The following is a 115343-nucleotide window of genomic DNA, read 5'->3' as shown; positions in this document are numbered from 1 at the left end:
GTCCCCACCACCGGCGAAGAAGTCGTCGTCGACACCTACCTGACCAGGCCCGACGCCCAGCACATCGGCGTACACCTCCGCCAGCACCCGCTCGGCCTCGGTGCGCGGCGCCTGGTACTTGGCGCCGGTGAACTGCGGCTCGGGCAGGGCTGCCCGGTCCAGTTTGCCGTTGGCGGTCAGCGGCAGCCTCTCCAGGACCATCAGCTGGGCGGGCACCATGTAGTCGGGCAGCCGCTTGGCCACGAACCGCCGCAGGTCCGCCACCGAGACACCGGCGTCCAAGGCGAAGTCGCCGTCCCCGGCACCGCCGTCCACCGGCACCACGTAGCCGACGAGCCGCTTGGTGCCGGAGGGGTCCTCGCACACGGTGACGACGGCCCGGGCGACGGCGGGGTGCTGGGCCAGGACGGTCTCGATCTCGGTGGGTTCGACGCGGATGCCGTTCACCTTGACCTGGTCGTCGGCGCGTCCGGCGTACCTGAGCCGGCCCTCGGCGTCCCACCGGGCCAGGTCGCCGGTGCGGTACATCCGCGTGCCGGGCGGGCCGAAGGGGCAGGCCACGAAGCGTTCCGCGGTGGCGGCACTGTGGTGGTGGTAGCCGCGGGCGACCGGGCCCGCCACATACAGTTCGCCGATCACGCCCGGTGCGACCGGGGCGAGTTCGGGTCCCAGGACGTGGACGCGCATGTTGGCCAGTGGAGTGCCGACGGGGATCGCGCCGGTCCCGGCCCACTCCTGCGGGACCGTGAAGACGGAGGCGTAGAAGCTCTCGGTCTGGCCGTAGGCGTTGACTACGCGGCTGCCGGGCAGGGCTTGCCGCACTCTGTGGACCAAGTCGCCGGCCAGCGCCTCACCGGCGAACACGACGGTTTCGACGTCGAGGCGCAGTCCGGGGCCGCCGTCGGTGGCGACCTGGTCGAGCAGTGCGGCGAACACGGTCGGCACGGCGCTGATGGTGGTGCCCGACCAGGCGTCGCGTTCGGCGAGTTCGAGGACGTCGCGGACGATCTCGACGCTCGCGCCGCAGGTCAGCGCGGTGAAGATCTCGAACACGGAGACGTCGAAGTTCACCGAGGTCGCGGCCAGCATCCGTGAGCCGACCCCGACCCCGATGCGCCGGGCCAGGTCCCGCACGCCGTTGACCACGGCGGCGTGGGTGACGGCGACGCCCTTGGGCGTGCCGGTCGAGCCGGACGTGAACATCACGTACGCCAGGTGGTCGGGTCCGATGCCGGCCGTGGAGGCGTCGACGACGGGGCCGTCCAGATCCAGGTCGAGGTCCAGGTCGTCGAGGTGCAGCAGCGGGGGACGGCAGCCAGCCACGGTGTGCGCGGTGTCGTGGTCGGTGAGCACCAGGGCCGGGCGGGCGGTGTCCAGCAGGAGGCCGACACGTGCGGAGGGGAAGGCGGGGTCGACCGGGAGGCAGGCGCCGCCGGCCTTGAGGACGGCCGACAGGGCGACCACGAGGTCAGCCGAGCGGGGCAGTGCCACGGCCACCAACACGTCGGGTCCCACGCCGTGTTCGCGCAGCACCGCGGCCAGCCGGCCCGCGCGGGCCTCCAGCAGCCCGTACGACAGTGATGTGCGTCCGGACACGACGGCGGTGGTGTGCGGGGTCCGCGCCGCCTGCGCGGCGACCAGCTCCGGCAGCGTCGCCGCCGGGACCGGTGCGCTCGTCTCGTTCAGCCGGGCGAGCCGGTCCCGCTCGGCCTCGGTGAGCACGTCCACCCCGCCGAGGCGTGTCCCGGGAGCGGCGACCACCTGCCGCAGCACCCGCACATAGCGGTCCACGAGACTCTCCGCCGTCGCGTGGTCGAACAGCTCCGTCGCGTACTCCAGGCGCCCGTACGCCTTCCCGGAGGGGTCCGGGACGATGTTGAGGAACAGGTCGAACTTCGCGGTCTCGGTGCCCGGCCAGACAAGGGTGCCCCGCAGCCCCGGCATCTCGATCTCCGGCCACACGAACTGCCAGGCCAGCATCACCTGGAACAGCGGCTGGTAGGCGGTGGTGCGCTCCGGGTCGAGGAGTTCCACCAGGTGCTCGAAGGGGACGTCCTGGTTGTCGTAGGCGCCCAGCGCCCGGTCGCGGACCTGGTCCAGCAGATCGCCGAACGCCGGGTTGCGGGAGAGGTCGACGCGCAGCACCCAGGTGTTGGCGAAGAACCCGATCAGGTCTTCCAGCTGCTCGTCGGGGCGCCCTTCGATGGGACTGCCGATGGTGAGGTCGTCGCCGGCGCCGAGGTGGTGCAGCAGCACCGCGAGCGCGGCCTGGGCGACCATCGGCGCCGTGGCGCCGTGCTCCGCCGCCAGCTTCCGCACCCCGGACAGCAGCTCGGGTTCCAACTCGAACATGACCTCGGCGCCGCGGTGGCCGGCCGAACTGGGCCGCGGGCGGTCCAGCGGCAGCTGCACCGGCTGCGGAACTCCGGACAGCTCGCGGCGCCAGTGCTCCAGCTGCTCCGCGGCCACGCTGTCCGGGTCGTCCTCGTCGCCCAGCATCTGCCGCTGCCACACCGTGTAGTCCCGGTACTGCACCGGCAGCGGAGCCCAGTCCGGCGCGTCGCCCTGCCCGCGAGCCACGTACGCCGACAGCAGATCCCGCACGAAGGGCGCCATCGACGCCCCGTCCGCCGCGACATGGTGGAACACGAACACCACCACGTGTTCCCGCGGAGCGACACGGAGCACGGTGGTCCGCAGGGGCAGGTCCCTGTCCAGCTCGAATCCCGCGGCCGCGGCCTCGCGCATCGCGTCGTCCACCGCGTCCGCGACCACGTCGACCACCCGGAACGGCGGCACCGCCTCCTCGACGGGCAGGATCCGCTGCTCGGGGATGCCGTCCTCGTTCTCGACGAGCAGGGTGCGCAGGCTCTCGTGCCGGGCGACGACATCCGCCACCGCCGCGGCCAGGACCGCAGTGTCCAACTCCCCTTCCAGGCGCAGCGCGAAGGGGATGTTGTAGGTCGCGGACGGCCCCTCCAGACGGTGCAGGAACCACAGCCGGCGCTGAGCGAAGGACAACGGGATCATCGGCTACTCCTCAACGTTCATCTGTCGCAGCTGGAGTCGGTTCGACCTGGCCGATTCATCGATCTGCCGGACTCGTTGCGCATGCGGCCGACCAGCGGGGTGACCAACCGAGAATGCCCAGGGCGGGAGGGAAAGCGAAGTCCGTACGGCCCTTTACCTGTCGGTCGACTCGGCGAACTGTGCGCAGCAGCAGGTGAATTGACTTACCGATCGGTCCACTGCGACGGGAGGAACCCAGAGGCGCCGCAGGGCGGTCCCGCGGCGCCGTGACGTGTCCCGTCGACGGGACAGTGATGGAACGATCCAGGCGCCCCAGAGCGGAGCCTTGCCGGCCTGCGACGGCGCCCAGCCGCCGCAGGCCGGCAGCCGACTCGACTCGGCCTGCGGTCCAGCAGATCTAGCAGGTCTTGCGCACGTAGCCGCTGCTGCCCGCCGGTTTGACGTCCACGTCTCGCTGGACGATGCTCAGCGTGCCGCCCCATCCGTTGCAGGCCTTCGACCTGCCGGAGTTGGTGTACTCGATCACTATCACGTTGTTTCCGAAGGCGCTGGTGTAGTCGCCGCACTCGTCGTACTGGCCGCACTCCTCGGCCACGGCGAAGTCCAGACCGTTGGCGGTGTGGTTGCCTGCCAGCTCGGGAGTGTTCTTCTGGCCGATGGCCAGGTTGTCCGCGTGGGCGCGGGCCGAGAGCAGCTTGACGAACGCCTGTGCGTTGCCGGCCGTCAGGCGATTCCCGGAACGGGTGTAGCTGTCGTAGTTGTCGGGCTCGATCGCCTGGAAGCCCTTGGTCCTGCAACTGTCGATGAGGCTTCCGATCTTGCCGGCGATCCGCTGCCGCTTGGCGTCGGTGCTGATGTCGAGGAAGGCCTCGCCCCAGTCCTCGTCGTAGACGACCTTGCCGGACGCGTCGCGCAGCAGCAGGTCGGAGTCCCACTCGTTCTCGGCACCCGGCTGTGCCTGGAAGGCGTTGACGTAGCAGATGTTGTACAGGCCTGCCGCCGGGGAGGCAGCGTTGTCCCGGGTGACGACCTTCACCCCGGCCGGCGGGGTGTAGGCACCGCCGATCTGATAGTCGAAGCCGACGTGTGTGGGAGGCAGGGGCACGGATGCGGCCTGCGCGGTGGTCGCCGGGACGACCAGGGCGCCGACCAGCGCTGCCGCGCCGATGACGGTGCCCATGAACTTGCGGGAAGGGGGGCTGAAACGGCTCATGTGGATGAGCTCCCAGGGGGGAGAGGGCACGTCCCCGCCTCGGACGCGTAAGGCCGTCCTGGCGACTTGGGCCGGGCTCGTGGCGCGAGGCCTGCATACCGGCTGGGCGTGTCTCTGAACCGGAGCACGGCTCCGGTGTTGTCCGGGAGTAAAGCGACCGCCTGTAAAGATGTCAACGCCGGGACTCCACGCCGACCAGTTCCCGCGCTTCGCGGCGCGGCTGCACGCCGATCACGTGGCGGGAGTGGCCCGTGGCCGTTGGCTCGGTACCCGCCCCAGCGGGTACCGAGCCGACACCGTTCAGCTGACGTGAACGGTCCAGGTCGTGGAGTACGAGGCCGTCAGGGTGGTACCCGCGGGACGGTAGGCGCGCACGGTGTAGGTGCCCGCGCGGGAGAACATCAGCTTGCCGGCAGCCGTGCCGTCGGAGTTGAGCGTGGCGGCGGTGACAGTGGTCCAGGTGCCGTCGCTCTTCCTGACCTGGAAGTGGATCTTGGTTCCGGCGACGTACGGCGTGCTGGTCGCGTGGTAGGTGACGCTCTTGCCGTGGTGGACACCGGTCGTCGGGCTCTTCACGGTGAGCGTCGCCTTGACGTTGCCCGTCACCGTGGCGCTCGTCGAGGTCGTCCAGGTCAGGTTCTTCGCGGCGGTGACCGCGCGCCAGGTTCCGTTGCGCTTGGCCGTGGTGGTGAAGCGGGCGGTTCCCGTGCTGTCCGTGGCCGCCTTCGCGACGGTGCTCCAGGTCGTACTGCCCTGCGGCCGGAACTGGAGGGAGACCGTGGCTCCGGCCGCGGGCTTGGCACCGGTCTGGGTCACGGTCGCGGTCAGGGCCTGCTTGGCACCGTACGTGGTGAGGGCGGGGCCACTGAGCTTGGTGGTCGTCGCCCCGAGGACGCGCAGCGGCTGTGTGGTGACGGAGGTGTCCCCGAACTGCGAGACCGTGGTCAGGGTGAACTCGTGCATGCCGGGCGTGTCCGCTTTCCAGGTCCCGGACGGCCGCGTGGGGTAGGTACCGGTGCTGATCGTCTTCCCGTCGACGGTCATCTTCCAGGTCTGTGCGCGGCTGACGCCGTCGTCGGCCTTGGTCGTGGCCTCGACCGTCCATGTCTTGCCGGCGACCGGGAACTCGCTGAAGCCGGCGACCCAGCTCGGATCGACTCCGGAGACGATATTGACCGAGGTCTGCGCCGTGCCGTGGGCACCCCGGTTGTCGGTGACGTCGAAGGTGAGCGTGTGCTTGCCGTACGGCAGGACGTTGTCACCGAGACTCGCGTAGAGGCGGTCCGGGTAACCCGCGTAGGTGAAGTCGGTGACCTGGGACGTGGCCAGGAACTTGTCGTCCAGCAGGACCCGGGTGGAGACCGGGTAGGCGTAGTTGAGGTTGCGCGGGAAGGCCTGGGCAAGGCTGCCGGGGTACTTGTAGTTCAGGTGGACCACGGACGGCATGCTGTGGGTCACCGTGTCGATCACCGGTGTGACGGTGAAACCGTGGTCGACGAGGACGTCCGCCCGGACGGGTACACCGGCGCGGCCCTCCTTGTCGAAGGCGACCACGTACTGGGACATCCACAGCGTCGAGTAGACCTTGCTGGTGTCGACGGTTCCTGTCCAGGTCCCGTCGCCGCCCTCGGTCAGCTCGGAGGGCGCGGGCCAGGCCGGGTGGTCGGAGAAGAACTCCACGCGGGAGACACCGCCACCGGTGTCCTCGGCGACGGCCCGCAGCTTCAGTTCACGGTCCGCGGTGAGGCCCACCGGCTTGTTGTCGGTCCACGCGTCGTCGCCCGGCAGATCGGGAAGCGTGACCGTGGGCCGGTCGTTGTCCACGGTGACGTCGGCAGTGGCCGCGGTGGTCGAAGGACGGGCCGTCAGGACCTCGACGCGGATGTCGTTGGCGCCGTCCTCGACAAGGGGTGCGGCGATCGTCTCGGCGCCCGGAAAGGGCCTGGTCGCGGCGGTGTCGAGAGCGGCGTGGAGGGTGCACGACGGCAGGCAGTCGCCGGGAGCGAGGTCGATCCGCCTGCTGACCTCGCCCGTTCCCGCGCCGTACCCGGAAACGCTCACCACGGCGGCGTAGGGCTCGGCGCCCGTGTCGGCGGCGCGCACGGTGAACGTCACGTCGGCGGTCCCCGTCACCGTCCGGTCGGGGTTCTCGGCATGCGCGGCGTCGTAGTCGGACGTGACGCTGTCGATGGTGACAGCGATTGCCGCGTCCGCGGCGTCCGCGGAACCCGGAAGGACCACACCGAGAGCCGCCAGACCGACAGAACCGGCAAGCGCGGTGAGGGAGCGTACGGGTCGTGCCATGTCGTGCGGTCCTTTGTGTTGAACCCGGTAGCTGCGCAGGTCAGCGCGGTTATCGCTACGCGATCGGATGATCGGGAGGTGGAGCGTATATCACCCCCGTAAGCCGTACGCCATCGGCCTGGGCGCGGCCTGCCGGGTGCTCAACCGGAAGCATCTGCTCTCAACGGTGCGGGCTGCGACGCCGGCGATGCCTCCGGTGCGGGGAACGAGTCAGGTCTCCCCTGTCGCGCCCACGACGACGGCCGGACCGCCGGTCGGCATCACTGATCTCGGCCACGGCCGAGGACAACGTCATCAACACGTCACAGGTGTCGGCATGGCCGCGGAACACGATCACCGCGGCGATGACGAAGCGGCTGATGTGGGCGACGAAGACGAGTCACCCCTGGGGCAGTTGAGGGTGCGTCATCACGAGTCTCCTTGCCGGGCGGCTGGTCCTTCGAGGCAACTCTCCCGGAGCGGCTCCGGGCAGGGCTCACAAGGGGAACCACAACTCGCACAGGGGGTTGATGTGCTCGTGGGTGCTCCGCGGCCGGTCGCGCGTGTGGTGCGGCAACCGATGATCATCCGCGTGTGGAAGTCAGCGATCTTGCGGCGGGTGCGAGGTACCGCGTAGACGCTGCCCACTGGCAAGCGATGTGCCGGACCATCTGCACGACGAGGATTCGTGCCGCTGGCCTGCCTGCACCGACCCGATACAGGTCGGCGAAGGCCACTCCTCCAGCCGGACGTGGGGAATCGACGAAATGCGGTGCTTGGAGGTGACGGAATATGCGGGGCGCATGGCCAGTCGGCTGGACGGCATCGGCTCGCACGGGACTCGCAGTGATGCGCCGGAGCCTCACTAGCCGAGCTTTTGCAGCACCTCGGCGATGGTGGTCCGGTACGTCCGCAGCGCCTGCAGTCCGGCGGCGTAGCGGTCGCGGTGGTGTGTGATGTCCACGGCCTGCTTCTGCGCCCGTACGGTGTGCCAGAGCTCGGCCGTATGGTGGCGGCGCTTGCAGGTGACGTCCGCGACGGCGGTGGACCGCTCCCGCTGCGTATGCCGGGTGTTGCCGTTCCCGTCCCGCTTCCAGGTTATGTCCGTGTACGCCGCGACGGGGTCGGGATAGCGCGTGAATCCTTGTTCTGCCACGCAGCGGGACCACACCTCCCAAGCCGAGCGGAGGCGCGGGTCACGCTTGACCGCCTTGTCGACCTCGATCGACCGTGTGGTCGCGTAGAGCCAGTCCCGCTTGAGGTCGATGCCTCGCATCAGCCGCCGGTTCGCCTTGGCGTTGCAGGCGGGAAGCTCCGCATACTCGGCGTTGGTCATCCGGCGGTCCTTCGGCTGGAGGACCAGGGGCCTTGCCGGGTCCCAGCCGTAGCCCCAGCGGCGGGCGGTGGCGAGATCCAGGGCGCCGTAGTCGGTGCCGACTGCGACGGCGACGATGGGATCGCTGGGGTAGCGCGGGTCGAGCGGGAAGTCCGGGTGACCACGTTCCGCCATGCACTGCCGGACCAGTAACGCCAAGGCCCGATGCGATCGCTGGTAGTCCTGCGGCGTGTAGTCGTAGCGGTCGGCAGGCAGGGGGCCGAGGTCCGACGCCGTACGGATGACCTCCGGCCGTCCCGGACCGGAGACGCAGAACGCCGCCAGCACCGCCACGGCACCCAGCCGCCAACCCCGCTTCGTCATGCGAAGAGATGCTAGCGATCGGTGTGCGACGATCGGTCGTGGCCCCCGCCAACTCAGCCACGGACGCCAGGACTTCAAGCGACAGAGAGATCGATCAGACGACACCTGTCGAGCAGTTCTCCAGACCGACGTACCGCGATCCTGGGAGCCGGGTCGCGGCGCCCGGCCCATGCCGCGACTTCGAGCATCCAGGATTCGTCGACGTGCAGGATCACGCGACGGTGCCGGGCTGCGGGTCGGCGTACGGGGCGTCGGGCTGCCGCTCCGAGTCGTCGAGGAAGCTGCCATGCGCGTCGATGAGCCGCTGGGCGACCGCCATGCCTGCGGCGCGGGCACCGGTGGTGTCGTCGGTGACGAGCCGCTCCGATCAGCGGTTGAAGTCCAACTGGTGCCGTAGGCATCAGAATTGTGCGAGGAGCGCACTCGGTTCACGCCAATGTGGCTGATGGCCCCTCCACTTCATTCGCGACGCCGAGCGGCGACCGTGATTCCGAAGAACACGGCGCCGCTCCACGAGCACGGCAGACAGAGGGACGACATCGAATCGGGTCACAGTGGTTGAGCACGACAAAACCCAGCTGATCAGCGTCCGGAGCGACCCTGCCGCGATCAGCCGGCGCGCGCGCCTCTACACTCCGCAGACCTGTTCATCCCGTCGTCATGGATCACGCCGGTGGACGTGCCTCCGTACCGCGACCACGGCCTCCGCCACAGCCGTCGGCGACTACGTCGACACCAAATAGGCAACGAACCGGCAGCGGCCGGTCGCCCACCCTGCGGCCCGGAGCACGGATCTCCCATCAGGCCCGACATACCGAGGATTCACCTTTGATTCGCTACCGGTCGGCGACCGTGTTCCTGACACTCTCGGGGCTGCTGTTCTCGGCATGCACCGACGGCTCGGCTGCGCGACCGAAAACCGGTCGGCAAATGGTCCGCGACCGGCTGGCCGCAGCCGACGACGCCCCCTACTCGGCCGCTCTCGACTCCGTCACCCGGACCGGCACCAGACGTCTGCAACACATGGCCGGACGGATCAACCTCAATACGCCTCTGACGGGGCGCACGACGGATGAGACCGAGCAGTACACCGAAGACGTCGTGATCACCCGGCAGAAGGTGTACCGCCGCGCTTCCGGCTCCCACGGGGTGTGGCAGGAGTTCCCCGCGGCCACGGCCAAGGGCGCCATTCCCGTGGACCGGCTTCCACAGTACGTGCGCCTCATCCTCGAGCGTGGCGGCTCGGTGCACCGCGGGAGCGAGCCCGTCAGGGTCTCCGCTCGCCTCACTCCGAAGGACGTCGAGTCGATCGACGGAGTCAGTGGACGTAATCTGCGATCCGCCACCGCGATCGACACCGACGTATGGGTCGACAAGGAAGGCCGGATCGTGCGCATACGCCAATCCATCCACTTCGCGTCCGACTCCGACTCCGACATTCAGAACACACTCACGCTGACCGATTTCAAGAGCGCCGTTCCGGTGACCGCACCCGTCGCGAAGTAGAGAACGCACGGAGCCGTGTACGTAACGAGCCCTCCCGGGAGCCTGTCTGTCCCTGGCATGCCGGCGGATCGCCTCGGACAGGGCGCCCAGCAGCACGTCGGACCCGGGGAAGACCCGACCAGCCGACCAGGCGGCCGGATCGAAGAGCTCCGGGCCGCTTCGTGGTCGACCCGGTCCCGCTCGCGGGACATGGAGCCTGTCATGACTGCCCCGCATGAACCGCCCCCTCAGAACAGAACCAGGGCCATCGGTTCCTCCAAGTCGAGGTCCGTCGAACAGCCTTGACTGCATTGGTCCGGTCCAATAACGTCGCCCCGCACAGAACTCCACACGGCTCAACACCCGCCAGCCGTCACCTGCGCTGATGGTGTGTCCGCCGGCCGAGGGACGGGAGTCCGGCCGCCCGCAGTGGGCCTGCCTGTCCACGGCAGCCCAGGTGCCGGTCCTCGCCTGTTCGCCGTCATCCAGATCCCCAAGTGCGCGTGCACTGCTCACCGTTGATGGAGATCGCCGGGGCGGCGTAGCGGACAAACACGATCACGCCTTTCCTTCGAAGGTCGGACATATGCAATTATCCCCTGCAAGACCACGGCGCCGCGGATGGAAGAGGGCGCTGACCCTGATTCCCGTCGTCGTGGTGACGGTGGCGGCCACCGTCACCGGGACGCTGAACGCCGAAGCGGCAGTGCCCCCGACGCCGTCGGGCTTCACGCTCACCTGGAGCGACGACTTCAACGGCGCGTCCGGCACCGGCATCGACCAGAACCTGTGGAAGTACGACACCGGGCCGGGCAGCAACTTCGGCACCGGTGAGATCGAGACCATGACCAACAGCACCTCGAACGTCTATTACGACGGCCAGGGGCATCTGGTTCTCCAAGCGCTGCATTCCGGTTCCGACCCTCGGGGCGGATGGACCTCCGGGCGCGTGGAGACCCAGTCGGCGGCCTTCGGCGCCCCGGCCGGCGGAGTCGTACGTATCGAGTCCGTCCTCCAGCAGCCCAACGTCACCACCGCCAACGGGGCGGGCTACTGGCCGGCGTTCTGGATGCTCGGCGCGCCGCTGCGCGACGGTGTGACCTGGCCGAAGTCCGGCGAGATCGACATCATGGAGGACATCAACGGCCGCAGCTCCGTTTTCAGCACCCTCCACTGCGGCGTGAACCCGGGCGGGCCCTGCAACGAGTCGACCGGCATCGGCTCGGGTGAACGCGCCTGCGCCGGCTGCCAGACCGGCTTCCACGACTACGCGGCGGAGATCGACCGCTCGGTGTCGCCGGAGCAGATCAGGTTCTACCTCGACGGGAACAACTTCTTCACCGTCAGCGCCAACCAGGTGGACGCGACGACCTGGGCCGACGCGGTCGACCACCCCTTCTTCATCATCTACGACCTGGCGATCGGCGGAGGCTTCCCGGACGCCTTCGGTGGGGGCCCGAACGCGTCGACGGTCTCCGGCGGCAAGCTGGTCGTCGACTCCGTGGCCGTCTACAACAAGGGGTCTGGCTCCGGAGGTGGCGGCGGCGGTTCGTCGACCGGCCAGACGATCACCGGACCAGGCGGCAAGTGTGTCGATGTGGCGGGTGACGACACCGGTGGTGACGGCACCGCGGTCCAGCTGTGGGACTGCCAGTCGGCGGCCAAGGACCAGCACTGGACCTGGAGCGGCCAGACCCTCCAGACCCTCGGCAAATGCCTGGACATCGCCGGCGGCAACAGCGCCGCGGGTACGAAGTTGCAGCTCGCCACGTGCAACAGCGGCGGCTACCAGGCATGGGTGCGGCAGACCGACGGTTCGCTGAGGAACCCGGCCAGCGGCCGGTGCATCGACTCGCCGTCGGGTGCCACCGCGAACGGCACACGCCTCCAGATCTGGGACTGCAACAGCTCCGGCGCCCAGAACTTCGCCATCGGTACCCCGATCTACGGACCGGGCGGCAAGTGCGTGGACGTGGCGGGCGACGACACCGGCGGCGACGGGACCGCGGTCCAGCTGTGGGACTGCCAGCAGGCGACCTCGCTCGACCAGAAGTGGACGTGGAACGGTCAGACCCTGCGCACGCTGGGCAAGTGCCTGGACATCGCCGGCGGTGTCAACACCGCAGGCACAAAGCTCCAGTTGGCCGCCTGCAACGGCGGTGCCTACCAGAACTGGGTCGCCAACGCCGATGGCTCGATGTCCAACCCGGCCAGCGGCCGGTGCATCGACTCACCGTCGGGTGCCACCGCGAACGGCACACGCCTCCAGATCTGGGACTGCAACAGCTCCGGCGCCCAGAAGTTCGCCCTGGCATGAGAGGGAGGAGGCTCACTGCCCCGGCAGTGAGCCTCCTCTTTCCCCGTCCCGGACAGAACCTCGCACTGGTGCCGGATACGAGTCGCAAGCCCATCAGGGGTTGACCCACCACACTTTCCGACGGGTCACTCTGTGGTGTGTGGGGTGGGTTCTCTCGCCGTGCGGCGGATGCGAGACGGTGCTGTCCGTCCCGAAGGCGGGGAGGACGTCCGTCCCGCTTCGTCCGCGTGCCGCCGCACGGCGAGGCTCACCATGTCCTCTGCCGCACCGTACGGCGTGTGCTGCGGTCCGGCCGAGACAGGCCCGGACAATCTCCCTAGCCGGCCCGGCAGTTCAGGACCGGCGTACCGGCGCCACCCGGCGCCGCACCGAACCCGAAGCCGGTGGAGGCGCCGGCCGCGATGACGCCGTTGTGGTCGGCGTTGTTCGCGGTCACCGTCCTGCCCACCTGGCTGTAGGAGGCGTTCCACATCGATGAAATGGTCTGGCTGCCCGGCCACTCCCAGGTGACCTGCCACGACTTGGTCGCCGAGGAGCCCGTGTTGGTGACCGTGATGTCGGCGTTGAATCCACTGCCCCAGTCGCTGCTCACCTTGTAGGCGGCGCTGCATCCGCTGGAGCCGCCCCCGATGCCGGCGGTCGTCGCGGTGACCGACGCGGACGCCGCGGAGGTGTTGCCGGCCGCGTCGCGAGCCCGCACGGTGTAGTCGTAGCGGGTCCCCGCGGTGAGGCCCGTGTCGGTGAAGGACGTACCGGTGGCCTCACCGGCCTTGGCGGTACCGCGATAGACGTCGTAACCGGTCACCCCGGTGTCGTCGGCGGAGGCCTTCCACGACAGGGACACACTCGACGCGGTGGTACCGATCACGGCCAGTCCGGTCGGTGCCGAGGGCGCGGTCGTATCTCCGCCTCCCCCGCCTCCGGTGAAGCCCGGGGCCTTGATGGCTGCCAGGTAGCCGTCCTTCACGGTGTCCACGGTCTGCCAGTCGTCCTTGAGGATGCCTCCCGTGTCGCCGGAGTTCGGATTCCACGACCAGAAGGTCCAGTTGAAGCTGTCGGCCCCGTACGTGTTCGTGGGGCGCAGGTAGTCGACGAGCGCCGCGAGCCACTTCTGGTCGACCGTCGACTGCAGGGTGGTGCCGAACTCGCCGAGCCAGACGGGGGCGATGTTCTGCTTGAAGATGTAGCCCCAGTACTTGTCCCAGATGCCCGGCATGTTCGCCGGGAACGACGGGTCGCTGAACCACGGTTGCTGCGCGACGCTGGTGGCGTAGTCGTGGGCCGAGTAGACCAGGCGGTTGGCGACACTCAGCCGCACCGGCGCGGTGGCGACCCCGGCGAGATTGCCGCCCCACCAGGTGCCCTGACCGTTCACCGTCTGGACGCCCTCGACGAAGATCAGCAGGCTGGGGTTGACGGACAGGACCGCGTCGCCGGCCCGTTCCGCCGCGAGCCGCCAGTCGGTGCCCGTGTCCCCGCAGCCCCAACAGGCCGGATCGTGCGGCTCGTTGTGCAGGTCGATGCCGATCACGGCGGTGTTGCCCTGGTAGCGCCCTGCCAGGGCCTTGAGGTCGGCGATCCAGGTCGCCTCGGGGACGGCGGAGGTGTACCAGAGCGCCGACTGGGCCGAGGAGTCGGGCCGATGACGGTCGAGTACGACCTTGAGGCCGATCGAGCCCGCGTAGCCGACGATCTTGTCCATCACCTGGAGCGAGCTGAGACCTTGCAGGTCGGAGTTCAGACCGTTGGCGTACGTGATGCCGTTGGGCTGGGTGCCCTTGAAGATGTCGTCGCTGTAGGGCAGGCGGATGGTGTTGTAGCCCAGGGACTTCATCTGGTCGACCATCGACTTGTAGTCGCGCGACCAGAGGCCGTGCGCAACGTAGTTGGACGTCTCGAACCCGAACCAGTTGATGCCTGCCATGCGCACCGGCTGGTTCTGCGCGTCGAGGATCCGGCGGCCCTCGGTGTGCCAGTATCCGGCGCCGGACGCGGCTGCCGCGGACGACGGGGACGAGGCGGCGGCCGCCTGCGCGGGCGCGGCCACCGTGAACGGAACGAGAGCCGCGAGGACCGCGGTGAGGAGCGCGACCAGGGCGCGCCTGACGCGGAATGAGGGTGGGTGACGCATGGTGTGGGGGTCCTCTCCGGGTGGGAGCGCTCCCATTCTTGGGCGCACGTCTCCGGGCGGGCAGGCGGATGGGCATCCGGCATGGCGGCTCCCGCGGACCGGCAGGAGTGTCCCGCTCCCGACGGCCGGCTCGTCGAAGCCGGACTGCGCACATGGAAGCCACTAAGCGTGTTCGCGTCAATACCTCACGCGCCGATCGTGCCCCTCGGCGGAGTTGTCGACCGCGGGCACGCCCCGTTCGGACCACGCCCGCGCACCACTGCGGCCATGCAGGGCGTGCCCCGCTTTCCCAATTCTCCGCGGGACGCTTCCCAGGTCTCCCATGCCTTCGCGCCCGCTGCAACCCGGCTCGCACCCGCGCGGCCCGCGGGCAAGTCGGGCCACGGAGCCGATAAATGACGGATCGTCAGCAGGGGATCTTTCGCACGAGTGTTGACATCCACAGGTCGAACGCCGCACCTTGGGAGCGCTCCCACCTTCACCCCCATGTCCCCGCCGTCACATCAGTGACCGGGCACCGTCCACGCGCGCCGGCCAGATGCCGGGGCCACGTCCGGACGACGCAGCGGCACGCTCATGTTCGGCGGCCCTCCAGCTCCAGCTTGCGCGACGCACGCGGTCGCACCTTCGTCATGCCTGAACGCAACGCCCGTCCGGCGGAGTTCCGTCCGGTGTGCCCGAGCCGCGGCACACCCGGTGGCCGCCGGCGATCCCGCACGCCGACCGTACCCGCCTGCTCTCCCCAGGAGATGGCCGATGCCTTCCCGTAGACCCGACTCCACCGTGCGCCGAAGCGGACCGAAGCGGACCGCCGCTCTGGCCGTCGGTGCCCTTCTCGGAGCCCTGTCCGTCGCCGCCCTTCCGACCACCGCGACCGCGGCGGCCAAACTCGACAATCCCTACGTCGGCGCGAAGGCCTACGTGAATCCCGACTGGTCGGCCAAGGCCGCGGCCGAGCCGGGCGGTTCGGCCATCTCCGACCAGCCCACCTTCGTCTGGCTGGACCGGATGGCCGCGATCCAGGGCACCGCCGACGCCCGTGGTCTGAAGGCGCACCTCGACGCGGCCAAGGCGCAGGGCGCCAACCTCGTCCAGTTGGTCATCTACGACCTGCCGGGCCGGGACTGCGCGGCCCTCGCCTCCAACGGCGAACTCGGCCCCGACGACCTGGCCACCTACCAGAGCAGTTACATCGACCCGATCGCGGCGATCCTCGCCGACCCGGCCTACGCGAGCCTGCGGATAGTCAACCTCATCGAGCCCGACTCGCTGCCCAACCTCGTGACCAACGCGGGCGGCACCGCCGGCTCCACGACCCAGTGCGCCACCATGAAGGCGAACGGCAACTACGAGAAGGGCGTCGGTTACGCCCTCCACAAGCTCGGCGCTCTGCCCAACGCCTACAACTACATCGACGCCGGCCACCACGGCTGGCTCGGCTGGGACAGCAACCTCACGCCGTCGGCCCAGGAGTTCAAGAAGGCCGCCACCACCAACGGCGCCACCGTGAACGACGTGACGGGCTTCATCGTCAACACCGCCAACTACTCCGCCACCAAAGAGCCGTACGTGAAGGTGACGGACACGGTCAACGGGCAGACGGTACGCCAGTCGAAGTGGATCGACTGGAACCAGTACGACGACGAGAGCTCGTACGCGCAGGGCCTGCGCACCGCGCTCGTCGCGCAGGGCTTCGACGCCGGCATCGGCATGCTCATCGACACCTCGCGCAACGGCTGGGGCGGTTCGGCCCGGCCGACCGGTCCCGGCCCGACGACCAGCGTCGACGCCTACGTGGACGGCGGTCGCATCGACCGGCGCATCCACGCCGGAAACTGGTGCAACCAGAGCGGGGCGGGTCTCGGCGAGCGCCCGGCGACCGCACCCGACACCGGAATCGACGCCTACGTGTGGGCCAAGCCGCCGGGTGAGTCCGACGGGGCCAGCCAGGCCGTCGACAACGACGAGGGCAAGGGCTTCGACCGGATGTGCGACCCCACGTACACGGGGAACGGGCGTAACGGGAACAACCTCACCGGAGCACTGGCCAACTCCCCGCTCGCCGGGCACTGGTTCTCCGCCCAGTTCCGCCAGCTGCTCGCCAACGCCAACCCGCCCTTGAGCGGATCGGGTGGCGGCGGTGACACGCAGGCCCCGACCGTTCCCGGCGGTCTCACGGTCAGCTCCACGACGAGCAACAGCGCCACCCTGAGCTGGAGCGCGTCCACGGACAACACCGCGGTCACCGGATACGACGTCTACCGCGACGGCACCAAGGTCGGCAGCGCCACCACCACGTCCTACACCGACAGCGGGCTCGCCGCCTCCAGCACCTACACGTACACCGTCAAGGCCAAGGACGCGGCCGGCAACGTCTCGGCCTCGTCCACCGCGGTGTCCGCCACCACCAAGGCATCGGGCGGAGGAGGAGGCACCTCGGGCCTCAAGGCGCAGTACAAGAACAACGACTCCTCCACCGGTGACAACGGGATCAGGCCCGGCCTCAAGCTCCTCAACAGCGGTTCCGCCGCGGTCGACCTGTCCAAGGTGACCATCCGCTACTGGTTCACCGGGGAGTCCACCTCCGCCGGCTACCAGACCTTCTGCGACTGGGCGCAGCTCGGCTGCTCCACGGTGAAGACTTCGGTGAGCGCCGTTTCCCCGAGCCGCACGGGCGCGGACCACTACCTGGAGGTGGGCTTCACCTCCGGTTCGCTGGCGGCCGGAGCGGACAGCGGTGATCTGCAGCTGCGCATGGCCAAGTCGGACTGGTCGAACTTCGACGAGTCGAACGACTACAGCCGGGGCGCCGGCACCTCCTACGCGGACGCGGCGAAGGTGACCGTGTACGTGTCGGGCACCCTCGTCTGGGGCACCGAGCCGTAGAGCGGGCGGAACGGACAGGGGCCGGGGCGGTGACGCTCCGGCCCTGCGCCGTCCGTGCAGGACGCCGCCGCTCCTCCGTCCGGGCGCAATGCGGCGGTGCTGTCGCGGACGGCCGGCTGCGTGTCGAGTTCGACGCGCGGCAGGTCGGTCCTCCCGTCGATCAGACGCAGCAGTGTCCGGGCGGCCGTGGCCTGAAGGCGCTGACGCCCGGTGGCGAGGGGGTGGGGTCGCTCCACCGGGCGATCGGAACGTCGTCGAAGCCGACGACGCTGATGTCGTGCGGAACGCGCAGTCCCCGTTCGCACAGTGCCGTGTACCCGCCGAACGCCCGGAGGTCGGAGGAAGTGGCGCACATGGCCTCCCCTGACCGCGCGGCAGCATCGAGACGTAGAGGCACGGCCGCTCCTGCGCGCCTGGGAGGCGTACCGAAGCTCGCCTGAAGGACCAGGCCGCCGAACGGAGGAAGAAGGGCAGCCGGGGCGGCCGCCCCACGCGCCACGACGCCGGTCTGTACAAGGAGCCGAACACCGTCGAGCGCCTGATCACGAGCTGAAAGCCTGGCGGGCATCGCGACTCGATACGACAAGACACCCGAGAGCTACCTCGCCGGCCTCCACCTCCGCGCCTCCATCATCTGGATCAACACCCTCTAAAGACAGCCGGCTGATCACAACATCACACAGGCCCTGGCGCACGTCCCCGAGCTCGTCGATCAGCGCGGCTGGGACGAACGAAGTGTCCCGGACGGGGAAGACCGGGCCAGTTCCGTAGATCAGCACCCATATCCCATCGGCGGTCTCGAGCAAGGGCTGATACGGACTCCTGCCATTTTTTCCTGCAAGGGAGGGATCCGGCCACGACACTGGACCGGTGAACGAGCAAGCAGACACACGCGAGAACGAACGGCAGGCGACTCTCGGCGAGTTAGCCGAGGGACTGCGCGTCCTCAAGTTGGACGACCTGTCCGCTGAGGCCCCTCACACCCTCAACTTCCACGGCAAGACCGTGTACGTGACCGGGGAGCGGGCTACGGTCAACGTGACCGAAAAGCCCGCAGAAGTCAGCTGGCCGCTCACGCTCGGACCGATTCCCGGCCCGGACTCGGCGGACCAGCTGCGCCCGGAGGTGGGGCAGCGCCTGACCGACGCGCTCGCGGAGCATCGGTCCGTCCTGCTCAGCGGGCCCGGAGGGGTCGGCAAGTCGCAGGCGGCCGCAGCCCACGCGCACCGGGCGGTGGACAGCGGCGCCAGCCGGTTCGTACTGTGGGCGGACGCCACCGACGGCCCATCTCTGACCGCCTCGTACGCCAAGGCCGCGCAGCGGCTGCTCCTGCCCAAGCTCCCGGCCCGCGATCTCGACCGGCAGGCCGAGTCGTTCCTGGACTGGTTCCGCACCCCCGGACCCTCCGCCCTGGTTGTCCTGGACAACCTCGCCGATCCGTCCTCCCTCGCCGACCGCCTGCCGCACAGCACCGCCGACGGCCGCCGGGTCATCGCGACCAGCCGACTGCGTGGGGCCTCTGCCGGTGGACTGTTCGGCACCGTGGTACCGGTCGGGACCTTCGAACCGGCCGATTCGCTCGCCTTCCTGCGCAAGCGCATCCTCGTCTCCGAGGTGGCCTACTTGGCGGACGAGAAGCGCACGGCACAGCTGTCCGAGCTTGCCGAGGAGCTCGGACACCTCCCGCTCGCCCTCGGGTACGCCGCAGCCGCCATGATCACCAACGAACTGACCGCCGACGAGTACCTGTGCGGGCTGCGCGAACGGGCTGACAGCCTGGACGAAGTGTTGCCCCCGGATCCGGGCGCCCGCAGCTTAGGAGTCGCCGCGGCGCTCCTGCTTTCCCTGGCTGCGGCCCAGGAATGCCGCCCTCATGGTGCCGCCATGCCTGCCCTGTGCCTCGCGGCCTGCTACGACCCCGTAGGTCACCCCGAACGCCTGTGGCAGGCACCGGTGGTCCGGGACCTGCTGATCGGCCAGGGGGCCGAGGACTGGCCGGGCCTAGGCAGACGGGGCGTCGGTGATGCCGCGCTGCGGGTCCTGCACGAGTACGGACTCCTCACCCACAGCCGGCGGGCCGAGCCGCGCGCCGTGCAGATGCACGCCCTCACCGCCCGCGCGGCCCGCGACACCCTCCGCCCCGACCAACTCACCACCTGGGCCGCCTGCGCGGCCACCGCCCTGCTCGACCTGTGGCCCGAACATGACTACACCGACGCCGAGTTGGAGGACACCCTGCGGGCGAACGCGCGCCGCCTGCACGCCAACCTCGGGGAACGGCTCTACTCCGTCCCGGACGGTCCCCGGCTGCTCACCCGATACGCCCACAGTTCCGCCTCCGCCGGGCTGCTGCGCGACGCAGTGGGCATCTGGGAGGCGCACGCCGAGACCACCGAGCGTCTGCTCGGCGCGGACGCGCCCGAGACCGTCGCGGCCCTCACCGGCCGGGCCGAGACCCTGGTCGTCACCGGCGACCATGCCGAAGGACTGGCCCTCGCCCAGGACGCCGCCGAACGGGCGGCGCGCACCGCCGGCGAGGACTCGGAACCGCACCTGAGCGCGTGCCTGGTCGTGGTCGAGGCCCACAACGCGGCTGGCCGCTACTCGACGGCCGCGTCGCTGGCCGATGCACTGGTCGGTGACGCGGTGTCCGGGCTCGGCCCGGGCCACGCGGTCACCCTCGCCGCTCGACTCGCCGCGGCGGACGCCGAACGGCTCTGCGGCCGACCGGAGGCGGCAGCCGCGTACGAGCAGGCGGTCCTGGACCAGTCCGGTGCCTTGGAAGGCCTCGGCACGAACGGCGATCTGCAGGTGGCGGGAGCGGTGCTGATCACCCGGTTGATGCGGACCGGGGACGCCCAGGCCGCCCACGCGGGGGCCACGCGGCTCCTGGCGCGCCGTGAGGCGCTGCACGGCCCCGGCCATCCCACGACCGCCGATACCCGGTTCGTGGTGGCGGTGACCGCCCTGCTGACCGGGCGTGGCGACGAGGCGCTGGAGCGGGCCACCGGTGCGGCCGACGCCTTGTCGGCAGCCCTGGGCGAGGAACACCCGGCGACGCTGGATGCCCGGATGCTCGCCGCCTCGGCGCTGGTCGTGCTCGGCCGCCCGGCCGAGGCGGCCGCCGTCGGGGCGGCTGTGCTCGCCACCGCGGTCACCTCCCTGGGGGAGGACCATCCGATCGCGCTGCGCTGCGCCGCCGCGCTCGCCGGGGCGCTGACCGCCGCTGGGCGCCTCGACGAGGCCCGGCCGCTGCTGGAACGCATCGAGGCACTGCGTACGAAGGTCCTGGGCGCGGCCCACCCGGACACCCGCGCCTCGCGGGTCAGCCTTGCCGCAGCCAGGAAGTCCGACGGCCGGCTGGCCGAGGCGGAGGCGATGCTGCGGGAGGTGTACGACACGGAGGTGGCACAGCGCGGTGAGGAGCACCCGGAGACCCTGACCGTCCGACAGAACCTGGCGATGGTCCAGTCGGTGCTGGGCCACGCCACCGAGGCCGCGGCCGGCCTGGCCGAGGTCGTCCGTCGGCGGTCCGACCTGCTGGGCGAGGAACACCCCGACACCCTGATCGCCCGCCAGTCCCTCGCGGCCGTCTGGGCGAGCAGCGGCCGTCTGCGGGACAGCCTCAACGAGAACCGTGCCGTCCTGCGGATCCAGGCCCGTACCCACGGCCTCTCCCACCCCAGCACGCTGAACAGCCGGATCAACGCGGCCCTCGCCCTCCAGGGCTGCGGGCACACCGCCCAAGCCGTGGAGGAGGTTCGTACGGTCGCCGCCGACGCGACCGAGGTACTCGGAGAAGACCACCCGATCACCCTGACCGCACTGGCGAACCTCACTGACGGGCTGTCCAGGCTCGGCCTGCATGACGAGGCCCTCGACCTGGCCCGCTCCCTCGCGGACCGGGTGGCATCGAGGCCGCCCGCCGATCCTGTGGTGCTGTCGATGGGCACTGGGCTCGCCCGACGTCTGAGGGACGCCGGCCGTGTCGCCGAGGCGATCACCGTCCAGGAACAGTTGCTCGCCGACGCCGAAGCCGCCTTCGGCACCGACCATCCGATCGTCCTGCGAGCCCGCAGCGGCCTGAGCAGCATGCTGGTGGCGACGGGAGACTTCTCGAGGGCGGTCGAGCTCGCCCGGACGACCCTGGCGGCAATCGTGGAGCGTTACGGGGAGGACCACAAGGAGAGCCTGACGGCCGCGGTCAACTTCGGTGCCGCCCTCCACGAGGCTGGGCAGGGCGAGCAGTCGGCCGCAGTGACCCGGGCCGTCGCGGAGACGGAGGAACGACTGCACGGCGCGTCGGCGCCCGCCACGCTCACCGCACGGGGAAACCTGGCGGTCGCCCTGGCCCGGTGCGGCCGCACCGCCGAGGCGATCGAGATCGGCCAGGACGTGCTCGCCCGCCGCACGGAACTGAGCGGTCCCGGCTCCCCGGACACGCTCGACGCCAAAGCGAACCTCTCGACCTCGTTGCGCAACGCCGGGCAGTTCGACCAGGCTCTCGCGCTGGGCCGGGAGGTGGCCGAAGCGCGACGGAAGCTGCTGGGACCGGAACACCCGGACACCCTCAGCGCCGAGCTCAACCTCGCGGCGTACCTGTGGGACGCGGACCGGGTGGACGAGGCGGTCGCCGTGGAGCGGCGCGTCCTCGAAGTGCGCGAAACGGCCCTCGGCCCCGGGCATCCCGACACCCGACTGACCCGCAACAACCTCGCTCACAGCCTTGCCGCCCTCGGTGACAGCCGGGCCGCCGCCGAGCTGCACGGCCGCAACGCCGAGCTCGCCGCCCATCTGCTCGGCCCCGACCATCCGTCCGTCCTGGAAAGCCGTTGCGCCCGGGCCCGCGAGCTAGGCTCGACTGGCCGACACACCGAGGCGCTGACGGAACTCGAGGACGTGGTGGCCGGGGCCGAGACGGCTGCCGTGGACGCCGAGGACCGCTCCGGCTTCCGGCTGTACCTCGCCCTCGCCTACGACGAGGCAGGCCGGGGTGTCGAGGCGCTGGAGCTGATGCGGCAGGTCGCGTCGGAACGCGTCGAGCGTATCGGGGCGGAACACCGGGACACCCTCGCCGCCCGCACCAACGTCGCAACATTGCTCGGGAAACTCGGCCGGGCCGAAGAGGCACTGACCCTCCAGCAGGAACTGCTCGACACCCGCGAGCGGCTGTGGGGAGCGGACCATCCCGACAGCCGGTCCGCCCGCGCGGACCTGGCCGCAGCCATCTTCCGGGCAGGCCGGTTCGCGGCGGCTGTGGCACTCCTGGAACCGGTCGAGGCCGCGCGGCTCAGCGCGCTCGGACCCGACGACCCCCGCGTGCTCCTACTGACAGGCAACCTCGCCGGCATGCGCTCTCGCGCGGGCCTCCCCAAGTCGGCCGTCCCCGCTGAGGAGGACGTGTTGGCCCGCCGCGAACATCTCTACGGGGCACAGCACCCCGACACGCTGTGGGCCCGGAGCAACCTCGCCTCCAGCCTCCGACGGGCCGGACGCACCACCGAAGCAGTCCGGCATGCCCGACAGGCCCACCAGGACGCGCTCGCCGTCCTCGACGCCGGCCACCCGATCACGCAGCGGATCGCCGGTGTCCTCGCCGAAGCCCTGCTGGCCGACGCTCGTCCCGACGAGGCGGCCGAACTCGCCCGCTCCGTATGGTTCGCCGCCGTAGCGGCAGACGCCCCCGGGCACCCGACCGCCGTGCAGGCATGCACAGTCCTGGCCCGGATCGCGCTTGCCGCCGGAAACCCCGCCCAGACGGTCGCGTTGGCGGCCATCGCGCTCACCGCGGCGGTGGACACCATCGGCGCGAACCACCCTGACGCACTGATCCTCCGTCACCTCTCTGCTGTGGCGGCGAACGGCGCGCGGCCGGACGCAGAGGTGGACCAGGCGCTCGCCGCGCTGGCCGCCGCAGTCGGCACACGGCATCCGGACCACGTCGAGGCGGCCCGGCTCAGCGGCGAACGCTGAACCGGGCTCCGGTCAGGGAGATCTCACATCTGGATGTGCACCTCCGCGTCCGAGCCACTGTTCACCACGGCCTTGCCGAAGAAGGTGTTGGCAGTGTGCGTCGTGTCGTTCGAGAACGTGCTGCGGGTCACCGACATCTGCGTGACCAACGATGTTTCGCCCCGTGCCTCACGCACCGCGTTCGCGAGCTGTTCCAGGAGTTCCTGGACACTCGGATCGGCACGCAGCGCCTCCGTGATCGCCAGTTCCAGACCCTCACGAACCTCTGGGGCCAGCACCGGCAGCACCTGCCCTGCCTCGACCTCGGCCAGCTCGGCGGCCGGCTCCCCGCGCAACTTCGCCATCACGGCGTTGTGAGCCCGGTCGCCGAGTTCGTCGATGGTCCCGTCGACGATCCCGTCCGCCTTGCCACCCACCCGCTGCGCCTTGCGGACCGCCCACGCGAACACCATGGCCGCCGCGACTTCGACTCCGGTCATTCAACTGCCTCCGAACAAGGGGTCAAAGAGTCATCGGATATCCGGATTGTCAGGAACTTAGCCGCTCGACGCCGCCTGCGGGCCGATTCCGATGGTTTCAATGGGGATGCCTGGTGCCAGGTATGCAGATCTCCAAGGAGGTGCGGAACGCGCTGGGTGACGGGCGCCCCGTGGTGGCGCCGAGGTCGGCGATCAGCGCGCGGGCCGCCCCAGGCGCGCAATCCGACGTCGGCGGAGCTGGCGGTGCTGGTGCCGGGTGGGCTTCTCAGCACCGTCTTCCACCACACCCTGACCCTCGTCCTGGACGGGTCCGGCGTGGAGGTCGGGCAGTACCACCTGCCGGACGGCCCGCTCACCCTGGTCGACAAGCGGGTGCGCGCCGAGGCACAAACACGATCCACGCAGGCCCCCGGGCATCGAGGTGCCGATGCTAGCCGCCGCCGGGCCCCTTCACGGGACGCCGCTCCGGTCGACGTCCCGGCCAGAAAGCACTTCAAGCCACATTGCCGGGCGCCCGATTCCGGGCTGCGCCACGGCAGTTCGAGAATCCTTTCTTCATGCTTCGCCCCAGGTCATCGGCCCGCAGCAGTGCGGACGGACCTGGAGACACCGCCGGGTCGGATTGTCCGGATCACGGCGCCCTCCCCCGCTGATTGTCGGTGGCGTGGGCGAGGGTGCCATTCGCAGAGCACACCCGCACCTCGCCGAAGGAGACCAGTGCCGTCGACGCCGTCACGCAATCCCCCGCTCGGGCTACGACCGCTCCGCTGTCCCCTTGACGAGTGAATCGAACGGGCAGGTGCCTCGCGCCTGGGCCGACAGTACTTGCCCTCCCCGCCCGGCATCGAACTTGCACTCGACCAGTCGCCCGGTGCTGCCCGTATCCGCCCCTTGATCAGGGACGTTGTGCTGGTGCTCCGCTCATTCCCCGCTACCGAGGAGAATCCGTGAATCCCGTCCGCGTGCTTACCGCCCTTCACCCCGTGTTCGAGAATCCCCCCGCTCAGGTCGCCCGGGCCACCGCGTTCCGGCGTCCCGTCGACGTGCGTCGCGCCCTGTTCGCCCGCGCATCACGACCGTCATCGGGGTGGGCGGCATGAGCGAGCCCAGTGATGCATCAGCCGACAGCGTCCCGGGGCCGCGCACCACCCCCGTGACACCCCCAGCCGCGACGCCGTCTCCCGAACCGCGGAACGAGCCGGACGCCCGCCCCGAAACCGGGCCGGGCGCCGCCCCGGAACCGCAGATGCGCTACGTCGACCTGACCGGCAGCCGCGAAGCGGCCGGCCGGTCCATCCGAATGCGCGACATGGCCCGGCGCCTGCCTCAGCTGGTGCGCCGTTCACTGGCTCTCGCCTGGCGGGTCGACCGGAGAGCGACCACCGGTCTGCTGTTGTGCCAAGCTGCCGCGGGCGTGATGCAGGCCCTCGGCCTGGTCGCCATCAGCGGCACCCTCACCGCACTTTTCACCGGCGGAGACGTCTACCACCGGCTCCTCGAAGCCTGGCCGTCCGTAGCCCTTCTGGCCGGAGCCTCCGGAGCACGTGCCCTGCTGGGGATCACCGTCAGCTGGCTGTCCTCCCGGCTCGGCCCGCTGATGTCGCGCGAGGCCGAGCAGATGCTGCTCACCGGCTGCTCCGAGGTCGAGTTGTGCGCCTACGACGAGCCCGACTTCAACCGCGACCGCGAGGCCGCGGACCGCGGAGCGCAGGTCACCGGTGACCTGATCGACGAGGGCCAGGACCTCATCGCCTCGGGCGCCAGTTTCCTCGCCGGGGCGGTGGTACTGGCCAGCGTGCACTGGGTCCTTCTCCCGCTTCTGGTGGCGGCCAGCCTTCCCCAGGCCCTGGCCCAGGTCAGTGCCGCCCGTGTGCGCTACCTGGCGAACCTGCGCAGCAACGGTGACCAGCGCATGCTGAATGTGCTGCGCTGGCACATCTACACGAAGGACGCCGCCGATCAGATCCGCGCCGGCACCATGGCCGGCTTCCTGTCCGGCCGGTACCGGCAGACGGTCGCCCGGATCAACCGTGAGGACCGGGCCGCGGCTGACAAGGGCGCCCGGATGTCCCTGTTCGGCGCGCTGTGCGGAGGGCTGGGATCGGCGGTGGTGTGGGCGGCGGTCGTGTGGCTGCTCGCGACCGGCCGTATCACCGTCGGGCGGGCCGGAACGGCTGTCTTCGCTCTGCAGACGGTAGGCATGTCGGTCCGCGGTCTGGTGTCCGTCGGCGCGCGCGCCATGCGCACAGGCCTGTACATGGACGACTGGAGCGGCTTCCTGGACAAGGCCGGCGGCTTCCGCATGCGCCGGGGCCCGCACCGTCCCGAGTCGCCGGAGACCATCGAGGTCAAGTCGGTCACCCACCGGTACGCCGGCAAGGACCGCGACGCGCTGTCCGACGTCTCCCTCACCTTGCGCCGCGGCGAGGTCACCGCTCTCGTCGGCTTCAACGGTTCGGGGAAGTCGACGCTGTCGAAGCTGGTCAGCGGCCTGTACCTGCCCACCGACGGTCAGGTGCTGTGGGACGGCGCCCCCATCTGCGACGCCGACCCTCAGGCTCTGTGGCAGCAGGTCGCCCTGGTGCCACAGGACTACGCGCACTGGCCACTGACCGTGCGCGAGAACGTGACCCAGGGACAGCCCACGGCGCGCGGCGACGCGGCGGTACGTGAGGCGTGCGAGGCGTCCGGTGCCGACGAGGTCGTCGACAGGCTCGGTGCCGGACTGGACACCCTCCTGGCCCGCGAGTGGCTCAACGGGGAGGAACTCAGCGGCGGCCAGTGGCAGCGCATCGCCCTCGCGAGGGCCTTCTTCCGCCAGGCCGGACTGCTGGTCCTGGACGAGCCGACCGCGAACCTCGACCCCCGCGCCGAGTACTCCATCTTCCAGCGGCTGCGGGGTCTCGCCCAGGACCGCGTGGTGCTCCTGGTGACCCACCGCATCACCAACGTCGCCGTCGCCGACCGGATCGTGGTCCTCGACGAAGGCAGGATCGTCCAGCAGGGAACCTACGCGCAGCTCGCTCAACAGCCGGGCCCATTCCGGCAGTTGCTGTCCTACCAGATCACGTCCGAACCGGACGGCGAGAAGCACGGGACACCCGCATGAGCCGCCGCGGTGCCACCTCGGCGAGCCCCGCCGTGACGGCCGCGCCCACGGCCACGGACTTCTCCGCCCCTCCCACGCTGCCCCGACAACCGTTCTTCGTACGCCTGGCCGCAGCCGGGTACCCGGCCTGCTCCGTGTATCCCCTGTCCGAGGCCGTCGACGACCCGGCCGCTGTCACCCCGGAACTTCAGGCGTACGGCCGGAACCGGCAGGCCGCCGTGGCCGAGCTGTGCGAGCGCCTGGCGGAAGCCGAGGAGGTGCTTCATGACCTCCTGCACTGACCCCTCCTCACCCGGCACCCGGCCCTCGCTGTGGCGACACCGCGACTTCCGCCGCTACTTGACCGGTCAGGCAGCCGGCGTGGCCGGCAGCTCGATCAGCGCCATGGTGATCCCCGTGCTGGCGGTACTCGAACTGGACGCGACCACCGCCGAGGTCGCCTGGCTGACGTTCATGGGGCAACTGCCGCCCGCACTGCTGGCCTTGCACGCCGGGGCCCTCGCCGATCGCCACTCCAAGCGGAAGCAGATGATCATCGGTGATCTGGTCAGCGCCGCCGCGCTGGCCGGTGTGCCGGTAGCGGCCGCACTGGACAGGCTGTCGCTGGCCCAGCTGATGGTGGTCGCGGCCGTGCAGGGCGCGGCGGGCGTGCTGCACGATGCCGCCGCGATCAGTATCCTGCCCAGCCTGGTCGACCGGTCCCTGATCCAGCGGAGCAACAGCCGGATCGGCGGGCTCTTCGCCGTCGCCGCCACCGCGGGCAGCAACCTCGGCGCCGCCCTGACCGCGCTCCTCGGCCCGGCCCGGGCACTCGTCGCGGACGTCATCTCCTACCTCGTCAGCGCCTGGTGCACCGCCCGCATCCAGGTCCCCGACAGCCCCCGGGCACCCGCGAAGGGGCGTCGGCTGCACACCGAGATCGGTGAGGGTCTGCGGTACGTGCACCGCGACCACCGGCTGCGCACGCTGACCCTGGTCAACGCCACGACGTCGGCCGCCCTGGCGCTCCTCAACACCCTGTGGGCGCTGTACCTGCTCCGGTCCCTCACGATGGGGACGACCGTCTTCGGCGTGGTCCTGGGACTCGGGGCCCTGGGCGCGGCGGTCGGCGCGCTGGCCGCCCCGTCACTCGCGGCGCGGCACGGGCCCGGACCGATGATGCTCGCCGCGCTCGCGATCACCCCGCTCACCCAGATCCCTCTGCTGCTCGCTTCCCCGGGCCTCGCCTGGCAGTTCGCCATCGGTACTGCCCTGTTCCTGCAGCTGGCCTGTGCCGCGGCCGCGGGAACGACCCAGCGCTCCATTCGCCAGGTCATCACCGCCGACGGCATGCAAGCCCGCATGCAGGCCGTGAGCACCTGGCTCACCTCCGGTGCGCGGCCACTTGCCGCACTCCTCGCCGGCGGACTCGGCACCTGGATCGGCGTGCGCCCCACCCTGATCGTCGGCACCTGTCTGCTCGTCGTCCCCCTCGTGGTCCTCTACCGCTCCCCGCTGCGCAGTCTGCTGGAAATGCCCGGCCCGCCCGCCACGCCTCCCCCTGCCGAAGACGCCCTCGCGCAACCGGCGCCGTCACCGTTGGGCCCGCCTGTTCTCCATCCCGCGGCCGCCGGTGACGGGCGGCACGACCGCTCTTCGGGAGGGGGCCCGTGAGCACGGACCTGAACACGACCGGTGACCCGAAGTGCCGGGATGGGCTGGAGCAAACAACGAGCACTCCGGACACACGCTCTGCCGCGAGCGACCAGGCGCCGGGGTGCTCCGCGGGCCCGGCCGGCGGCGGCGCGCCGACGGGTGCGGAAGCGGATCCGGCAGCTGCGCGGGCGGCAATGGTCGCCCGGCTCGAGGAGGAAGGGGCTCCGCGGCCGGGCCCGGTCCGCGACGCCCTGCTCACGCTGCCCCGTGAGGTGCTGATGCCGCAGGCGTACGTACGGCGCACCGCCCCGGGCGAGAAGCCGTCGCGGTGGGACCTGCTGGACCGGTCGGCGCCGCAGGACCGCCCCGAGCTGCTGGAGGTGCCGTACGGCGTGCGCGACTTCGGCGCCGAGCACCTGGTGATCGGAGCGCCCGGATGCGGATCGTGGCTGCGGGCGGAGCCGGTGGGGGCCTCCCGCTGGAACGTCATCACCCACGGTCCGCGCGACATCTGGAAGGAGATCCAGGATCCGGCCGGTCGGTGGCGGTCGGCCGGCCGGCAGCCCCAGCCGCTACCGCCTGGTCTTCGGGCCGGACGGCGGCCAGCGGACCGTACCGGCGTGCCGCCGTCTGTCCTGGCACCTGCCCACCCCCGCCCGCTCGACGAGGGAGCATCCACGTGACCTGTCCCGACGATCCCTTCCCGAAGCTGCCTGCGGGCGAGGATGCCCTGTTCGCGGCGGCAGCCGCCGAGTACGACCGCTACCGGCCGGGTGTCCCGGCCGAGGTCGCCGAGCTGCCGGCCGGCACGGTCCGGGATCTTCCCGATCCGACGCTGCTGGATCTGGGGGCGCTCGGCGACTGCCCCGAGCCCGGCCGCCCTTTCCGCGAGGACCTCGCCGACTCGGCGTGGAGCGACGTGACCGAGCACCGGGTCCCCTCCACGCGGTCCTGGACACCGGAGGTGGTGCTCGGCTGTCCGCGCAGCACGTCCTTCGCCGGGGCCGGCCTGTTCGGGGCGTGGCACGCAGCGTTCGAGGATGAGGCCCGGGCGCTGCTCGACGAGCTCGCGGCAGGCGGATCGCTGGTGGAGGAGGCCGTGTTCACGGTCCTGCCCGCCCGGCGTCCGGGTGGTGCGCAGTGAGCGGGCAGCGGCACACCGAGCCGGTGGACGTCCATCTCATCCTGTGTCGGGAGACCGCCGAGGGGCCGGAGGTTCTGCTGTCGCGGCGGGCCGGGCAGGTGTACGCCGCCGGCCTGTGGCACCTGCCGTCGGGGCATCTGGACGGTCCGCACGAGGACATCGTCACCGCCCTGGTGCGCGAGGCGCGGGAGGAGACCGGTGTCGTCATCGACCCCGCCGACGTACGGGCCGCGGTGACCGTGCACCATCGCAGCCCCGGCGGTTCCTCCCGCTCTGGATACTTCTTCGAGGTCCGACGGTGGCAGGGCGAGCCCCGGATCGCGGAGCCGGACGTCTGCGATGCGATGGACTGGGCGCCTCTTGACGCTCTGCCCGCCGGGACGGTGGCGTACTGCCGTGCCGGCCTGGACGCCTACACCGCCGGCGCGCACCTTGCCGTGCACTTCCAACTGCCCGGCGACCGCATCGCCTTCGACCCCGACGCCGACCGGCTGCGTCTCGTCCCGGACGTGACCGGCCGGGCGTTCGCCCGCCGTCCCGACGCCCCGGTCGTGGAGTTCGCGGAGCGGGCGGTCGGCCGGATCACCGAGTGGACGGATACGTCGTGGGCGCGCGAGGACAGCCGCGTGTGGCGGGCCCAAGGCGCGCAGGGCGGCACCTGGTACGTGAAGGTCCACCACAGCGACAGGTTCCACGGCAGGGAAGTAAGGGGGCTACGGACGTGGGCACAGGCACTGGGGGAGGCGGCGCCCCGCCTGGTGGCCGCCGACGAGAAACTGAGGGCGGTGGTGCTCACCGCGGTGCCGGGCCGTCCGCTGCACGGCGCCGTTCTTACCCCGGAGCGGGAGAGGGCTGTCTTCCGCCGGATCGGCGCGCTGGCCCGCCGCATCCACCAGTCCTCTCCCCCACGGCCTGCTCCTGCCGGCAACGGCCCGGCCGTCACCAAGGCCGACCGGCATCTGGCCGGGGCGCGGTCTCATCTGCGTCCGGGCGATGAGGAGTTCGTCCGCGAGCTCGTCCGGCAGGCCGAGGGCCTGCGGCCGTTGGAGTGGGTGGAGACCCACGGGGATTTCCAGCTCCGCAACATCCTCTACGTCGCCGACGATGCCCTCCCCGACGTGGGGTACGGAGCGGACGATCCCGCCGTCTTCGTGGCGGTGATCGACCTCGAGCGCAGTGAGCCCGGGCCGGCCGTACGGGATCTGGTCCGCCTGTCCGATGCCTGGGTCGGCCGCCCCGACCTGTTCGAAGCGTTCCTGGCCGGGTACGGCAGGTCCCTGACCGATGCCGAGGAGGCACGGCTGGGCATCGACATGGCCCTCGATGCCGTGAGCGGGATCGCGTTCGGCGTCGCCCACGGTGATCCCGAGTTGGTCGAACGGGGCCGGCGGACGCTGGCCCGGCTGCGCGCCGAGCACCACGCACCACTCTCTTCGACAGGAGATGCCCCGTGAACACCGACACGGCACCCACCGCCGCGACCGAACCGCAGGAGGCCGCCGGGCGACCGCCGGTCCGCGCGGCAACGCCCGCTGACGCCGAGGCCGTCATCCGGATGCGCTCCGAGCACGTCCTGTCCGAGCCCCTGAGCGAGGAATGGATCCGGCGGTGCACGGACGAGCTGGCACCGCGGCTGACCGAACGGGGGGACGCGCGGGCCTTCGTCATCGACGCCCCGGACGGCACGATGGCCGCCTGTGCCCTCGGCCTGATCCATCCCGTGCTCCCGGCACCGGCCTACCCCCGGGGCCTGGCCGCCCGCGTGCACGTGGTCGCCACGCACCCGGACTTCCGGCGCCGCGGCTACGCCCGGGCCACGGTCTCGACACTGCTCGACCACCTCTCCGACGTCGAGCACGTCACACTGTTCGAGCTCCACGCCGGCGGGGAAGCGCAACAGCTCTACCGTGAGCTGGGCTTTACGGGCAGCCCGGCGCTCATGCGGATGACGCGTCTCGCAGAACCGGCCCCCGCGAGCACCACGGAGAGCAGCCCCATCTGGCTGCCTCCCGAGCAGTACGCCGAGACGGTCCTCAAGGCCACCGCGTTCGCCTGCCTGTACTTCACCGACGAGGACGACCGGCCCCTCCAGCTGCACTCCGTCTACTCCCCCGCGCATCCCTGGCAGCTGGTCGGCGGAACGATGGACAAGGGCGAGCGGCCCTGGGAGACGGCCGTGCGCGAAGGCCGGGAGGAGACCGGCCTGACCGTGTCCGGCCCGCCCCGGCTGCTGGCCACCGTGTACGGGCTGCCCGGCGCCGAGTGGCCCTACAGCACGATCGGGATGGTCTTCGACGGCGGCCGACTCACCGCGGCACAGATCCGCGGCATCACCCTGGATCCGCAGGAGCACGACGAGGTCCGCGTCCTGCCCCTGGCCGGGTGGAAGGCGCTGATGCCGCGCCGCGACTTCGCGCGCCTGAGCGCGGTGGAAGAGGCCCGCCGCACCGGCGAGGCCGCGTACTTCGGCACCTGGGACTGGGGAAACGAATGAGCAGCGGCATCGTGTTGATGTCCGACCGGAGGGTGGCCGCGATCCCCCTTCAGGACTGCGGCGAGGACCTCGTCGACGTCCGTATGAACGACCTGAAGGTCGACGACCGCAAGCGCGACGAGGCCGGGGCCTGGGCCCACGCCCGGCAAGGGGTCCTCACCCGACTGCTGCACGCCCAGTCACTGCTGCCCACCGGCTTGATGCTCCTCTTCGTCGAGGGCTTCCGGCCCCCGACCCTGCAGCGGCGGTACTTCGAGGAGTACTCCGACGAGCTGGCCCGCGCCCATCCGAACTGGCAGGCCGCACCGTGCGCCGTCACCTCACCGCCGACTCCGCACCACCTGTGCGAGCCGAACTCGCCATCTTCTCGGCAGCAGCCAGGGCGGTGAGGCCCTGGATCTCCTCCCCGGCCTCGATGACTGCACGCTTGACTTCAAGGGTCAGGCCGACCGACGTCTTGATGACGCCTCGCACCAGCGGTTTCGCCACTCTTTTGGCCAGAGGGGCCGCAATCACGCCGACGAGGAAGGGAGGAACAACAGGGAGCATGTGTGAACCCTCTTCTTGTGTGCACAGCACGACTGCCGACGCCGCACGAGCCGATACCGTCCGGCCGACAAGGCTGGGCAGGAATGTCACCCCCACCAAAAACACGATAGTCGGACCTCGGCCGATGCGCCCGTAGACGCCGACGCTGTTCATCCGGTCGGGCGGAAGCTCGCCGGAGCGGACCGTGGCTGTGCAACGGGATCAGAACGGCTTCGGCGCCCCCGGCCCGCACTGGTCCAGCAGCGAGTCCACCACCTGCACAACGAAATCCGGTACGCGATCCGGGAAGTCGTGGCCGGTTCCCTCTGGGGTGTAAACCCTCCGCCCCCTGCTGGAGGCCGCGAGGAACCGTTCTCTCACGGTGAGGAAGAAGTGCCGGACCCGGGCGCTCTCCTCCGGATCGTCGACCGCGTCGAAGATCTCGCCACCGCCCGTCAGATCGCGTGGCGCCACGAGGAGGAGGGGCAGCGAGCCGAGCTCGCCGTCGTGTACGGCCGTCTGCCAGCCGTCTCTGGTGATTCCGTCCGGCGACAGTTCTCGCAGGATCGATGCCGCGGCGCAGCTCGCCTTGGTCCTGAGCTCGATCATGGCGAGAACCTGCGCCGGGTCGTCGGAGGTGTGTGTCTCCTCCTTGCCCGCGAGAGGGTGGAGGCCGAAGAGGTGACGCAGCGTGAGGACGGTCTGGTCCCTCGGGGCACGTCGCAGGGCCGGAAGCGCCGGTCCGAAGGCGACGGCATCGGGCGGGGTGGGATCGAGCAGCACCAGACCGGCCACCAGGTCAGGGCGGCGCCTGGCGGCGTTGGCCATGAGCAGTCCCCCGAACGAGTGCCCCACGAAGACGTAGGGCCCCTTTTCACCGGCCCGTTCCAGCGCCGTGAGCAGTTCGACGGCTTCTGCCGCCGTCGTGCGCGGGAACGGGCCCGGGTCGCTCCAGCCGGACCCCGGACGGTCCACCAGGACCGAACGCATCTGTTCCCGCGCCAGCGCGTGCAGCCGGTACATGGCGTATCCGCCGGCATGGCCGCCCGGCATCCAGACCACGGTGGGTCTCGGCCCGGCGTCTCCCTCGGCCAGGACATGCATGCGGTAGCCGCCCACGTCGACCATTCGCCCGGGTGGCGGATACCTCCCGCGTATCCGGCCCACATGCACCAGATGGCGGAACGACCCGAGACCGAGTGCGAGGGCCACGGCCCACAGCACACCGCCGAGGATCCGCCGGCCGGTACCCCTGGATACACACCGCGCACCCGCGGCCGCCGGCAGCAGAGCGATGCCCAGCCCGGCCCAGTCGCGGCTGAGCAGCCGGAGTATCGCGTCGGCGGCACGTCTTCCCGGTCGCATGGTCCCTTCTCCGTCCCAGCCTTCGCGGCCGCTGTCGGGGACACCGCACGTCTCAGCGACCGGTACGACCATCGTCCCCTGGGAACCCCGAGGGCGCCATGCGCGGTGCCGGGACCCCGCCTTCCGTCACAGCCGGGCAGCCGCCGACACCGTACGGACCCTGCCAGGAACCGACCGCGCACGGTCCGGGAGCTGTGGGTGTGCGCCGTGGACTTCCAGGTTCTCGATACGGGCGTTCGCCGTCGGGCCCGACCGGCGCCTCACGCGCGCGCAAGGCGTGCTGCCACGTCGGCGACCACTTCGGCCTCCCGGGCTGCGAGGTAGAAGTGATCCCCGGGGAACGGGCACAGCTCGAAGGAACCCGGGGCGGCGAGGCCGGACCAGGCGAGGACCCCGTCGAGCGCGCAACTCGGATCGTCCTGGCCGACGTACGCGGTGATCGGCGCCTTGACCGGAGCCGGATTCGGGGGGTCGTAGCCCTCGATCAGCCGGTAGTCCGAACGGAGGGCGGGCAGCAGCAGGTCACGCAGCTCCGGGATGTCGTAGGCCTCCGAGTGCAGGTCTCCGAGGTGCCGGACGTGGGTGATCAGGGTTTCGTCGTCGGCGTCGTGCAGCGCGACGCGTTCGGCCCACCCGGGGGCTTCGTGTGCGGAGACCAGCAGGTGCTCGGGGACCATGCCGCGGGTCTCCAGCCGCAGGGCCACCTCGTAGGCGACGCAGGCGCCCATGCTGTGCCCGAAGAGCGCCAGCGGCCGGTCGAGCCAGGGCCGCAGTGCGTCCTCGATCGTGTCGGCCAGGGTGGCCATGTCCTCGATGCAGGCTTCCGCGAGCCGGTCCTGACGGCCGGGGTACCGCACGGCGAGCACCTCGACGTCCGTCGGCAGCAGCGCGGGCCAGCCGTGGAACAGCTGTGCCGTGCCGCCGGCGTGCGGGAAACACACCAGTCGGAGCCTGGGGTCCGCCGCACGCCGGTGAACACGGAACCACTTCTTCGCGTCGGTCGCCGTCATCGCCGACGGCTCCCGCGCAGGTGCAGGGAGCCGAGCCCGGCGAGAAAGGCGGGAAGCTGCTCCACCGCCTTCGTGGATCCGTATGCGGGCCGCACGGTGTGGCGCCGGCGATCGGTCACGACGAGTCTGCAGGCACCGCCTTCCTGGATGAGTTCCGCGAAATACAGGGGGGTTCCGGTCGCATACATCCGACCTGCCTCCATCAGGGTGTCGTGATGGCCGATACGGCGCAGTCCACCATCTCGCCGGTGGCGTGGCGGTCGCATTCGAGAGGCCGGGCCGACGAACGGCCGCTGTGTCCGCTGTGTCCGCTGAAGACTCCATGGAACAAAGTCGACTTTGTCACGGAGGGACTTGAGCGGAAAGGAACGGGATTGCTCCGGCCGGGGCTTGGCAGTCTCGACCGGTTACGCAGACGAAAACGTGCCCGTGACATCGGGACGAACCAGAGCCACACGGAGAGTCGGCGGGCAGACTCAGTGCGCCTTGGTGGCGACCGAACCGGCGCTACGGGCCTTGGCGGCGGCCGAACCGCCGCTACGGGCCTTGCCGGCGGGCTTGGCCTGACGGCCGGTCCGTCCCTCGTGGGCCTTTGCCGCTACGGGTGCCGGCTTGGCGGCCGCTCCGACCCGACCCGCGGTGCCGTCCTCCGGGCCGCCGACACCGTGTCCGGCTCCCGGTGTCGTCTGGGCTGCGAGCACCTCGGCAGTCGCCTCGGCAGCGAGATCATGGATTCCCTCGCCGGCTTCATGGACGGCCCTCTTGACCTCGATTCCCAGGCCCACCGACGCTTTGACGACCCCTCGCACCAAGGGCTTGCCCAGCCTCTTCACCAGGGATACGGCGATCAGACCGATCAGGAAAGGAGGTACTACAGGCGGCATGGCACAACATCCTTCTCTTCTGCCGAGGAGATGATGATTGGATGGACGCACTCCGCTTCAGCGGACCCGCACCCTCCATCACAGAGAGTATCCAAGGACGGGTAAGCGGCTACCAATTCCCTGTGGCCTTCACTCATTCGAGTAGAGCGGCTTTCCCTGGAAGCCTGTTCGGCCGTATGCCCCGTGCAGTTCTCTCTCCACCCGTCGGCGCAGGACGGGAAACGGCAGTGTGCCGCCGGCCAGCACGGTCTCGTGAAAGGCGCGCACGTCGAACGCGGCGCCGGCGCCGCGTTCGCACGCTGCCCGCAATGCCGCGAACTCCGCATGACCCGCCCGGTACGTCAGCGCCTGCCCCGGCAGATCGGTCGCGTAGCGCAACGACTCGGTCGTGATCTGCCGTTCGGACTCGGCTGCCGCGTGGGCCCGCATGAAGGTGCGCGCCTCCTCCAGTGTCATCGTCCCGAGGTTGAGGCCGGTGTCGACGACGAGGCGCTGCGCGGTGAACCGTTCATGGGCCAGTCGTCCGTACGCGTCCCACGGGTCGTCGTACAGCCCCATCTCCCAGGCGAGCCCTGCCGCGTACTCCGCCCAGCCCTCCTCGAACCCGCTGAAGGCAGCCAGCTCGCGCCGCAGGTCGGGCAGCGCGGTGTTCTCGGCCTGGCGGGCGAGGTGGAAGTGATGTCCGGGCGACAGCTCATGGTAGATGAGCGCGGCCGCGCCGAGCAGTGACCGGTGTGCCAGGTCCGAGGCGTTGTAGCGGTAGCGTCCCACCGGTTGCGCGGCGGTCGGCGGTTCGTAGTACCCGAACGTCATCGACCCCTCCAGCGCCGGGTCGAGACGGGCCACGTCGTAGGGGGCGCGGGGCAGGACCGCGAACCAGCGCGGCAGCAGCGGCGTGAGGCGGTCGAGGTGTCCGCGGTAGCGGGCTTCGACCTCCTCCGGGGTGGCGGCGTACAGGCGCGGCTCGGTCGCGAGCCGTTCGTTGAACTCCGCCTCAGTCCCGGCGAAACCGAGCGTGTCGCGCATCTCCCGCATCCGCTCGCCGAGTTCTCGGCAGTGCTCACGGCCGAGTTCGTGGAGGCGTTCGGGTGGTGTGTCGCCGGAGGTGTACGTCCTGACGAAGGACCGGTATGCCGCCTCGCCTTCCGGGTAGCCGGCCCAGCCGACGGCCTGCGGTGCCCGCCGGAGGTAGTCCGGGTCGCCCACGAGGGCGATGATGCGGTCGAACGCCGGCTCCAGTTCGGTGGCCACGAGCCGCTCGACCGTGTCGCGCAGGTGCCCCCGGCTCGCCGCGTCGAGCCGGGTGAGCCGCTCGGCGTCCACCCGGACGCACTGTGCCGCCGACTCCCGCAGGCGGGTGAGTGTGGTGTGGACGCCGGTCAGGGCCGGAGCGGGGATGTGAAAGCCCCGCTCCGCCTGCCCGGCGGCCTTGTCGCCGATCGTCGCGACGCAACGGGCCAGGTCCCGTACGAGGGTCACGTACCGGTCCGCGTCGGCTCGGTGCTCGAAGCGGAACGGGCGGAAGACGGTGTCACCGTACTGCTGGAGGCGGAAGAGCTGGTACGGCGTGGCGGTGGGGGTGAGCCAGTGGAAACGTCCCGCCTCCGCTTCCTGTTCGGCCAGTGCCCGGAGGAAGCCCGCAGTGTCGGCGGCGGGACCGGACAGCTCCGCCGGTCGCAGCGCACGCAACCGGTTCAGCACCCCTGCCGCGAACCCGGCGCGCTCGTCGGCCTCCCCCGCGGACACCCCCGGCAGCGACTCGACCGGCAGCCCGCGGCGCGTGCGCAGCGACGGCTCGCGTGCGAGCAGGAAGTCCCAGTACGAGGTCGCGAGTCGGTCGATCTCTCGCGCCGTGGAGTCGTCCGGGGAGCCTCCTGGATTGATGACCATGTCGCCAGTGTGCGCCTTGAGGTGACACAGCGTCAGCAACGAGGCCGTGAACCGCGCGTCGGGCGGCCTCACCCGGACGGGGGAAATGGTCCCGCATGTTCGCGTCCGGCCCGGGAAAGCCCGGCCGACGCCGTCGATCGCGATGGCACGATGAGCGCCGTGCACCGCCGGACCGTGTCGTCTCCCAGGGCTCGGCCGGTCGTGGCGGCGGCCGGCGCCGTCGTGTCAGCCGTGCCGGCCGGTTGCGGCGGCGACGTGTCGTCGACGCGCACTCCTGTGGTCGTGGGCGGCACCGTCACGATCGCCACCGCTTCCGGGACCCCGAGCTTCAACCCGTACTCGCAGTTCGGCCTTTCACTGGCTCCTTGTGCCTACGGCTCATTGGTCGATGTGGCGCGGGACGGGCGTGTGGTGTCGGTCCCTGGCCAAGGGTGCCGGCTCTCGAACCGTCATGGGCCGGCGTTCGGCCATCAGCGCCCGTTCACGAAGCTGGTGCCGTCCGGCAGTTGATGTGCGGGACGACACCGGCCTCATTGATCCGGAAGCGGTCTACCGGCGGCCGCGTGCCGACGCCGAGCCGAGCTTGGAACTCAGCACCGACAGGAGTACCGGGAGCCTGGCCACCGCGGATGCGGGAACCGGGGTGACCTGGACCGTGTCCCGCACCACGTCCTGCACCACGAGTTTGTAGGTGCCGTCTTCCTCGACGAGTTCGGCGGCGTAGAGCAGTGTTTCCACCAGGGGTCCTTCGGTCGTGTCGTGCGGCGGGGTCAGGCGCCGTTGAGCCAGGCGTTCCAGGCCTTGGTGGCCAGCTCTTCGTCCGTGTCCTCGGCGAACAGATGGTGGCCCAGCCAGATCGGCCAGTTCCAGGAGCTGCCGTTGAAGAACCGGTACAGCGCGTCCGGGCCTCGCAGGCCGACGAAGTCAGGGCTCAGCCAGTCCACGACCACCTCCGTCGAACCGCCGTCCGTACCCGGGAGGTCGAGGGACAACCGGTCGCCGACGGCCGCGTCGTCGTCGAGGCCGAGGCGCCGGCACAGGGCGGCGAAGTCGGCGGGGTCTTCGGTGGACTCGCCACGGGCGGCCCTGACGTAGACGGCGGGGCGGCCGGCGAAGTGCCTCAGGTACTCGGGGAGGGAGTGCTGGTAGAAGTCGACGTGCTTCTCGGCCGCGTCCGCCTTCGTGTCCCAGTTCCAGGTGTCGTCGACGACGCCCGTGTGCACCCAGTGGATTCCCATCCGCAGGTGGCTCGCGCCGCCGTCGGCCGGCTCGATGCGGTAGGTGAGCGTGTTGGAGAACCCGCCGTCCTGGGTGGCCCGAACCGCGAAGTGGTGCGGCGGCTCCCACGCCACGACGGTGCTGTCGCCGCGCGTGGCCTTTCCGCCGACGCGCGGCTCGACCTCCATCGGGTAGAGCCAGCCGAGGTTGCCGGCGCCGGTGGCGACCGCGTCCCAGACCTGTTCGGGCGTGGCGGGCAGGTCCTGTTCCCGGCGGACCTCGAGCTCTCGGGCCATGGTCACTTCTCCTTCGTCGTTCATGGGTCAGTAGGTGAGCGGAAGCGCGGTGAGCCGCCGTTGCAGCGGGTTGGGCCGCCAGTCGAGTACCGCGGCGTCGGCGAGCCGCAGGTGCGGGAGCCGGCGGACCAGCGTGCCGACGGCCACCTCCGTCTGGAGCTTGGCCAGCGGACCGCCGAGGCAGAAGTGCGGGCCGTTGCCGAAGCTGAGGTGCCGGTTGCCCGGGCGGGTCAGATCGAGCCGGTCGGGATGCTCGAAGCGCTCGGGATCCCGGTTGGTCGCGGCGAGGAACAGGTAGGCCAGCTCGCCCTCGCGCAGCGTCCGCCCGCCGATCTCGACGTCCTCGGCGGCGACCCGGACGATCGCCTGGGTCGGCGTGTCGTAGCGGGCGAGTTCGTCGACGGCCGTGCGGATCAGCATCGGGTCCTCGCGCAACCGGGCCAGCTGGTCGGGGTGGCGCAGCAGGGCGAGCATGCCGTTGCCGACCAGGTGGGTGGTGGTCTCGTCGCCGGCGGTGATCAGGACGAAGCAGGTGGACAGCAGCTCGGAGTCGGTGAGCCGGTCGTCCTGCGCCTGGGTGGCGACCAGGGCGCTGATGAGGTCGTCGCCGGGGTCGGCCCGGCGGCGGCGGACGAGCCGGGCGAGGTACTCCTCGTACTGCTCGATCGCCTCCTCGGACTTGTCGATGTCCTCGCTCAGCCGGCCGAAGCGGTGGAACCAGGTCTTGACCTGCGGGAGGTCCTCGGGCGGGATGCCGAAGAGCTCGCAGACGACGGACAGCGGCAGCGGGGAGGCGACCGCCTCGATCAGGTCCATGGCCGGCCCGGCCGCGACCGCCTCGTCGATGAGCCGGTCGACGATCCGCTGGATGCCGTCGCGCAGGGCTTCGACGCGCCGGGCGGTGAAGGCACGGTTGGCCAGCCTGCGCAGCCGGGCGTGGTCCGGCGGGTCGGTGTTGCTCATCACCCGGCCGAGCCGGTCGGTGAGCCGGCTGAAGGCCTTGAGGTCGCCGCCGAGCGCACTGTAGGCGCGGGTCATCCGGTCCCGGTCGTTGGACAGCCGCAGGTCGCTCAGGGCCGCCTCGACGTCGGCGTACCGGGTGAGGTACCAGATGCCCTGGGCGCTGCGGTGGACCGGGTCCTCGCGGCGCATGCGGGCGTAGTACGGGTACGGGTCCCGGCGGGCCTCGGGCGTGAGCAGGGCCGCGGCGAGGTCGTCGGACCGGGCGAGGCCCGCGTTGTCGCGGGCCTCGTCGGTGGTTTCGGTCAGGTTCACTGCGAGCCGCGCTACCGCTCGGCGTTCATGGCGTCGGCGAGGCTCTTGGGCCGCATGTCGGTCCAGTTCCGCTCGACGTACTCCAGGCAGGCGGCGTGGGTGTCGGGTCCGTGGGCGACGCTCCAGCCGTCGGGGACGTCCGCGAACTGCGGCCACAGCGAGTGCTGGTTCTCGTCGTTGGTGAGCACGAGGAAGGTGCCGTCCTCGTCGTCGAACGGGTTGGTCATGGGAATCAGTCCTCCTGGTGGTGGGTCGGGGTGTCACCGGTGACCTCGGCGAGGCGGGCGGCCAGGATCGGTCCGATCTGGGCCAGTGAGCCGGCTTCGGTCATCCGGTTGTGCCGGGTGGTGATCTCGTGCGATTCGATCCGGCCCGCGATGTACGGGCGCCAGGTCGCGGGCCCGGCGTCGTCCCCGTCGCGGTCGATCGTCGAGTTGAACAGCAGCAGGTCGCCGTCGAACCCGGCGGGGACGAAGTCGACCGCCAGCCTCGCGTTGTTGATCATGATGTGGACGATGACCTCGATCTGCTGCTCCGTCAGGCCCTGCAGCGCGCTGCCCCGCCGGTTCAGGACCTCGGCGACCTCGGCGTAGGTCAGCTCCCGGTCGCCCAGCTCGTCCGGGTCGACGTCGAGCACACCGACGAGCACGTCCCGCTCGGTGGGCACGGGCATCTCCTCGAACTGCACGTCCTTCACCGGATAGGCGTCGAGGATGGCCAGCAGCGCGGTCCGCCCGCCGCGCGCCTGCAGCTCGCAGGCGACCGCGTGGGCGATCAGCCCGCCGGCCGACCAGCCGAGCAGCAGGTACGGGCCCTCGGGCTGGATCTTGCGGATCTGGTCGGCGTAGTCGGCCGCCATCTCCTCGAAGGACGTCGGCAGGGGTTCGGGCCGGCCCAGGCCGCGCGCCTGGATCGCGTAGACCGGGTGCTGGGGACCGATGTGGTTCAGGAGCCCGCTGTACGACCAGCTGATGCCGCCGCCGGGGTGGACGCAGAACAGCGGCGTACCGGTCCCGGTCGAACGCAGCGGCAGCACCACGTCCAGCGCGTCGGCGGGGTCGTCCATGACCAGGCGCTCGGTGAGACCGGCCACGGTCGGCGCCTCGAACAGCATGCGCAGGCCGAGCTCCAGGCCGAGGGTCTCGCGGACGCGGGAGGCCAGGCGGGCGGCCAGCAGCGAGTGCCCGCCCAGATCGAAGAAGTTGTCGTCGATGTGCACCTGTTCCCGGCCGAGGACCTCGGCGAAGAGGCCGCACAGCAGCTGCTCCCGCGGCGTCCGGGGGCCGCGTCCGGTGCCCTGCGCCCCGTACTCGGGGGCGGGCAGGGCGGCCCGGTCCAGCTTGCCGTTGGCGGTCAACGGCAGCGTGTCCAGGGTGACGAACGCCGACGGCACCATGTAGTCGGGCAGGTCACGGCGCAGTCGCCCGGAGAGCTCGCCCGTCTCGGGCGTGCTCTCGGGGGCGGGCACCAGGTAGGCGACGAGCCGCTTGTCGCCGGGCCGGTCCTCGCGGGCGACGACGGCCGCCTGGGCGACGCCCGGGCAGCTCGCGAGGATCGCCTCGATCTCGCCGGGCTCGATCCGCAGGCCGCGGAGCTTGACCTGGTGGTCGGTCCGTCCGGCGAACTCCAGTGTGCCCTCGGCCGGCCACCACGCCAGGTCGCCGGTGCGGTACATCCGGCTCCCGGGCGGCCCGTACGGGTCGGCGGTGAAGCGCTCCGCGGTCAGGCCGGGTCGGCCGAGGTAGCCGCGGGCCACGCCCGTCCCCGCGAGGTACAGCTCGCCGACCAGGCCCGTGGGCACCGGCCGCAGGCGGTCGTCGAGGACGTAGGCGCGCATGTTCGCCATCGGCCCGCCGATCGGCACGGTCGCGGCGTTCTCGGGGAGGCTGTGCACCGGGTGGCGGGTGGCCAGGGTCGTGGCCTCGGTGGGCCCGTAGCCGTTGACCACCTCGATGCCGGGGCAGGCCTCCAGCACCCGGGCGACGGCGGCCGGGGAGACCACGTCGCCGCCGGTCCACACCTCGCGCACCCCCGCGAGCAGGGCCGGCCGCTCCTCGGCGACCAGGCGGAACAGGCCGGCCGTCAGCCACAGTCCGGTCACGCCGTGCGTGCTGATCGTGTGCTGCAGCAGGTCGAGGTCGAGCCGCTCGGGCGGTGCGACCACGACCCTGCCGCCGTTGAGCAGCGGCACCCACAGCTCGTAGGTCGAGAGGTCGAAGGCGGTCGGGGAGTGCATCAGCACCCGCTCGTGTCCGCCGCCGTGGTACTCGGGGGTGAGCGCGAGGCCCACCACGTCGCGGTGGGTGACGGCCACGCCCTTGGGCCGGCCGGTCGAGCCGGAGGTGTACATCACGTACGCCAACTGCCGCTGGTCGCAGCGTACTTCGATGTCGGACGAGTCGGGCTCGCCCTCGATCGACGCGGTCAGCACGTCCTCGGTGAGCACCAGGGCGGCCCCGGCCTCCCGCAGGATCAGGTCGATCCGGGACTGCGGGAAGCGCGAGTCGAGGGGCGCGTAGGCGCCGCCCGCCTTGATGATCGCCAGGAGCGCCACGACGAGGTCCGCCGAGCGGTCCAGCAGCACCGCGACCGGTGTCTCCGGTCGTACGCCCTGGCGGATCAGTGCCCGCGCGAGGCGGTTGGACCGCTGGTCGAGTTCCCGGTAGGTCAGCTCGGTGGCGCCCGCCACGACGGCCACCGCGTCCGGGGTGGCGCGCACCTGGCGGGCGAACAGCTCCGGCAGCGCGGCCTCGGGCAGCTCGACCGCGGCGCCGGTGGACCGGGACAGCAGCCGGCGGCGTTCCTCGCCCGACATGATGTCGATCCGGCTGATCGGCCGGCCGGGGTCGGCGACCGCCGCGCGCAGCAGCCGCGCCCAGCGCTCGAACAGCAGCTCCACGGTGGCCGGGTCGAACAGGTCGGTGGCGTACTCCACCGCGCCGACCAGGCCGTCGGGGTCGCCGTCCGGGCGGAACTGCTCGGCCAGGCTGAACGTCAGGTCGACCCGCGAGGTCCCGGTCGACGCCTCCAGGTGGCCGGTCTCCAGGCCCGGCAGGGCGAACTCGCCCACCGGCGCGTTCTGCAGGGCCAGCATGATCTGGAACAGCGGGTGGTGCGACAGCGAACGGGCCGGGTTGACCACCTCGACCAGGTACTCGAACGGCACGTCCTGGTGGTCGTAGGCGGCGAGCGCCTTCTGCCGCACCCGGCCGAGCAGTTCGGCGAAGCCGGGGTCGCCGCTCGTGTCGGTGCGCAGCACCAGGGTGTTGACGAAGAAGCCGACGAGGTCGTCCAGCGCCTGGTCGGTACGGCCGGCGATCGGACTGCCCACGGGGATGTCCGTACCGGCACCGAGCCGGGTGAGCAGCGCGGCGAGGCCGGCCTGGAGCACCATGAACATGCTGGCGCCGCGCTCGGCTGCCAGGTCCCGCAGTGCCTGGTGCAGTTCGGGGTCCAGCCGGACCACGACCCGGCTGCCCCGTTGGGAGGCCACCGGCGGCCTGGGCCGGTCGGCGGGCAGCTGCACCTGCTGCGGAATGCCCGCCAGTTCGTCCTTCCAGTAGGCCAGTTGCCGGGCGAACAGGCTGTCCGGGTCGGCGGTGTCGCCGAGCAGGTCGCGTTGCCAGCAGGTGTAGTCGGCGTACTGCACCGGCAGCGGGGACCACCGCGGCTCCTCGCCACGGCAGCGCGCCGTGTAGGCGGCCGCGAGGTCGCCGGAGAGCGGCCCCATCGACCAGCCGTCGGCGGCGATGTGGTGGACCACGACCAGCAGCACGTGCCGGTCGGGGGCGAGCGCGTACAGCTCCGCCCGGACCGGCGGCTCCGCCGCCAGGTCGAAGCCTCGCCGGGCCGTCCGCGCCAGCCGCCCGGCCAGCCGGCTCTCGTCGAGCTCGACCACCGGCAGCTCCGGGTGCGCCTGTGAGGCGCTCAGCACGACCTGGTACGGCACACCGTCCGTCTCGCGGAAGACCGTCCGCAGGCTCTCGTGCCGGGCGATCACGTCCGCGAGCGCGGCGTGCAGGGCCGGGCGGTCGAGTTCGCCGGTCAGGCTCAGCGCGAGCGGCATGTTGTAGGTGGCGCTCGGGCCGTCCATCCGGTGCAGGAACCACAGGCGGCGTTGGGCGAAGGACAGCGGGACCTTCCCCCAGCCTTCGGCCGGGGGTGCCCCCATGGGTCGCGGCCGGGCGGTCAGCGCGGGCCGCGCCGTGCCGGAGCCGTCGAGGCGGGCCGCCAGTCCGGCCACGGTCGGCGTCTCGAACAGCGTCCGGACCTCGAGCTCCGCGCCGAGGGTCGCCCGGACGCGGGAGGCCAGGCGGGTCGCCAGCAGTGAGTGTCCGCCCAGGTCGAAGAAGCTGTCCTCGACACCGACCTGGGCCAGGCCGAGCACCTCGGCGAACAGCTCGGCGAGGAGCTGTTCCTGCGGGGTCCGCGGCGCCCGCCCGGCTCCGGTCGGGCCCGGGTCGGGCGCGGGCAGCGCGCGGCGGTCGAGCTTGCCGCTGGCCGTCAGCGGCAACGTCTCCAGCGCCACGAACGCCGACGGGATCAGGTAGTCGGGCAGTCGCCCGCGCAGCCATTCGCGGAGTTCGCCGATGAGGGCGCCGGTGCCCCGGCTGCCGGTCGGGCGGTTGGTCAGCGACGACAGCGGCGTGCCGGCGGTCCGGGCCGACCGGTACGGCTCGACCGGGGAGCCGTGATGCGCCCGCGGGCCGGCGAAGACGACGTCCAAGGCGTCGGCCACGGTGGCCGACCAGGTGACGCCCACCCGGCGGTCGAACTCCAGCCCGATGGCCCGGAAGTCCTCCGGGTCGGGGAGTTCGCTCTCCTCCGGTCCGTGCAGCCGCTCCAGCAGTTCGGCGAGCGAGCCGTCGCCGTTCTGCAGTGCCCGGGAAAGGGCGGCCTCGCGCAGCACCCGACGGTTCGGCACTCCGGTGATCCGCAGCACGTCGGCGGGCGGCTGGGCGAGGAGTTCGCGCAGCTCGTCCAGTCCCGCGAGCCGGTGTCCCCACTCCAGCTCGACCGTCCGGCCCGGGGCCGCCGGAACGACCGGGGCCTTGTGCAGCGTCACGTCGTAGCGGTAGCGGGTCAGTTCGTTGTGATGGCGGCCGCGCTTGACCTCCACGGCCACCGCGCCGATGTCCGTGCCGTGCTCCCGCAGGACGGTGAAGAAGTCCGGGTCGACCAGGAGTTCCTTCTCCACCCTGACGGCCTGCTCCACCGCGCGGCGCACCGCCGCGAGGTCGCCGTCGGCACCGGTGCGGTGCAGCTGGACCGCGGTGGCCAGCGGGCGCAGCAGCCGCAGGTTGCGGACGTCGCCGACGAAGAGCGTGCCGCCGGGGGCGAGCAGCCGCATCAGCTTCCCGATCACGTCCGCGAGGTAGTCGGCGGACGGGAAGTACTGCACCACCGAGTTGATCACGACGGTGTCGAACCACCCGGCCGGCAGGCCCTCGGTGTCGTGCGCCGGGCGGGTCTGCAGCACCACACGCTCGGCCAGGTCGTCCTGCCGGGCGACCTGCGCGGTCAGCGCGTCGACCGCGGTGGCGGAGAAGTCCGTCGCCCAGTAGGTCTCGCAGTGCGGTGCGATCTGCGAGAGCAGCAGTCCGGTGCCGACGCCTACCTCCAGCACCCGGCGGGGGCGCAGGGCCAGGATGCGGGCCACGGTGGCGTCCCGCCACTCCCGCATCTGCTCGACCGGGATCGGGCTCGCGTCGTAGCTGCTGTTCCAGCCGACGAAGTTCTGGCCGAAGCCGGCTTCCTCGGGGGTGATGGGCAGGGCGTCGTAGATGTCCTGCCACTCGCCCACGTGGTCCGCTTCCAGGCCACTGTCGCGGGCGTCGTCCCGGTGCGGGACGACGTAGCCGACGAGCCGGTCGTCCTGGGCGAGCACGGCGGCCCGGGCGACGGCGGGGTGCTCGGCCAGCGCCGCCTCGACCTCGCCGGGCTCGATGCGGAAGCCGCGCACCTTCACCTGGTCGTCGGCACGGCCGACGTACTCCAGCTCGCCGTCGTTGCGCCAGCGCACCAGGTCTCCGGTGCGGTACATGCGCTCACCGGACCCGAACGGGCAGGCGACGAACCGCCCGGCCGTCAGCCCGGGCCGGTTCAGGTACCCGCGCGCCAGTCCCGCGCCCGCGACGTACAACTCCCCCGCCACGCCCGTCGGCACCGGCCGCAGCCGCTCGTCCAGCACGTACACCCGGGTGTTGGCGATCGGACGGCCGATCGGCGGGACGCCCGTCCCCGGGGACAGCGGGGCACTCATGGTCGCGCACACCGTGGTCTCGGTCGGACCGTACGCGTTGATCATCCGGCGCCCGGGCGCCCAGCGGTCCACCAGTTCCGGCGGGCACGCCTCACCCGCCACCACCAGCGTCGGCACCTGCACCGAGCCCTCCGGCACGGCGGCGAGGACGGACGGGGGCACGGTCACGTGGGTGACCGCGAGGTCCCGGTCGGTCAGCGCGGCGACCGGGTCCGCCGTCGGGGGCAGCACCAGGGCCGCGCCGCGCAGCAGGGCGGTGTAGATCTCCGACACCGAGGCGTCGAAGCTGGGCGAGGCGAACTGGAGCACCCGGCTGTCGGGTTCGATCGCGAACCGCTCGATCTGTGCGGCGACCAGGCTCGCGACACCGCCGTGGCCGACCACCACGCCCTTGGGGCGGCCGGTCGAGCCCGAGGTGTAGATCACGTAGGCCGGGTGCCGGACGTCGAGCGCGACCACGGGGTCGGTGTCCTGCCAGGCGGACACCTCGGTCACCAGCGCCGGGTCGTCGACCATCAGGGCCGGCCGGGCATCGTCCAGCATGTACGCGATCCGCGCCGGCGGGTACGCAGGATCCACGGGCAGGTACGCGGCCCCGGCCTTCAGCACGCCCAGGACGGCCACCACGGACTCCACCGAGCGCTGCAGGGCCACGGCCACGGTCTGCTCCGGGCCGACGCCCCGGGCGATCAGCGCGTGCGCGAACCGGTTCGCCCGGGCGTTCAGCTGCCGGTACGTCAACTCGGCGTCGCCGCACACCAGCGCGAGGGCGTCCGGTGTCGCCGCGACCTGTGCCGCGAACGCCTGTGGCACCGGGACGGCCGCCACCTCGCGGACGGTCGCGTTGCCCCGCTCCAGCAAACGGTGCCGCTCGTCGGCGTCGAGGAGCTCGATCCGTCCGATCGACCGGTCCGGGTCGGCGGTGACCGCCTCCAGCAGGCGCGTCCAGCGCCCGGCGAGCGCCGCGACCGTCGAGCGGTCGAACAGGTCGGTGGCGTACTCCACCGCGCCGACGATCCCCGCCGGGCTGCCGTCCGGACCGAGCTGTTCGACGAGGCTCACACCGAGGTCGAACTTGGCGGTTCCGGTGGCCACCGCGTAGGCGGCGACGTCCAGACCGGGCAGGGAGAACCGGCCCATCGGAGCGTTCTGCACGGCCAGGATGGTCTGGAACAGCGGGTGATGGGACAGCGAGCGGGACGGGTTCAGCGCCTCCACCAGGTGCTCGAAGGGCACGTCCTGGTGCGCGTACGCCGACAGCGCCGTCTCCCGCACCCGCCCCAGCAGCTCGGCGAAACTCGGATCACCGCTCGTGTCGGTCCGCAGCACCAGCGTGTTCACGAAGAACCCGACCAAATCGTCCAGCGCCTCGTCGGTACGCCCCGCGATCGGAGACCCGATCGGGATGTCCGTGCCCGCACCCAGCCTCGTGTACAGCGCCGCCAACGCCGCCTGCAGCACCATGAACAGGCTCGCGCCCGACTTTCGGGCCAACTCCACCAGGGATGCGTGCAGTTCGGGGCTCAGCTCCAGGCCGACGTGGTCCCCGCGCCAGCCGGCGACGGCCGGCCTCGGCCGGTCGGCGGGCAGCTGGAGCAGCTCCGGCAGGTCGGACAGCTGACGCTTCCAGTAGTCGAGCTGCTCGGCGAACCGGCTCCGAGGGTCGGCGGCGTCGCCGAGCAGGTCGCGCTGCCACAGTGTGTAGTCCGCGTACTGCACCGGCAGGACCGGCCACTGCGGCGCGCGCCCCTCGCACCGGGCGGCGTACGCCTCGGCCAGGTCGCGGGCCAGCGGGCCGGTGGACCAGCCGTCCCCGGCGATGTGGTGCATCACCAGCAGCAGCACGTGCTCGTCCGGCGCGAGTACGAACAGCTCCGCCCGCAGTGGCGCTTCGGCCTCCAGGTCGAAGGGCTGTCGTGCGAACTCGGCGAGCTGCTCGAACAGTTCGGCCTCCGGCACCTCGGTCAGCCGCGCCCGGGGCCGGGCCTCGGCCGGGTCGAGGACGAGCTGGCAGGGTACGCCGTCGACCTCCGGGAAGACCGTCCGCAGGCTCTCGTGCCGGGCCACCACGTCGGCCAGCGCCTCGTCCAGCGCCGCGTGGTCGAGCGTCCCGGTCAGCCGGAGCGCCAGCGGGATGTGGTACGTCGCGGCGGTGCCGTCCATGCGGTGCAGGAACCAGAGTCGGCGCTGGGCGAAGGACAGCGGCACCGCCTCCGGCCGCTCGTGCGTGGTCAGCGCCGGGCGGGCGTGGCCGGCCCCGCCCAGCGCCTCGGCCAGGCCGGCCACGGTGGGCGCCTGGAACAGCGCGCGCAGCGCCACCTCCACTCCGAGCACCGAGCGCACCCGCGCGGCCAGCCGGGTGGCGAGCAGGGAGTGCCCGCCCAGGTCGAAGAAGCCGTCGTCGACCCCGACCCGCGGCACGCCCAGCACCTCGGCGAACAGCTCGCACAGGATCTGCTCCTGCGGCGTCCGCGGCGCCCGCCCGGCCTCGCCCGAGCCGCGGTCGGGAGCGGGCAGTGCCGCCCGGTCCAGCTTCCCGTTCGGCGTCAGCGGCAGCATGTCCAGCACCACGAAGACAGCCGGTACCAGGTAGTCGGGCAGCCGGTCCCGCACGTACGCCGCCAGCTCCGCCGGACGTACGACCGTGCCGGGACGGGCCGCGACGTAGCCGATGAGCCGGTCGTCCCGGGCGAGCACGGCGGCCTGGGCGACGGCGGGGTGCTCGGCCAGCGCCGCCTCGACCTCGCCAGGCTCGATACGGAAGCCGCGCACCTTCACCTGGTCGTCGGCACGGCCGACGTACTCCAACTCTCCCCCAGCCTCCGGCCGGGGGGACCCCCAGGTCCGGCGGCGCACCACGTCCCCGGTGCGGTACATGCGCTCACCGGACCCGAACGGGCAGGCGACGAACCGCCCGGCCGTCAGCCCGGGCCGGTTCAGGTACCCGCGCGCCAGACCGGGGCCGGCGACGTACAACTCCCCCGCCACCCCCGGCGGCACGATGCGCAGCCGCTCGTCGAGGACGTACACCCGGAAGCCCGCGACCGATCGGCCGATCGGCGGTACACCGCGCCCCGGGGACAGCGGGTCGCTCATGGTCGCGCACACCGTCGTCTCCGTCGGACCGTACGCGTTGATCATCCGCCGGCCCGGCGCCCACCGGGCCACCAGCTCCGGCGTGCAGGCCTCACCGGCCACCACCAGGGTGGTGGCCGTGAGGTCGGAGCTCTCCAGCGCGGCCAGCGCCGAGGGCGGAAGCGTCACGTGGGTGACGTCGAGCCGGCGGTCCGTCAGGGCCTCCAGCGGGGCCTCGGACGGGGCCAGGACGAGGGCGGCACCGGTGAGCAGGGCGCCGCACAGGTCCCAGAACGACGCGTCGAAGCTGGGCGAGGCGAACTGGAGCACCCGGCTGCCCGGCGCCACGCCGAGCCGGTCGACCTGCGCCGCCACCAGGCCCGACACGCCGGTGTGGCTCACCATGACGCCCTTGGGGCGGCCGGTCGAGCCCGAGGTGTAGATCACGTAGGCCGGGTGCCGGGCGTCCACCACGACATCCGGATCGGTCTCCGGCCGACCGGAAGCCTCGGTCACCAGTGCCGGATCGTCGACCACCACGGCCGGCCGCACGTCGTCCAGCATGAACGCGATCCGTGCCGCCGGGTACCCCGGATCCACCGGCAGGTACGCGGCCCCGGCCTTCAGCACGCCCAGGACCGCCACCACCGACTCCACCGACCGCGGCAACGCCACCGCCACGACCTGCTCCGGACCGACACCGCGGGCGATCAGCGTGTGCGCGAACCGGTTCGCCCGAGCGTCGAGTTGACGGTACGTCACCTCGACATCGCCGCAGACGAGCGCGACCGCGTCCGGCGTCGCCGTCACCTGCGCCGCGAACAGCTCCGGCAGGCTCCCCCCGGCCGCCCCGCCCTGGACGGCGGGCAGCAGCTCGCGGCGCTCCTCGGCGGACAGCAGGTCGATCCCGCCGATCGGCCGGTCGGGCGCGACGGCGACCGCGGCCAGCAGCCTGGTCCACCGGGCGACCAGGGCCTCGACCGTCGAGCGGTCGAACAGGTCGGTGCTGTACTCGACCGCACCGCCGATCCCGGCCGGCGCGCCGTCGGGCCCGTGCTCCTCCGCGAACCCGAAGGTCAGGTCGAGCCGCGCGGTCCCGGTGAGCACGGTCACCCCGGAGACCTGGAGACCCGGCAGCTCGAAGTCGCCGCCCGGCGCGTTCTGCACGACCAGACCGGTCTGGAACAGCGGGTGGTGCGACAGCGAGCGGGACGGGTTCAGCGCCTCCACCAGGTGCTCGAAGGGCACGTCCTGGTGCGCGTACGCCGACAGCGCCGTCTCCCGCACCCGCCCCAGCAGCTCGGCGAAACTCGGATCACCGCTGGTGTCGGTGCGCAGCACCAGCGTGTTGATGAAGAACCCGACCAGCTCGTCCAGCGCCTCGTCGGTACGCCCCGCGATCGGAGACCCGATCGGGATGTCCGTGCCCGCGCCCAGCCGCGTGTACAGCGCGGCGAGCGCGGCCTGCAGCACCATGAACAGGGTGGCACCCGAACTTCGGGCCAACTCCACCAGTGCCGCGTGCAGTTCGGCGTCGATCCGGAGTTCCAGCAGGTCGCCGCCGTACGACATGGTGGCCGGGCGCGGTCGGTCGGCAGGCAGCTGCAGTTGCTCGGGCAGCCCGGCCAGCGCCTCGGTCCAGTAGGTGACCTGGCGGGCGAACACGCTGTCCGTGTCGTGCTCGTCGCCGAGGATCTCGTGCTGCCACAGGGTGTAGTCGCCGTAGGTGACCGGCAGCGGCGGCCATGCCGGAGCCCCGCCACCCTGCCGGGTGGTGTAGGCGGTGGCCAGGTCACGGGCCAGCGGGCCCATGGACCAGCCGTCCCCGACGATGTGGTGCATCACCAGCAGCAGCACGTGCTCGTCCGGCGCGAGCGCGAACAGCTCCGCCCGCAGCGGTACTTCCGAGGTCAGGTCGAACGCCCGTACCGCCGCCTCGCGCAGCAGGGCGGGCACCTCCGCCTCACCGGCCGCGCGTACGGTCAGCGGGACGGCGGCCTCACCGGCGTCCAGCACCCGCTGGTACGGGACTCCGGCGGTGTGCGGGAAGACCGTGCGCAGGGTCTCGTGCCGGGCCACCACGTCCGCGAGCGCGGCGCTCAGTGCGGCCCGGTCGAGGTCGCCGGACAGCCGCAGGGCGAGCGGCATGTGGTAGGTCGCGCTCGGCGCCCCGAACTGCTGGAGGAACCAGAGCCGTCGCTGTGCGAACGACAGCGGCATCGGATCGCGGCGGGGCCGGGGTACCAGGGCCTGCCGCGCGGTGCCGGCGTCGTGCAGCCCGGCCGCGAGCCCGGCGGGTGTCGGCGCCCGGAACAGGCTGCGCAGTTCCAGCTCGACCCCGAGGGTCGCCCGGACCCGCGAGACCAGCCGGGTGGCGAGCAGGGAGTGCCCGCCCAGGTCGAAGAAGCCGTCGTCGACCCCGACCCGCGGCACGCCCAGCACCTCGGCGAACAGCTCGCACAGGATCTGCTCCTGCGGCGTGCGCGGCGCCCGGCCGCCGGCGGTCGTGCCCGGCTCGGGCGCGGGCAGCGCCGCCCGGTCCAGCTTCCCGTTCGGCGTCAGCGGCAGCGCGTCGAGCAGTACGAACGCGGACGGGACCATGTAGTCCGGCAGCCGCTCGCGCAGATACGGCGACAGCGTCGCCGGGGTAGCCCCGGCCCCGGCCGACGGGACGACGTACGCGACGAGCCGGTCCTCCCGGGCGAGGACCGCGACCTGGGCGACACCCGGGTGCGCGGCCAGCTCGGCCTCGATCTCGCCCGGCTCGACCCGGAACCCGCGGATCTTCACCTGGTGGTCCACCCGGCCCGCGAACTCCAGCTCCCTGTCGGCGCGCCAGCGGACCAGGTCACCGGTGCGGTACATCAGCGCGCCGGCCGGACCGTACGGGTTGGCGACGAACCGCGTGGCGGTGAGCCCGGGCCGGTTCAGGTAGCCGCGGGCGAGTCCCGCCCCGGCGAGGTACAGCTCGCCCAGCACGCCGGGGGCGACCGGTCGCAGCGCCGAATCCAGCACGTATGCCTGGCAGTTGGCGATCGGGCGGCCGATCGGCACCGGCAGCGGGCAGTCGGCGGGGTCGGCCGGCAGCGGGTAGGCGGTGATCACATGGGTCTCGGCGGGCCCGTAGTGGTTGTGCAGCTCCCGGCCCGGCCGACGGGTCTGGAAGCGGCGCACTGCACTGCCCAGACGCATCGCCTCACCGGCCTGGGCGACCAGCCGCAGGCCGGGCAGTTCCAGCCCGGCCTCCTCGGCGGCCTCGGCCAGCGCCTCGACCACCAGGTTGGGCGCGAACAGCTCCTCGACCCCGTGCCGGTCCAGCCAGCGGGCGAACAGCTCGGCGCTGCGGCGCTGCTCCTCGGTCGGCACCACGAGGGTCTTGCCGTACAGCAGCGCGGAGAGCATCTCCTGTACGGAGACGTCGAAGCTGATCGCGGTGAACTGCGCGGTGCGCGTGCCGGGTTCGCCACCGACGGACCTGTGGTGCCACCCCAGCAGGTTCAGCAGCCCGGCGGCGGGCATCACCACGGCCTTGGGCCGGCCGGTGGAGCCCGAGGTATAGATGACGTAGGCCGGGTGCCGCGCGTCCACGGCGACTGCCGGATCGTGCTCCGGCAGGTCCCCGTCCGGTGTGACGGCCGCGAGGTCGTCGAGCACCACGGCAGGCCGGGCGTCGTCCAGCATGTACGCGATGCGGGCGGCCGGATAGTCCGGATCGACCGGCAGGTACGCCGCACCCGTCTTGAGGACCGCAAGGACGGCGACCACCAGTTCGGTCGACCTCGGCAGCCGCAGTGCGACGACCTGCTCCGGCCCCACCCCGCGCGCGATCAGCACGTGCGCCAGGCGGTTGGCCCTTCGGTTCAGCTCCCGGTAGGTCAGCACGGTGTCCTCGAACACCACCGCCGGAGCCTCCGGGGTCGCCCGGACCTGCGCCTCGAACAGAGCGGGCAGGCCGGCATCGGGAGCCGGGCAGGCGGTGTCGTTGCGTACGACCAGCAGTTCGTGCCGTTCCTCTGCGGTGAGGACGTCGATCCGGCTCAGCGGCCGGTCCGGTTCGGCGACCACCGACGCCAGCAGACGCAGCCACCGGGCGACCAGTGCCTCCACCATGGCGGGGTCGAAGAGGTCGGTGCTGTACTCGACCCGCCCGACGATGCCCTCGGCCGGCCCGCCGGTGCCGCCACGCTCCAGCAGGTGGAAACCGAGGTCGAACATCGCCGTCGGCGTCCGCACCAGGACGATCTCAGCGGCCAGACCGTCCAGCGCGAACTCGGTGCGGGGCACGTTCTGCAGCGCGAGCAGCACCTGGAACAGCGGCTGACGGGCGAGCGACCGGGACGGGTTGAGGGCCTCGACGACGTGCTCGAACGGCAGGTCCTGGTGCGCGTACGCGGCCAGCGCGCCCTCGCGGACCCGGCCGAGGAGCTCGGCGAAGGTCGGGTCGCCACCGGTGTCCGTGCGGAGCACCAGGGTGTTGACGAAGAATCCGACGAGGTCGTCCAGGGCCTCGTCGGTCCGGCCCGCGATCAGGCTGCCGACCGGGATGTCCGTTCCCGCGCCGAGCTTGTCCAGCAGCGATGCCAGGGCGGCCTGCAGCACCATGTACACGCTGGCGCCGTGCTCACGGCCCAGCCGGATCAGCCCGGCGTGCAGTTCGGCGTCCAGTTCGATCGCGAGGTGGCCGCCGGAGCAGGAGGGGGCCGCGGGGCGAGGGCGGTCGGCAGGGAGCCGGATCTGCTCCGGCAGGTTGGCCAACTGCTCGGTCCAGTAGGCCTGCTGGCGGGCGAAGAGGCTGTCCTGGTCGGCCGGGTCGCCGAGCAGCTCCTGCTGCCACAGGGTGTAGTCGGCGTACTGCACCGGCAGCGGTGCCCACCCCGGTTCCTCGCCCTGGCGGCGTGCCGCGTACGCGGTGGCCAGGTCGGCGGCCAGCGGGCCCAGCGACCAGCCGTCACCGGCGATGTGGTGCATCACCAGGAGCAGCACGTGCTCGTCCGCCGAAACCTCGAACACCTCGGCGCGCAGCGGCGGTTCGGCCGCGAGGTCGAATCCGCGCGCCGCGGCCCCCGCCAGCAGTTCCGGCAGGTCCGTCTCGTCGGCCGTGGTGACCGACAGCCTCGGGCGCGCCTCCGCGGTGGCCAGCACCTGCTGGTGGGGCACTCCGTCCACGGCCGGGAAGACCGTGCGCAGGGTTTCGTGCCGGTCGACGACGTCACCCAGCGCCGCCTCCAGGGCCGCCAGGTCCAGTGGCCCCGAGAGCCGCCACGCGAGCGGCATGTTGTAGACCGAGTCGGCGCCCTCCAGCTGGCGCAGGAACCACAGCCTCCGCTGAGCGGACGACAGCGGCACCCTCCCCCGGCCTTCGGCCGGGGGTGCCCCCACGGGCCGCTCCGCCCGCCCCAGGGCGAGCCGGGCCCGGTCCGCGCCGCCCAGCCCGGCGGCCAGCCCGGCCACCGTCGGGGTCTGGAACAGGGTGCGCAGCGCCAGTTCCACGCCCAGGGCCGCACGGACCCGGGCCACCAGCCGGGTGGCCAGCAGGGAGTGCCCGCCGAGGTCGAAGAAGTCGTCGTCGACACCGACCTGAGGCAGGCCCAGCACCTCTGCGAACAGCCCGGCCAGCACGTGTTCCTGAGGAGTGCGCGGGGCCCGGCCGGCCCGCGACCCCGCGTACTCGGGCTCGGGCAGGGCGCGCCGGTCCAGCTTGCCGCTGGCGTTCAGCGGCAGCACGTCGAGGGCGACGAACGCGGCCGGCACCATGTAGTCGGGCAGCCGCTCGCGCAGGTGCGCCCGCAGGTCTTCCGGCCGGAGCTCCGCCCCGGTGGCGGGCACCAGGTAGGCGACCAGGCGGGTGTCCCCCGCCCGGTCCTGCCGGACGGTCACGGCGGCCTGCGCGACCCGCGGGTGTTCCGCCAGCGCCGCCTCGATCTCGCCGAGTTCGATCCGGAATCCCCGGAGCTTGACCTGGTCGTCGATGCGGCCGAGGAACTCCAGGTTCCCGTCCGATCCCCACCGCACCAGGTCACCGGTGCGGTACATCCGCGAACCGCCGGGACCGAACGGGTCCGCCACGAACCGTCCCGCGGTCAGGCCCGGCCGGTTCAGATAGCCGCGCGCCAGCCCCGCACCGGCGATGTACAGCTCACCCGGCACACCCGCGGGAACCGACTGCAACGCGGCGTCGAGCACGTGCAACCGGACACCGCCGAGCGGGCGGCCGATCACCTGGCGCGGGCTCGACTCCAGCGGTGCGACGGTCGAGTCCACCGTGCACTCGGCCGGCCCGTAGTAGTTCAGGGCGAACACCCCGTCGGCCGCCCGCAACCGTTCCCACAGTTGCTCCGGAACGGTCTCCCCGCCCAGCCCGACCAGCGACGGACGCCACCGCGGGTTGTCCAACAGGCCGTGGTCGACAAGGACTTGCAGGTAGGACGGGGTACCGCCGACCGTGTCCAGCCCGGCCCGCGCCGCGTACTCGAGGTAGGCGTCCGGGTCGGTCCAGGTCGCCTCGTCCAGGACGTGCAGCTCGTGGCCGGCGTACAGGGCGAACATCTGGTCGCAGGAGGCGTCGAACGACACCGACGTGGTCAGCCCCACCCGCACCCGCTCCCCCGTCCGGAAGACCAGCGGACACTGGTCGGCGAACAGGTTGGACAGGCCACCGTGCGTCGCCACCACGCCCTTGGGCCTGCCGGTGGAACCGGAGGTGTAGATGACGTAGGCCGGATGGCCCGGGTCGACGGCCACCGCAGGGTCCGTCGACGGGCACCCCACCACCAGCGCGGTCGTCTCCGGGTCGTCGGCCACCAGCCATCCGGCGGGACCGGTGTCCGGCAGCCGGCCCCGGGTGCGGGTGTCGGTCACCACCAGGACCGGTCGGGTGTCGTCGAGCATGTACGCGATCCGCGCGGCCGGGTACTCCGGATCGACCGGAACGTACGCGGCGCCGGTCTTCAGCACCGCGAGGATCGTCACCACCAGCTGGGCCGAGCGCGGCAGCGCCACCGCCACCAGCCGCTCCGGCCCCGCACCCCGCGCGATCAGGGCGTGCGCCAGCCGGTTCGCCCGCGCGTCCAACTCCGCGTAGGTCAGCGATGCTTCCGGCCCCACCAGCGCGACGGAGTCCGGAGTCGCACGCACCTGAGTCCGGAAGAGTTCCGGCAGGCTCTCGGTGAAGGCCTGTGCTGCCGGGCCGGTACCCAGCGCCGTCAACTCACCGTGCTCCTCTGCGGTGAGCAGGCCGAACCGGCTGAGCCGCCGCTGCGGGTCGGCGACCACGGCGCGGAGCAGCCGCTCCCACCGCTCGATCATCGTTTCGACGGTGGCCGGGTCGTACAGGTCGCCGGTGTACTCGACGGACCCGTCGATCCCCTCCGGGGAGCCGTCCTGCGCGTGCCGCTCGGACATGGTGAAGATCAGGTCGAGCTTGGCGGTGGTCGACGTCGACGGCATGTCGCCGACGCGCAGCCCGGACGGCGCGAAGTCGGCCCGGGGCGCGTTCTGCAGCACCAGCATGACCTGGAACAGCGGGTGGTGCGCCAGCGACCGGACCGGGTTGAGGGCCTCGACCAGGTACTCGAACGGAAGGTCCTGGTGCGCGTACCCGGCCAGCGCGGTCTCCCGGACCCGGCCCAGCAGTTCGGCGAACGTCGGATCGCCCGAGGTGTCGGTACGGAACACCAGGGTGTTGACGAAGTAGCCGACCAGCTCGTCCTGCGCCTGGTCGGTACGGCCCGCGACCGGGCTGCCGACCGGGATGTCGTCGCCCGCGCCGAGCTTGCTCAGCAGCACGGCAAGACCGGCCTGGAGCACCATGAACAGACTGGTGCCGTGGGCGCGGGCGAGTTCGCGCAGCCCGCGGTGCAGCTCGGCGTCCAGCCCGGCACGCACGGAACCGCCCCGGTGCGAGGCGACCGCCGGGCGGGGCCGGTCGCCGGGCAGCTGGAGCTGCTCGGGCAGATCGGCCAGCTGACGGGTCCAGTAGGCCGCCTGGCGGGCGAACAGGCTGTCCCCGTCGGCCGCGTCGCCGAGCAGCTCGTGCTGCCACAGGGTGTAGTCGGCGTACTGGACCGGCAGCTCCTCCCACTGCGGCTCCTCGCCGCGGCGGCGCGCCGCGTAGGCGGTGGTCAGGCCCTGCGCGAGCGGGCCCAGCGACCAGCCGTCACCCGCGATGTGGTGGAGGACCACCTGGAACACGTGCTCGTCCGCCGCCAGCTCGAACAGCCCGGCACGCAGTGGCGCATCGACCGCCAGGTCGAACCGACGGGCCTTCGCTTCCGCCATGACGTTCGGCAGCTCGGACTCGGTGGTCCGGCTGACGAGCAGCCGCGGGCGGGATGCCTCGACGTCCAGCACCTGCTGGTACGGCACTCCGTCGACCGCCGGGAAGACCGTGCGCAGGCTCTCGTGCCGCTCGGCCACATCCGCCACGGCGGACTCCAGGGCGCGCCGGTCCAGATCCCCGGACAGCCGCCAGGCCAGGGAGATGTGGTAGTTCGCGCCGGCGCCCTCCAGCTGGTGCAGGAACCACAGCCGCCGCTGCGCGAACGACAGCGGGATCGCCTCGGGGCGTTCACGCCGTGCCAGGGCGGTCTGCGCCGGTCCGGCCGCCATCAGGGCGGCGGCCAGGCCGGCCGGGGTCGGCGCCTCGAACAGGGTGCGCAGCGGCATTTCCACGCCGAGCGTCGCGCGGATCCGGGCGGCCAGACGGGTGGCCAGCAGCGAGTGCCCGCCCAGGTCGAAGAAGCCGTCCTCGACGCCGGCCGACGCCACGCCCAGGACCTCGGCGAACAGCTCGCAGAGGACCTGCTCCTGCGGGGTGCGCGGCGCGCGGGCGGTTGCCGTCGGGGCGAGGTCGGGGGCGGGCAGGGCCCGGTGGTCCAGCTTGCCGTTGGCGGTCAGCGGCAGCGTGTCCAGCACGACGAACGCCGACGGCACCATGTGTTCCGGCAACCGCTCGCACAGGTGCCCACGCAGATCGGCCGGACTCGGTACGGCGCCCGCGGCCTGCACCAGGTACGCGACCAGCCGGGTGTCGTCGGCCCGGTCCTGCCGGGCCAGGACGGCGACCTGGGCGACGCCGGGGTGCTCGGCCAGCGCCGCCTCGATCTCGCCGAGCTCGATCCGGAAGCCGCGCACCTTCACCTGCTGGTCGGCCCGGCCGACGTAGTGCAGGCTGTTGTCCGCCGCGCGGCGCACCACGTCGCCGCTGCGGTACATCCGCGATCCCGGCGGTCCGAACGGGTCGGCCACGAAGCGCCCGGCGGTCAGGCCGGGCCGGTTCAGGTAACCGCGCGCCGGCCCTGAACCCGCGACGTACAGCTCGCCGGGCACACCCGGGGGCACCGGCCGCAGGTGGGCGTCCAGCACGTACGTCCGCAGGTCCGGAAGGGCCGTGCCGATCCCGCCGACGGCGCCGCCGGACCGGTCGAGCGCCGCGTACGTGACGTGCACCGTGGTCTCGGTGATGCCGTACATGTTGACCAGCAGCGGCGCGTCGTCCGGGTGCCGCTCGTACCAGCTCGCCAGCCGGGCCTGCTCCAGCGCCTCACCGCCGAACACCACCGTGCGCAGCGCGAGCGGGCGGCCGGTCTCCGGGGCCTCCGCGTCCGCCTGCATCAGCTGGTAGAACGCGGACGGCGTCTGGTTGAGCACGGTCACCCGCTCGCGGGCGAGGAGCTCCAGGAAGCGGCCGGGCGAGCGGCTGGTCTCGTGGTCCACGACCACCAGACGGCCGCCGTACAACAGCGGGCCCCACAGCTCCCACACCGAGAAATCGAAGGCGTAGGAGTGGAAGAGCGTCCAGACGTCCTCTGCGGAGAAGCCGAACAGCTTCTCGGTCGTGCCGAACAGCCGCACCACGTTCCGGTGCGTGACCACCACGCCCTTGGGGTTGCCGGTGGACCCGGAGGTGTAGATGACGTAGGCGGGGTGGCCCGGGTCGAGGGAGACCTCCGGGTCGGTGTCCGGCAGCCCGTCCAGGTCGGCGGTGTCCAGCAGCAGACGGTCCACCGGGTCCGCGCCCGGCAGGTCGCCGGTCCGGCTCGTGGTCACGAGGAGCGCGGGCCGGGCGTCCTGGAGCAGGTAGGCGATCCGGGCGGCCGGGTACTGCGGGTCCACCGGCAGGTAGGCGCCGCCCGCCTTCAGCACGGCGAGCACCGCCACGACCTGCTCCGCCGAGCGTGGCAGGGCCAGCGCCACGCGCTGCTCCGGCCCCACCCCCCGGTCGATCAGGGCGTGCGCGAGCCGGTTCGCGCGGGCGTTCAACTCGCCGTACGTCAGGGTGACTTCGCCGTCGGTGAGGGCGACGGCGGCCGGGTCCGCCCGTACCTGTCGCTCGAACAGCGCGGTCAGGCTGCTCTCCGACGACTCCTCGCTCCGGTCGGTACGCGCCGGGAACAGCGCGCGGAGCTCGTCGGCGGACAGCACGTCCACCTGGCCGATCCGCCGGCCGGGGTCGGCGACGACGGCGCGCAGCAGTCGCAGCCACCGCTCGACGATCCCGGTCACGGTGGCCTCGTCGAACAGGTCGGTGCTGTACTCCACCACGCCCGACAGGCCGTCCTCACCCGGCTGTTCGGCCAGGATGAAGGTCAGGTCGCACTTGGCCGTCCCGGTGTGGACCAGGTCGGTCGCCACCCGCAGCCCGGGCAGGTCGAACGTGCCCAGCGGCGCGTTCTGCAGGGCGAGCACGGTCTGGAACAGCGGGTGGTGCGCCAGCGTCCGGGTCGGGTTGAGCGCCTCCACCAGGTGCTCGAAGGGCACGTCCTGGTGCGCGTACGCGGCCAGCGCGCCGGCCCGTACCCTGCCCAGCAGTTCGGTGAACGACGGGTCGCCTGAGAGGTCGGTGCGCAGCACCAGGGTGTTGACGAAGAAGCCGACCAGGTCGTCCGCGGCCTCGTCGGTGCGTCCGGCGATCGGCGTGCCCACGGGTACGTCGGTGCCCGCGCCCAGCTTGCCCAGCAGGGCGGCCAGCCCGGCCTGGAGCACCATGAAGAGGCTGGCCCCGCCGTCCCGGGCGAGCACGCGCAGGCCCTGGTGCAGCTCGGCGTCGATCCGCACCGGCAGATGGGCGCCCCGGTAGGACATCGCCGCCGGCCGGGGCCGGTCGAACGGCAGCTCGACCTGCTCAGGAAGATCCGCCAACTGATCCCGCCAGTAGGCGAGTTGACTGTTCAGCAGGCTGCCCGGGTCCGCGCCGTCGCCCAGCAGTTCCCGCTGCCAGAGGGCGTAGTCGGCGTACTGGACCGGCAGCGGCGACCACTCCGGCTTCGCCCCCTCGGCACGGGCCGCGTAGGCGCTCGTCAGATCCCGCAGGAGCGGCCCCGTCGACCAGCCGTCACCGGCGATGTGGTGCACCACCAGCAGCAGCACGTGCTCCTCGGCGCCGAGCCCGAACAGTTCGGCGCGCAGCGGCGACTCCTCGGAGAGCTCGAAGCCGTGCCGGGCCGCCTCCGCCAGCCGCTCCGGCAGGTCACGCTCGCCCACTTCGGTCACCCGCAGCCGCGGCCGTGCCGCGCCCGGGTCCAGCACCCGCTGGCAGGGCACGCCGTCGAGCACCGGGAAGACGGTGCGCAGGCTCTCGTGCCGTTCGACCACGTCCGCCAGGGCGGCTTCCAGGGCCCGCTGGTCCAGGTTCCCGGACAGCCGCAGCGCCAGCGGGATGTTGTACGTGGCGCTCGGGCCCTCCATGCGGTGCAGGAACCACAGCCGGCGCTGCGCGAAGGACAGCGGAACCGCCTCGGGCCGCTCGCACCGCCGCAGGGCCGGCCGCGCCCGACCCGCGACGTCCACCGCCGCCGCCAGTTCCGCGACCGTCGGCGCGTCGAACAGGTCGCCGAGCCGCAGCTCCACGCCGAGGATCGAGCGGACCCGGGCGACCAGTCGGGTGGCCAGCAGGGAGTGCCCGCCGAGGTCGAAGAAGCTGTCGTCCAGCCCGGGCTCGGACACCCCGAGCACCTCGGCGAACAGCCCGACGAGCAGGTGTTCGGTCGCGGTGCGCGGTGCCCGGCCCGGCGCGGCGGGCGCTCGCTCGGGCGCCGGGAGGGCCCGCCGGTCGAGCTTGCCGTTCGGGGTCAGCGGCAGCGCGTCCAGCAGCACGTACGCGGCCGGCACCAACTGCCGGGGCAGCCGGTCCCGCAGATGGTCGCGCAGGGCGGTGTCGGTCACGGTGGCGCCGGGCTCGGGCACCACGTAGGCGACCAGCCGGAGTTCCCCCTCGGTGCGCACCATCACGGCGGCCCGGGCGACCTGCGGGTGCTCGGCGAGGACGGTCTCGATCTCGCCGAGCTCGACCCGGAAGCCGCGGATCTTGACCTGGTCGTCGGTGCGGCCGAGGAACTCCAGGTTCCCGGCCTCGTCCCAGCGCACCAGGTCCCCGGTGCGGTACATCCTCGACCCGCTCGGCCCGGACGGGTCGGCGACGAACCGCCCGGCGGTCAGCCCCGGCCGGTCGAGGTAGCCGCGGGCCAGCCCCGCGCCCGCGATGTACAGCTCACCCGCCGCACCGGTCGGCAGCGGCCGCAGGGCGCTGTCGAGCACGTACAGCCGGGCGTTGGTGACGGGCCGGCCGATCACCGGGCGTGCGTTCGAACCCAGCTGCGCGACCACCGAGTTGACGGTGCATTCGGACGGCCCGTAGAGGTTGAGGCAGGATGCCCCCTCCGCCGCCCGCAGCTGCTCCCACAGCCGCTCCGGGACGGCCTCGCCGCCCACCGCGACCAGTGCCGGGCGCCGCTGCGGGTCGCTCAACAGCCCGTGGGATAGGAGCACTTGGAGATAGGACGGGGTGGCTTCGATGTAGTCCAGTCCGCACCGCGCCGCGTAAGCGACGAAGGCGTCGGGGTCGGTCCAGGTCGCGTGCTCCAGGACGTGCAGCTCGTGGCCCCCGAACAGGGCGAGCAACTGGTTCCAGGAGGCGTCGAAGGACACCGAGGTGGTCAGCGCCACCCGCAGCCGCTGCCGCGCCTTCAGCACCGGCGCGAAGTGCACCTGCCGGAGGTCGGCGAGCAGGTCGAGCAGGCCGCCGTGGGTCGGCAGCACGCCCTTGGGCCTGCCGGTGGAACCGGAGGTGTAGATGACGTACGCCGGGTGACCCGGGTCGACGGCCACCATCGGGTCGGCCGCCGGGCAATCCGCCACCAGGGCGGCCGTCTCAGGGGCGTCGAGCACCAGCCGGTCGACAGGACCGCTGTCCGGCAGGCGGTCCCCGCTGCGGGAGTCGGTGACCACCAGCGTCGGCCGCGCGTCGTCGAGCAGGTACGCGATCCGCGCGGCCGGGTACTCCGGATCGACCGGAACGTACGCGGCGCCGGTCTTCAGCACCGCGAGGATCGCCACCACCAGCTCCGCCGAGCGCGGCAGCGCCACCGCCACCAGCCGCTCCGGCCCCGCACCCCGCGCGATCAGGGCGTGCGCCAGCCGGTTCGCCCGCGCGTCCAGTTCCGCGTAGGTCAGCGAGACGTCGCCGCACACCAGCGCGACCAGCTCCGGAGTCGCCCGGACGTGCTCCCGGAACAGCTCCGGCAGGCTCGCGGCCGGGGCCGGCGCCACCGGCCCGGCGCCGAGCACCGCCAGCTCGCGGCGCTCCTCGGCGGTGAGCAGTTCGATCCGCCCCACCGGCTCGTCCGGGTCGCAGTCCGCGACGGCGTCGAACAGGGCGAGCAGCCGCTGCTGGTGCGCGGCGAGGTCGTCGTCGCCGTACGCTTCCGGCGAGCCGTGCAGCCGGAGCAGCGGCGGGTTGCCGTCCCGGTAGTCGAAGACCCAGACGGCGAGGTCGGTGGTCGACCCGGACACGAAGTGGTGCACGGAGGCCGGGTGCCCGGCGAAGCTCGGCCTGGAGTTGAAGGCCATGATGTTGACGATCAGCGGGAACGCCGTCCCGATACTGCCGGGGGCGCCGAGGTCCCGCAGCAGGTCCTCGCTGCGGTAGCGCTCGTGCGCGACGGCCGTCTCGACCTCCCGCGCCGCCTGGGCGACGAGCTCGCGCCACGGCATGTCCGGCCGCACCGTCAGCCGCAGCGGCACCACGTTGGACGTCGTGCCCGGCACCGCCGTCAGGTCTCGGTCGGCGCCCCGACGGGCGGTGACGGGCAGGGCGAGCACCACGTCCTGGTTGCCGGTCAGCCGGTGGGCGTAGAGCGCCGTCGCCGCGACCACCAGCCGGGACCACCGGACGCCGGAACGTCCGGCCGCCGCCCGCAGGGCGTCCGGGCGGCGCAGTTCCCGCTCCTCGGCCAGCCGGAGGGCGCGGTGCGGGTCGGTCGCGGAGGCGTCGGTGAGCCGGGTCGGGGCGGGCAGGTCGGCGAAGCGCCCGGTCCAGTAGGCGCGGTCGGCGGCGAAGTCGGTGGAGGCGCGGTAGGCGGCGTCGCTGTCGACCAGGTCCCGCAGCGAGCCGAACGGGCAGGGCCGCACGGCGCCGCCCTCGGCCAGTGCCGAGTACACCTCGCCGACCCGCTGCCGGAGCATGGAGCTGCTGATCGCGTCCAGCACCACGTGGTGGTAGTTCAGGTACCAGAGGTACTCCGTCGGCGACGCCTTGATCAGCGCGTGGCCGAACAGCGGGTCACGGGCGAGGTCCAGCGGGCGCAGCAGGTCCCGCTCCATCCATTCCACGGCCGCCGCCCGGGGGTCGGGCTCCCCGCTGAGGTCGAGGTGGGCCGGAGCCCAGTCCCAGCTCTCCCTGAGGACCTGGCGCGGGCCCTCGCCGCCGTCGACGAAGGTCACGTGCAGGGCGTCGACCTCGCCGACCACCCGGCGCAGCGCGGTCTCGAACAGCTCCCGGTCCACCGGCCCGTGGATCTCCAGGCACTCGCCGACGCGGTAGCCCGGGATCGGCGTCCGGGAACTCTGCTCGGCAAGCCAGATCTCGCGCTGGGCCGCTGTCAGGGGAAGGGAGGCGCCGTCGAGACGGGGCATGGGGGGATACCTCCGGGAGGGGGACAGACGTGGGGGGAGGGTGAGGGGAGGGCACGCCAGGGAGCACCGACCGCGGGTGACGTCACGTGGCGGGCGGCCGGTGGTACGGCTGGTGGGGTCAGGCGACGAGTTCTCCGGCCTGGAGCTGCCAGAGGGATGCGTAGAGTCCGTGCAGGGCGAGGAGTTCGTCGTGGGTACCCTGCTCGGCCACGACGCCGCCCGTGTCCATGACGTAGATCCGGTCGGCGTGGCGGACCGTGGAGAGCCGGTGGGCGATGATCACCATCGTCCGGTCGGCCGCGAAGACACGGAGCGTGCGCTGGATGGCGGCCTCGGTCTCGTTGTCCACGGCGGAGGTGGCTTCGTCGAGGATCACCACCGGCGCGTCCTTGAGGATCGCGCGCGCCAGCGCGATCCGCTGCCGCTGGCCGCCCGAGAGGGCTGCGCCGCGTTCGCCGATCACCGTGTCGTAGCCGTCCGGCAGCGTCGCGACGAAGGTGTGGGCCTCGGCCATCCTGGCCGCCTCGGCCACGGCCTCGTCCGAGGCGCCGAAGCTGCCGTAGCGGATGTTGTCGGCGATGGTGCCGTCGAAGAGGAAGGGGTCCTGCGCGACGAACCCGATCGCGTGGCGCAGATCCTGCCTCGGCAGGTCGCGGACGTCCCGCCCGTCGAGCAGCACGCTGCCCGACTCCGTTTCCAGGAAGCGCATCAGCAGCTTGGCGACGGTCGTCTTGCCGGAGCCGGTGCAACCGACGAGGGCGGTGACCTGCCCGGCGGGAATGGCCAGCGAGAGCCCCTCCAGCACCGGCGGCCGGTCGGGATAGGCGAAGGTCACGTCGTCGAGGACGATCTCGCCGCGCACCTTCCGGGCGTCGAGCGCTGTGCCGTCGCCGTCGGCCTCGAGGGGGAGGGCTTGCAGCCGCCGGACGCGGTCGTAGGCGACAAGCGTGCGCTGGTACTGGTCGACGATGCCGCCGAGCCGGTTCATCCGCAGCAACACCATCTGGGGCAGCCCGATGAGCGGGCTGAACACCTCGAACGGCAGGCTGCCGTCGAGTACCGCCCGGCCGCCGATCAGCAGGGTTCCGGCCATCGAGCTGGTCGTGCAGACCCGCACGATCTCGGCGTGGCGGATCGTGCTCCGGTCGGTCCGCCGGCTGCTGTCCTGGACCTCCCCGCTCAGCCGGTCGATGCGCTCGGCCTCGTAGTCCTCGGTGCAGAAGCTCTTGACGGTGGCACCGGCGTCCAGCGTGTTCACCAGCTGGCTGTGCAGCTTGGCCCGGTGCTCGCCGGAGACTGCGTAGTCGGCCGCGACTTTGTCCTGGTAGTGGAACGACAGCCAGGCGATGACCGGGATGGGCAGGAACGCGATCCAGGCGATCTGTGGCGCCAGCAACAGGAACAGTGGCACCAGGAGGGCCAGGCTGGTGCCAAGGTGCAGCAGGTCGCCCGCCGAGGTGGCGAAGAAGGTGCCCAGCTGACGGACGTCGTCGGTGAGCGCGCCGGCGATCCGGGTGGTCCGCTCGCCTTCCAGGTGCCGTAGTTCGAGGTGCTGGACGTGGGCGTACGTCCGGTTGCGCCAGTCGTGCTCGATGTCCTGGCCGAGTCGGCGCCACTGGAGGTTCGAGGCGTACGAGAGGCCCGCCACGGCGGCACAGGCGGCGGCCATCAGCCCAGCCAGACCGAAGAGTTGGGCAGACGCGGTGGTCAGGCCGAGGCGAGCCAGTGGAGCTGCCTCACCCTTGATGAGGACCAGTCCGGTCCAGCCGAGGAAGGTACCGAGCGCCATCTCCGAGACCTGGCAGGCGACGGACAGGGCAACGGCCCCGTAGAGACGGCGTCGGTGCGGTCCGACGATCTCCAGCAGGGGATGACGTTCGACGCCGGGCCCGGCCGCTTCCTGGGGTGCGTCGACCGTTCCGCGCCAGGCCTTCCGGAGGACGGCCGTGGTCAACGCGGCCACCCCGCCCACTGCCACCAGTTGCCTGCTCAGCGCCGACCCCTTGATCAGCGCGATCCCGGCCGCGGCCCCGCCGCCGACGGCGAGCACCGGTCGCACGACCAGGCCGCGGTCCACCTGCGGGGCCGGTGCGGCGACGGGTCGGGCCGGTGTCGGGCGTCCCGCTCCGGTCGGATCCTCCGCGACCAGGGTGACGGCTCTGCGGACGATCCGGCCGACGTCCGTGGCGCGCAGCCGTGCGTCGTGCCGGACGAGCACCCCGCCGGTGACCGGGTTGGCCCGGGCCTCGGTGATCCCTGGAATGCGGCGCAGCGCGGCGGCGAGGAACTCGGCCGTCCGTGGCCGTCCGAGCACCAGCTTGACGTCCCAACGCTGACGGCCCGGAGTGACCGAGCGCGGGTTCACGTCCCATTCCGCGGACCGGAATCCGGCTGCGGCACCCAGTAGCGATGACATGCGTACAATCACCTGTTTGCGGAGGTCACGGGTAATCCGTCAACGGGCGCGACGGAATTCGGCGCACGGCGGATTCACTGCGACGGAGCGGAAAGTCCGAGAGGGAGGAAGAGGCGCGGCAGAAAGGCCCACGGCCGACCGCCGCGAGGACCCGTCTTCCGAGGTCGACAGGAAGACGCGCCCAGGCGGCGGGCGGGCATCAGGGCGTCACTACGCCTTCGCGGCACCGACGGTCGCGCGGATCTTCGGAGTCCTGGCCTCGTCCTTCTCGGCGTTCGAGGCTGCACCCTCGGCAGGCCGTTGGTCGTCGCCGGAGACGATCTGCGCCGCCACCATCTCGGCAGCCACCTCGACCGCGAGGTCGTGGATGTTCTCTCCGGCCTCCTGGGCCGCTTTCTTCACCTCCATGACAAGACCGACGGACGTCGTGACGACACCGCGCATCAGTGGCTTGAGGACACGCTTGGCCAGTGGCGCGACGATGAGACCGATCAGGAACGGCGGAACGACGGGCGGCATGATGCTCCAACTTCTCTACGCGGATGTATGACAGGGGACCCAGAGCATTGCGTACTCCGGAACACACACAGTGGGGAAGGCGGAAGCACCCATTTCCGGAATTCTCGATATCCCGTGCCGGAATCCCCGCCGGGTTGAATTCCTTGTCGATGAGGTAAACCGTCCGCTCGCCGATCACCGTAGCCCAGTCATGACTGTCGAGGCCAAACGGTCTCGGCGGGTTTCACTCATGCGAGTGCCATCCCTGTTCTGACCGCCACGAATTGCAGTAGGCGAACTCGCCGAGCGAAGTGCTTTTCTAATTTACCTATTACCGGTGATCTGCTTCATGGTGCCTTCCGAGTTCGCGCGCCACCCTCCGGCCCCGGGCGGGAAATGACAGCGCGACTCCTCCCGGCACCGCTTCGCGGAAGGCCCGCACGTCCCGGACCCGGAACTCACCGCGGTCCGGCCGCCGCCGTACGCGCCCGGCCTGAACCCGGTCGAGGCCGCCGTCCGGTCACTCGCGCGCAGAGCACTGACCCACACTGCCTCCGACACACCCGACGGCCTCGACCGCACACTCCGCCGCGCGTTACGCAGGATCCAGCTCCGGCCCCGCCTGTCGGCGGTTGCCTCACCGCCACCGCCCTGCCTCTCGACTCACCTCACCGGGCCCGCCCTGAAAAGCTCAGTGACCGGAGAGACTTCCCGCGCACGCGTCCTGAGTCACGTCGCAGGTCCGCCCGTTCACGGACGAGTGAACTCCCGGCCGGCCACTGGCGCACCGGCTGCCGCGAACGCCAGCATGATCGGCATGGCCACCACGTACCCCCGAGCTGAGCGGGCCGCCCAGGCCCGGGCGGCCGAAGCCCAGCTCGCCGCCGACGGAATCGACGGGGTGGTGTTCGGCTGGGTCGACAACGCCGGGCTGACCCGGGTGAAGTCCGTCCCGCTCGCCCAGCTCGAACACGCCGCCGAGTACGGCGTCGGCGCCGTACCCTGCTTCGACGTCGCCCTGGTCGACGACTCCATCACCACTGCGCCTTCGAGTACCGGCCCGGTGGGCGACCTGCGGCTCGTCCCCGACCTCGACCGGCTCACGCCGCTCGCCGCCCAGCCCGGCTGGGCCTGGGCCCCGGCCGACCGCTACACCCAGGACGGCACCCCGCACCCCGGCTGCCAGCGCCGATTCGCCCGCCAGGTCACCGAGGCCGTCGAGCGCCGCGGGCTGTCGGTGCGAGCCGGGATCGAGATCGAGTGGGTGGTGGCCGACCCGTCCGAGACCCCCGCGACGGTCGGGCCCGCGTACGGGATGACCCGTTTCATCGAGCACTCCGACTACCTGCGGGAGGTGCTGCGTGCCCTCACCGCCCAGGGGTTGGCCGTACTCCAGCTCCACCCCGAGTACGCCGCCGGGCAGTTCGAGGTCTCGGTCGCCGCCGAGGGGCCGGTCGAGGCGGCCGACACCACGATGCTGGTGCGCCACACCATCCGGGCCGTCTCCGCCCGGCACGGCCTGCGGGTCTCGTACGCGCCCGTCTTCACCGAGGGCTCGGTCGGCAACGGCGGCCACCTGCATCTCAGCCTCTGGCGAGAGGGCCGGAACCTCGGGCACGGCGGCCCCGGCCGCCACGGGCTGCACCCCGACGCCGAGCAGTTCTTCGCGGGCGTACTGGCCGAGCTGCCCGCCCTGCTCACCCTCGGCGCGCCCAGTGTCGCCTCCTACCTGCGGCTGGTCCCCTCCCGCTTTGCCGGGGCCTACCGCTGCTGGGGTCTGGAGAACCGTGAGGCGGCGCTGCGCCTGATCACCGGCTCCGCCGCCGGGCAGGCCAATGCCGAGTTCAAGTGCTTCGACGCCGCCGCCAACCCGTACCTGGAGATCGGCGGCGTGCTGGCCGCCGGACTCGCCGGCCTGGACGCCGGCCTGCCCCTCCCGCCCGAGACCCCGAGCGACCCCGCCTCCCTCGGCGCGGCCGAGCGCCTCCCGGCGAGCCTGCCGGAGGCGATCGACGCCTACGAGAAGTCCGCACTGCTGCGGCAGGCCCTCGGTCCCGAGTTGTACGAGGCCGTGCTGGCCGTCCGGCGGGCGGAGGCGGAGCTGTTCGCGATGCACACGGATACGGACGTCATCGAGGCCGTCCGCTGGCGCTACTGACGAACACGGGCTCTGCTCCTCCGGCTCCCCCGTCCATGAGTTGGCCGAAGGCCTGCTGGTCGCCGTCAAGCTTCACGGAGCTCAGCAGGATGCGGCCCCGGAAGGCGCGGAGCAGATCCGTGCCCGTGCCCGTGCCTGTGCCCGTGCCTGTGCCCGTGCCTGTGGCGAAGCGGTCGCAGGCATGGCGTCGTCCGAGGTGAGGGGAGCGGGCCAGGCGCCGTTGCCGTCGAGCGCCACGCCTGTCGGCCGCCTCGGTGTGTGGATGCTTGTCGCGCGTACCGAGAGGCGAGGACCACTTGTCAGTGCTCGACAACTCGTGCGTTCGGTGGGACTTCCCGCGTGGGTAGTGGTGCCGGCCCCACCGAGAGGGGAGTCAGCTCCTTCGAGGTACCACGTCTCACCGTCCCAGCAGGGTGGTCGAGCAGGTCCTCGGCGAGGGCGGCCGTGGCCTCGGGTGGAGTGCCGGCGGTGGCGAGGGCGCCGGGGATGGTCGCGGTGGCGTCGGCGGTACTGCTGCCGAGACCGGCGATTACCCCGGCATTTTGATCAGCTGTGCTGCTGCGGCCGTCCTGTCCGGGCAGGACGAACGCGTTCGCGACTCGGCAAGTGTCCAAAGACCCATGTGGCGTACTGGAATCCGAGGACGAAGAGCAGTGCCTCGACGGCCAGTTGAGAGCGGCGGAACTCGTCGGATACGGAGGACATCCGCATCAGCCCGCTTCGGCTCTGGGAGAGGATCCGAGAGCCGAACCGGTAACAGCGGGTTCCAGCGGCTTCTCCATGTAGACCGCCTCGGCACCGTAGCTCGCGGGCAGCGCGATCTCGGGCCGGGCACGGTAGCCCAGCCGGGACCACAGCGCCTCGGAGCCGCGCACGGCGACCAGAGAAAGGGTCCGGTAGCGGGCCGCCCGCCCGGTCTCCTCCAGATGCCGCTGCATCCGGCGGGCCAGGCCCCGGCCGCGCGCCCGCTCGACGATCGCCAGGTCGTGGGTGTGCAGGTTGCCTCCCCCGTTGCTCTCCTGTGCCGCGCCTTCCTCTGCCAGGCTCAGGTCCGGACAGCGGAACAGCGGGTACGGCAATGCGAGCAGATAGCCTCCAAAGCCACCCGCGTGCTCCAGTACGAAGCAGGTCGAGGGCGAGGCGCGGTGCCGGGAGCGGAGCACCTCCCGCCCTTCGGACAGGCCGCTCGCGGCGTAGGCGCGTTCCTCCAGCGCGACCGCCTCGTCCCAGTCCTCCTCCCGAAACAGCCGGATCCGGGTGTCGGTCATGCGCCTCCTCCGTCCGGAGCCGGGCCTCCGACGCAGGTGTACGGCAGCGGCGCGAAGCCGTTGAACCCCCGGGTGGCGTAGGCGGCGGCGTACGCGCCGCAGGAGTGGACCCACACCGGGTCGCCGGAGGTGATCGCGCGCGGGACCCGTACCAGGCCGTCCCCCTGGGCGTACGCGTCGTCGCTGTCGCAGGTCGGGCCGGCCACCATGGCGTCGACGAACTGCCCGCCGGAATGGGTGGGGAACTCCAGGCGGTACTGCAACTGGTCCATCTCGTAGAGGCCGTTGAACTTGCCGCAGCTCAGGTAGAGCCAGTCCTCGCGGGTGCCGTCGAGCCGATGTCGGGAAGAGAGCCGGGCGACGTGAGCGCGGATCGCGCCGTGGTCGGCGACCAGGTGGCGACCGGGCTCCAGCAGGAAGTCCAGCGGGGCTGCGTTGACGGCACGCAGCCGTTCCATGCCCTCGCGGATCACCACGAACATCTTGTCCAGCGGCGGTTCCAACGGCCGGCCGCTCCGGTCGAGGACGCCGAGGGCGGGCAGTCCGCCGCCGAGGTTGATCCGGTCCGGGGTGATGCCGCGCCGGCTGAGCGCCTCCAGGACCGCCGCCAGCGAGTCGACCGCCTCGACCCAGGCCTCGGCGGTCATCTGCTGGGAGCCGACGTGCACCGACAGGCCGGAGGGCACCAGCCCGGCGCTCCGGGCGGCGCCGAGCACCCGCAGGGCGTCCTCGGGCGAGCAGCCGAACTTGCGGCTGAGGCCCCACAGCGCGCCCTCGCCGGTGGTCGCCAGTCGGCAGAACACCCGGGAACCGGGGGCGTGTTCGGCGATCGCGCCGACGTCCTCCAGGCAGTCGGTGGCGTAGTCGCGCACACCCAGCCGGTAGGCCTCGGCGATGTTGCGGTCGGACTTGACGGTGTTGCCGTAGTGGACCAGCCCGGGGGCCACCCCGGTGCGCAGCGCCTGGGCGATCTCCTGCGGGCTCGCCGCGTCGAAGCCGGAGCCGAGCCGGGCGAGGTGGCCGAGCACCTCGTCCACCGGGCAGGCCTTCATCGCGAACCGGACGGCGACGCCGGGCAGTTCGGCGCACAGGGCGGTGTACTGGCGGCCGATGCCGTCCAGGTCGTAGATGATGGTGTCCTCGATGGCAGCGGCGAGCGCGGCACGCAGGGCGGGGTGGTCGTGCTGGTCGGGGAGGGACGCGGTGGATGCGTGGACGGTGGCCGGCATGGTGGGGGCGCGATGGCCGGTTCTGCCGTGGTCGGCCGTCCGACGCGGTTCGGCGATCTGGCGCACGTCGGTGGTCTGAGGTTTCACGTGTCAACTCCCGGTCCGACTGGATGAATGGTGCCAAGGGCCTACTGGCCCGCATGAGATGAGGCGAGGGAGTCCAAAGGTCGGCTGTGACGCCTGACCTGGACTCCCTCCACGCCGCACTCTATGCACTTCCGCGGCCTGCACCTGCACCTGCTGCGCGGCCTGCCCGCCACCCTCGCGCTGACCGGCGTAAAGGCCGACGGTCATGCCTGTCTCCCAGCGCGGTCAGCCCTTGTCCGGCCTGCCGCTCACTGACGCAGTACGCCACCGCGTCATCGGTACAGCGCTCGAACCGGGCGGTAGGGAACGCCCGGTCCAACCAGGTATCGAACGCGTAGCGCGCGAACATGTTTGCCGGTACTGGCGAGGCAGCGGACCCTTGAGGAGTCCCCCGATCCCGTTCCTGCAAGGTGTCGCCGGGCAGTTGCAGCGCGCCTTGAGCCACCGCTCGGCATACAGAACCACCCGAACGGCGTCGGTGTGAGCCTCCACGACCTTGACGATCAGGTACCACCGGATGCTGCGGCCGGTCGGCCCCTCGACCCGCTCGGCGAACGTCGTCGCCGTACACGGTGGATCGAGCCACCTCAGCCGTGCACCACGAGTTCGACACCGCCGGGACTCCTTCGACGCGCGCGTCAGCGAGCCGGCGTGCGCACCGGCCGTGCACACGCCACGACACCACTCCGCATCCAGCGAATCCATCGGTGTGGACTCAGCAGGTCATGACCGTCCACAGGCGGCCGTGGCGCTCGTCGAACTGCCCGGTCAGAACCTCGATCAGCGCCGGCCCCCTACCCGCCGGGCCTCACTCGGTACGCCGAAGGGTCCAAACACCCTGGGCAGTTTGATCTGCGTACCTGAAGAAAGGGACGAACGAGGCCCGGAAAATGCCCCGTTCGGCGACCTTGGTCGGCCGGACCGCATCCAGCTTGTCGGTGTCGGGCCGACCGGGGACGTTCTTCACCTCGGGTGCGTGTCCCCGTTGGGTGAGGTTAGCGGGGTCGCCCGTGTCCGGTGTGATGCCCGTCTCGTTGCGATAGCTGGTTGATCAGCTGGCGAGGGAGGCGGGTCGGATGAGCTGTGAGCAGGAGCCGACCCGTATCTCAACGGCACGCGAAGTCGTCGGTGAACTGCCGCGAATCGAGCCGGTGCCGGTATCCTCTACCGGCTCCACCACCATGGTCCCCGACCCCGCACCGGGGTGGACATCCGCAGGCCCCCCAGGCTCTGGAACATCTGCTTGCGGCACTGGCCCGGTATGCCGGTCCGGTGTGTTGTCGGCAGGCGGTGGAGGGGCTTGGTCCGAAGGTGGTGCCCCGCCGGACGGAAGTGATCCGACACCGTTCGAAGAAGGCCGTTGCGGCGAAGCTGACGGTGCGGACTCCGGGCGGGTTGTTCACCGGGACGCGTGGCACGGTCGCGGCGAGCGGGTGAACGTGCGGCAAGAGGCCGGTCTTCTCCTCGTCGGCCGGACTGATCTGCCTGACCGCGCAAGAAAGAAGACCTGGTGGTGTCTTATGTGTCCGAGCTCCGCCGATGCCTTCACGAGGACTACGTCACGTTCGCGGGGCAGGTGCTGGTGCAGGACCGGCTCGATATCCGTGCCGCCGCCGCGCCGCCGGGATGTGACGGCTCGGACGGGCGCGCACGCTCGCGGAGCGTGGGCACGTGCGGCAGTTGGCCACCACCGTCGAACGCGTGGACATCTCTCGGGTCGCGTACCGCTCGCCGGCGCCGAACCTGCACGTACCCGGCGACCCGCAACGACGCCGCCGAGCTGCTGGTGCTCACCTGTGACGCCACCGGCGTGAACATGATCCCGTCCGGGTTCAGGGACACCACCCGCGCCACCGCCGAGACCCACGCGGCGGCTGGCCTTCCCTGGGCGTCTCGATCTCTGTCCATGAAGAGCGTCTTGCGTGCCTTGGCCCGCAGACGTCTCCGAACGATGTTTCGCCCCGACAGCTGGAAGGTGCCATGAGCGCGCGTCGTCTGCTACCGAACGATGAGTCCCTTGACCTCATCAGGCTGGTCCGGAAGCTGGCGGCCGATGAACTCGCGTCGCGAGCGGATGCCGATGAGGCGAACGAGGCATTCCCTCGTGACGTGTTCAGGCTCCTCGGACGCGTCGGCCTGCTCGGTTTGCCGTACTCCGAGGCGTACGGCGGCAGCGGCCTGTCCTACGAGGTGTACCTGCAGGTTGTCGAAGAGATCGCGTCCGTGTGGGCTTCGGTCGGCGTAGGTGTCTCCGTGCACGTGCTGTCGTGTTTCGGCCTGGCGACGACGGGCACCGAGGAGCAGAAGCAGGAGTGGCTGCCCGCGATGCTCGGTGGCGAGTTGCTGGGTGCCTACTGCCTCTCGGAGCCGCACGCCGGCTCGGACCCGGCCGCGCTGCGGACCCGGGCCCGTCTGGACGGCGATCACTACGTCCTGAACGGTGCGAAAGCCTGGACGACCCACGGTGGCCACGCGGACTACTACAAGGTCATGGCCCGCACCTCGGAGGACCGCACGGGTATCTCGTGCTTCATGATCCCCGCTGGCACCGAGGGCCTCACCGCTGATGTACCCGAACGGAAGATGGGCCTGACCGGGTCCACGACGGCGACCATGGTCCTCCGGGACGTCCGTGTCCCGGTCGAGCGGCGTATCGGTGCCGAGGGCGGCGGCCTGCGTATCGCTCTCGCGAGCCTGGATTCCGGCCGTCTCGGTATCGCGGCCGTCGCGGTCGGTCTCGCCCAGGGCGCTCTCGATCACGCGATCGCCTATGCACGCGATCGGGAGACGTTCGGATCACGCATCATCGACCACCAGGGAGTCGCGTTCCTGCTCGCCGACATGGAGGCCGCGGTCTTTTCAGCGCGTGCTGCGACCCTCCATGCCGCCCGGTTGAAGGACGCGGGACTGCCGTTCAGCCGTGAGGCGTCGGTCGCGAAGCTCGTCGCGACCGACAACGCGATGCGTGTCACCACTGATGCGGTGCAGGTCCTCGGCGGGGTCGGCTACACACGCGAGTTCCCGGTCGAACGGTACATGCGTGAGGCCAAATTGACTCAGATCTTCGAAGGCACGAACCAGATTCAGCGCATGGTCATCGGGCGGTCGCTCGCCAAGTCCAACCATGGTGACCTCACCCTGGCCCCTTGAGACTTGGCTCTGAAACTGATCGGAAAATCGACCTCGAACGGCGAAGGGGCGGACGAGGCCGTCACCGCCGGGTCAGCGGCCGCAGGCCGGGGCACAAGCACCGGCTGAACAGGACCCGGCATTGACGATCCAGTGCTTTGACATCCTCCCCGCCCTAAAGGACGAGGACTCCTGGCTCACGTTGGCTGTGGACCGGCGGTCCGTCAGCTCTTACACGATCAGCGCCAGCCGGGTTGAGACCAGCCCGGACGAGCATCACGCGGGCGGAGTTCTTGTCCCTGGAGGACACGGCTCCGCACGCGGTGCACGCGTAGGTACGTTCAGAGAGGGGGAGTGCGTGCTTGGTTCTCGCACCGCACTTTGCGCAGTCCATCGTGGTGTGGGCCGGGTGCACCAGGTGCACGATGCGGCCGTGCTTGCGGGCCATCTCGACCAGGGCCGTCCTGGTCGCGCCGATCGCGGCGTCGGCGGCTTTGCGGGCCATCGTCGACTTGGCGAGGAACTTCGGCTTGAAGTCCTCGACGGCGAGCTGGTCGAAGTCGCGGACGACCTTCTTGGCCCACTTGCGGCCGGTGTCCTGGCGCTGCCGCGCGACCTTCTTGTGCACCTTGGCGGCTTGCACCTGTGCCCGCCGGTAGCCCTTGGACTGGGCTTTGCCCCGGGGGGTGCGGCGGCGGGCCATCTGCTTTTGGTAGCGGGCCAGGCGCGCGGCGGCGGCCTTCCCGTGCTGCAGGTGTGGCAGGTCGTGCCGGTCGCTGGTGGTGGTCGCGGTTTCCTTGACTCCCCAGTCGATGCCGATCACGGCACCGGTCGCCGGCAGATGCCCGACGGAGACCGGGACGACGAACGAGGCGTACCAGTGGCCGAGACTGTCCTGATAGACCCGGACGCTGGACGAGGCGGCGGGCAGATCCCTCGACCACACGACCGTCACCGCGGTCCCGCCCGCGAGGTGCAGACGTCCGTCCTTGATGCGGAACCCGCGCTGTGTGTAGTTCAGCGACGGCTTGGTGTCGCGCTTCTTCTTGTACCGGGGCATCCCGGCCCGCCGCGCCATGGGCAGGCGGGCCTTGATGTCCTTCAACGCCTTGGCGCGGGACTTCGCGAAGTCCCGGATGAGCTGCTGCTGTGGAACCGAGGATCCCTCGGCCAGCCAGGAGTTGGCCTGGCGGGCCTCGGTCAGCATCTTGTCCAGGCGGGCCGGGCCGCACTTCTCGTCCTCGGCGTGCGCCTTCTTCGACCGGGCGCAGCACTCGTTCCAGATCCACCGGCACCGCGCCCACTCCGCTTCGAGAGCGGCGGCAGCGGTCGACGACACACGGAGCCGGTAGGTGTACCGGGCGTGCCCGGCATCCTCACTGACCCCCCGCTGCGTCGTCATGGTGTCACCGTACCACCGTCAATCCATCGGGACGCAACTACAGTGGAGTCATGGATGAGACGACACGCATCACCCTCCGCCTGCCCGACGACCTCCACGAGTGGCTGGTCGGGCAGGCCAAGTCCGCCCGCAGGTCCCTCAACTCAGAGATCGTTTACCGGCTGGAGGTCGAGCGCGACGCCGCCGCGACGGACGAGGAATCGCCCTGACGGCGATTCCCCTGCCCCTGCCCTGCTCCGCAGGAGTCCGATTCCTCCCCGGCCTGAAGGCCGGGGCATCCTCGGAGGAACCCGGTGACCGCAAAGGTTCACCGGCCTGGGGCGTGTGCCTTCCTTTGACTGAGCAGACGTTCAGGAACACTCGCGCAAGGGAACTGTCGCAGGAACGCAGCGCATCACACGCCGGCGGATGAGCCTTGCCGTCGGGAGAGGGCTAGCCTGCGTCGCTCTCGGTCGATCTCGGTGACGACTACCGTGATCTTGTCGCCGACCTGGACGACATCTGATGGAGTCTCCACCGGTGTCCAGGCGAGTTCTCGCAGGTGAACCAGTCCCTCGATTCCGTCGGCGACCTGGACGAAGACGCCGAACGGGATCAGCTTGGTGACCTGGCCAGGCAGTTTCTGCCCCACCGCGATGGTGTCGGTGAACACCTGAAAGGGGTCCGGCTGTGTGGCTTTCAAGGACAGTCTGGCCTCCAGGTTCCACGTGTCGAACTGGAGGAACTCGCATGAGACGCGCTGTCCAACCTGCACGACGTCGGAGGCTGCCTCGAAACGCCGCCAGGACAGTTCAGCGAAGGAGATGAACCCGACGCCGGGGAAGACCGGATGGTCGGGTCCGTCGTCCAGCGCAACGAACACACCGAACCGTTCGATCGCTGTGACGGTGCCGGAAAGGAACTCGCCGCGGTGCAGCGATTCCAGGAATGCCCAGAGTTCTGGGTTCTCAGACGGTCCACCCATCATGCTCCCAGCGTTTCATGAGGAGCTGCGCACTGGGTGGGAAGTGCGCTCACGCTGCGGTCTTGAGGGGACGTCCCGCCCCAGCGGATGCCTTTCTCGCTGCGGATGCGGGCGCGTTCACGTCGTTCGGCGGCCGGGTCTGCACGGTGAGTGGTGTAACTCCCGAGCCAAAAGCGACAGTCAAATGGCGCCGCCGGCTTTGAGCGGCTGCCGTTTACGGAAGGGCGAGCCGGATCATCGCGCGGTACAGGGCGGTGGGCGCCGGGGCTGCGGACAGGGGCCGGGGTGCCGGTGCCGGGGGGCGAAGGCGCGGAACAGGTAGCCGACCAGGCGGCGCCAAGCGTCGGGGGCAGTGGATCCCCTGGCCGCCTCCTTGTGTGGTGCACGGTCCGTCACCCCGGCCCGCGGTGGTCACCGTGTTTCGCGCTGCCTGCCCAAGGATCACGCAGGGCACGGAGTACTCGCGCGGCATCATGTCCAGGCGTCGCCCTGGTACGAGGAACGGACGGCTGCCGGGCGTCCGCCGGACCGGGTCGAGGACTATGCTGCTGTCCGGGCGTCCCAGACCCTGGCGGCTTGTCGTTGCTCGACACAGATGGCTGCAGGGAGCGGACTCTTCGTCTGTGACCCGGCGCATCCCTGGAGGAACTGGGTGGGTCCGGTGTGCTGTCGGACCGGCCGTTGCTCCGCCGACCGTACGCCCTGCCGGCAGCGCGCCATGGGGGCCGGGATCCCCGGCGTCACCCCGTCCGCTGCCGGATGGTCCACCGAATCGAGGCATCATGCCCCGACCGCAGCTCGCCGTCTACCGCCATGACCGAGGGAAGCGGGCACTGATCACCCTGGCCGGTGAGATCGACCTGGAATCGGCCCCGCTGGTACGCACGGCACTGGCGCGATGTCTGAGCGACGGCATCCGCACCATCGACATCGACCTCACCCCTGTCACCTTCTGCGACTGCACCGGCCTCAACGTCTTCCTCCACGCCGCGCAGCAGACCACCGAGGCCGGCGGGACCCTGCGACTGCACCACCCGCCGCCGACACTCGGCCTGATCCTCGACCTCACCGGCTCCGGGTTCCTGCTCCTCGACGATCCGCTCGGGGATGTCCCGGCCCCGGCCGCCGCCCAGACCCCGCGGCGCCGGGCTGTTCCGCTTGCCTCTGTGCTCTCGGGTGATGCGCCGTGACGGCCTGGGCGGGGCGGGGGCAGCCACGAAAGCCCCGTGGCTGCGAATCGTCCACTGTGGAAGCGGTCCGGTTACGTCGGGTGAACCGCGGGCTGGCACAGGATCTGAGCAGGAAGCTGACGGATCTGTATGTGGACTCCCACGAGACATCATCGCGTCCTGATGCGTACTGCCGTCCCAGCCGTCGGCAGTTTCTGAACCGTCTCACAGCCGACATCCGGCGGCCGGGCTTCGCAATGGTGATCGCGGAGACGGACGGACTGGTGGGATGTGCTTTCGGATTCCCGATGCTCAGCAACGCCTTCGGGTGGATCGGGTTCGACCGAGCCCTACCGCGCGGCGTCGAACAACTCGCAGCGGCCGGCGGCATCTTCGTGATCACCGACATCCTGATCCCCCCGCACCCGCAGGACGCGCAAGTGGCTCTCCGGTTGCAGGAGCGGCTGCTGGCCGACCACCAGGCGTCATTCGGCGCCACCCTGGTGGACCGGGCCGATCACCCCACCCTCAACACGCTCCGTTCCTGGGGATGGCTGGACGTGGGAGCGTTCTGGAAGCCGACCGGCGCCACGCGGCTCCGGGTGCTGATCCTTCCCGTCGGCAAACCAACCTCCCTGAGGCCGGGGGGATTTGCGCACGATGCCTGGACGCGGTGGCCTGGGTGAGGCCCGACAGCCGGTCGGCCCGCATCCAGGTGCTGGTCGCCGAGCCGGCGGCCCTGTGTGGTGCCCGGATCCGTGTGGTGGACGTATGCACACGGTCGTCCCGCTCACACCTGGCAGGGGCCGCTGGGATCGGGCGGTCGTCCCTCCGGAGTCCACACAACCAGCAGCGGAATCGATCATGACGGCGCCGACGGACAGACCACGCCACGCCTGGCACCGACGACGGACGGGCCGGTTCGGAGATCCGTTCCTCCGTCAGCGCCTCGGTCGTGGTCACCTGCGGCGGCCCGCCCGATTCGCCGCCCTGTGATGCACGCCGTGGACAAGACACTTCGGCACGGGACGGGTTGAGCGTACGGTCCGTTCGGCTGGTCCGAGGAGTACGGTGAAATCACCGAGGATTTCTTGCGCACCGGCTTCCACGCTCGTGTCGTTTTCGGCGATTCAATATGCCGGGCCGGTCAACAAGCGGCCCGGGGCAGGGTTCGCGTCATGACTGCGGCCGTTTCCCTCTCGCCGACACTCGAAGTCGAAGACCGGTCCTCCTCGTCCTCTGTCCGTCTCTCGCTCGCTCCCATCGGTCCTGCTCCGGCCCTGCTGGACGGCGCATGGTGGCCCCGCGCCCGCGTTCTCGGGGCGGAACTCCCCGCCCTGACAGCCGTACTGGATCCGCTGTGGGGGCGGATCACCCGGGTGACGGTGAATCCCACACACTGGCCGGTCGTCCCGCGCAAGGTGCCCGTCGCCGGGCATGTGGTGAACGTGGGTTGCTTCCTGGCCGAGCAGGACCCACATGAACTACTGCTGCTCTCCTACCACATGGGCCGCTGGAACCTCCTGGTGATCCCGCCGCGGACGGACCCCGTCTCAGCCGCCTGGCTGATGGCCGCCGCGAGCGACCCCCTGGGCACGTCGACCGCGAGCCGACTGATGGAGGAGGCGGCTCGCCTGCGGACAGTGTCCGAGAGCGACCGGGCCGTGGAGGCGGTCTGGGACTCCGAAGGAGGACATGAGGTCCGCAGTCCGGCCGCACCTCCCGCACGTCCACGAATCCCGCTCGCCACCGCCACGCTGCCGTGTCAGCCGCTGGGGAGGTGAGGATCATGCAGACGTTCGTGATCCTGGCGATGGCCGGTCCCGCGGTGCCCCTCATCCGCCTGCTCAACTCGCAGCACAGCGACCGGGTCGCCGCCTTCCTCACCATCCGCCCAGAGTCATCGCCCGGGACTGGTCCGTCCCGTTCGTGACGGTGCGGAGGCGTCGCTGAGGTCGGCGCCGGTGGCGGCGTCCCGCTGGGAGTGGCCGGGGCCGTGCCAGTCCAGGCACATGACGGTCGCGTCGTCTTCCAGGTGACCATGGCCGGCGTCGATGATCGCCCCGATGAGGGCGCGAGCGGCTTCGCGGGGATGCAGGGCGCGGCTGCGGACGATCAGGTCCGACAGATCCAGGGTCTTGGCATTGCGCTCCAGCATGCCGTCCGTCAGCATCACCAGCCGATCCCCGGGCCGCAGGTCCAGCGACTGCACCCGGTAGGTGTGAGGGGCGTGGAAGCCGAACGGCCTATCGACCTTCGGAACGATCTCCCGTACCTGGCCGTCCCGCATGCGCAGCGGCCAGGGGTGGCCGGCGTTGACGAACTCGGTACCGCCGTCGAGCAGACTGATCCGCAGCAGCTGGCCGGTGACATAACCCTCGCGGCCGTGTTCGCGCACAGCACGGTCGGCTTCGTGGGCCTGCTCCTCAAGGCTCGCACCGGCCCGCCGTGCCCGGCGCAGGGCCCCGACCACGAGGGTGGCCAGGAGTGCGGCGTCGACGTCGTGACCCATGGCGTCGGTGATGGAGAGCTGGACGGTGTCCCGGTCGATCACGTAGTCGAAGGTGTCACCTCCGACATGGTCGGCGGGCTCCAGCGCCCCGGCGACCGCGAACTGCGCCGCCTCGCACGCCAGCGACGCCGGGAGCAGCCGGTGCTGGATCTCCGCGGCCAGGCTCAGCGGGGTGGTGCGACGGCCCCACTGGTAGACGTCGGTGAAGGAGCGGTTCGCGATGACGATGTACGCCAGAGCGTGCGCGGTCTCGCCGATCTCCCGCATCACCTCCGCGTCCGGAGCCGCGGGCAGGAACAGTTCGAGGAGCCCGATGGCGTCCCCACGATTGGTCACCGGGGCGACGATCCGCACCAGCGCGCCCTCGCCCTTGTCCTCCACGCTCGGCCGCTGGGTGCGGATCACGTTGTCGTACAGGGTGCCCCGCAGCGTGATGCGCCGGGCGGGTTCGTCGGTATCGACGCTGCCCGCCGCCCCCAGCCGTACGACCGAGCCGCCGCTGAAGTCGGTGATCAGGAACGACACCGACACGGCCCCGAGATGTTCCTTGAGCATCCGCGCGACCACGTCGAGCGACTCCACCGGCGCCGCAGACTCCGCCGCCTCCAGCGTCCCCGCCAAGGTCATCGCCCCGCCCCGGCCACCCCCGCCCTTCGCAGGATGAGAGACCCGCCCGCTGTCCGGCCCTCTTGCGGTCACAGCGGCTCCTCACTGCTCGATGACGCTCAGGACTCCGCCCCGCAGGCGCGAAAGACCTGAGCAAAGTCCAGCATCGGACAGGTCATATCGCATCACGGAACCCGGGTTCCGCCCCGCCCACCAGCCTCTCCCGGACCATGTGCGACCAGGGCCCGTCCCCCGAGTCCTGCGCTTCGACATGCCCCGAACGCAGTCACGCGGCTGCCAGGACGATGGCTGTGTAGTGCGCGGTGAAGGCGGCGATGGTCAGGGCGTGGAAGATCTCGTGGAAGCCGAACCAGTCTGGTGAAGGATCGGGGCGCTTGAGGGCGTAGACGACCGCGCCCGCGCTGTAGAGCAGCCCGCCGGCCACGATCAGGGCGAGTACGGCCGCTCCGCCGGTGTGCAGGAAGCCGGGCAGGTAGCGCACCGGCGCCCATCCCAGGGCCAGGTAGCACGGGGTGTACAGCCAGCGCGGAGCTGTGACCCACAGGACCCGGAACGCGATGCCGGCCAGCGCGCCTGTCCAGACGATCCACAGCAGCACGGACCGCTGGTCCGACGGGATGAGGACCGCAGGTCAGGTGCCAGCCGTGTGCCGGGACGCGGTGCGGCGGTATTCGGCGTTGATGCGTTGGGCCTCTTCGAGCTGGTCTTCGAGGATGATGATGCGGCAGGCGGCCTCGATGGGGGTCCCGTGGTCGACGAGTTCCCGGGCGCGCGCGGCGATCCGCAGCTGGTAGCGGGAGTAGCGGCGGTGCCCGCCTTCGGAGCGCAGTGGGGTGATCAGGCGGGCTTCACCGATGGCACGGAGGAAGCCCTGGGTGGTGCCGAGCATCTCGGCGGCCCGCCCCATCGTGTAGGCGGGGTAGTCGTCGTCGTCAAGACGGCCGAACGAAACGTCTGCTGTCACTTGCACCTCTCTGTGGTACGCGTCGAGGGGCCCTGGCGCCAATGGCACCAGGGCCCCGAAGGAACTGCAACACCATCTGCCGACCCTAGTACTTCGCCGGCCTTCTGTTTCCGCGGACCCGACCGAAATGCTGCCGGGGGCGCGGGGATCGCGGTTGCTCGACCGGAGACCACCTCACTATCGATGTCCTGCGGTACCCGGGCTCGGCATTTCCGCCCGGGCGATCCTGATGGCGCCTGCCTCCTCCGTTTCTTCCCTCTGGGATCAATCACTTACCTACTACTGGTACTGCTCTACTGCGTATTGCTCTGTGGCCTGAGACAGCGCCACTCTTCGTCAGCCAGCCCCGTCGCCCGTCCTGCGTCTGCTCCGGCTTGGAACCCCACTGCCGAACCTCCCGGTGCGCGCGTCCGCAGCCGACGCCTTCACCGAGGTACTGCTCATTGCCTTCACTGCTGGTACTGCGAACTGCACTCACGGGTACTGCCACTGCGGTACTGCTCACGGCAACCCCTGATCACTGCGGGCCACCCGGTCCGGTCGTCAGTCCCGTCGCCGTCCTGCAACAACCCTGGCTTCGAAACTCCACCACCGCACCGTCCTGCGAACTGCAACTGCGGTACTGCTGCCCGGCGGTTCGTCTCTGCCGGGCCTGCTGTCCCTCTGGACTACGAGAGAAACCATAACCAGGCGATCACCCAATGTCTACTCCAGCCAACATAGATTTTCGCGTGTTTGACAGTGGGGTAATCGACCTCGAACGGCGACGGGTCGGGACGCGGCCGTCACTGCTCGGTCAGCGGCTGCAGGACGGCGGGATGCGGTGGGTGTAAGCCGACGTCACCCGTGGGCCATGTCCTCGGTGCCGGATGGATCACGTAAGCCATAGGAGAGCGCGGTTGATGCGACGCCCGGGAAAAGTACGAGCCACGCCACCCGCAGTAGCATGGATGGTGGGTTGGCTCACTCTCACGTGCAGCCGCCCGGAAGGGCGACTCCGGCGTGTTTGCGCCGGAGTCGTTATTACAGCCGCACTGGCGGTTCCGGCCAGGCCGCGACCTTCCAAGGAGCACGGCTCGCGTCGACGGGCGTCCCGCTCAAGAGGGACAGCGCATGATCCGGGCAGCCGAGATCCGCGAGTGGCACACCCCTGACACGGGCCTCCGGCTGCACGACGGGGCGGTCTACCGGTCACCCGCGGCGTTCGTGGTCCCGACGGTCCTCGCGCCTCCAGCGCGCCCGGTTCTGTCGGCTGTAGCGGCGGTCCCAGCGGTCCTGCCGGTCCCGGCGCTCCTGATAGTCCCGGTAGCCCTTGCGGTCGGAACCGTCGCCACGGATCCAGCCTCCCCCGCGATCTCGGCCGTAGCGGGTGGCGCCGAAGAGCAACGCGGCCGCGGCCACCCACCAGAGGGGATTGAGAAAGCCGAGGCCGAACAGGACGACGATCGGCACGAGAAACAGAACGAACACGGCGGGCCTCCCCGGAGCGGAACAAACCATCACTGCCGGGGGCCAGGGCCTGTTCACACAGCGTAGCCCTTCCAAGAGGTTGCGGATAGCGCACCGTGTCCGCGGCGTCCGACGGAAGCGGTCCGAAGTGGTCGGAAGCGGTTGGAAGCGGATGGCCGCTTGACGTCTGTCCGGGGAGTACGGCGAGGGCTAACGTGCGTGGTACGGCCCGAGCCCCCGGCAGCGTCGATCGCCTCTCGCGCTCCCTCGGGGGCGCACCTCACGCATCAGTGCCGGACTCCTTCCTGTCGCCAACGGGCCGCTCCCGCGCCCGCCGTCGCCACTGGACCCTGACGCAGCTTCGATGCGCCCCAGGCGGGCACCCTCGTGCCGTCCGCCGCGTCGCACGCATACCACCACAGGCGGTACACATGTACGCGCTGATCGTTCCGGCTTCGACCCCCTTCGTCCTGCTCGCCGCCGTGATGGGCCTGTCCTGGTGGGAGGATCACATCCTGCCGGCGCCATCGGCCGAGCCGGTGAACGCTCCCGCCGAGGCTCCGTTCGCCCCGGCGGACTCTGCCCGGATCGCGGAACTCCCGCTTGTCGAGACTGCGTTGACAAGGGAGGCAGTCGGGCGTTGACCGACAGCACGGCGTAGGCCACGCCGCTCCGGGTCACCCGGACGACTCGTTCCGCCTTCCGCTTCGCCCGACCCCGCGGAAGTCAGGATTTCCCGCGATCCGGAGGACCGGCACCGATCCTGTTCGGCGGAGCGGACGGTGCAACGGGACGACTGCCCGGCTGACGGTGTCTCACCTGCGATCAGCGCCCCGGCACGGCATGGGAACCGCCCGATCACCGCCGTCCATACATCGTGGTGCCCCTCTCCGGACCAACCAAGAGAGCGGCCTCGGGACTATGCTGCGTACGGACGTCCCAGACCCCGGCGGGCCACCACTGCTTGGCCCGCATGCCTGCGGAGAGCGGATCACCCGTCCGCCCGCCCCGCGCATCCCCGAGGTAACCGGCTGGGTCCTACGCTCCGGAACAGCGTCTGCTGGATCGGTCATTCGCCTGCCTGCACGACCGTACGACCGTACCGCGTACCCGGTACGGTCTCGTGAACCGAGGCACCCTGCCCATGCGTATCCCACCGATCCTGAACGTCTGCCGGCACGACACGGACAACCGGGCGCTGGTCACCCTGACTGGCGAGATCGACCTGCAATCGGCGCCCTTGGTGCATACGCCGGCGGAGCGGTACCCGCACGACGGCATCCACACCATCGATATCGATGTCACCGCCGTGACCTCCTGCGACTACAGCGGCATCAACGCCTTCCTCCACGCCTTGCAGCACAGCGCCACGACCGGAGGATCCCCTGCAACTACACCAGTCCAGAACGGCGTTGGAACGCCTCGTCACCCTCGTCGGCTCGGACTCCCTCGTCCTTGCCCTTCCACATGCCTTCGCCGGGAGCCGACCACCCTCGCGGCCCTCTCCCGTGCACCGGACCACGCACCGGCTCGCCCCGGCGCCGGCTGCTCTCCCGGGCGGTGTGCTGCGACGGCCCTGGCCGGGCCGATCCGATCGCGGGGGCGCGTAGACCACCAGCCGTTCACCACACGCACGACGCCCCTGAGTCAGGGTCGGCTCACCAGTGCCGACCGGGCCTTGACCTTCGCCTTCGCCGGGAGCCTGGTTCGTCCGCACGCGCGGGGCCGGGACGAGGCCCGGCGGCTGCAGGAACGGCTGTTCACCGAGCACCGGGCACCACTCGGTGTCACCTTGGCGGACCGGCCTGACCAGCCGGTCCTGGCCGCTCTCCGCTGCCGGGATCGGACGGACGTCGGAGACGGCCGCAGGGCGGCCGACGGCGCCGTGCTCCTGACGCTGGCTCTGCCCTTGGGGGTGCGAACGGCGGCGAGGCCGGAGGGACTTGGTCACCGCTCATGGACCCTGTGGTCGCCATGATCCCCGGCAGCCGGTCGGCGCGGATCCAGGCTCTCGTGGCCGAGCAGGCGGCCCTGCGCGGCGCCCGGGTCGGCGTCCTCGACGTGTGCACGGCGGCAGTGGCGGCACTGCCGGTCGGCGGGGCCGGGATGTCCGCGATGTCTCGCGACCGGGCGAGTCATCCGCTGTGCAGCACCGACTCCGTCAGTCAGCATCTGGAAGAACTCCAGCTCACCCTGGGCGAGGGACCGTGCGTGGACGCCTACGTCCTCGGCTCGACGGTCCTCTGCCCCGACCTGTTGGCCGGTGAACTCCAGCGACATTGGACGGTGTTCGCCGATGCGGCCCTGGAAGCCGGTGCCAGAGCGGTCTTCGCTTTCCCTCTGCAGATAGGGGCCGTCAGCCCCGGCGTCCTCGACCTGTACTCCAGCAGCTCGGTCGAGCTGGACGCGGAGGAGGTGGCCGATGCGATGGCCTTCGCCGACGCTGCCACGTTGATTCTGCTCGATGCCCGGATCAGTGAGACGGGTGTCCCGTTCGACACCCAGGCGCCCGACACCGACGCGGCCGGCACCGGCCGGCCGGATGCCGCACCGTTCGACGACCTGGGCGGATACCGCGCCGAGATCGACCAGGCCACCGGCATCCTCATGGTCCAGCTCGACGTCGGCTTCGAGGAAGCCTTCATCCGGCTGCGCGCCCACGCGTACGCCCGAGGGACACGGATCTCGGTGGTCGCCGCCGACGTGGTCGCCCACCGGCTCCGTCTCCCCCCGGACACGGCTCCGTCCGACATCCAACCGCCGGATGCGCGACCCCCCGACGAGGAGTCCTGATGCTCACGCCCCATACGCAGAGGTGTGCACGATGAAGGAACAGTTGATGGCCCGGACGTTCGTCGAGCTCGCCGACAGTCTCGTCGCCGACTTCGACCTCATGGACTTCCTGCGCCTGCTCACCGACCGTTGCGTCGACCTGCTCGACGCGAGCGCGGCGGGCGTCCTGCTCGCCGACCGTGACGGCGTACTGCGCGTCATGGCCGCCTCCGACGAACAGGTGCGCCTCCTGGAACTCTTCCAGCTCCAGAACCACGAAGGCCCCTGCCTGGACTGCTTCCACACCGGAATCGCGGTCTCCGTCCACGATCTGCGCGACGAGGCGGCCCGCTGGCCCCTGTTCACCGCCCAGGCTCAGCGCAGCGGTTTCAACGCCGTCCAGGCGCTGCCCATGCGCCTGCGCGACGAGGTCGTCGGCGCCCTCAACCTCTTCCACGCCACCCCGGCGCCCATCAGCCCCGCCGCCACCACCTTCGCCCAGGCCCTCGCCGACGTCGCCACCATCAGCCTGCTGCAACAACGCACCACCGAGCGCAACACGCTCCTCAACGAGCAGTTGCAGACAGCCCTCAACAGCCGCGTCCTGATCGAGCAGGCCAAGGGAAAGCTCGCCGAACGCCGCCACACGGACATGGAACAGGCCTTCACCACCCTGAGGGCCTACGCCCGCTCCCACAACCGCCGCCTCTCGGACGTCGCCCGCGCCTTCATCGACGAATCCGAATTCCTCCCCGGCCTCAGCTCCCGAAGTTCCTGAGCAGCCCTCTTCAAGAAGGGTTCGTCATGCCGCTCGACCCCCCTCGCGAGACCTCCCGCGACACGCTCGGTACTCCCACCCGCCTCGACCGCCTCGACGAGGAGGAACTGAGCGCGCTGGACGCCCACTGGCGGGCGGCGAACTACCTGGCCGTCGGGCAGATCTACCTCCTGTCCAACCCGCTGCTGACCGAGCCCCTGGCTCTTGAGCACGTCAAACCGCGGCTGCTGGGACACTGGGGCACCTCACCGGGACTGAACCTGGTCCACACCCACCTCAACAGGGTGGTGAAGGCAAGGGACTTGGACGCGATCTGTGTCTGGGGGCCAGGTCACGGCGGGCCGGCCGTGGTCGCGAACTCCTGGTTGGAGGGCAGCTACACCGAGACGTACCCGGACATCACGCGGGACGCCGTCGGCATGGCCCGCCTCTTCCGGCAGTTCTCCTTCCCGGGCGGCATCCCCAGTCATGTCGCACCCGAGACCCCCGGATCGATCCACGAAGGCGGCGAGCTGGGCTATTCCCTCTCGCACGCCTACGGGGCCGCGTTCGACAACCCGGGGCTCCTGGTGGCCTGCGTGATCGGCGACGGTGAGGCCGAGACGGGCCCGCTGGCCGCCTCCTGGCACTCGAACAAGTTCCTCGACCCGGTACGGGACGGTGCCGTCCTGCCGATCCTGCACCTCAACGGCTACAAGATCGCCAATCCGGCGGTCCTGGCCCGGATACCGGAGCCCGAACTCGACTCCCTGCTCAGGGGATACGGCCACGAGCCCCTCCATGTCACCGGGGACGACCCGCGCGCCGTCCACCAGGCGATGGCTCGCGCCATGGACGAGGCCCTGGACCGCATCGCCGCCTTCCAGCACGCCGCCCGCACCGAAGGCGCCGGTTCCGCCGTCACCGAACGCCCGCGGTGGCCGGTGATCGTGCTGCGCACCCCCAAGGGCTGGACCGGACCGGCCGAGGTCGACGGCCTCCCGGTGGAGGGCACCTGGCGAGCGCACCAGGTCCCATTGTCGGCCGTACGCGAAAACCCGGTTCACCTACGGCAGTTGGAGCAATGGCTGCGCTCCTACCGGCCGGAGGAACTCTTCGACGAGCACGGACGCCCCCGGGCACAGGTTCTGGCCTGTGTCCCCGACGGCTTACACCGCCTGGGTGCCAACCCGCACACCAACGGCGGTCTGCTGCTGCACGACCTGCCCCTGCCGCCCCTGGAACGGTTCGCCGTCCCGGTCGACAAGCCCGGCGCGACGGCGCATGAGCCGACCCGTGTCCTCGGCGACCTGCTGGCGCGGGTGATGGCCGATACGGGCGAACGACGGGACTTCCGGCTGGTCGGCCCGGACGAGACGGCCTCCAACCGCCTCCAGGCCGTCTACGAAGCGAGCGGCAAGGCGTGGGAGGCACTGGTCCTTCCGACGGACGAGCACCTGGAACGCGGCGGCCGGGTCATGGAGATCCTGTCCGAACACACCTGCCAGGGCTGGCTGGAGGGCTATCTCCTCACCGGACGACATGGCCTGTTCTCCTGCTACGAGGCCTTCGTCCACATCGTCGACTCCATGGCGAACCAGCACATCAAGTGGCTGCGCGTCGCCCGCCGGCTCCCCTGGCGCCGCCCGATCGCCTCCCTCAACTACCTGCTCACCTCGCACGTATGGCGCCAGGACAACAACGGCTTCTCGCACCAGGACCCCGGTTTCGTCGACCACGTACTGAACAAGTCGCCGGAGGTCGTGCGGGTCTACTACCCCCCGGACACCAACACCCTGCTGTCCGTGGCGGATCACGTGCTGCGCAGTCGCGACTACGTCAATGTCGTCGTCGCGGGCAAGCAGCCCTGCTTCGACTGGCTCGACCTCGACACCGCCCGCGCGCACTGCGCGCGCGGCGCCGGGATCTGGTCCTGGGCCGGCACCGAGTCCGAGCACGGCGAACCGGACGTGGTACTCGCCTGCGCGGGCGACGTACCCACCCTCGAAGTACTGGCCGCCGCCTCGCTGCTCCGTCTCCATCTGCCCGAACTCGCGGTACGGGTGGTCAATGTCGTCGACATCGCCCGGCTGCTGCCCGCGGAGGAACACCCGCACGGCATGTCCGAGAGCGAGTACGACGCTCTGTTCACCCCCGACAAGCCCGTCGTCTTCGCGTACCACGGCTATCCGTGGCTGATCCACCGGCTCGCCTACCGGCGCGCCAACCACCCGCACCTGCACGTGCGCGGCTACAAGGAGGAGGGCACCACGACGACCCCGTTCGACATGGTCGTACGCAACGACCTCGACCGGTACCGGCTGGTCATGGACGTCATCGACCGGGTGCCCGGTCTCTCGGTCCGGGCCGCGGCGCTGCGGCAGCGGATGGTCGACGTCCGCTATCGCCATCACGACTGGATCCGCGCCCACGGGGAGGACCTGCCCGAGGTCGCCGAATGGACCTGGAGTCAGTGACCACCCGGGTGGCGGAGATGCGGGTGGGGGACGCCGCCGCCGAGGACGCGAAAGCCGTGCTGGCCGCGCTCGCGAGTAGTCCCGAGGGACTGTCGGGAGGCGAGACGGGTGAGGCGGCCGAGCGGCTCGCGGTCGTCGGGCCGAACGCCGTACGCACGCACCACGCCCGTGTCCTGGCACTTCTCGGGCGGCAGTTGCGCAGCGCCCTGCTGATCCTGCTGGCGGTCACGGCCGGGGTCTCGTACTTCTTCGGCGAGCGGACCGGCGCGATCATCATCGCGGGGATCCTGGTGCTGAGCGTGGCACTGGGATTCGTCAACGAGTACCGGGCGGAGAAGGCGGCACAGGCCCTGCACTCGCGGGTGCGCCACACGGCCGTCGTGGTCCGGGACGGCGCGGCCACCGAGGTCGATGTGACCGAGCTGGTGCCGGGCGATGTCGTACGTCTGACGCTGGGGCAGGTGGTGCCCGCTGACCTGCGCCTGCTGGAGTGCACGGCGTTCGCCTGCGACGAGAGTGTCCTCACCGGGGAGTCCGCCCCTGTCGACAAGACCCCGGAGCCGGTCGCCGCGGGGGCGGCGCTGGCCGAGCTGACGTCCTGTGCGCTGATGGGGACGGTGGTGCACGGGGGCGGCGCGACCGGAGTGGTCGTCGCCACCGGGGGCCGTGCCGAGTTCGGTCGGATCGCGCTGGGGCTGGGAGAACGGCAGCCGGAGACCGACTTCCAGGCGGGGCTGCGCCGCTTCTCCATGCTGCTCCTCAAGGTCGCCGCCGCCCTCACCACGGGGATCTTCGTCGTCAACCTCCTGCTCCACCGGCCGCTGCTCGACGCCCTGCTCTTCTCGCTGGCCATCGCGGTGGGGATCACCCCGCAGCTGCTGCCCGCGGTGGTGAGCACGAGTCTGGCCGCCGGTTCACGGCAGCTGGCGCGTCGCAAGGTCCTCGTCAAACGGCTGGTGTGCATCGAGGACCTGGGCGACATGGACGTCCTGGTCACCGACAAGACCGGCACGCTCACCGAGGGTCGCATCCGTTTCGAGGCGGCCCTCGACCCGGCTGGCGCCCTCTCCGACATGGTGCTCAAGCTGGGCCTGCTGGCCACCGAGGGCGACCTCGACCAGGTGGGCGGGAACGCGCTGGACAGCGCGCTGTGGCAGGCCACGGGCACTCCCCCGGCCGGTCACCACCGGCTCGCACTGCTGCCCTTCGACCACGACCGACAGCTGGGCTCCGCGCTCGTCGAGCGTGCGGACGGCAGCCGCCTGCTCGTGGCCAAGGGGGCGCCCGAGGCGGTCCTGGCCCGCTGCGGTGACGTACCGGACGAGTCCGCGGTGGTGCTCCAGGAGCACTTCGCGGCGGGCAGCCGGGTCGTCGCTGTCGCCACCAGGAACGCCGACGGGCAGACGTCCCTCACCGCCGCCGACGAGTACCGGCTGCGCCTGGCCGGCTTCCTGGTCTTCCTCGACCCGCCCAAGGCCGGTGCCGCCGCCTCGCTGAAACGCCTGGCCGACCTCGGCATCACCGTCAAGATCTGTACGGGCGACAACGCGCTCGTCGCGCAGAAGGTCTGCGCCGACCTCGGCCTGCCGCCCGGCCGGGCCCTGACCGGTCGGGACATCGGGGAGCTGGACGACGAGCAGCTGACCCGGGCGGCCGGGACCACCACCGTCTTCGCCCGTGTCTCGCCCCAGGACAAGGCCAGGGTCGTACGGGCGCTGCGGCGCCGGGGCCGGGCCATCGGGTTCCTGGGTGACGGGGTGAACGACGCGCTGGCCCTGCACGCCGCCGATGTGGGGCTGTCCGTGGACACCGCGACCGACGTGGCCAAGGACGCGGCCGACGTCCTGCTCCTGGAGAAGGACCTCGGCGTCCTCGCCGACGGGGTCGCCGAGGGTCGCCGGATCTTCGCCAACACCATCAAGTACGTCCTGATGGGCACCTCCAGTAACTTCGGCAACATGTTCAGCGCGGCCGGAGCCTCCCTGGTGCTGTCCTTCCTGCCGATGCTGCCCTCGCAGATCCTGCTCAACAACCTCCTCTACGACGCCGGGCAGTTGACCATCCCCACCGATCACGTCGACCCTGAGCAGCTGCGCGCGCCCTCGCACTGGGACATCGCCTTCATCCGCCGTTTCATGCTCTTCTTCGGGCCCGTCAGCTCCGTCTTCGACTTCCTCACCTTCGCGGTCATGATCGAGATCTTCCACACGGGCGCCGAGCTGTTCCGCTCCGGCTGGTTCGTGGAGTCCCTCGCCACGCAGGCGCTGGTCGTCTTCGCGATCCGAACCCGCCGGGTGCCGTTCTACCGCAGCCGGCCCAGCCGCCCCCTGATGGTCAGCACCTTCGCCGTCGTCGCCGTCGGTGTCGCGCTGCCGATGTCGCCGCTCGCGGGGCCGCTCGGTTTCCAGGCCCTGCCGCTCGGACTCCTCCTCACCCTGGCCCTGATGGTCGTGCTCTACCTGGTGCTGATCGAGGGCGCCAAGCACGTCTTCTACGCCCGTGCCGACGCGCGGGCCGCGCTTCCACCGGTACGCCACCGCACCCGTCGGCACCGCATCCAGCGCCGGGCCGGCCGCTTCAGCCACCCCGGACCGCTGTGACCCTGGTGACGTACTGTCACCGGGGTCATCAGCGGCACCACGCGGCACCAAGACGATCCGCGTCACTCCGTCGGCCGAGCGGTCAGCCGTTCAGTGACTCCTCGGCGTCCCTCCGTGTCGGCCAGTCGTCCCGTCGCTCCCCGGCCACCTCCGCACGGCCGCCGATCCGCTTGCCGCCGGATCCGACCCGTTCTCCGCTCAGTGAGAAGGCGGGCGCGATGGCCGGTGACGGGATGGCGGGTTCGGGGATCACGACGCCCGTGGGCGCCGCGGGGCGCCGGGTGCTCCGGCTGATCCGGTGCGTGACCCGTCCGTCGGACGCGCCGCCGGTTTCCCTGCTCTGGTGCTCGAAGAAGCGGAGCATCTCCACGGGGAACGGCATCACGAGGGTGCTGTTCTTCTCGGCGGATACGTCCACCACGGTCTGCAGCAGGCGCAGTTGGAGGGCTCCGGGGGTGTCGGCCATGGTCGCGGCGGCGTCGGTCAGCCGCTGGGACGCCTCGAACTCGCCGTCGGCGGCGATGACCCGGGCACGGCGTTCCCGCTCCGCCTCGGCCTGCTTGGACATCGAGCGCATCATCGACTCCGGAAGGGCGATGTCCTTGATCTCCACACGTTCGATGCGCAGCCCCCAGGGCTCCTCGGTGGGGGCGTCCATCACCTTCTTGAGTTCCGCGTTGATGTGGTCGCGGTCGGAGAGCAGTGTGTCCAGGTCGGCCCTGCCGATGACCGAGCGGAGCGATGTCTGGGCGATCTGGGAGACGGCGGCAGGGTAGTTGCGCACGTTCACCAGGGCTTTGACGGGGTCGATGACCTTGAAGTAGACGACAGCGTCGACGGTGAGTGTCACGTTGTCGGCGGTGATGGACCCTTGCGGCGGGATACCGAGGACCTCGGTCTGTACGGACACCTTCCGCATCCGGTCCCCGATCGGCCGGATGACCCGCAGGCCCGGCCCGCGGATGTCCGGCAGCAGCCGTCCGAAGCGGAACACCACACCCTTCTCGTACTGCTGGACGTTGCGCACGCTGAGGGCGAGCAGGACGAGCCCGGCCACGGCGAACACCGCCAGCACGGTGATCAGAACACCCATGATTCCCACATTCCTTATGTCGATCACGGCCCGGACCCGAGAGGTCGGGGAAGCACGCGGCACGGGAGGACCCCGGCCTGTCGTCTGAGATGCGGCCGGGGTCTCGGGCTGTTGTCGAGGCGCTGCCGGCTCCTGGGGTCGCGTGTCCGCGGCCACCACCGACTCTTGAGGTCGCGTGTCGGCTGAAGGTCGTGTGTCGGCTGACTCTTGAGGTCGCGTGCCGACGGTCACCACGCGCGGTCGAAGGTCCCGCGCGCTCGGCTGTCGTCTTCATCCGAAGGACCACGGTGCCGGGAAGGAGCCGGCTCCCCGCCACCGTCCGCCAGGAGCCCGGCGGCACTCACGGCGGCTCTCCTCCCTCACCTCCGGGTGCGCCCGCCCGGCCCTGTCCGGCTGCGGCCGTGGTGGTCACAGCGCCTCCAAGGCCCTCATCTCGCCGTCGGCGGAGCGGAAACGACCGGGATCTGCGGGCGTGCGGCCGGCTCGCGGACCGCATCGTCCCCTTCGGAGTCCCAGGCCGCCTGAACGGCCGGGTCGGTCTCCGAGACCGTGCGCAGGCTCGCCGCCTCCCCCATCAGCCGGCCCGCGTGCGAGGTGCGCAGGCAGTCTCTCCCGGCGGCCATCAGCCAAAGAGCCGAGGCGGGAGTCGGCTGCACCTGCCCACTTACGGGCACCGCGCCCGGGACAGCCGACCGGTACGGGTGGTCCGCCAAGGCGCCGGTGACCCGGCCCCACAGCGGATCGAGCACGGCCGTAGGCAAGGAATCAACGGAAGCGAAAGGCATCCGGCATGACGGAGAGGATGGCGTGTTTTCGAGGATCGGCGTGGGGGTAGCGGTCGCATTCATGACACGAACCCGGCTCCGGACCGACCGAAACCGACCCGAGGTGATCAAATCGCCGAAAGCGACACGGACATGGGAGCCGGTGCGCGAAATACCCTCGGTAGCACCGAGCGTACTCCGTCGACGGTCCGGACGGACTCCGCGTCCGGACAACACGGCTGCCGCAGGACGGAGAACGAGAACTCCGCCCCGCCCGGCCGTGGTCACCGCAGCACCACCGACCTCCACTGCTCCGGGCTGCGCCGCTCGGTGCCGGACGGAAGGCACTGGCGGCCCTCGACCGGTGCGGTGACAACACCCCCGGGCCCACACCACCCCTGGGTGGTGTGGGCCCACAGTCGGTCCGGCAGACACCGTCAACGGACAGCGGTTCCCAACCCCAGGCCGTCCTTCACGGCGGTGTCCATGCTGTCCATGAGCCCCCCGGCCTCCGCCTCCGTGGCCGCGGGCGGTACGACCAGCAGGTCCCACCGACCGTGGCCGGGTGCCAGCAGGCAGACGGTGGAGGGGGCGTGCCGGCTGGTCGTCCGGCGCAGGCGTACCACCTGATCGTCGACGAGCAGCCGTCCGGGGAACGGAGCCCATACAGCCTCGTCCACCAGGACGCTGCTGACGTGCCCCCAGGCGGGCGGCAGTCCACCCAGCAGCCGGGGCAGTTCGGACGTCAGATCGGTCGAGCGGGGCCACCAGGCGCCGTCGATGCGCCGGGGCATGCGGCCCTGTGCCGGTTGGACCGACAGGCGCAGGCGGACGGCGGACGACGAGGAGAGCGGGGGCGGGGGCGCGAGTGTCATGAGAACTCCTGAAGGGGACATGGTCGATCGGGTTCACGCGCGACGGGCGGCGATACGGTCCGGGGTGGGCCAGCGCACGTCCTTGGCCCAGCCGAGGCGTTCGAAGAGGCGGATGACGGCGGCGGAGGGGTCGAGCTGGCCGCGGTCGACGCCGTGCCGGGCGCTGGTGGGGTCGGCGTGGTGGAGGTTGTGCCAGCTCTCTCCGAAGGAGAGCAGGGCCAGAGGCCACAGGTTGGTGGAGCGGTCGTGGAGACGGGTGCGGAACGGACGCTCGCCGATCACATGGCAGAGGGAGTTCACGCTCCAGGTGACGTGGTGGAGCAGGGCGATGCGGACGAGTCCCGCCCACAGCAGGGCGGTCAGAGCGGACGCCCAGGTGCCGCCGATCAGCCTGCCCGCGGCGAAGGGGAGGACGAGGGTGAGCACACACAGGGCCGGGAAGGCCCGGGACACGGCCCGGATGTCGCGGTCGGCGACGAGGTCGGGAGCGTAACGCGCCGCGGATGTGGGCTCGTTGCGGAACAGCCAGCCGACGTGGGCGTCCACCAGCCCCCGCAACTGACCGCGCACAGAAGTGCCGTAGCGGTACGGAGAGTGCGGATCGCCCGGCCGGTCGGTGAAGGCGTGGTGGCGGCGGTGGATGGCGACCCAGCCGATCACGTCACCCTGGAAGCTCATCGACCCGGCCGTCGCGAGCGCGATGCGCAGTGGCCGTACGGCCCGGTAGCCACCGTGGGTCAGGCCCCGGTGGAAGCCGACGGTGACGCCGAGGCCCGTGACCGTGTAGAGCACCGTGGCGAGCAGGACGTCGACAGGATGGATCAGGCGCCCCCACAGCAACCAGCCGGCCAGACCGAGTGCCAGGAACGGCAGGAAGACGATCAACGCCGTGATCGTCAGGGACAGCCGCTCGTTGCCGGTGCGCTCGCACGTGGTTCCGCCGCACGGAAAGGGTGCCCTCCCGTCGTACTCCATGAGCGGCGGGGCACTTTCCGGCTGAGCGGCGGACGGGGGACGGAGAGACTGGAGAGACATGGGCGGTCCTTGACCTCGGGGACGACAGTGCGGCCGGGGTCTTGGGCTGCGCCTCTTCGACGGCGGGTGGGTGGGTGCGATCGGCGGGCAGTCCGCGGAAGTCGAGCCAGGAGCGGAGCGGACCCGCTGCGTGCGAGGCGTCCGCTGTGAGGTGCAGTCGCGTCCCCGTTCCCGAGGGGCCCGCGACGCTGCTCGTCACCGGCGGAAGGCGACCAGAGCGCGTCCGCGACGCGCCGAACCGCTTCACAGTCCGCGGCGACCATACGGGCTTCCACCCGGCCCTGCTCGCTCGTGCGTGGCCTCGGAGCGGGGTGGGCAGTGCGCGGCTTCGGATGTCACTAGGCGGAACCTGCCCGGACCTGGGCGGCCCGCATCTCTCTTGCGACGAGGACGAGGCCTGTGCGATCACCGGCGTACGACGTGCCCTCGACGTCTTCACCGTACTCCTGCCGGTACGACAGCCGCGGCAAGTCCAGGAAGACTGAAGGAGTACGGTGAAGGCACCGAGGGCATTTCGCACACCGGCTTCCACGCCGGGTCGTTCCCGGCGAAAGGCGAAACCCGGGCCGCAACTCCAGGGGCGGCCCGGAGACGGGTCCTCATCATGACCGCGACCTTCGAAGCACCCCTGCCTCGGCTCGCACCCGTCGCAGCTCCTCCCGCCCGTCTCGCGCTGAAGGCCGACGCGCCCTCCCGTGGAATCCTGGACGGCGCCTGGTGGCCGCGCTCCCGCGACCTGCTGCGCGAACTGCCCGCACTGACTGATGTCTTGGACCCCCTGTGGGGCCGCATCACCCATGTCGCCGTCAACCCCGAGCACTGGCCGGTCATCCCGCACAAGGTGCCCGTCCGCGGTCATGTCGTGAAGGTCGGCTGGTTCACTCCGGAGATCGACCCGCACAAGCTTCTTCTGTTGTCCTACGGCACCGGCCGCTGGGACCTGCTGGTGATCCCGCCCGAGACCGGCCCGGAAGCAGCTGCACGTCTGATGACGGCGGCATCCGAATACGGCGGCCCGCCACTGACCGCGAGCTCGCTCATCACCGCCGACCGGGCCCCGCACGACGTTTCCGTGCCCATCCAGGTGCGGGACGCGGAGAGGGTATGGGAGTCCGAGGGCGGCGCCTCGCAGCTCACTGCGGCTGTCCCGAGGCAGGCCAGCCGACTCATCATCGGTATGTGAGGTGCACGGCGGCAAAAAACAGCTGCCTTCGGACCCTGCGCCAGTCCACTGCCGTCACCGACCGCTGGGGCACCACTCACTACGGCCACCTGTCCGGACTCCTCACAGCCCCGGCAACCGCAGCCTCAGCCCGGCCCCCTTCGCCGGTGCCGCCATGGCCGCACCGCTCGGCGGATACCCACACATATTCACCGTGCTCGCGCTCGCCGCCGTCGCCGCGCTCATCGCCGCTACGACAGTAACGCCGCAGCGACAGACGAGAAACGCCAAGCATGCTCAGTCCCCCGGCTCACACACCGAGCGGTGATTGTCCCGCAGCTACTGCGGCGTCCACGGATCCACGGTCTTCACTGGCCGCCCTACCTCCGGCAGCACGAACGCTGCGGGCCATTTTCTGTACGGGCAGTTCCTCCCGCACCTCGGTCGGCGCACGATCCAAGGAGCAGCGGATTTAGAGGTCCTAACAAAGGCGTTGGACGTGCCGGTGAGTGATCAGGCAGGTGGCGAGGCCGAGGAAGGACTCGTGGATGTCGTCGCGTCGCTCCCAACGGATCCGCAGTCGTCGGAAGTCGTGCAGCCAGGCGATCGTGCGCTCTACCACCCAGCGGAAAATGCCCAGGCCGGAGCCGTGTTCCACGCCTCGTTCGGCGATGACCGGGCGGATGTCGCGGTCCCAGAGCAGGCGGCGGTACTTGTGGTCGGCGAGCAGGGCATCGGGTCTGCGTCTGGGCCGGCCGACGACGCCTGCTACCGCCGGAATCTTGTCCAGCAGTGGCAGCAACTGCGTGACGTCGTTGCGGTTTCCGCCGGTCAGTGACACCGCGAGCGGGATGCCCTGGGCGTCGGTGACGACGTGGTGCTTGCTGCCCGGCCGCGCGCGGTCGACCGGGCTGGTCCGCTTTGGGGCCCCGCCGAGCAGCTCGCACGTGGGAGGAATCGATCACCGCCCGCGACCGGTCCAGCTTTTTCGCGGCCCGCAGCTTCTTCATCAGCACCAGATGCAGTTCGTCCCACACCCCGGCCTCGTTCCACGCGGCCAGGCGCCGCCAGCACGTCATCCCCGAGCCGAAGCCCAGCTCCTGCGGCAGGTACTCCCACTGGATGCCGGTGTGCAGCACGAACAGGATCCCGCACAAGGCCTGCCGGTCCGGTATCCGCGGTCTGCCCTCGACCAGCTTCGGACCCGGCTCGGGCAGCAACGGTTCGATCAGCGACCACAGTTCATCCGACACGATCCACGGCCGCGACTGACGTTTCCCCACGACCAGGCCAACGACCACCCAAGCCGAAAGTCACATGATCAATAGCTTCTGTTAGGACCTCTAAGCTTCGCTTTTATCCCTGTGAGTGTCGGATCGCAGGTCTTGCGGCTGTTTTGACTGCGGGATGGCGGATGGCTGGGCCTCGTCGGGTGCCTTGTGGACGGCCTGCGGAGCGTCCGCAGGGTTGTGGCGGCTTGGCCGGTGTTCCCACTGCTGCCTGGACGTGACGAAATCGTCGGCGGACGCGGCCGGGTGTGAGCTGGGTCTGCGGCAAAGGCTGTTCCCAGGGCAGCCGATGGTCGGCCACCAGGGAGCGGGCAAGGCGGAGTTGGGTGTAGGTGGCGATGACCAGCCAGGTCCATCGGTCGGCCTGCTCCGGAGTGCGGGGCCGGGGCAGAGTCCAGTTTTGCAGGTCAACAGCTACTAAGCAGTTACTGGTTCGCTATTTAACCCCTCGCAACAACCATCCCGGGGATGAGCCTGAACCGACCAACCCTCCAGCGGCGTCTTTCGCCGCCCCCGGTCACCGCACGCCTTTCGGTCTGCCTAGCGGGGCACAGCCCGGAGCCCCCTGCCGGTTTCAGGCGCGCTTCCTGCACGCAAGAGGGCGAACCAGGGAGCGGGATCGTGCGGCACCGATGCGCGGGCGGAGCGTCTCCGCAGAGGTCGGCTGCCGATGGGTCTGCCAGTGCCCGGGCATCTTCCGCCCGGACACACTCAAGGAGCTCATCGTCGTCGGTCCAGGTACCGGGTTCGGCTGATCGCACATTATGCAGTCACCCTCGGTATGGCCAAGCCTGTCCCCCGGCGCCGCCGGTGTGCCGGCGTCGGCCCAGCCGATCAGCAACAACGGGCCAACCGCGTCGAAGGCCGCCCGCAAATGTTCTGCGCTTTGTCTGTCGCCGCGTCGCGCACGCAGACACGCAGACACGCAGACACGATCGCCCGCACCGACACACGCTGCACAGGAGCGCCGCAGCGGGCACGGCGACGGATCCTGACAGCATCGGCCTGTCGGTCGCGGACACCTCCCATCTCCTGTGGATATCACGCCCTGTTGAGCTCGTTCAGACGTATTCCGCCGCCGCGTCCAGCAGCCAGTCCGTCAGGTAGCCGGCAAAGGACGAACGGACCAGTACCCAGAATCCGGCCTTGGGTTCGTCCCTGGCGACCAGCACGATCTGTGTGCGGGCCAGGGTGGTCTGGGCGCAGCACCCGGCTCCGAAGACACGCGGGTGCAGATCCAGGGGGCAGCCATGTGCCAGCAGGTCACGGGCGCGTGGACCCGTGACGAGGAGGGTGGTGCGCTGGGCGGAGACGTCGGTGACAGCCACGGGCTCGTCGCCGCTCGCCGCCCTGATCCGGCTCTCCAAATCCCGCTGACCGCCGGTCGGGCCCACCACCAGCCATTCGTCGGGGCCCAGCCACACAGCGGTCAGCTCGCCGGCGCGTACGACGGTGTTGGGTTCGAGGGGCAGCTGGAGGCCCAGCGCGAGCCCGACGGCGTCCGCTGCCGCTCCCTTGGCGTCGAGCCGGACGTTGACCTGGGCCAGGAAGGGGAGTTCGGCCAGCCGGACCGCGCCCCCGGAGGCGCGCGTCGCGGCGGCCAGGCGGTCGGCGGCATGCGACAGGGGACTGCGGCGCGAGATGGTAAGGGCGGTGTCAGCCATCGCGGCGGGCTCCCTCGGGGTCGTAGAGGACGGGGCTTGCGACGGTCACCGGAACCAGCCGGTCGCCCACGGGGGCGTAGAGCCGCTCGCCGATGCGGTCCCGGCCGCCCTTGACCAGGGCGAGGGCGAAGGTCCGGCCGAGCGCCGCGCTGCGGTAACTGGAGGTGACGTGGCCGAGCATCGGGACGGGCGGGGCGGGCAGCACGCTGTCAGCAACCAGTTGCGTGCCTTCGGGGAGGAAGGCGCCCGGATCCTCCGGGAGCAGGCCGACCAGGTGCTTGCGGTCGGGGCGGACGGCGTCGGCGCGGGCGTAGGAGCGCTTGCCGATGAAGTCGGGCTTCTTCTTCGACACCGCCCAGCTCATGCCGAGGTCGTGCGGAGTGACGGTGCCGTCGGTGTCCTGGCCGATGATCGGGTAGCCCTTCTCCGCGCGCAGGACGTGCATGGTCTCGGTGCCGTACGGGGTGATGCCGAACGGGGCACCGGCCTCGTACAGCGCCTCCCACAGGGCGAGCGCCTCCCACGGTGACGCATTGATCTCATAGGCCAGTTCGCCGGAGAAGCTGATCCGGCACACCCGGGCCTCGACGCCCGCGACGGTCGTGTCCCGCCACGCCATGAACGGGAAGCTGTCGTTGTCCACCGCCAGCGTCGGCGCGAGCGTCCCCAGCACCTCGCGGGAACGGGGGCCGACCAGGGCGACGGTGGCCCACTGTTCCGTGACGGAGGTGCAGTGGACGCGCAGCCCGGGCCATTCGGTCTGCAGCCATTCCTCCATCCAGTCCAGTACGGCGGCCGCGTTGCCCGTCGTCGTGGTGACCAGGAAACGGTCCTGGGCGAGGCGGATGACGGTGCCGTCGTCGAAGATCATGCCGTCCAGGTGGCACATGACGCCGTAGCGGATCATGCCGACCTTCAGGGTGCTCATCATGTTGGTGTAGAGCCGGTCCAGGAAGACGGCGGCGTCCGGGCCCTGTACGTCGATCTTGCCGAGGGTGGAGGCGTCCATGAAGGCGACGCCGTCGCGGGCGGCGGCGCACTCGCGCAGCACGGCGGTCTCCATGTCCTCGCCGTCCTGCGGGTAGTACCAGGGCCGCTTCCACTGACCGACGTTCTCGAACAGGGCGCCGTGCATGACGTGCCAGTCATGCAGAGCGGTCGTACGGATCGGGTCGTGCAGTGCGCCGCGGTCGCGGCCCGCGAGGGTGGCGAAGGAGACGGGAGTGTAGGGCGGCCGGAACGTCGTCGTGCCGAGGGCCGAGACGTCCACCCCGAGCAGTTCGGCGACGACGCCGCCGGCCAGAACTCCGGAGGTCTTGCCCTGGTCGTTGGCGGTGCCAGCCGTGGTGTAGCGCTTGGTGTGCTCGACCGAGCGCAGGCCGGCGCCGGTCGCGCGGGTCAGGTCGTCGACGGTGACATCGCGCTGGAGGTCGACGAAACGGGGTGCGCCGGCGGGGCCGGGGACGAGGAAGACCTGCATGGCGGGCGAGTGCGGTTCGGCGGTCACCTCGGGGAGGCGGGGCGCCTCGGAGGCGTAGCCCTCGGCCTCGATCGCGCGGGCACCGGCGGCCGCGCCCTGCGCGAGGACCCCGGCCAGGTCGAGAACGCCGTTCGCGCTGCCCGCGACCTCGACGGCCTGGCGGCAGGTGCCGGGGACGAAGGAGCCGAGTGTGTCGTCGTAGCGCAGCTTTCCACCCGCCTGGCTGAACAGGTGCGCCACGGGGTTCCAGCCGCCGGAGACCAGCAGCAGGTCGGCGGCGAACTCCCGGGTCCCTGCCGGCTCCCCGTACGGAGCGGCCGTCACGGCGGTGAGCCGCGGGTCGCCTTCGGTGCCGACCACGGCGTGTCCGCTCAGCACCTCGATCCCGGACTCCCGGACACGGCGCGCCCACTCCCCCGGCTCGGGCCGGGTATCGACGATCGCCGCGACTTCCACGCCCGCCGCCGCGAGATCCAGCGCGGCGGCGTAGGCGCTGTCGTTGGTGGTGAAGACGACGGCGCGGCGGCCGGGAAGGACGCCGTGGCGGTTGACGTAGGCGCGGGCCGAGGCGGCCAGCATCACACCGGGGCGGTCGTTGTCCGCGAAGGCCAGCGAACGCTCGTGGGCGCCGGTGGCGAGCACGACGCGACGGGCGCGGATGCGCCAGACACGCTCGCGGGAGACATGCTCCGGGGCCTCGGCGCCGAGGTGACTGGTGCGGCGCTCGACGGCGAGGAGGTGGTTGTCGTCGTAGTGGCCGAAGACCGTGGTGCGACGCAGCACGCTCACCTCGGGCGCGACTTCGAGGAGCGCGCCGATCTCTTCCGCCCAGTCGAGGAGTTCGCCCGACCCCGGCAGACTGCCGCCCAGCTCCGGCCGGTCGTCGGCGAGGATGACGCGCGCTCCGCTGCGCGCGGCGGCTGCCGCGGCGGCGAGTCCGGCCGGTCCGGCGCCGACCACGAGCAGGTCGCAGTGCGCGTGGACGGCGTCGTAGCGGGCGGGGTCCGGTTCGGTGGCGAGGCGTCCCTGACCGGGCAGGCTGCTCGCCACCAGACCGTCGTACAGTTCGACGGTCGTCGCGGGCAGCATCGGCTCGGGGAAGGGTGCCTCGATCTGGATGACGGCGTTGGGCTCCTCGACACCGGCCGAGAAGATGCCGCGCGGGCGGCCGAGCTTGATGCTCGTGCCGGCCTCGATGACGCCGTTGGCGAGGAGGGCGGAGGCGAGGGTGTCCCCTCGGAAGCCCTCGTACTGCGTACCGTCGAAGGTGAAGCGGAGGCGCTCACCGCGGTGGACTCGGCCGCCGGTGGGCAGCCGGAACGGTTGGGTGGCGACGGGAGTGGTCTCTTCCCCAGGCCCGCCCCTTCCCGAAACCGGGGCTGCCGTCCCGGACCCCGCGGGGTCCGTCGACGACTGCGGGGCCGTGGGTGGGTTGTGCCCACCTGATCCGCCCTGCAGAACGCCTGCCCACAACCCGGGCCGGGTGGAATTGTCCGGCCTCGGCTCGCCCGAGCGGTACACGGAGAGAATCTCGTTCGTCGCCGTGTCGCGCACCGCGTTGAACCAGCGGCGGCATCCGGCCGCGTGGCTCCAGCGTTCGGCGAACGGGCCCTTGGGGTTGTCGCGGAAGAAGAGGTAGCGCGCCCACTCCTCGTCGGTCAGGGCGGCGGAGTCCTCGGGGTAGGGCACGTGTGCCTGGCCGCCGTAGTGGAACTCGGCCTCGTCACGGGGCCCGCACCAGGGGCATGGGATGAGCAGCATGGGTTCGGCTCCCTAGTGGGCCACCGCGGCCGCGCCGTGCTCGTCGACGAGCGCGCCGGTGGTGAAACGGTCGAGCGAGAAGGGGGCGTTGAGGTGGTGAGGGGTGTCGTGGGCGATGGTGTGGGCGTAGACCCAGCCGACGCCCGGGGTGGCCTTGAATCCGCCGGTGCCCCACCCGCAGTTCAGGTAGAGGTTGTCGACCGGGGTGAGTCCGACGATGGGTGAGGCGTCGGGGCTGACGTCGACGATGCCGCCCCAGGTGCGCAGCACATGGGCGCGGGCGAAGACCGGGAAGAGTTCCAGGGCGGCGGACATCTGTTCTTCGATGATGTGGAAGGCGCCGCGCTGGGTGTAGGAGTTGTACGAGTCGATGCCCGCGCCCATCACCAGCTCGCCCTTGTGGGCCTGGCTGACGTACACATGGACCGCGTTGGACATGACGACCGTCGGGTGCACCGGTTCGAGGAGCTCGGAGACGAGCGCCTGCAACGGGTGGCTCTGCAGCGGCAGTTCGATGCCGGCCATGGCGGCGAGCACCGAGGTGTGGCCGGCCGAGCAGAGCGCCACCTTCCCCGCCGCGATCGGGCCGAGCGTCGTCTGCACTCCTACGACCCGGCCGCCGACGATGTCGAGGCCCGTGACCTCGCAGTTCTGGATGATGTCGATGCCGGCCGCGTCGGCGGAGCGGGCCAGGCCCCAGGCGACGTGGTCGTGTTTGGCGATGCCGGCGCGCGGCTGGTAGGTGCCGCCCATGACCGGATAGCGCACGTCGGGCGAGATGTTGACGATCGGGCAGACGTCCTTGACCTGCCGCTCGTCGAGCCACTCGGCATCCACGCCGTTGAGCCGGTTCGCCTCGACGCGGCGCACGCTGTCGCGGACGTCCTGAAGGCTGTGGGCGAGGTTGAGCACACCGCGCTGGGAGAAGAGGATCGGGTAGTCGAGCTCCTCCTCCAGTCCCTCCCACAGCTTGAGCGCGTGCTCGTAGATCCCGGCGCTCTCGTCCCACAGGTAGTTGGAACGGATGATCGTGGTGTTGCGGGCCATGTTGCCGCCCGCCAGCCAGCCCTTCTCCAGCACGGCGACGTTGGTGATGCCGTGGTTCTTCGCCAGATAGTGGGCGGTGGCGAGGCCGTGGCCGCCGCCGCCGACGATCACCACGTCGTACGACCGCTTGGGCTCCGGCGTGCGCCACAGCCAGTCGGGGTGCTCGGGGAGCTCGGCGCCGGGGGTACGGGGGCTCATCGGACTTCTCCGGCTTCTTGTGCTTCTGCTTCTGCTTCTGCTTCTGCTTCTGCTTCTGAAAGGTGCGGGTAGAGCGGGTGCTTGGCGGCCAGCGCCTCGCTGCGGGCGCGCAGGGCGGCGATGTCGGGCTCGGGCTGGAGGGTCAGGGCGATCACATCGGAGACCTCTTCGAAGTCGTCATCCGTGAAGCCTCGGGTGGCCGGCGCCGGGGTGCCGATACGCAGTCCCGAGGTGACCATGGGCGGGCGCGGGTCGAAGGGCACGGCGTTGCGGATGCCGCGCGGGGTGCACGGCATAGGGGCATCGACGCCGAGGGCGAGCCGGCCGAGGCTGACAGGGCGCAGGCCGTCGGTGCCCTTGGCCGGGTCCATGCGTTCCAGGACGGCGTTCGCGTCCAGGTGGCGCGGGAGCGGGAGCGGGACGATGTAGCCGGTGCAGGCCGGATCGGCATTGAGCTCGTCGATCACGCCCTCGACCTGCCCTGCGTGGCATCGGCGGGCAGTTCGCGGCGGATGGAGGCGACACCGATCTGCGCGCGGTCACGGTGCTTGCCACCGACGTAGGCATGGCTGCCGGGGTCGTCGCCGACCAGGACCGTGCCGAGCCCGGGCGGGTGACTGTCGGTGGCCGTCAACTCGGCCACGTGTTCGGCGAGTTCACGACGGATCGCGGCGGCGGTCGCCTTGCCGTCGAGCAGCTGTGCGGTCACTGGCGGTACTCCTTCCCTCGAAGCCGACGATGTCGTGCTAGCCACGGAGGCGGGACATGGTCGGGTCGAACAGGGGCTCCTCGGCGACGACCGCCTCGACGCGCTGGTCGAAGTAGCCGATGTGCACGGTGGTACCGGGGGTGGCGAGTTCCGCCGGGAGCCACGCGTAGGCGATGGCCTTGCCGATCGTGTAGCCGTAGGCGGCGCTGGTGACATGGCCGACGGGGCGGTCGCCGTCGTACACCGGCTCCTTGCCCAGGACGACGGCCCCCGGGTCGTCGATGGTGAGGCAGGTGAGCTTGCGCCGCACGTCGGCCTTGCGCCGCTCCAGCGCGGCCTTGCCGATGAAGTCGTCCTTGTCGAGCTTGACGGCGAAGCCGACCCCGGCCTCGTAGGGGTCGTGTTCGTAGGTCATGTCGGTGCCGAAGGAGCGGTAGCCCTTCTCCAGGCGCAGGCTGTTGAAGGCGCCGCGGCCGGCGATGACGCCGCCGAGCGGCTCGGCCGCCTGCCACAGGGTGTCCCAGAGTTTCCGGCCCTGGTCGGCGGTGGTGTAGAGCTCCCAGCCGAGCTCACCGACGTACGACAACCGCATGGCGGTGACGGGCACCGAGCCGATGTAGGCGCGCTTGGCGCGGAAGTACTTCAGGCCGTCGTTCGAGAAGTCCGCGTCGGTGAGGGGCCCCAGGACCTTGCGGGCGAGCGGTCCCCACAGGCCGATGCAGCAGGTGCCCGGGGTGATGTCACGGGCCTGGACCGTGCCGTCGGCGGGGAGGTGGCGGGTGAACCAGTCGAGGTCCAGGTTGCCGTTGGCGCCGACCTGGAAGAGGTCGCGGGCCAGGCGGGCGACGGTGATGTCGCTGCGGATGCCACCGTCGTGGTCGAGGAGCAGGGTGTACGTCACCGAACCGACCGACTTGGCGATCTTGCCGGTGCACAGGCGCTCCAGGAAGTCGGCGGCACCGGGGCCGCTGACTTCCAGGCGCTTGAGGGCCGTCATGTCGTACATCGCGACGGTCTCACGGGTGGCCTGTGCCTCGGCGCCGACGATGGGCGACCAGTAGCGCGCGGCCCAGTCGTTGGGCGTGGGGATGGAACGGCCCTCGACCAGGCCCGCGTTGGCCTCGTACCACTGGGGGCGCTCCCAGCCGTTCGTCTCCAGGAAGAAGGCGCCCAGTTCCTGCTGGCGCGCGTAGAAGGGGCTCGTGCGGATCGGGCGCGGGTCCCCCGACGGCTGGAGGGGGTGCAGGATGTCGTAGACCTCGACGAAGTTCTGGCAGTCGCGGGCCAGGACGTACTCCGGGGCGAGCTGGTGCGGCTCGAAGCGGTTGACGTCGCACTCGTGCAGGTCGAAGGACGAGCAGTAGCCGTCGACCAGCCATTCGGCCATGGCCCGGCCGACGCCGGCGGAGTGGGTGACCCAGACGGCCTCGGCGACCCAGAAGCCCTTGACGTCCGGGGATTCACCGAGGAGCGGCTGGCCGTCGGTGGTGAAGGAGAACAGACCGTTGATGCCCTCCTCGACCTTGGCCTCGCGCGTCGCGGGGAGCAGGGACTGGGTCTCGGTCCAGGCGTCCTCGAAGTCGTCCTCGGTGAACTTCAGGACCGACGGCATCTCGTCGGCCTCGTCCACGGACAGGATGTCGTCGACGGAGACCGGCATCGGACGGTGGCCGTAGTAGCCGATGCCCAGGGTGTCGAAGCGGTCGCGGTAGTAGAGATCGGCGTCCTGGTGGCGCAGGATCGGGCGCACCGCCTCCTCGGTCTGGCCCGCCAGCGCCGGTACCGGCCCGGTCCAGGCCAGTTGGTGGCCGAGGGGGGTGAGCGGGAGGTTCATGCCGACCATGCGGGCGATCTTCGGGCCCCAGATGCCGGCGCAGCACACGACGATGTCGGCGGGGATCTCGCCCTGGTCGGTGAGGACGCCGATGACGCGACCCTCGCTCTGCCGCACGTCGAGGACTTCGTGGCGGGCGAGGAAACGCACACCGCGCTCGGTGGCCCGGCGGATCTGCGCCTCGACGGCGAGGACGGCCTTCGCGAGGCCGTCGGTCGGTACCAGGAGGCCGCCGAGGACCTTGGCCGGGTTCACGAGCGGGTGCTGCTCGACGCACTCTTCGGGGCTCAGCAGCCGGGCCTCGCTGCCCCAGGCGGTGATCCAGCCGTGGCGGCGGTGCAGCTCCGCGACGCGCTCGGGGGTGGTCGCCACTTCGAGGCCGCCGACCTGCAGGAAGCAGGGCCGGCCGTCGACGTCGAGGGAACAGAACTTCTCGACCGTGTAGCGGGCCAACTCGGTCATGGTCTTGGAGGAGTTCGTCTGGAAGACCAGGCCCGGGGCGTGCGACGACGATCCCCCGGTGGCAGGGAGCGCGCCCTGGTCGACCACGGTCACTTCGGTCCAGCCTCGCGCGGAAATCTCGTCGGCCAGCGCCGCTCCCACGACGCCCGCTCCGATGATGACCACTCGGGGTCCCGCCATCGCCGCACCTCCGACTTGAAAGCAATCAAGTTGCTGTCTGCGCAACATGCTTCAGGTTGCGCAACTCAATGTGCCTGTCACGAGGAGCGGGTGTCAAGGGGTCCGTGACGTCGGAGAACAGCCCGAAACGCGACGAGGCCCGGCAGGCTGCCAGCGCAGCCTGCCGGGCCCGTCCGGCGGGTTTCCGGGTCGCTCGTGCGTCGACGGCCCAGCTCCGGAGGGGTGCCGGAGACGGAGCCGTGTCGCGCCCTACTTGATCCAGGCGTCGACCTTGTCGGGGTTGGCCTCGACCCACTTCTTCGCCGCGGCGTCGGCCGACATCTTGTCCACCGCGATGTACTTGGCCACGACGTTCTGATCGTCGTTCGTCCAGTTGAACTTCTTCACCAGGTCATAGGCCGGGCTGCCCGACTTGGCGAACTTGGCGCTGACGACCTTGTCGAGGTCGTACACGGGATAGTCGCAGGCGACCTTCGCCGCATCGGCGTCACAGCCCGTCTTGTACGTGGGCAGATTGACCTTGACCAGCGGCACCTCGGACAGGAACCACTGCGGCTCGTAGAAGTAGCCGATCACCCATTCCTTGTTCTTCTCGGCCTTCCGGTAGGCCTGGATGAGCGCGGTCTCGCTTCCCGCGTACACCACCTTGAAGTCCAGCTTCAGGTTCTTCACCAGCGCCTCGTCGTTGGTGACGTACGACGGGTCGCCGTCGAGCAGCTGGCCCTTGCCGCCCGACTCCGAGGTCTTGAACCGGGACGCGTACTTGTTGAGGTTCTTCCAGTCGGTGATGTCCGGGTGCGCCTTCGCCAGCCACGGCGGCACGTACCAGCCGATGATGCCTTTGTTGCCGGTCTGACCCGCCTCGACGGCGGTCTTCTGCCCGGTGATGTACTTCTTCTTCAGATCGTCGTGACCCCAGTTCTCCAGAACGGCGTCGACCTCGCCCGTCCCGAACCCCTGCCAGGCGATCTCTTCCTTCAGGTCCTTCTTGGTGACCTTGCAGCCGAGCTTGTGCTCCGCGACATAGGCGACGACCGCCGCGTCGGCCTCGTACCCCACCCACGGGTTGACCGCGAGGTTGAAGGTGCCGCACTTGCCCGAGCTGTCCGAGCCGGCGGAGCTGTCACCGACCTTCGCACCGCCGCAGGCGGTGAGGGTGAGGCCGAGGACCGCAATGCCGGCCGCGCCGACTCTCCACTGTCTTGCTTGCCTTGCCATGGTCAGTGCTCCTTATGCGCTGATACGGCGCGCCGCTGCCTGAGTGATCCGGTCGAACATGACTCCGAGCAGTACGATGGCGAGCCCCGCCGCCAGTCCCTTGCCGTACAGCTCTCCCTGCGAGAATCCGGCCACGACGTCGTAGCCGAGGGCGCCCGCTCCTACCAGGCCGCCCACAACAACCATCGACAGCACGTAGATCAGGCCCTGGTTGGTCGCGAGCGTCAGGGCACTGCGTGACATCGGCAGTTGAACCTTGGTGATGATCTGCCAGGTGTTGCACCCGGCAGCCGTGGCCGCCTCGACGGTGGTCTCGGGCACGGCCCGCACTCCGTCCGCGATGATCTTTATGGCGACCGGAACCGCGTAGACGACGGCAGCGACGATCGCCGTGAAGCGTGTCGCGCCGAACAGCGCGAGGAACGGCACGAGATAGACGAACGGCGGCATGACCTGCGCAGCGTCCAGGGTGGGCCGCAGCAGCCGGTCCACGAGCAGGCTGCGCCCCATCCACACCCCGAAGGTGACACCCAACACCATCACCAGGACCGTCGCCACCACGGTCGACGCCAGCGTCGTCATACTGTCCGACCACACGCCCGTGCCGACCAGCAGCCCCACGCACACGGCCGTGGTGACCCCGGCGCGCCATCCGCCGAGCACCGCGCCGAGCGCCACCAGGGCCGCGCCGACCAGCCACCACGGGGAGTCGGTCAGCAGCGTCTGGAACGGATTGAGAAGGCCGTTGGTGATGGCATCGCGGAAGGCGTTCGTGATGCCCGACAGATTGTCCTGCGCCCAGGTGGTCACATCGTCCGCCGCGCTCGCGATGGTGCTGCCGGTGCTGCCCTCGCCGGGGAACTCGGCCGCCCACACGTACGTGTGCGACAGATACACCAGCACCGCCGCCGCCACTCCTCCTCCCACCAGCAGCGGTCGCCGCCACTTGAGGAAGCGGTTCCCCGAGCGCCGGGCCGCCTCCGCCCGTCCGCTCGCCGCGGTCGTGACCCGGTCAAGGACGATGGCCATGACGACAATGGCCAGGCCCGCGTTGAACGCCGTGCCGACGTCCAGCGACTGCAGGGCCTGGACGACGGTCTTTCCGAGGCCGGGTGCGTCGATCAGCGCCGCGATGGTCACCATGGCCAGGGCGGCCATGATGGTCTGGTTGACGCCCATCACCACGGTCCGCTTGGACATCGGCAGCAGGACCTTCAGCAGCGTCTGCCGCCGCGTCGAGCCAAGCGAGTTGGCCGCTTCGACGGTGGTCTCCGGTACGGAGCGGATGGCGTGCGCGGTGATGCGGATCGCCGGCGGTGCCGCGTAGATCAGGGTGGCGATCGTGGCGGAGGCGGGACCGATGAGGAAGAACAGCGTCAGGGGGGCCAGGTAGACGAAGGTCGGCATCGTCTGCATGAAGTCCAGGAAGGGCGTCATGATCCGGTTGAACCGGTCGGACAGCCCCGCCCACACACCCAGCGGGATCGCGAACAGCAGCGCCACGAAGACCGCGGAGAGGGTCAGTGCCAGGGTGTCCATGCTCTCCTGCCACAGGCCCTGCAGCCCGAAGAAGGTGAAGCCTGCCACGGCCAGAAGGGCGACCCGCCAGTTGCCCACGGCCCAGGAGATGTAGCCGGCGATGCCGACGACGCCGAGCCAGCCGATCTGCGGCAGCGGTCGGCCGTCGGAAGGCTGGGAGATCAGCGACTGGATGAAGGTCACCAGGTTGTCGATGACCAGACGGATCTCGTTGAAGAAGTACAGGAAGAGCGGGTTGGAGTTGCGGTCGGCGCCGATCGTGTCGTTGACGTCGTTGAACCAGCGGTGCAGATCGGTGAGGTCCGCCGCCGCCAGCGTGAGGGTCTGCTTTCCGCGCAGCACGGCGAAGAGCACCAGCCAGGTCACCAGGATCGCGGCCACCACCATGCGGCGGCTGACCCTGCGCACACCCGCGACGGGCGCGGTCTTCTCCGCTTGCTCCGCCGTGTCGGCGTTCTCCGGCTTCTCCAGGGCGACGGTCATCACATGTCGCCTTCCCGCCCGGCGACCACCGCGAGGATCTCCTCGTCACCGACGATGCCGAGCAGCTTGCCGTTCTCGACGACCTTGACCGGCTTCTCGGCCGCCAGCACCGCCCGGGTGGCTTCCCGCACCACGACGTCCGGGCCCAGCTCGGGGCCGTCCAGGGGGTCGTCCGGCTCCGCCGGACGCATGATCCACCGCAGTGTGAGGACGTCGCCGCGCGGCACGTCCTTGACGAACTCGCGTACGTAGTCGTCGGCCGGGGCGCCTACCAACTCGTCGCCGGTACCGCACTGGACCGTCTTGCCGTCACGCATGATGAGGATGCGGTCGCCCAGTTTGAGCGCCTCGGAGAGGTCGTGGGTGATGAACACCATCGTCTTGCCGACCTCGTGGTGCAGACGGATGACCTCGTTCTGCATGTCACGGCGGATCAGCGGGTCGAGCGCCGAGAACGGTTCGTCGAAGAGCAGCACGTCCGGATCACCGGCCAGCGCCCGGGCGAGACCGACGCGCTGCTGCATACCGCCGGAGAGCTGGTCGGGGTAGGAGTTCTCATAGCCGGAGAGGCCGACCAGTTCGACGACCTCCAGCGCCCGCTTGGTGCGCTCGGCCTTGCTCATGCCGCGGATCTCCAGACCGAAGGACACGTTGTCGACGACCCGGCGGTGGGGCAGCAGCCCGAAGTGCTGGAAGACCATGGAGAACTTGCGGCGCCGCAGTTCACGCAGACGCTTGTCGTCCGCGTCGCGGATGTCCTCGCCCTCGAAGACGATCTCCCCTGCGGTGGGTTCGATCAGCCGGGTCAGACATCGCACCAGGGTGGACTTGCCGGAGCCGGACAGACCCATGACGACGAAGACCTCGCCGGGCGAGACCTCGAAGTTCACGTCGCGCACGGCGGCGGTGCATCCGGTGCGGTCCATCAGCTCGCGGCGGGTGAGCCCGCACAGCTCCTCGGAGTCCGGTACCCGGTCTGCCTTCGGCCCGAACACCTTCCACAGCTTGCGCACGGATATGACCGGGGTGGGGGCCGAGTCCTGTGGCGTGCCGCGCCGCTGCGGCACCTCGGTCTGTGCTGGGGTCACGATCGATCTCTTTTCGGCGTTCAGCCGCGGAACCAGTGCTGCGGCCGGGGTTGGATGTTCTGCCAGATGTGCTTGGGCTCTCGGTACTCGTCCAGGCCGGTCGGTCCCAGCTCCCGGCCCACGCCCGAGTGCCCGAAGCCACCCCATTCCGCTTGCGGCACGTAGGGGTGGTAGTCGTTGATCCACACCGTGCCGTGGCGCAGCCGCCGGGCGACCCGCTGGGCCTTTCCGGCGTCCTGCGTCCAGACGGCGCCGGCGAGTCCGTACTCGGTGTCGTTGGCGATGCGTACGGCGTCGTCCTCGCCGTGGAAGCGCTCCACGGTGAGCACGGGACCGAAGGACTCCTCGTGCACGACACGCATGTCCTGCCGGCACTCGTCGAGCACGGTGGGCGGATAGTAGTGGCCGTTCGCCAGTGCGAGGTCGCCGGGGCGTTCGCCGCCGCAGCGCAGTACGGCGCCTTCGGCGAGGCCCGCCGCGACATACGCCTCGACCTTCTCCCGGTGATGCGCGGAGATCAGGGCACCGGTCTCGGCCTCGGGGTCGAAGGGTCCGCCGAGGCGGATCTGCCGGGCGCGGCGGACGACCTCGTCGACGAAGGCGTCGTGGAGGGAGTCCTCGACGATCAGACGGGCGCCTGCCGAGCAGACCTGGCCCGAGTGCAGAAAGACGGCCGTGAGGGCGAAGTCCACGGCCGTCTCGAAATCGGCGTCGGCGAAGATGACGTTGGGGTTCTTGCCGCCGAGCTCCAGCGCCACCTTTTTCACCGTCGAGGCGGCGGTGGCCATGATGCGCTTGCCGGTCTCCAGGCCTCCCGTGAAGGAGACCATGTCGACGGCCGGTTCCTCGGAGAGCGGTGCGCCCACCTCGGGGCCCGCGCCCAGGACGAGATTGGCGGCGCCGGCCGGGAGCCCGGCCTCCTCAAGGGCCCGCATCAGCAGGATCGAGGTGGAGGGGGTGAGCTCGCTGGGCTTGAGGACGATCGTGTTGCCCGCGAGCAGGGCGGGCGCGACCTTCCACGACGCCTGGAGCAGCGGGTAGTTCCAGGGGGTGATGAGCCCGCACACGCCGACCGGCTCGTAGACGACGCGGCTGACGGCGTCGTCGCGGCCGGTGTCGATCACCCGGCCGGCATCGGTGCCCCCGATCCCGCCGTAGTAGCGGAAGCAGGAGACAACGTCGGCGATGTCGTACTCGCTCTCCACCAGCCGCTTGCCGGTGTCCAGCGATTCGGCGCGGGCGAATTCCTTGGCGTCGCGCTCGATGAGGTCGGCGGTGCGCAGCAGCAGCGCACCGCGTTCCCGCTCGGGGGTGTGCGGCCAGGGTCCTTCGTCGAAGGCCCGGCGGGCCGCGGCGATCGCGGCCTCGGTGTCGGGACGCGTCCCCTCGGACACGGTCGCCGCGAGCGTGCCGTCAGCGGGACAGCGGATTTCCCGGTGACCTCCGGCCACCGCGTCGCGCCATTCTCCATCCACATACAGGTCTGCCACGTGTGGAGCCCTTCGAGCGAATCCCGTTGCGCATCGTGCACCGTATTGCTTGTGGTGGAACACCCTGGCGAATGTGCGGACATACGTCAAGGGGTTGGCAGATGACGATTTCGCCATGCGGGCAGTTGCGCGGCCGCTCTTGACCACAAGCCGCGCCAAGCCCAACCATGTTGCGTATCGCTCACCATGTTGTGCAATACGCACCGATGGAGGCTGCGCATGTCCCCTCGACCGCATCCTGGCCGTGAGTACGTCCTCACTCTCTCGTGTCCGGACAGCGCCGGACTGGTCCACGCCGTGAGCGGCTTTCTCGTCAGGAACTCCGGCAACATCCTGGAGAGTCGGCAGTTCGATGATCGACTCCAGGGCCGTTTCTTCATGAGGGTCCACTTCGACGTTTCCGATCCAAACGCCGATTTGGAAAATCTGCGTTACCGATTCGGTCCGGTCGCCGAGGCCTACCGGATTTCCTGGACCCTCTGGGACGCCTCGACACCGACCCGGACGCTCATCATGGTGTCCAAGTTCGGACACTGCCTCAACGATCTGCTCTTCCGGCAGCGCACCGGCACTCTCAACATCGAGATCCCCGCGATCGTCTCCAATCACCGGGACTTCGAGGGACTGGCGGATACCTACGGCGTCCCCTTCCACCACATCCCGGTGACCAAGGACACCAAGGCCGACGCCGAGGCGCGCCTGCTGGAACTCGTGCGCGAGCTGGACATCGACCTGGTGGTGCTGGCCCGCTACATGCAGGTCCTCTCCGACGGCCTGTGCAAACAGCTGGAGGGCCGCGCCATCAACATCCACCACTCCTTCCTCCCCAGCTTCAAGGGCGCGCGCCCCTACCAGCAGGCGTACGCGCGCGGGGTGAAGCTTGTCGGCGCGACGGCGCACTAT

At 70.9% G+C, this 115343-nt stretch carries 66 protein-coding genes and 5 pseudogenes (2 of these 71 running past the window's edge); 27 read left to right on the top strand and 44 right to left on the bottom strand.

Translation table 11 applies throughout. The annotated features are described in order from the left end of the window. From OG780_RS36815 to OG780_RS36800, 4 genes are all read right to left on the bottom strand, one after another. A protein-coding gene (locus tag OG780_RS36815) for a non-ribosomal peptide synthetase (protein WP_328455547.1) crosses the window boundary here: on the bottom strand, positions 1–3030 show its beginning. The gene continues 8355 nt to the left of window position 1, outside the view; only the first 3030 of its 11385 coding nucleotides appear in the window; it begins with the start codon at positions 3028–3030; its stop codon lies beyond the left edge, outside the window. Between the two features lie 397 nt (positions 3031–3427). After that, a complete protein-coding gene (locus OG780_RS36810; protein ID WP_328455545.1) occupies positions 3428–4243 on the bottom strand; it encodes an endo alpha-1,4 polygalactosaminidase in 816 nt (271 codons plus the stop codon). Positions 4244–4543: 300 nt separating this feature from the next. Then, entirely contained in the window at positions 4544–6547 is a 2004-nt protein-coding gene (locus tag OG780_RS36805; protein ID WP_328455543.1) for a hypothetical protein, read from the bottom strand. Between the two features lie 844 nt (positions 6548–7391). Beyond that, the gene (locus tag OG780_RS36800) at positions 7392–8225 is read right to left on the bottom strand and encodes a hypothetical protein (RefSeq protein WP_328455541.1); all 834 of its coding nucleotides are present in this window, start codon (positions 8223–8225) and stop codon (positions 7392–7394) included. Positions 8226–9155: 930 nt separating this feature from the next. On the opposite strand from OG780_RS36800, the gene OG780_RS36795 reads away from it, so the two are divergent. Then, positions 9156–9731: a hypothetical protein gene (locus tag OG780_RS36795; RefSeq protein ID WP_328455539.1), complete on the top strand. Its 576-nt coding sequence runs from the start codon at positions 9156–9158 to the stop codon at positions 9729–9731. Between the two features lie 565 nt (positions 9732–10296). After that, positions 10297–12027, top strand: coding sequence for a ricin-type beta-trefoil lectin domain protein (locus OG780_RS36790; RefSeq protein ID WP_328455537.1), 1731 nt, complete (start codon positions 10297–10299; stop codon positions 12025–12027). Positions 12028–12343: 316 nt separating this feature from the next. Here OG780_RS36790 and OG780_RS36785 read toward each other — a convergent pair whose 3' ends face one another. Beyond that, entirely contained in the window at positions 12344–14158 is a 1815-nt protein-coding gene (locus OG780_RS36785) for a cellulase family glycosylhydrolase (RefSeq protein ID WP_328455535.1), read from the bottom strand. 756 nt (positions 14159–14914) lie between these two features. Between OG780_RS36785 and OG780_RS36780 the strand changes: the two genes are divergently transcribed. Continuing rightward, a complete protein-coding gene (locus OG780_RS36780; RefSeq protein WP_328455533.1) occupies positions 14915–17044 on the top strand; it encodes a glycoside hydrolase family 6 protein in 2130 nt (709 codons plus the stop codon). Positions 17045–17204: 160 nt separating this feature from the next. On the opposite strand, the gene OG780_RS44760 is transcribed toward OG780_RS36780, so the two are convergent. Further along, positions 17205–17543: a substrate-binding domain-containing protein gene (locus tag OG780_RS44760; protein ID WP_443062344.1), complete on the bottom strand. Its 339-nt coding sequence runs from the start codon at positions 17541–17543 to the stop codon at positions 17205–17207. Here OG780_RS44760 and OG780_RS36770 point away from each other — a divergent pair. After that, positions 17484–17697: pseudogene (locus OG780_RS36770) on the top strand (hypothetical protein); the annotation flags it as partial. The gene OG780_RS44760 and the pseudogene OG780_RS36770 overlap by 60 nt on opposite strands. Before the next feature lie 217 nt (positions 17698–17914). Next, positions 17915–23017 carry a tetratricopeptide repeat protein gene (locus OG780_RS36765; protein ID WP_328455529.1) on the top strand — a complete coding sequence of 1701 codons (5103 nt, stop codon included), beginning with the start codon at positions 17915–17917 and terminating at the stop codon, positions 23015–23017. Between the two features lie 23 nt (positions 23018–23040). On the opposite strand, the gene OG780_RS36760 is transcribed toward OG780_RS36765, so the two are convergent. Further along, positions 23041–23496: a hypothetical protein gene (locus tag OG780_RS36760; RefSeq protein ID WP_328455528.1), complete on the bottom strand. Its 456-nt coding sequence runs from the start codon at positions 23494–23496 to the stop codon at positions 23041–23043. A gap of 1246 nt (positions 23497–24742) precedes the next feature. On the opposite strand from OG780_RS36760, the gene OG780_RS36755 reads away from it, so the two are divergent. From OG780_RS36755 to OG780_RS36720, 8 genes are all read left to right on the top strand, one after another. Further along, complete coding sequence (locus OG780_RS36755) at positions 24743–26605, top strand: ABC transporter ATP-binding protein (RefSeq protein WP_328458642.1); 1863 nt, start codon at positions 24743–24745, stop codon at positions 26603–26605. After that, positions 26602–26886 carry a hypothetical protein gene (locus tag OG780_RS36750; protein ID WP_328455526.1) on the top strand — a complete coding sequence of 95 codons (285 nt, stop codon included), beginning with the start codon at positions 26602–26604 and terminating at the stop codon, positions 26884–26886. The genes OG780_RS36755 and OG780_RS36750 overlap by 4 nt, the downstream gene beginning before the upstream one ends. Then, positions 26870–28258, top strand: coding sequence for an MFS transporter (locus tag OG780_RS36745; protein WP_328455524.1), 1389 nt, complete (start codon positions 26870–26872; stop codon positions 28256–28258). Before OG780_RS36750 ends, OG780_RS36745 begins: the two co-directional genes overlap by 17 nt. Positions 28259–28434: 176 nt before the next feature. Then, the gene (locus OG780_RS36740) at positions 28435–28923 is read left to right on the top strand and encodes a hypothetical protein (protein WP_328455522.1); all 489 of its coding nucleotides are present in this window, start codon (positions 28435–28437) and stop codon (positions 28921–28923) included. Further along, positions 28920–29384, top strand: a complete 465-nt coding sequence (locus OG780_RS36735) for a hypothetical protein (RefSeq protein WP_328455520.1) — start codon at positions 28920–28922, stop codon at positions 29382–29384. Before OG780_RS36740 ends, OG780_RS36735 begins: the two co-directional genes overlap by 4 nt. Continuing rightward, positions 29381–30838, top strand: coding sequence for a phosphotransferase (locus tag OG780_RS36730; RefSeq protein WP_328455518.1), 1458 nt, complete (start codon positions 29381–29383; stop codon positions 30836–30838). Before OG780_RS36735 ends, OG780_RS36730 begins: the two co-directional genes overlap by 4 nt. Further along, positions 30835–31878: a GNAT family N-acetyltransferase gene (locus OG780_RS36725; RefSeq protein ID WP_443062254.1), complete on the top strand. Its 1044-nt coding sequence runs from the start codon at positions 30835–30837 to the stop codon at positions 31876–31878. The genes OG780_RS36730 and OG780_RS36725 overlap by 4 nt, the downstream gene beginning before the upstream one ends. Further along, a complete protein-coding gene (locus tag OG780_RS36720; protein ID WP_328455516.1) occupies positions 31875–32267 on the top strand; it encodes a hypothetical protein in 393 nt (130 codons plus the stop codon). Before OG780_RS36725 ends, OG780_RS36720 begins: the two co-directional genes overlap by 4 nt. Here the strand turns inward: OG780_RS36720 and OG780_RS36715 are convergent. From OG780_RS36715 to OG780_RS36655, 13 genes are all read right to left on the bottom strand, one after another. Continuing rightward, on the bottom strand, positions 32194–32427 hold the full coding sequence (locus tag OG780_RS36715; protein ID WP_328458638.1) for a DUF5132 domain-containing protein: 234 nt from the start codon (positions 32425–32427) through the stop codon (positions 32194–32196). The genes OG780_RS36720 and OG780_RS36715 overlap by 74 nt on opposite strands. Before the next feature lie 201 nt (positions 32428–32628). Beyond that, the gene (locus OG780_RS36710; protein WP_328455514.1) at positions 32629–33771 is read right to left on the bottom strand and encodes an alpha/beta hydrolase; all 1143 of its coding nucleotides are present in this window, start codon (positions 33769–33771) and stop codon (positions 32629–32631) included. A gap of 260 nt (positions 33772–34031) precedes the next feature. Further along, positions 34032–34781: a thioesterase II family protein gene (locus tag OG780_RS36705; protein WP_328455512.1), complete on the bottom strand. Its 750-nt coding sequence runs from the start codon at positions 34779–34781 to the stop codon at positions 34032–34034. Next, positions 34778–34969, bottom strand: a complete 192-nt coding sequence (locus tag OG780_RS36700) for a hypothetical protein (protein WP_328455508.1) — start codon at positions 34967–34969, stop codon at positions 34778–34780. Before OG780_RS36700 ends, OG780_RS36705 begins: the two co-directional genes overlap by 4 nt. Before the next feature lie 288 nt (positions 34970–35257). Next, entirely contained in the window at positions 35258–35665 is a 408-nt protein-coding gene (locus OG780_RS36695) for a DUF5132 domain-containing protein (protein WP_328455506.1), read from the bottom strand. A 129-nt stretch (positions 35666–35794) separates the two neighbouring features. Then, a complete protein-coding gene (locus OG780_RS36690; RefSeq protein ID WP_328455504.1) occupies positions 35795–37555 on the bottom strand; it encodes a DUF885 domain-containing protein in 1761 nt (586 codons plus the stop codon). 549 nt (positions 37556–38104) lie between these two features. Next, a complete protein-coding gene (locus OG780_RS36685) occupies positions 38105–38293 on the bottom strand; it encodes a hypothetical protein (RefSeq protein ID WP_328455502.1) in 189 nt (62 codons plus the stop codon). Positions 38294–38325: 32 nt separating this feature from the next. Next, positions 38326–39069 carry an SRPBCC family protein gene (locus OG780_RS36680; protein WP_328455500.1) on the bottom strand — a complete coding sequence of 248 codons (744 nt, stop codon included), beginning with the start codon at positions 39067–39069 and terminating at the stop codon, positions 38326–38328. Between the two features lie 27 nt (positions 39070–39096). Continuing rightward, a complete protein-coding gene (locus tag OG780_RS36675; RefSeq protein WP_328455498.1) occupies positions 39097–40344 on the bottom strand; it encodes a cytochrome P450 in 1248 nt (415 codons plus the stop codon). A gap of 11 nt (positions 40345–40355) precedes the next feature. Then, on the bottom strand, positions 40356–40571 hold the full coding sequence (locus OG780_RS36670) for an MbtH family protein (RefSeq protein WP_261708683.1): 216 nt from the start codon (positions 40569–40571) through the stop codon (positions 40356–40358). A 5-nt stretch (positions 40572–40576) separates the two neighbouring features. Continuing rightward, positions 40577–64591 (bottom strand): non-ribosomal peptide synthase/polyketide synthase, encoded by a 24015-nt coding sequence (locus tag OG780_RS36665; protein WP_328455494.1) that lies wholly within the window; start codon positions 64589–64591, stop codon positions 40577–40579. A gap of 118 nt (positions 64592–64709) precedes the next feature. After that, positions 64710–67007, bottom strand: a complete 2298-nt coding sequence (locus tag OG780_RS36660; protein ID WP_328455492.1) for an ABC transporter ATP-binding protein/permease — start codon at positions 67005–67007, stop codon at positions 64710–64712. A 210-nt stretch (positions 67008–67217) separates the two neighbouring features. Beyond that, positions 67218–67526 (bottom strand): DUF5132 domain-containing protein, encoded by a 309-nt coding sequence (locus OG780_RS36655; RefSeq protein ID WP_328455490.1) that lies wholly within the window; start codon positions 67524–67526, stop codon positions 67218–67220. A 796-nt stretch (positions 67527–68322) separates the two neighbouring features. Between OG780_RS36655 and OG780_RS36650 the strand changes: the two genes are divergently transcribed. After that, positions 68323–69663 (top strand): glutamine synthetase family protein, encoded by a 1341-nt coding sequence (locus OG780_RS36650; protein ID WP_328455488.1) that lies wholly within the window; start codon positions 68323–68325, stop codon positions 69661–69663. 710 nt (positions 69664–70373) lie between these two features. Here the strand turns inward: OG780_RS36650 and OG780_RS36645 are convergent. The 3 genes from OG780_RS36645 to OG780_RS36635 all read right to left on the bottom strand — a co-directional run bounded on the left by OG780_RS36645 (position 70374) and on the right by OG780_RS36635 (position 74155). After that, positions 70374–70931, bottom strand: a complete 558-nt coding sequence (locus OG780_RS36645) for a GNAT family N-acetyltransferase (RefSeq protein ID WP_328455486.1) — start codon at positions 70929–70931, stop codon at positions 70374–70376. Further along, complete coding sequence (locus tag OG780_RS36640) at positions 70928–72160, bottom strand: type III PLP-dependent enzyme (protein WP_328458636.1); 1233 nt, start codon at positions 72158–72160, stop codon at positions 70928–70930. The genes OG780_RS36645 and OG780_RS36640 overlap by 4 nt, the downstream gene beginning before the upstream one ends. 1641 nt (positions 72161–73801) lie before the next feature. After that, positions 73802–74155 (bottom strand): hypothetical protein, encoded by a 354-nt coding sequence (locus OG780_RS36635; RefSeq protein WP_328455484.1) that lies wholly within the window; start codon positions 74153–74155, stop codon positions 73802–73804. Positions 74156–74227: 72 nt separating this feature from the next. Between OG780_RS36635 and OG780_RS36630 the strand changes: the two genes are divergently transcribed. After that, on the top strand, positions 74228–75397 hold the full coding sequence (locus OG780_RS36630; RefSeq protein WP_328455482.1) for an acyl-CoA dehydrogenase family protein: 1170 nt from the start codon (positions 74228–74230) through the stop codon (positions 75395–75397). Positions 75398–75551: 154 nt separating this feature from the next. Here OG780_RS36630 and OG780_RS36625 read toward each other — a convergent pair whose 3' ends face one another. Then, positions 75552–76778, bottom strand: coding sequence for an RNA-guided endonuclease InsQ/TnpB family protein (locus OG780_RS36625; protein ID WP_328455480.1), 1227 nt, complete (start codon positions 76776–76778; stop codon positions 75552–75554). A gap of 50 nt (positions 76779–76828) precedes the next feature. On the opposite strand from OG780_RS36625, the gene OG780_RS36620 reads away from it, so the two are divergent. Next, entirely contained in the window at positions 76829–76987 is a 159-nt protein-coding gene (locus tag OG780_RS36620) for an Arc family DNA-binding protein (protein ID WP_328455478.1), read from the top strand. 185 nt (positions 76988–77172) lie between these two features. On the opposite strand, the gene OG780_RS36615 is transcribed toward OG780_RS36620, so the two are convergent. Beyond that, on the bottom strand, positions 77173–77745 hold the full coding sequence (locus OG780_RS36615) for a S1 RNA-binding domain-containing protein (protein ID WP_328455476.1): 573 nt from the start codon (positions 77743–77745) through the stop codon (positions 77173–77175). A 779-nt stretch (positions 77746–78524) separates the two neighbouring features. Between OG780_RS36615 and OG780_RS36610 the strand changes: the two genes are divergently transcribed. The 3 genes from OG780_RS36610 to OG780_RS36600 all read left to right on the top strand — a co-directional run bounded on the left by OG780_RS36610 (position 78525) and on the right by OG780_RS36600 (position 80695). After that, the gene (locus OG780_RS36610) at positions 78525–78932 is read left to right on the top strand and encodes an STAS domain-containing protein (RefSeq protein ID WP_328455474.1); all 408 of its coding nucleotides are present in this window, start codon (positions 78525–78527) and stop codon (positions 78930–78932) included. Between the two features lie 80 nt (positions 78933–79012). After that, on the top strand, positions 79013–79597 hold the full coding sequence (locus OG780_RS36605; protein WP_328455472.1) for a hypothetical protein: 585 nt from the start codon (positions 79013–79015) through the stop codon (positions 79595–79597). Between the two features lie 492 nt (positions 79598–80089). After that, positions 80090–80695, top strand: a complete 606-nt coding sequence (locus OG780_RS36600) for a DUF5994 family protein (protein ID WP_328455470.1) — start codon at positions 80090–80092, stop codon at positions 80693–80695. 116 nt (positions 80696–80811) lie between these two features. On the opposite strand, the gene OG780_RS36595 is transcribed toward OG780_RS36600, so the two are convergent. From OG780_RS36595 to OG780_RS36580, 4 genes and pseudogenes are all read right to left on the bottom strand, one after another. Beyond that, positions 80812–82050, bottom strand: a complete 1239-nt coding sequence (locus OG780_RS36595) for a PP2C family protein-serine/threonine phosphatase (protein ID WP_328455468.1) — start codon at positions 82048–82050, stop codon at positions 80812–80814. A gap of 265 nt (positions 82051–82315) precedes the next feature. Continuing rightward, a pseudogene (locus OG780_RS36590) lies at positions 82316–82675 on the bottom strand (hemolysin III family protein); the annotation flags it as partial. A 6-nt stretch (positions 82676–82681) separates the two neighbouring features. Then, positions 82682–83014 (bottom strand): helix-turn-helix domain-containing protein, encoded by a 333-nt coding sequence (locus OG780_RS36585; protein ID WP_261705887.1) that lies wholly within the window; start codon positions 83012–83014, stop codon positions 82682–82684. 1191 nt (positions 83015–84205) lie between these two features. Beyond that, entirely contained in the window at positions 84206–84484 is a 279-nt protein-coding gene (locus OG780_RS36580; protein WP_326784404.1) for a hypothetical protein, read from the bottom strand. Positions 84485–84894: 410 nt separating this feature from the next. Between OG780_RS36580 and OG780_RS36575 the strand changes: the two genes are divergently transcribed. The 5 genes from OG780_RS36575 (at position 84895) to mgtA (ending at position 93069) form a co-directional block, all read left to right on the top strand. Beyond that, positions 84895–85107, top strand: coding sequence for a hypothetical protein (locus OG780_RS36575; protein WP_328455465.1), 213 nt, complete (start codon positions 84895–84897; stop codon positions 85105–85107). Positions 85108–86419: 1312 nt separating this feature from the next. Then, positions 86420–87256: a GAF and ANTAR domain-containing protein gene (locus tag OG780_RS36570; RefSeq protein ID WP_326784406.1), complete on the top strand. Its 837-nt coding sequence runs from the start codon at positions 86420–86422 to the stop codon at positions 87254–87256. Between the two features lie 31 nt (positions 87257–87287). After that, positions 87288–88013: a GAF and ANTAR domain-containing protein gene (locus OG780_RS36565; protein WP_328455462.1), complete on the top strand. Its 726-nt coding sequence runs from the start codon at positions 87288–87290 to the stop codon at positions 88011–88013. 26 nt (positions 88014–88039) lie between these two features. Next, positions 88040–90469 carry a phosphoketolase family protein gene (locus OG780_RS36560; protein ID WP_328455460.1) on the top strand — a complete coding sequence of 810 codons (2430 nt, stop codon included), beginning with the start codon at positions 88040–88042 and terminating at the stop codon, positions 90467–90469. Beyond that, complete coding sequence (mgtA, locus tag OG780_RS36555; RefSeq protein ID WP_328455458.1) at positions 90451–93069, top strand: magnesium-translocating P-type ATPase; 2619 nt, start codon at positions 90451–90453, stop codon at positions 93067–93069. Before OG780_RS36560 ends, mgtA begins: the two co-directional genes overlap by 19 nt. Before the next feature lie 82 nt (positions 93070–93151). Here mgtA and OG780_RS36550 read toward each other — a convergent pair whose 3' ends face one another. The 4 genes from OG780_RS36550 to OG780_RS36535 form a co-directional block, all read right to left on the bottom strand. Next, positions 93152–94162: a slipin family protein gene (locus OG780_RS36550; RefSeq protein ID WP_328455456.1), complete on the bottom strand. Its 1011-nt coding sequence runs from the start codon at positions 94160–94162 to the stop codon at positions 93152–93154. Positions 94163–94590: 428 nt separating this feature from the next. Further along, complete coding sequence (locus tag OG780_RS36545) at positions 94591–94923, bottom strand: hypothetical protein (RefSeq protein ID WP_328455454.1); 333 nt, start codon at positions 94921–94923, stop codon at positions 94591–94593. A 440-nt stretch (positions 94924–95363) separates the two neighbouring features. Beyond that, positions 95364–95801, bottom strand: coding sequence for a DUF5994 family protein (locus OG780_RS36540; protein ID WP_328455452.1), 438 nt, complete (start codon positions 95799–95801; stop codon positions 95364–95366). Positions 95802–95834: 33 nt separating this feature from the next. Beyond that, complete coding sequence (locus OG780_RS36535) at positions 95835–96776, bottom strand: acyl-CoA desaturase (RefSeq protein WP_328455450.1); 942 nt, start codon at positions 96774–96776, stop codon at positions 95835–95837. 664 nt (positions 96777–97440) lie between these two features. Here OG780_RS36535 and OG780_RS36530 point away from each other — a divergent pair. Both OG780_RS36530 and OG780_RS36525 read left to right on the top strand, forming a co-directional pair. After that, positions 97441–98019, top strand: coding sequence for a DUF5994 family protein (locus tag OG780_RS36530; RefSeq protein ID WP_328455448.1), 579 nt, complete (start codon positions 97441–97443; stop codon positions 98017–98019). A 32-nt stretch (positions 98020–98051) separates the two neighbouring features. Beyond that, positions 98052–98326, top strand: a pseudogene (locus OG780_RS36525) (MFS transporter); the annotation flags it as partial. 153 nt (positions 98327–98479) lie between these two features. On the opposite strand, the gene OG780_RS36520 reads toward OG780_RS36525, so the two are convergent. From OG780_RS36520 to OG780_RS36470, 11 genes and pseudogenes are all read right to left on the bottom strand, one after another. Next, positions 98480–99281 (bottom strand): IS5 family transposase gene (locus tag OG780_RS36520; RefSeq protein ID WP_443062253.1). Its coding sequence is split into 2 segments (ribosomal slippage): positions 98480–98915 and positions 98914–99281, totalling 804 coding nucleotides; the frame shifts between segments, so codons are not numbered across the junction. 1067 nt (positions 99282–100348) lie between these two features. Beyond that, a complete protein-coding gene (locus tag OG780_RS36515; RefSeq protein ID WP_328455447.1) occupies positions 100349–100951 on the bottom strand; it encodes a sarcosine oxidase subunit gamma in 603 nt (200 codons plus the stop codon). Beyond that, a complete protein-coding gene (locus tag OG780_RS36510) occupies positions 100944–104192 on the bottom strand; it encodes a sarcosine oxidase subunit delta family protein (protein WP_328455445.1) in 3249 nt (1082 codons plus the stop codon). The genes OG780_RS36515 and OG780_RS36510 overlap by 8 nt, the downstream gene beginning before the upstream one ends. 12 nt (positions 104193–104204) lie before the next feature. Continuing rightward, the gene (locus tag OG780_RS36505) at positions 104205–105437 is read right to left on the bottom strand and encodes a sarcosine oxidase subunit beta family protein (RefSeq protein WP_099918837.1); all 1233 of its coding nucleotides are present in this window, start codon (positions 105435–105437) and stop codon (positions 104205–104207) included. Further along, positions 105434–105709, bottom strand: a pseudogene (locus OG780_RS36500) (hypothetical protein); the annotation flags it as partial. The gene OG780_RS36505 and the pseudogene OG780_RS36500, both read right to left, overlap by 4 nt. Positions 105710–105847: 138 nt before the next feature. Beyond that, positions 105848–106080 (bottom strand): annotated as a pseudogene (locus OG780_RS44755) (tetrahydrofolate dehydrogenase/cyclohydrolase catalytic domain-containing protein); the annotation flags it as partial. 103 nt (positions 106081–106183) lie between these two features. Further along, positions 106184–108622: a GcvT family protein gene (locus OG780_RS36490; RefSeq protein WP_328455441.1), complete on the bottom strand. Its 2439-nt coding sequence runs from the start codon at positions 108620–108622 to the stop codon at positions 106184–106186. A gap of 249 nt (positions 108623–108871) precedes the next feature. Then, positions 108872–109840: an ABC transporter substrate-binding protein gene (locus OG780_RS36485; protein ID WP_328455439.1), complete on the bottom strand. Its 969-nt coding sequence runs from the start codon at positions 109838–109840 to the stop codon at positions 108872–108874. A gap of 12 nt (positions 109841–109852) precedes the next feature. Beyond that, complete coding sequence (locus OG780_RS36480; protein WP_328455437.1) at positions 109853–111862, bottom strand: ABC transporter permease; 2010 nt, start codon at positions 111860–111862, stop codon at positions 109853–109855. Continuing rightward, positions 111862–112950 (bottom strand): quaternary amine ABC transporter ATP-binding protein, encoded by a 1089-nt coding sequence (locus OG780_RS36475; RefSeq protein ID WP_328455435.1) that lies wholly within the window; start codon positions 112948–112950, stop codon positions 111862–111864. Before OG780_RS36475 ends, OG780_RS36480 begins: the two co-directional genes overlap by 1 nt. A gap of 20 nt (positions 112951–112970) precedes the next feature. After that, complete coding sequence (locus OG780_RS36470) at positions 112971–114440, bottom strand: aldehyde dehydrogenase family protein (RefSeq protein ID WP_328455433.1); 1470 nt, start codon at positions 114438–114440, stop codon at positions 112971–112973. 219 nt (positions 114441–114659) lie between these two features. On the opposite strand from OG780_RS36470, the gene purU reads away from it, so the two are divergent. Then, positions 114660–115343, top strand: partial view of a formyltetrahydrofolate deformylase gene (gene purU / locus OG780_RS36465; protein ID WP_328455431.1) — the 5' portion only. 189 nt of this gene lie beyond the right edge of the window; the window shows 684 of its 873 coding nt (coding positions 1–684); it begins with the start codon at positions 114660–114662; the stop codon falls past the right edge of the window.

This window comes from Streptomyces sp. NBC_00386 (genome assembly GCF_036063235.1).
Classification (GTDB): Bacteria; Actinomycetota; Actinomycetes; order Streptomycetales; family Streptomycetaceae; genus Streptomyces.
The sequence above is the reverse complement of the archived record's forward strand: the minus strand, read 5'-3'. Positions and strand labels throughout refer to the sequence as shown.

Bases quoted from the DNA above. Each gene is read 5' to 3' on its own strand.
- OG780_RS36790 (WP_328455537.1), top strand. From the start codon at position 10,297: ATGCAATTATCCCCTGCAAGACCACGGCGCCGCGGATGGAAGAGGGCG.
- OG780_RS36795 (WP_328455539.1), top strand. From the start codon at position 9,156: ATGGTCCGCGACCGGCTGGCCGCAGCCGACGACGCCCCCTACTCGGCC.
- OG780_RS36695 (WP_328455506.1), bottom strand. From the start codon at position 35,665: ATGCCGCCTGTAGTACCTCCTTTCCTGATCGGTCTGATCGCCGTATCC.
- OG780_RS36780 (WP_328455533.1), top strand. From the start codon at position 14,915: ATGCCTTCCCGTAGACCCGACTCCACCGTGCGCCGAAGCGGACCGAAG.
- OG780_RS36575 (WP_328455465.1), top strand. From the start codon at position 84,895: ATGTACGCGCTGATCGTTCCGGCTTCGACCCCCTTCGTCCTGCTCGCC.
- OG780_RS36750 (WP_328455526.1), top strand. From the start codon at position 26,602: ATGAGCCGCCGCGGTGCCACCTCGGCGAGCCCCGCCGTGACGGCCGCG.
- OG780_RS36715 (WP_328458638.1), bottom strand. From the start codon at position 32,427: ATGCTCCCTGTTGTTCCTCCCTTCCTCGTCGGCGTGATTGCGGCCCCT.
- OG780_RS36660 (WP_328455492.1), bottom strand. From the start codon at position 67,007: ATGTCATCGCTACTGGGTGCCGCAGCCGGATTCCGGTCCGCGGAATGG.
- OG780_RS36615 (WP_328455476.1), bottom strand. From the start codon at position 77,745: ATGATGGGTGGACCGTCTGAGAACCCAGAACTCTGGGCATTCCTGGAA.
- OG780_RS36595 (WP_328455468.1), bottom strand. From the start codon at position 82,050: ATGACCTTGGCGGGGACGCTGGAGGCGGCGGAGTCTGCGGCGCCGGTG.
- OG780_RS36740 (WP_328455522.1), top strand. From the start codon at position 28,435: ATGGTCGCCCGGCTCGAGGAGGAAGGGGCTCCGCGGCCGGGCCCGGTC.
- OG780_RS36760 (WP_328455528.1), bottom strand. From the start codon at position 23,496: ATGACCGGAGTCGAAGTCGCGGCGGCCATGGTGTTCGCGTGGGCGGTC.
- OG780_RS36565 (WP_328455462.1), top strand. From the start codon at position 87,288: ATGAAGGAACAGTTGATGGCCCGGACGTTCGTCGAGCTCGCCGACAGT.
- OG780_RS36560 (WP_328455460.1), top strand. From the start codon at position 88,040: ATGCCGCTCGACCCCCCTCGCGAGACCTCCCGCGACACGCTCGGTACT.
- OG780_RS36785 (WP_328455535.1), bottom strand. From the start codon at position 14,158: ATGCGTCACCCACCCTCATTCCGCGTCAGGCGCGCCCTGGTCGCGCTC.
- OG780_RS36620 (WP_328455478.1), top strand. From the start codon at position 76,829: ATGGATGAGACGACACGCATCACCCTCCGCCTGCCCGACGACCTCCAC.
- OG780_RS36640 (WP_328458636.1), bottom strand. From the start codon at position 72,160: ATGCCGGCCACCGTCCACGCATCCACCGCGTCCCTCCCCGACCAGCAC.
- OG780_RS36540 (WP_328455452.1), bottom strand. From the start codon at position 95,801: ATGACACTCGCGCCCCCGCCCCCGCTCTCCTCGTCGTCCGCCGTCCGC.
- OG780_RS36530 (WP_328455448.1), top strand. From the start codon at position 97,441: ATGACCGCGACCTTCGAAGCACCCCTGCCTCGGCTCGCACCCGTCGCA.
- OG780_RS36665 (WP_328455494.1), bottom strand. From the start codon at position 64,591: ATGCCCCGTCTCGACGGCGCCTCCCTTCCCCTGACAGCGGCCCAGCGC.
- OG780_RS36680 (WP_328455500.1), bottom strand. From the start codon at position 39,069: ATGGCCCGAGAGCTCGAGGTCCGCCGGGAACAGGACCTGCCCGCCACG.
- OG780_RS36710 (WP_328455514.1), bottom strand. From the start codon at position 33,771: ATGCGACCGGGAAGACGTGCCGCCGACGCGATACTCCGGCTGCTCAGC.
- OG780_RS36505 (WP_099918837.1), bottom strand. From the start codon at position 105,437: ATGAGCCCCCGTACCCCCGGCGCCGAGCTCCCCGAGCACCCCGACTGG.
- OG780_RS36490 (WP_328455441.1), bottom strand. From the start codon at position 108,622: ATGGCGGGACCCCGAGTGGTCATCATCGGAGCGGGCGTCGTGGGAGCG.
- OG780_RS36550 (WP_328455456.1), bottom strand. From the start codon at position 94,162: ATGGGTGTTCTGATCACCGTGCTGGCGGTGTTCGCCGTGGCCGGGCTC.
- OG780_RS36645 (WP_328455486.1), bottom strand. From the start codon at position 70,931: ATGACCGACACCCGGATCCGGCTGTTTCGGGAGGAGGACTGGGACGAG.
- OG780_RS36810 (WP_328455545.1), bottom strand. From the start codon at position 4,243: ATGAGCCGTTTCAGCCCCCCTTCCCGCAAGTTCATGGGCACCGTCATC.
- OG780_RS36625 (WP_328455480.1), bottom strand. From the start codon at position 76,778: ATGACGACGCAGCGGGGGGTCAGTGAGGATGCCGGGCACGCCCGGTAC.
- OG780_RS36655 (WP_328455490.1), bottom strand. From the start codon at position 67,526: ATGCCGCCCGTCGTTCCGCCGTTCCTGATCGGTCTCATCGTCGCGCCA.
- OG780_RS36535 (WP_328455450.1), bottom strand. From the start codon at position 96,776: ATGGAGTACGACGGGAGGGCACCCTTTCCGTGCGGCGGAACCACGTGC.
- OG780_RS36485 (WP_328455439.1), bottom strand. From the start codon at position 109,840: ATGGCAAGGCAAGCAAGACAGTGGAGAGTCGGCGCGGCCGGCATTGCG.
- OG780_RS36700 (WP_328455508.1), bottom strand. From the start codon at position 34,969: ATGTATGCGACCGGAACCCCCCTGTATTTCGCGGAACTCATCCAGGAA.
- OG780_RS36650 (WP_328455488.1), top strand. From the start codon at position 68,323: ATGGCCACCACGTACCCCCGAGCTGAGCGGGCCGCCCAGGCCCGGGCG.
- OG780_RS36720 (WP_328455516.1), top strand. From the start codon at position 31,875: ATGAGCAGCGGCATCGTGTTGATGTCCGACCGGAGGGTGGCCGCGATC.
- OG780_RS36670 (WP_261708683.1), bottom strand. From the start codon at position 40,571: ATGACCAACCCGTTCGACGACGAGGACGGCACCTTCCTCGTGCTCACC.
- mgtA (WP_328455458.1), top strand. From the start codon at position 90,451: ATGGACCTGGAGTCAGTGACCACCCGGGTGGCGGAGATGCGGGTGGGG.
- OG780_RS36570 (WP_326784406.1), top strand. From the start codon at position 86,420: ATGGACCCTGTGGTCGCCATGATCCCCGGCAGCCGGTCGGCGCGGATC.
- OG780_RS36690 (WP_328455504.1), bottom strand. From the start codon at position 37,555: ATGGTCATCAATCCAGGAGGCTCCCCGGACGACTCCACGGCGCGAGAG.
- OG780_RS36630 (WP_328455482.1), top strand. From the start codon at position 74,228: ATGAGCGCGCGTCGTCTGCTACCGAACGATGAGTCCCTTGACCTCATC.
- OG780_RS36600 (WP_328455470.1), top strand. From the start codon at position 80,090: ATGACTGCGGCCGTTTCCCTCTCGCCGACACTCGAAGTCGAAGACCGG.
- OG780_RS36510 (WP_328455445.1), bottom strand. From the start codon at position 104,192: ATGCTGCTCATCCCATGCCCCTGGTGCGGGCCCCGTGACGAGGCCGAG.
- OG780_RS36610 (WP_328455474.1), top strand. From the start codon at position 78,525: ATGCCCCGACCGCAGCTCGCCGTCTACCGCCATGACCGAGGGAAGCGG.
- OG780_RS36515 (WP_328455447.1), bottom strand. From the start codon at position 100,951: ATGGCTGACACCGCCCTTACCATCTCGCGCCGCAGTCCCCTGTCGCAT.
- OG780_RS36480 (WP_328455437.1), bottom strand. From the start codon at position 111,862: ATGACCGTCGCCCTGGAGAAGCCGGAGAACGCCGACACGGCGGAGCAA.
- OG780_RS36635 (WP_328455484.1), bottom strand. From the start codon at position 74,155: ATGGACAGAGATCGAGACGCCCAGGGAAGGCCAGCCGCCGCGTGGGTC.
- OG780_RS36805 (WP_328455543.1), bottom strand. From the start codon at position 6,547: ATGGCACGACCCGTACGCTCCCTCACCGCGCTTGCCGGTTCTGTCGGT.
- OG780_RS36745 (WP_328455524.1), top strand. From the start codon at position 26,870: ATGACCTCCTGCACTGACCCCTCCTCACCCGGCACCCGGCCCTCGCTG.
- OG780_RS36755 (WP_328458642.1), top strand. From the start codon at position 24,743: ATGCGCTACGTCGACCTGACCGGCAGCCGCGAAGCGGCCGGCCGGTCC.
- OG780_RS36705 (WP_328455512.1), bottom strand. From the start codon at position 34,781: ATGACGGCGACCGACGCGAAGAAGTGGTTCCGTGTTCACCGGCGTGCG.
- OG780_RS36800 (WP_328455541.1), bottom strand. From the start codon at position 8,225: ATGACGAAGCGGGGTTGGCGGCTGGGTGCCGTGGCGGTGCTGGCGGCG.